Genomic DNA, 113957 nt, shown 5'->3' on the forward strand with positions numbered 1-113957 from the left:
CCCACCCCGGCCAACCCATCCTCACCACCCACCCCACCCCCCACCCCCACGACACCATCCCCCCCAACACCACCGTCTGGTACCACCACGACGCGGACACCGAGGCGATCTGAGGGAGCCCGCCATGACCCACAACCAACAAGCGGTCGAACTCTCCCAGGCCGAGTGCCTGCACCTGCTGAACGAGACGTTCGTGGGGAGAGTCGTCCACACCGACAACGCCCTGCCGGAGGTCGAGCCGGTGGCGTACGTGATGGTGGGTACGGCCGCCCTGGTCAGGACGGCTCCCGGTTCGTCGCTGGCGAAGACGCTCGACCAGACGATCGTGGCGTTCCAGGTCGACAGCGTGAGCCCGGACCTGTGCGCCGGATGGACCGTGACCGGCGTGGGTTCGGCGGACCTGGTGGCAGACCCGCGCCCGTACCTCACCGGACGCGCGCTGCCCCCGGCGTGGGAGCACGGTGACGAGACGTCGGCGTTCGTCCGGATCCGACTGCAGCTGGTCCACGGACGCCGTCTCACCACGCGGCCGGGGACCCTGCCGGCAGGCGCCGACGGTGTGGATTCGGCCCCGGCCGGCTGGCTGTGGACCGAGCTGGATTGACCCCCTGACCGCGTGACCGGCGGCGGCCGCAAGGTGGCCGAGACATGACACCTCCCGGCGCGCCGCCTCCGCCGTACGTCGCAATCCCTTGCACAGCAGACGAAACCGGACCAATAATCCGGGGCACCTGCGGCGAGGGAGACCACGATGCCCCACGACTTCGGTGGACCGGTCGGCAAGCCCACCCGACGGACTGTGCTGTACGCCTCGGCTCTGACGGCGGTGACGGCACTGACCGGCGCGTGCAGTTCGAGCACGAAGTCCGGCGAGGGAGGCAAGCCGCGCGCCGAAGGGACCAGCGCCTCGACGAAGGGCTCCGAACGCAAGCCGGTCCCGGTGCCGCGCAAGCTGCGGGAGTCGCCGGCGCTGACCTCGCAGGTGAAGAGCGGTGCACTTCCGCCGCTGAAGGAACGCCTGCCGGAGAAGCCGTACGTCATACCGCACCGGTGGTGCACCGAGGGCAAGTACGGCGGCACGATGTACGCGGTCACCGACGCCTCCGACAGTGGCATCATCAACGAGCACGTGTACGGCCGCTCGCCGTTGCGCTGGCTCAACGACGGCCTGGACATCGGGCCCGGTCTGGTCGAGTCGTGGGAGTCCGACGGCAACGCCTCGACCTGGACGCTGCACCTGCGCAAGGGGCTGAAGTGGTCCGACGGCCAGCCGCTCACCGCGGGCGACGCGTTGTACTGGTGGCAGGACATGGTCGTGAACGAGGTGCACCCCGCGCTTCCGCCGGATTCGGGCCGCTCGGGCTCGGGTACGGCGATGAAGCTCTCCGCCCCGGACGACCTGACCCTCGTCCTCACCTTCGACAGCCCGACTCCGCTCACTCCAGCCCTGCTGGCCAACGGAGTCGACACCGGTGACTGGTTCCTGCCCAAGCACTACCTGAAGCAGTGGCATCCCCGCTACAACAAGTCGGTGACGGCGAAGAACTGGTTCGAGAAGCACGACCAGCACCTCAACTGGGTACTGGATCCGAAGTGCCCGACGCTGACCGGATGGCGGACCAAGACCTACTCCGAGGGACGCCGCGTCGTGCTGGAGCGCAATCCGTACTACTGGTGCGTCGACCGGTCCGGTGCACAGCTGCCGTACGTGGACGAGGTCGTGTTCAACGTCGTCCAGGAGCCGGAGGTGCGCAAGCTGCAGATCCAGGAGGGCAAGCTGGACTACGTGCACGGCGCGTTCGTGCCGATCGGGCTGGGCGACATCTCCGGGATGAAGCAGACGCAGAACCGGCACAACATGAACGTCTACCTGTGGGACAGCGGTTCTGGCACCGGCTCGGTGTTCTTCTTCAACTACGACTATCCCGAGCCGAAGATGCGCGAGCTGATCCGCAACCCGAAGTTTCGCCAGGCGCTGTCGTTCGCCTTCGACCGTTCCGAGGCACAGAAGGCCGTCTACTTCAACACGGGGGAGAAGACCACCGGCACCTACAGCCCCAAGGCCCAGGAGTACCAAGGGGGCCAGGGCGAGAAGGTCTACCACCAGTGGCGCGACGCCTACGTCCGGCACGATCCCGAGCGGGCGAAGAGGATGCTGGACGAGCTCGGCGCCAAGATGGGCTCGGACGGAAAGCGGAAGATGCCCGGCGGCGACGACGACCTGGTGGTCCGCATCGACGTGCCCGCCAACGTCAGCGACGAACACCGCAAGAAGAACGACCTCCTCAAGCGTGACTGGGAGGCGGTCGGCATCACGGTGAAGATCAACCCGATGGCACCGGAAAGCTTCGGCGACGCGTGGAACAACGGCCGGTTGATGGCACAGAGTTCGTGGGAGGTCGGCGACGGGCCCGACCACATCACCGGTCCCTGGTGGTTCGTGCCGATCGAGCCGGCCCGGTGGGCGCCGCTGCACGGGCAGATGTGGACGCTGCGGGGCACCGCGAAGGAGAAGCAGCAGTTGAACGTCGATCCGTGGAAGCGTACGCCGCCCCGTGTCGACGCCGAGCCCGGCAGCCCGATCGCTCGTCTGTGGGAGGGGTATGCCAAGGCGAAAGGCGAAGTTGACGGTGTGGCCCGGACGAAGATCGTGTGGGACATGATCAAGGTCCACATCGAGTACGGCCCGTTCTTCATGGGCACGGTCGCCAACTATCCGCAGGTGACGATGAGCAAACGCGACCTGCACAACGTCCCCACCCGCGAACAGCTCGCGCAGGGAGGGATGGTCAACACCTGGGCGCACCCCACGCCCGCGGTGTACGACCCGGAGGTCTACTACTGGGAGGACCCGGCCAAGCATTCCTGACGGCTCGCCTGTCAGGTGGGACTTGACAGGCGCCACCCGGCGCGGCGTGGCCGATGCGGCTCAGGACTCGCGTACGACCTCGGCCGGCGTCTTGTCGGGGCGCAGGCCACGCCAGGCGGGGTGGCGTAGCCGGCCGTCGCGGGTCCACTCCGCGAAGCGGACCTCGCCCACGAGCTTGGGCGTGACCCACTGCGCGTCCCGGCTGTCCTTCGCCGGCATCGTCCCGGCGAACGGCGACGTCCGGCGTTCGATCCGGCGGGTGCGGTCGGCGAGGTCGGCCAGCATCTCGTCGGTGAAGCCGGTGCCGACCTGACCGACGTACTCCAGTCCGTCCGGGCCCGGGACCCCCAGCAGCAGCGATCCGATGGTGCCCGCCCGGCGGCCCTTTCCGGGCTGCCAGCCGCCGACCACGACCTCCTGGGTACGCGCGTGCTTCACCTTGATCCAGTCCCGCGACCGCCGGCCGGGTTCGTAGCGGGACGTCAGCCGCTTGACGAGTACGCCTTCCAGGGCCTGCTTCTTCGACTCCGCCAGCAGTTCCTGTCCGCCGCCGCGGGTGTAGGGCGGCGTGTCCCAGTGCGGGCCGCGGAGCTCCAGCGACTCCAGGAGTTCGCGTCGCTGTTCGTACGTCAGGTCGACCGTGCTGCGGCCGTCGAGGTGCAGCAGGTCGAAGATGAGGTACGTCACCGGTGACTGCTCGCGCAACCGGCGCACCTGGGCGGCGTCCCGGACGTGCATCCGCTGTTGCAGTGCAGCGAAGGAGATCCGGCCCGTCTTCGCGTCGAACGCGACGATCTCCCCGTCCAGCACGGCCGGCAACGATCCCAGGGACTCCTGCAGGTCCGCGAGCTCGGGGTAGGTGCCGGTGACGTCAAGGTCGTTGCGGGTCTTCAGGCGGACCTTCGAGCCGTCGGCGTAGGCGACCGCCCGCAGGCCGTCCCACTTCATCTCGTAGCCGAACTTCTCGTCGTCGCGGCTGGGTGGCAGCTCGCCCAGGGTCGCCAGCATCGGGCGTACGGGTTCGGGCAGCGGCTCCGAACCCGACATGCGGGCCGCGGTGGTCTTCCTGCCGGACGTGGGCGTACTGCTCGCCGACGACTGCTTCTTCGTCGCGGACTTCTTCCCTGCAGTCTTCGTGGCCGAGGTCTTCTTCGCTGCCGTCTTCTTGGCGGGTGCCTTGCTCGCCGTGGCCTTCTTCGCGGTCGACTTCGTGGCCGCGGCCTTCTTCGAGGCCTTCTTCGCGGGGGCCTTCGAGTCTGAGTCGATGTCTGAGTCGGTGTCCTCGTCGGGGGAGTAGTCCATCCGGTGGATGAGCCAGTTCTCGCCGGTCTTGATGAGCACGAAACGGCCCTGCGACCGGTCGCCGTGGGTGCCGTGCAGGACGACCTTCACCTCGCGGTCGGTCCACTTCTCGCACTCGTACGTGCCCCGGTCCCAGATCTCCACCGTCCCCCCGCCGTACTCGCCCTTTGCGATCTCGCCGGCGAAGTCGGCGTACTCCAGCGGGTGGTCCTCGGTGTGCACCGCGAGGTGGTTCTTCTTCGGGTCGTCCGGAAGGCCCTTGGGCAGCGCCCAGGAGACGAGGACACCGTCGCGTTCGAGCCGGAAGTCCCAGTGCAGCCGGCGGGCGTGGTGCTCCTGGATCACGAAGGTGTCGTCGTTGCCTTCGGGCAGCGGGCCTTCGGCGGGCACCGGCTCGGCGGTGCGATCCGCGCTGCGCTTGCGGCGGTAGGCGTCCAACTTGTCGGGCACGTGTCCTGTTCTACCCCGGTCCGGCGGGCGACGCGACCAGTCGTTGCACCAGCCCCGTACATCGAAAGCATATTTACACTGGTTGTAATTTCAGCATCGCGGGTGTTTGCTGGAAGGAGGACGGAGGACCGAACCGAGATCCGGAACGTGAGGAGCGCGTGATGGCGAAGACCATGCCGACATCCGTGGCGCCCATGCCACTGGTGGACGGCCTCCCTGTCGAACGATCCGACCCGTTCGACCCACCCGCGGTACTCGAGGCCTTACGCGAGGAACGCCCGATCAGCCGGTTGCGCTACCCCGGCGGGTCGCAGGGCTGGCTGGTGACGAGCTATCCGCTGGCGCGAGCGGTGCTGGCCGACCCGAGATTCAGCCGGCGCCGTGAGCTGCAACATGCTCCTCGCCGGATCGCCTTCGAGGAAGAGCACCCCGGGCCAGCCGAGCCGGGCTTCTTCATCGGTATGGACCCACCCGAGCACACTCGTTACCGGCGCCAGCTGACGTCCCACTTCACCGTCCGGCGGATGCGGGACCTGGAGGACCGGATCGCGCGCATCACGGCCGAGCACCTGGAGGCGATGGAACGCCACGGCCCACCCGCCGATCTGGTCGCTGCGTTCGCGCTGCCGATCCCCTCGCTGGTGATCTGCGAACTGCTCGGTGTTCCGTACACCGACAGGGAGAAGTTCCAGCACGACACCAGGGTGCTGCTCCATCTGGACTCCAGTTTCGAGGAGGCGATGGGCGCGCTCGTCTCGCTGCGGCAGTACCTCCACGGGTTGGTCGTACGCAAGCGGGAAGCGCCCGCCGACGACCTGATCAGCACGCTGATCGCCGGTGGTGGGCTCGACGACGAGGAGGTCGCCGGCATCGCCGTGCTGCTGCTGATCGCCGGGCACGAGACGACCGCCAACATGCTGGGGCTGGGTACGTTCGCCCTGCTGCAGCACCCCGACCAGCTCGCGGCGCTGCGCGCGGATCCCTCGCTGGAGGAGAACGCCGTGGAGGAGTTGCTGCGCTACCTCACCATCGTGCACATCGGGCCCACGCGGGCCGCGCTGGAGGACGTCGAGCTCGACGGCGAACTGGTGCGGGCCGGCGAGGTCGTCACCTTGTCCCTGCCCGCCGCCAACCGTGACCCGGAGCGCTTCGGCAACCCCGACGGACTCGACCTGCGCCGTTCGGCGACCGGGCACCTGGCGTTCGGGCACGGCATCCACCAGTGCCTCGGTCAGCAGCTGGCACGGATCGAGATGCGGACCGGGTTCGCCCAGTTGCTCGCGCGGTTCCCGAATCTCCGGCTGGCGGTGGAGCCGGAAAACGTACAGCTGCGAACCGACATGGCCATCTACGGCGTGCACAGTCTGCCGGTGGCGTGGTAGCGCGGTCTGGTCGGTGGGGCTGCGCGCTTCGCCCGCGCTACGTTTGTGCGGCACGGAGTTCACCGGTACGGGAGGTGACGGATGAGGATCAACGTTGACCGGGACATCTGTTGTGGCGCAGGGATGTGCGTGCTGACCGCGCCGGACATCTTCGAGCAGAGCGACGAGGACGGACTGGTGGTACTGCTCCGCCAACCGGATGCTGCCGAGGCCGACATCGCCGGGGAGGCGACGCAGTTGTGCCCGTCGGGAGCGATCACCGTCGCCGACGAGGGTGATCCGGCGAACTGACGGCCAGGTCTGACGGCCAGGTCTGACGGCCAGGACTGACGGCCAGGACTGACGGCCAGGACTGACGGCCAGGCACTGGGAGGGGCGGCGTATCGTCGCCCCCTGCGGTCGTGCCCGATCCGACGGGTGTAACGAGCTGAGCCCGTGGGCCGGCGAAGCGCCAGGATGTGTGTGCCTCACCAACCGGCTCTGCCGGAGCCGCCAGGTTTTTGTCCACAGGTAGCGGATCGGCGTGTTTTCGGGATCGCGTTGTGGACAACGGGTTAGCTGTCGGTGGCAGCCTGTAGAGTTCGAACATATATTCGACAGTGCAGAATCCTTCGGGCTGGGACGGCGGCATCGACGCCGAGCAGCGTCTGGAGGCTGCGCTGGTTCAGGTCCGTTCTGTCGTCGGTGACGCGCTGGCGGCGCCGATGCTGTCACTTCGGCCCGAGAAGCTGGGCCGGTTGTTCGACCTGCACCAGGTCGGCGAGGCGATGATGGCCGCCTTGAAGCTGGCGATGGTGGCCAGGGCCGAGGTCTGCGACGTCGGCAAGGCCACGGGTGCGGCTACGACCGCGACGTGGCTGCGCAACAGCCAGCGGATGGGCAAGAAGGATTCCTACGCCACCGTCGCCTTGTCCCGCGACCTCGACCGCACCATCACTCTCACCGCCCGGGCACTGGCGCGTGGAGAACTGTCGTTCAGGCACGCGCAAGTGATCGCGGGGGCGATCAAGGACCTCCCGAAGAGGATCAGCCTGGAACAGCGCGTAGAGGCCGAGGAGTACCTGATCGCGGAGTCCAAGCGGCGTAACCCCGACGACGTGCGCCTGCTCGGACGGCACCTGCTGCGGGTGGTGGCCCCGGAGGAGTGGGAACGCCGCCTCGGTAAAGAACTCGAGGACGACGAACGCACTGCCGAACGCTCTCGGTCCCTGCGGTATGCGCCGAACGGGATTCCCGGTTCGGAGACCGTGGTGATCAAGCTGCCGGTGCTGGAGATGGAAGTCCTCCGCAAGCTGGTCGAGGCGCTGGTTGCCCGTGACACCCGCCCCGAACCCGACGACCGTCCCCTGGACCAAAAGCGTGGGGACGCGTTCGCGGAGTTGGTCGCCAGGTGGGCGCAGCACCAGGCCTCACCCAGCCGTGGCCGGGGTCGGGACTGCGTCACCGTGCTGATCGATCTGCACAACCTGATGAACGGTGTCGGGTTCGGCACCATCGACGACCTCAACCCCGTCCGGCCCATGCCGTGTGGCTGCCAGACCCCCGACGCCAAACGCCAAGCCCAACGAAAGGCCAAGCGCAAGGCCAAGGGCCAGTCCCAGGAAGAGGACACCAAACGCACCAAGAGTTCTGAGCCGGGACAGCCCGGGTCGGGAGAGTCCGGGCCGGGCGAGAGCCCCCGCGGCACCGCAGGTGCCACGCCTGCCAGTTCCAAGCCCAGCAAGCAGACCGACGACACCAATGGCACCGGGGAAGCAGAGCCGAGCGACAACGCCGGTGTGGGCACCAATGACACCGCGGGAGCCGCGTCGCAACCCGGGGTTGACGAAGAGGTCGTTGACCCGGATCCGACGGACGGCCCTGGCGAGACAGCCCCGCCGGCCGACCCCGGCAACCCGTACGCGGCGGCGGCTGATCGGGGCGAGACGACAGACCTGCACGAGACCAGCGGGGCAACCGCCGCCGACGACCGTGGTCGTCCCGGTGGCCAGCGGGCGACGAGTAGCCGGGATGGTCAAGCGGGCAAGGACAAACTGTCACCCAGCCCATTCGGGGCACACGTTCCACTCGACGCATCCAGCTCACCCGGTCCGGGCGGTGTCGCGGACCGAACACCTGGACCGCGAGAACCCGGCCAGCACCCACAACCGAAGACCACCGCCGGAACCGACCCGGAAGCCGAAAGGGAAGCTGGAACGGGACCCGGGGCTGATAGGGAAACCGATACCGGACCCGAGGACTGGGGTCCCGGGACGCAGGACGACGCCGAGCCCGAATTCGAGCAGGGTGCGGCGGGGCCGGAGGCTGCCATGGATCCGCACGACGGCTGCAGCAAATGCGGCGGTGGCGGATCAGCTCGGATCTCCGGTCTCCGCGGGCAGCCGCTGTCCGTTGCCACGGTTCGGCGGATGGCGTGCGACGCGAACATCATCCCGGTGGTGCTCGGCGGCCACGGCGAGGTCCTCGACGTCGGAATGGCCGACCGGTTCTTCTCCGAGGCCCAGCGACGGGCACTCGCCGTCCGGGACGGATCCCACTGCCACTTCCCCGGCTGCCAGGTCCCCGAACGCCGCTGCGTCGCGCACCACATGGCTGCCTGGGACGACTTCGGCCCGACCGACCTGAAAAACGGAGTTCTGCTGTGCACGTCGCATCACACCTTCGTCCACCATCGGGGATGGGTGGTCAGGATGGGCACGCACGGCCATCCGGAGTACGTCCCGCCGGAGTGGGTGGACGTACGACAACAGGTCATCCGCCCATGACCGCCGCCGAGGTCTTCCGATGCTGTGCCGAGGTCTTCCGAGGCCGCGCCGAAGTCCTCCGACTCTGCGCCGACGAGTTGTCGCGGTCAGGAGTAGGCGCGCCGCATCAGTCCGCGCAGAACCTCACGGATGCCGGCGGCGAAGCTCAGGTTGTCGTGCCGGGTGGACCAGATGAGCTGCCAGGTCACGGTCAACGCGTGCCCGTGGAGGAGGTGGCCGAGGTCATCGGCGGTCAGCGCGTGCCCGTACCCGTCCAGGAAGGCCTCGCGCAGGTCGGACCGGCCCTGCCACGGTCCGAAGAAGAGCTTGCCGAGGTCGGCCACCCAGGCATCCGGGCGAGCCCACTCGAAGTCGATGACGTACAGATTCGTGTCGTCCAGGAGCCAGTTGCGCGGGCTGTAGTCACGATGGCACGGCACCGTCCTCGGGCTGGGAAGCCGTTCCAAGCAACGGATCTCCGACCGGACGAACGCCGTCTCCGCAGGATCCAGCAGCCCCTCCGAACGGGTGAGCCAATCCTCCAACTCTGCTTCCTTCGAGGCCGCGTAGTCCGGATCCGGCGAGATCTCCTCGGCGTCGTGCAGGCGGCGCAGCAGTGCACCGCCCGCGCGGTACACCTCGGGAGTGTGGTCGGGCACAACCTCTCCCGGCACGGCCGACAGCACCAGCATGCGTCGTTCGTCGTCGGATGAACACAGGTCGGGGGCGTGAGGGCGCAGCGAGGGCACCCATCGGCGGTACGCACGGAGCTCGCGGTCGTACTGCTCCCGGCGTTGGTGACGCTTCACGAACCAGCGGCGTCCGGTCGCGTCGCGGACCTCGAAGACCGCGGCGCCGCGGTGCGGCCAACTGTGCTCGCGCACGACGGTGCACGGACCGAGGACGGTTTGGACGTAGGAGAGAGCGACGGCCGCGGGTGTGGCAGTCATGGAAGACCTCGCAGTTGGCTGAGGATGACAGGGGAGTGGACAAGGCGGAAGCGGAGTGAAGGGAAGTACGTGCGAAGGACGGCGCGAGCGGGGTCGGGGCCGGAGGGAGAGGTGCCCGAAGGGAGGTGCGGAGAGGTGCACGAAGAGCTTCGCGAAGCGCGAAGTGCGAGGCGCGAAGCACCGACAGAGCCGGCCGCAGAACATGCACGCCAGAGGGGCGATCGAGTGAGGAGGTGCCCCAGAAAGACGGCCAGAAGTGCGGCGCGCTGGACAGATGAGGTGCGCGTGGAGGCGCGGAGTTCCAGGAGAGGGGGCGCCTACCGGGCGCACTGCCGATAGTAGGAGGTCCCTCCGCTCCCCGGCAACACCACCGGCAACACGATAGCGACAGGTATGGCAGGGACTTCGATCATTCTCGGGACAACGGGATCATGCCGGGACGATCATGGTGGAACGTCCTCCTCGGTCACGGAACTCCCGCCTGGTTGAGACGCCGTTCGATCTTCTCCCCTGGCTAGCTCAACGGAAGAGCGGGCGATCCGGCAAGATCGTCCTGACGCGGTTCGACTCCGCGGCCAGGGTCTCTCGGCAACCGCGGGGTCCACCGGGCCGGACGCGCCGGGCCGGACGCGCCGGGCCGTAAGCGTGGTGACACAGGGTGTTCGTCGGGGGGACTGCGCGTGCCTTTCCGGCTCGCCGCGCCGGTCGTGCGCGCTAATCGGCAGCGGGCGGGGGAACATGAACCCTGACGTCGCCGCGACGCCGGGACGACTCGTGCCCGAACCCTGAGGAGCCTGAGCCTGACGATGACCGTGCACGAATCCGACAACCCGACCAGCTTCGCCGATCTCGGCCTGCGCCCTGAGCTTCTCCACGAGCTGTCCAGCCTGGGGTACGAGGAGCCGACGCCGATCCAGCTCGCGGCGATCCCGCCGATGCTGGCCGGGCGGGACCTCCTCGGGCAGGCGGCCACGGGCACCGGCAAGACGGCGGCGTTCGCCCTGCCGGTGCTGCAGCGGATGCCCGAAGGCGACCGGGGCACAGCACCCACCGCGCTCGTCCTCGTCCCGACGCGAGAGCTCGCCGTGCAGGTGTCGGAGGCGTTCCACAGGTACGGCCGGGGCATCGGCATCCGGGTGCTGCCCATCTACGGCGGCCAGCCGATCGGCCGGCAGCTGCGTTCCCTGTCCCAGGGCGTCGACGTCGTGGTCGCCACTCCGGGCCGCGCTCTCGACCACATCGGCCGCGGGACGCTCCACCTGGACAGCCTCAGCAGTGTGGTCCTGGACGAGGCCGACGAGATGCTCGACATGGGCTTCGCCGAGGACATCGAGGCGATCCTGCAGGAGACGCCGGCCGAACGTCAGACGGTGCTGTTCTCGGCGACGATGCCGCCCCGCATCGGAGGCATGGTCCGGCGACACCTGCGTGACCCGGAGCGGATCGAGATCGCGCGGCGTGCGCCCGAGCCCGGTGAGGCGCCGCTGGTACGCCAGGTCGCCTACGTCATTCCGCGGGCGCACAAGCCGGCCGCACTGGGCCGCGTCCTCGACGTGGAGTCACCGACCGCTTCGCTGGTCTTCTGCCGTACGCGCGAGGACGTCGACCAGCTCGCCGAGACGCTGAACGGCCGGGGCTACCGCGCCGAGGCTCTGCACGGCGGCATGAGCCAGGAGCAGCGTGACCGGGTGATGGGCCGGCTGCGCAGTCGTACCGCCGACCTGCTGGTGGCCACCGACGTGGCGGCCCGCGGTCTGGACATCGACCACCTCAGCCACGTCGTCAACTACGACGTGCCGTCCGCACCGGAGTCCTACGTCCACCGGATCGGCCGGGTCGGAAGAGCCGGCCGGGAGGGCGTTGCGATCACCCTGGCCGCCCCGCGCGAGCACCGGATGCTGAAGACGATCGAACGCGTGACCGGCCGCAAGATCGCGGTCGAGAAGATGCCGACGGTCGCCGACCTGCAGGCCCGCCGGCTGGAGCTCACCCGGGCCGCGCTGCAGGAAAGCCTCCTCGAGGACGACCTGGACCACTTCCGGGTCGTGGTGGAGACCCTCACCGACGAGTTCGACGTGATGGAGGTGGCGCTGGCCGCGGTCAAGCTGGCGCACGAGGCCACCGGAGGACGGGTCGACGAGGACGAGCCGGAGATCCCGAACGTCGCACCGGACTCCGAGGGCGACCGGCGCAGGGGAGACGGCGGGCGTCCGCAGGGCGGTCGTGCGCGGGGCCGTGGCGGTGCTGGCATGACCCGGCTGTTCGTCGGCCTCGGCCGGCGGGCGGGGGTGCGACCGCAGGATCTGGTGGGCGCGATCGCCAACGAGTCCAGCCTGCGTGGGCGGGAGATCGGCGCGATCGAGATCACGGACAAGTTCTCGCTGGTGGAGGTGCCCGAGAACGCCGTCAACGAGGTCATCGCCGCGTTGCGGTCCACCACCGTGAAGGGCCGAAAGGTCAACGTACGCAGGGAACGCCAGCGCTAGCGTCCTTCCGCGAGACTCCCGGCTCGGCCCGTACCCGGTTCGAGCGGGCCGGTGTAGCCGGTTCCGGCCGCCCGGAAAAGGCCGGAACCGGCTCGCACCTGCGGCGCCGCACCGTGGTGCGGTCCGTACGTCAGGAATCGGACAGTCCCGCCTTCCCCGCACCCTGCTAGCGTCGAAAGAACCGCTCCGGCCCGCTGGTGACCGCCCGCGTCGGCGTGGGGCGCCAGGTCGCGCCGAGCCGCGACAACCGATCCGACGACACTTCAGGGTGGGGATGCGGGATGCCGGCGACGACGACGGTCGGAGTCATCGGTTGCGGACAGGTCAGCCACATGTATCTCCCGATCCTGGGCCGGATGCCGGGGGTCGAGGTCGTGGCGGTGGCCGACGTCGACCAGGAGCGGGCCGCGCAGGTCGCCATGAAGTACGACGTACCGCAGGCATCGGACCCGCAGGCCGTCCTCGACGACGCCGGCATCGAGGTGGTCGTCAATCTCACCCCGATCTCGGTGCACGTCGAGGTGAGCAAGGCGGCGTTGACAGCCGGCAAGCACCTGTGGTCGGAGAAGCCGCTTGCTCCCACGCTGGAGCAGGCACGGGAGCTGCTCGCGGTGGCCGAGCAGCGGGGGCTGGCCGTGGGCTGCGCTCCGGACACGCTGCTGGGCTCGGGATTCCAGGCGGCACGGGCAGCGCTGGCCGGCGGAGCGGTCGGCACGCCGCTGTCGGCGAGTGGGCTGATGTTCCGCGGTGCGATGAGCCAGGCGAGCTTCTACACCGAGGGCGCGACCCCCATCCTGGACATGGCGCCGTACTACTTCTCCGCACTGGTCAACCTGTTCGGCCCGGCCGTGCGGGTGAGCGGCGCGGCGCACACCCTGGAGGCGGGGGAGACGCCGACCCGGCCGGCGGCGGGCGCGGCGATCGCCACGGCCGGGGTGGTGGAGTTCGCCAACGGACTCCTGGCGAACACCGCGCTGGTGTGGGGCACCGACCATCCGCGGGAGGTGCCGGTGCTCACTGTCTACGGCAGCGACGGCGAACTCGCCGCGCCGAACCCGAACAACTTCGGCGACCCGGCGTACGTCCGCCGGTACGGCGAGGACTGGCAGGAGGTCCCGGACAGCCGGCAGCCGGCCGACCTCCCGCACAACCTGCGCGGGCTCGGCGTGGGTGAGCTCGCGGCCGCGGTCCGGGACGGCCGCAGGCCCCGCGCCGGCGGCGACATCGCCTGCCACGTGGTCGAACTGATCACCGGACTGGTCCACTCGGCACGGACGGGTGAGCGGGTGGAGCTTGGCACGACGTGCACGCCAGCGCCGCCGCTGTCGGTGGAGGAGCGGGCGGCCCTGCTGGGCTAGCACGGTCGCGGCTGGTGCGACCGCGCCGGAACACCAAGAAAACAAGGGGTTTCGGGGATGGACCGGAGCCGGCCGGGAGGTCGGAGAAGTCGTCCGAGGATTGTCCGAGGCAGATCGAGGAGGCGGGATGAAGGTCGACCTGGGCTGTGGCCAGATCACGTGGCGAGGTGTTCCGGAGGAGAAGGTGCTCGCCGACATCGCCGAGGCCGGCTACGCCGGTGCGCCGCTGAGCGCGCACGGCGGCCGCACGGCCGAGCAGATCGCGCGGATCTGGGGTGGGTACGGCCTGGCGCCCGCGCCCGGCTACTTCGGTGGCGACTTCTGGCAGGAGGACCGGCACGAGGAGTACGTCGCACAGGCGCGCGAGCAGGCCCGGATCTCCAGCGAGCTCGGGGTGAGCGAGATCTACGTCTCCGCGGGCGGGTTCAACGCGACCACCCGGTCCGGCCGCACCCGCCGGGACGTCGCCGCGCACGCCACCCCGGACGACGCCCTGCCGGACAAGGAGTTCGCCCAGCTGGTGCGGACCGTGGACGCGATCGCGCGCGCGACGCTGGAGTTCGGCGTGCGGTCCTGCTACCACAACCACGTCGGCACGTTCGTGGAGACCGAGGACGAGATCGAGCGGCTGCTGGCGGCGGTGGACCCGGAGGTTCTGTTCCTCGGACCAGACACCGGTCACCTCGCCTGGGCGGGCGTCGACGTGGTGGAGTTCACCCGGCGGCACGCCGAGCGGATCAAGACCGCGCACCTGAAGGACATCGACATCGCCGTACGCGACCGGGGCCGCGCGGAGGGCTGGGACTATTCCACGTTCGAGAAGAACGCGATCTGGACCGAGGTGGGACACGGCGACGTCGACTTCGCCACGGTGTTCGCCCTGCTGGACCGGGCGGGCTTCGCCGGCTGGCTGATCGTGGAGACCGACGTCACCCAGCGGGAGACACCGTTGGAGAGCGCCGCCATCAGCAGGGACAACCTCCGCGCCCTCGGCGTGTGATCCTCGAGGCTGTCAGGAAAGCGTCAAGGCAAACCTGACGCCCGGGCCGTCGTCAAGGTGAACCTGACGACGGCCCGGGCGTCTTCGCCCTGCCGACCGGACTGTTGCAGGCCGGGATACTGCCGCGGTTCGGGCACGTACCGCAGCAGGCGGTTCGCGTGCCGGATCAGGTAGATGTTGCCGTAGCCGTCCTCGGCCAGGTTGAACGCCTCGATGGAGGAGCTGAGGACCTTGACCGCACCGTTGCGCGGGTCCAGCCGGAAGAAGTACTTCTGCCGGATGTGGGTGAGTGCGCTTCACTGGCCTGATCCGGACTCCATGCCTGATTCGGACGCCCGGCCTGGTCCGGACTCGACCTGTCTCAGGTCAGCCTCGGCGGCCGGGGTGCCGCTCCCTGGCGTCGTAGTCATGCCGGGCCTGCTCCACCCTGCCCAGGTTGACCGACCAGTGGGCGAGTGCTGCGAACAGCGGCGCCAGACTGCGGCCGAGGTCGCTGATCTCGTACTCCACCCGAGGCGGGACCTCGGGGTGGTACGTGCGTACGACGAGTCCGTCGCGTTCCAGTTGCCGTAGCCGCTCGGTCAGCACCTTGGGCGTGATGGTGGCGATCCGCCGCTGGAGTTCGACGAACCGATGCCGCCCGTACTCGTTGAGCGTCCAGAGGATCGGAGTGGTCCAGCGGCTGAAGACGATGTCGACCACGGGGGCGATCGGGCAGGCCTGCTCCGGGGCGACGTCGACCGGAGCCGCCGGAGCCTTGTTGCTCGTCACGTCGGGCCTCTCTCTCCAGTACTTTCCTCTAGGTACCTACTATCCCGGCGATGCTAGCTTCCGTTGAACCCACCCAGGAACTCGACCGAACGGGAGCGAACATGATCGTGGTGACCGGAGCCACGGGCAACGTAGGACGGCCACTGGTGCAGGCACTCGCGGCCGCCGGTGAACAGGTGACAGCGGTCTCCCGCCGGATCTCGGCGGCCGACGTCCCGCCGGGGGTGCGGCACCGCCAGGCCGACCTGCTCGAGCCGGAAGAACTCGCGCCGGTGTTCGACGGCGCCGAAGCGCTGTTCCTGGTGACCTCCGGCGACTTCCTCGCGGCCGGCGGCAGCGCCAGGGACGTGCTCGACGTCGCTCAGGCAGGGGGAGTCCGCCGGGTCGTTCTGCTGTCCTCGCAGGGCGTTGCCACCGGAAGGCATCCCTCGGTACTGGAGGATTCCGTCACGCAGTCCAATCTGGAATGGACCCTGGTGCGGCCCGGAGGGTTCGACTCCAACACGCTGCAGTGGGCACAGATGGTCCGCACGCATCGAATGGTTGCCGCACCGTTCGGCGACGTCGCCCTGCCGACCATCGACCCGGCCGACATCGCCGAAGTCGCCGCCGTGGCACTGCGAGCCGCTGGCCACATCGGCAAGGCCTACGAACTGACCGGACCGGAGCCGGTCTCACCTCGGCAGCAGACAGCTGCGATCGCCGACGCGCTGGGCGAGCCGGTTCAGTTTGTCGACCAGACCCACGCGGAGGCCCGGGAGCAGCTGTTGCGGTTCATGCCCGAGCCGGTCGTGGAGGCCACGCTCGACATCCTGGGCAACCCCACGAGCGGTGAGCAGCGGGTGAGCCCCGACGTGGAGCGGATTCTCGGTCGCCGGCCAGGCACCTTCGCCGAGTGGGCAGCGCGGAACGTCGCCGCCTTCAAGTAGTTCGCCTCAGTGGGAGCCGTCGACGTCGTGGTGACCGTCGACGTCGTGGTGACCGTTGGCGTCGTGGTGACCGTTGGCGTCGTCGTGGAGGACGTCGTGGTCGTCGTCGCCGCCGAAGATGGCGCTCCTGACCTGGCGGCTGGTGCGGTCCAGGTCCTCGAGGACGTCACCGAGCCGTTGTCGTACGACAGGTTCGGAGCTCAGGCCGCCCGCACTGCGCAGGCGCAGGCTGACGCCGAACAACTGCTGGACGATCACGTCCCGCATCTCGTGCGCGATGCGGTCGCGTTCCTCCAGCACAGCCAGGTGTTCGTGGTCTCCCTGCGTACGCACCCGTTGCAGTGCGAGAGCGGCCAGGTCGGCGAAGATCTGCACCTCCACGACCTCCTCGCGGGCGAGGGGAGCGTCCGGCGAGCCGCGTCGCCAGGCGACGAACAACGTGCCCAGCACCTCGCCGTCGGTGGTGAGCGGGAGCATCATGCCGAGTCCCACGCCGGCCAGCGCCTCCTGCCACATCGGAGGCGGATCGTGTCCGAGTTCGTTCGGATAGTCGTCGCTGACGACGGGTTCACCGGAGTCGAGCACCCGGGCCAGCAGCCCGGCCCGGGGGATGCGCAGGTCGGGCGGCGCGGGCACCACACCACCCCCCTCGAAGACCACGACGAACACCGCGTCGGGATCGATCGGATCCGCCAGCAGCACACCGGCGACGTCCGCGCCGGACACCTCCCGCAGGTGGTCGACCAGCAGACGCATCGCCTCGTCGCGGTCCACCTCGCCGAGCAGCAGCCGGGCCATCTCGGCGGCGGCCTCCAGCCAGCGTTCACGCCGGTTACGGGCCTCCTGGGAGCGCACGCGCAGCAGGACGAGGGCGGTGTGGTTGGCGAACGTTCGGACGAGTTCACCCTCGCGTGCGGCGACCGGTGCGGCGGGGGAGTCCCGCCGCCAGCCCACGAACACCACCCCCAATTGCTGACCTGACGCCAGGAGGGGCAGGGCCATCGTCAGCCCGAGCACTGACAGGTCCTCCTGCGGGTCCGGGCCCGGATCGAAACGAGGATCGTCCATGAGCCGCTCGGTGATGATCGGCTCACCTTTGTCGAGGACGGCGGCCGCAAGCCCCCGCCGGGGAATGCTGGTGCCCGGGACAGGCAGGTCGCCCAGGCCGGCGGCCGCCTGGTAGACGAGCCGGTCCGGGTTGGCCGAATCGACCAGAATCACCGCGGCGTACTCCGCGCCGGAGATCTCCCGAAAGCGCTGGGTTGCCAGCCGGGTCGTGGCGGCGAGGTCCACGTCGTCCAGCAGCATGTCGGTCAGCTCCGTGCAGCCGTCCAGCCACCGCTGCCGACGCTGCTGCTGGCCCAGCAGGCGGAAGTTCTCGATCGCCAGCGCCGCGGCCCGGGCGAGCGCGACAACCGTCTGCTCGTCCGTATCGGTGAAGTCCTGCCCGTCCACCTTGTCGGCGACGTAGAGGTGGCCGTAGGGCGCGTCACGCAGGTGTACGGGGACCGCCAGCAGCGTCCCGGCCAGTTCGTGGCTCGGCACGTGACGCGCGGCGGGATGGTCGCGCAGCGAGTTCAACCGGACCGGCTGCTGCGATTCCAGCAGTAATTCGAGCAGTCCGTGCAGGCGGGGCAGTTCGGCGACCTCGCTGCTCTCCTCGTCGGTGAGCCCGTAGCTCACGAACTCGCGGACGTTCCAGTCCGACTCGGTGACGAGCAGGGCACCACACCGAGCACTCACCAGCGCACACGCCGTGGAGACGATGCGCTGAAGTGTCTCGGTGAGGTCCTGTCCGGTGTCCTCGGGTTCGGTGGACGAGGGGGACGCCGGGCCGAAGCGGTCGGCGCTCGATGCCATGGCTTCGATCGTAGGCGGCTGTCAACCGGGACCGACCGGCCGAAACCGGGGTGATCACCTCAGCTTCACCGGTCGGCCGGCAGAGTTGTTTTCCGGTCAGGCGGTCAGGCTGCCAGGGGTCCAAGCGGTGAGTGCGGCCGCGGACCGTGCGTACGCGCTGTCAACCGGAGTTGCGTTCGTCGAGCACCTCGCCGAACAGTCCCGACAACAGGGCGGCGAAGTCCGCCGGCGCGCCCTCCTCGACCATGCCGGCACGTAGGCACCTCATGTCCGGACGCGGCGGAGATCTCCGCCGCGACCTCGGCGAAGCGCAGCGACTGCGGCCCGGTGAGCTCGTACACCTGTCCCTCCCACCCACCGTCTCCGCCGCTCCCGGGAAGCCGAGATCGGGGACGTACGCGACATAGGCCGCGGACGTGCCTTCCACCGCGGGTACGCCGCGCACGACGAGCCCGTCGTCGGGCGGGCGCTGCGGCTGCTGAAGAACGCGCCGGCCCGGCCGTGGACCGTGGCCCGGCCCGCCGCGGAGTGCGGCGTGTCGCGGGCAGCGCTGGCGCGCAGGTTCACCGAACTGGTGGGCGAGCCGCCGATGGCGTTCCTCGCGGGCCGGCGGCTCGCGCTTGCCGCGGGCCTGCTGGCCGAGCCGGGCGCCACGGTCGCGTCGGTGGCGGCGAAGGTGGGATACGCGAGTCCGTTCGCGCTCAGTACGGCGTTCAAGCGGGTACGCGGGAGGAGTCCCCGCGAGCACCAGCGACGAGCGGCGGCCGAGAGGACCATGGCGGGGCCAGACCCTGGGCAAGCACGCCTTGACGGGGCCGGAGCGTCACCGCGGCAAGTGCGCCTTGACGGCATCCGCGAGCGCCTCCGGCCGGTCGTACGGGAACGCGTGCATGCCGCCTTCGACGCGTACGTACGAACCCCCTGGCCGGTCAGCAAGCCGGCGAGCCCACTGCTCGGTGCAGAGCCGGTCGTCCTCGCCGCGGACCACCGTCATCGGCACGTGAACGCGCGCCAGTGTCTTCTCGGGATCGTCGGCCAGCATCGAGCGGACGATCGCCAGCATCCGGCGGGCGCCGGCACGGCGCTGCTCGGACAGCTGCATCAGCCCCAGGTGCGCCGGCGTCGCCCCGCTCTCCAGGGCGAAACGTGCCAGCAGCCTGGGCCAGGTGCGGTAGGCCGGGTCGATGCTGGGGCCGGCCAGGACCAGGGCCGTGACCCGGTCCGGCAGCGCGGCGGCGACCCGACCGGCCACCTGGCAGCCGTAGGAGTGCCCGACGAGCACGACCGGGCCGACTTCGGGGTTCTGCTCGAGCCAGTCGACCGTCGCCGCGACGTCCCCGGGGAGCCCGACCGGCCGCGGCGGGTCCGGTGCGTCGCCGGTGCCCGGCAGGTGGACGATGTGCGCACGTGCCCGGCGTGCTACGAGGTCCCGCGTCGTCCGCAGGTAGCGGTAGACCGCCATCCCGGACAGGAAGACGACGTCGGTGCCGGCGCCGACCGAGGTGACCGCGACGGCTCCACCCGGCGGCGCGTCGGGCTCGGAGATCATCTCCGGGGCATTCCCCCAGGAGACCGCCGGAAACGATCGGTCACTCCGGTGGCCGCGCGGATACCGAGACGACTGGCGACAGCGGTCGCGGCGCCCGCGGCCAGGACGGTCGCGGCCAGTGCGGCGGCCCGTGCGGTCCGGCCCGGCGTGCGAGGCCGGTCGCCGGGCTCCAGGTCGGCTCCGTCCGGTCCGGGGGAGTGCTGCCGGCCGGCCAGCCCGCGGGCCAGAAGCTCGGCCAGGTGGAGACCCTCGCGTCCGCTGCTGTCGAGCTCGTGCAGCTGGGTACGGCAGCTGAACCCGTCCGCCAGGATCACCGTGCCCGGTTCGGCATCGCGCACCGACGGCAACAGCACGCTTTCCGCGCACGCCTGGCTGACCTCGAGGTGCCCGGCCTCGAACCCGAAGTTCCCGGCCAGGCCGCAACACCCGGAGTCCAGGCGCTCGGCCCGGGCACCGGCCCGGTCGAGGAGTTCGGCGTCGGCGTCCCAGCCCAGGACGGCGTGCTGGTGACAGTGCACCTGGGCGAGGGCGTGCACACCGTCCAGGGACGGCGGCGTCCAGCCCGGCGTGTGCTCGGTGAGCAGTTCGGCCAGTGTCAACGTCTGCTTGCGCAGCCGTTCGACGTCCTCGTCGGTACCCATCAGGTCGGCCGCGTCGGAGCGGAAAACCGTTGTGCAGCTGGGTTCCAGGCCGACCACGAACCCACCGGAGCGCAGGTGGTGCGACAACGCGTCGATCGTACGGCGCAACACCTTCTTCGCCGTGGCGAGCTGGCCGGTGGAGATCCAGGTGAGGCCGCAGCACAACGTCTGCTCCGGCATCGTCACCTCCCAGCCGGCGTCCTCCAGCAACTCGACCGCGGCGCGCCCGACGTGCGGGTGGAAGGTGTTGGTGAACGTGTCCGGCCACAACATCACCGTGCCCCGGCTCCCGACAGGCCGCGAACCAGAACGCGCGCCAGCACGCGAGCCAGCACGTGAGCCAGGCCGATTACCCGAAGCGCTCGCCGCGTCGCCGCCGCGGCGTTGCCACCACTGCCGCAGCGTCTCGCCCGCGAACAACGGGATCTCCCGCCGCTCCAGACCTGCCGCCGCGGTCGCCAACCGGGGCAGCAAAGGTGCGTGGGTGAAGGCGTTCACCACCCGGCCCAGCCGGGCCCGGGTGACCCCGGCCGCGACGAGCGGCAGCCAGCCCAGCGCGTAGTGCGCACGGGGCCGCAGCCGGCCCTCGTAGTGGTGCGCGAGGAACTCCGCCTTGTACGTCGCCATGTCGACGTTGGCCGGGCAGTCGGTCTTGCAGCCCTTGCAGGCAAGGCAGAGGTCGAGCGCGTCGCGTACGGCGGTCGAACGCCACCCGTCCGCGACGGGGGAGTCGTGGTGCCCGGCCAGCATCTCGAACAGCAGCCGGGAACGACCGCGGGTGGAGTGTTCCTCCTCCATCGTCGCCTGGTACGACGGGCACATCACCGCCCCGTCCGGGTGGGTGTGCTGACGGCACTTGCCCACGCCGACACAGCGGTTGACCGCCTGTACGAACGAGCCGTCGGTCTCGGGGTAGTGGAAGTAGGTCTCCCCGTCGTGGTGCGGAGTCCACGTCGCGCCCAGGCGGAGGTTCTCGTCCAGCCGGTGCGGCGCGACGACCTTGCCCGGGTTCATCCGGTCGTCAGGGTCGAAGATCGCCTTCAGCTCGCCGAACGCCCGCATGATGACCGGCCCGAACATCCGGGGCAGCAGTTCGCCGCGGGTCTGGCCGTCGCCGTGTTCGCCGGAGAAGGAGCCGCCGTAGGACGCCACCAGGTCGGCGGCGCTCTCCAGGAAGCGGCGGTACGTCGCCACGCCTTCGGCGCTGGTCAGCCCGAACGATATCCGGGTGTGCACGCAGCCCTGCCCGAAGTGGCCGTACAGGCTGGGCGCGGTCTCGTCGGCGTACCCGAACTCCTCGAACAGCCGCTCCAGGTCGCGCAGGTAGTCCCCGAGCCGGTCCGGTGACACGGCCGAGTCCTCCCAGCCCTCCCAGGTCTCCCGGTGACCCGGCACGTGGGCGGTGGCGCCGAGACCGGCCTCGCGTACCCGCCAGAGTTCGTCCTCGCGTTCGGGCTTGTCCATGAAGGCGACGTCGACGTCGTCGCCGGACTTACCGAGCGCCCGCAGCATCCGCCGTGCCGCCCGGTCGCACTCCTCGGTCGTCGTCGCGCCGAACTGCACCATCAGGAAGCCGGACCCCTCGGGCAACTCCTCCCGGGCGAGCGGGTTGAGGTGCTTGATCTTCTCGTCGGTGAGGAGGCGTTCGTCCAGGCCCTCCAGCGCGATCGGCTCGTGGGGGAGTACGTCGGGCACGGCGTCACCGGCCGCGGCGATCCCGTCGAAGCCGAGCACCACGAGGGTGCGGGCGGGCAGTACGGGTACGAGCTCGAGTTCGGCCCGCAGCACGGTCACCAGCGTGGACTCGCTGCCGACGAGCAGCCCCGCGACGTCGAAGTCGTGCTCGGGCAGCAGGGAGTCGAGGTTGTAGCCGGACACGCGGCGCGGGATGTCGGGGTAGCGGGCGCGGATCTCGTCGGCGTACCGCTCGCGCAGCCTGCGCAGGGAGCGGTAGACGGCGGCCCGCCGGTCGCCGCGCCGCTCGATCGCGGCGTACTCCTCGTCGTCGGTCTCGCCACACCAGAAGCGGGTGCCGTCGTAGAGCAGCACCTCGAGCCCGGCGATGTTGTCGACCACCTTGCCCGAGCGCTGGGCCGTCGCCCCGCAGGAGTTGTTGCCGATCATGCCGCCGATGGTGCAGTTGGGGTGGGTGGCCGGCTCCGGGCCGTACCGCAGGCCATGGCGTTCGAGTTGGTTGTTGAGGACGTCGAGGACGATGCCGGGCTCGACCACGCAGGTCCGTCGCTCGGTGTCGACGTGCAGTAACCGGTTGCAGTACTTCGCCCAGTCGATCATCACCGCCTCGTTGGTGCACTGCCCGGCCAGGCTCGTACCGCCACCGCGGGACAGCAGCGGGGCGTCGTGCTCGCGGCACACGGTCACCGCCTGGACGCCGGCCTCGATCGACCGGGGCACGACCACCCCGATCGGCACCTGCCGGAAGTTGGAGGCGTCGGTGGAGTAGGCGGCGCGGGTCCCCTCGTCGAACCGCACCTCTCCGTCGACCCTCGACTCCAGATCCCGCCGCAGCGCGGACACGTCGACGTGTGGGCGGCGCGGGGCGTGGAGTACGGGCGAGGGCAGGTCGACGTCGGTCACGGACGGTGCTCCTTTCCGGCGGCATCACCTGTGCGTTCCTGCATACTCGCAATACTTGCGATATTGCAAGTAATGTCGATGGATGGTACGCCTTGAGGGTGCCCACGAGGACGGCTCCGGCCGATCGGAGTGGCTCGGCGGAGAAAAAGTTTGATTGGGAGGTTTTGGATGCATGTGGTGTGGGGAGGGGTCCCAGTCCAGCCCCGAACCCCGGCATGGACGAGGAGGTCACCCATGGCCACCAGCATCACGGCCGCATCAGCGGCCACGGCCCGCAAGCGATCCGCCCGCACGTCCGACGTATCCCCGAGCGAGAGCATCCGCCAGGCGCGGATGGCCCTCGCGGCGAACCCCCCGTCCGATTCCCAGTCCGACCAGCCCGACGCCGACGGCTCCGCCGCAACAACCGCGGCCAGGAAGGACGCCGACCGCAGGAACGCCCGTTCCGGTAGCCGTTCGCAGCTGGTTCTCGACCACATCGGCCTGGCCAGGAACCTCGCGTCCCGTTACGCCGGCCGCGGCGAGCCGCTGGAGGAGCTCCACCAGGTGGCCATGGTCGGGCTCGTTCTCGCCGCCGACCGATTCGACCCCGAGCGAGGCACCAGCTTCAGCACGTTCGCGGTGCCGACGATCCTCGGTGAGCTCCGCCGCCACTTCCGTGACCACTGTTGGTCAGTACGGATTCCGCGGCGGCTGCACGACCTGCACCGTGCCGTACGCCAGGCCAACGAGGACATGGCCAACACGCTGCGGCGGCCACCGACAGTGAGCGAGCTGGCGAAGGAGCTCGACGTCCGCGAGGAGGACATCCTCCAGGCGCAGGAGAGCGCCGGCGCCTACTCCGCGCTGTCGCTGGAGAGCCCGGTGGACAGCGGCGAGCCCGACGCCGACACCCTGGGCGACCTGATCGGCCACGACGACACCAACGTGGAGTACATCGAGAACCGCGAGGCCGTCCGCCGGGTGATTCCGCACGTCCCGGAGAGGGAACGCCGGATTCTGTACCTCACCTACTTCCGCGAGCGGACACAGGCCCAGATCGCCGCCGAGTTCGGCATCTCGCAGATGCAGGTCTCCCGGCTGCTGGCCACCACGTTGTCCAACATCCGGTCCGCCGTGATCGAGGACAAGGGCGTCCCCACCAACTGGCCGACACCGCGCCAGCAGGCGAGCTGACGCTCGGAGCACCCACCGCGACGAACCGAACCGCACCAGACAGGAGGGGAACATGGCCGAGACAGTCGCCAACCGCATCCTTGCCCGGCTTCGGGAATGGGGTGTCGAGCAAGTCTTCGCATACCCTGGCGACGGCATCAACGGCCTGGTGGCAGCGTTCGGCGAGTCGGACAATCAGCCACGGTTCGTGCAGTCGCGGCACGAGGAGATGTCGGCCTTCGCGGCCGTGGGATACGCGAAGTTCAGCGGCCAGGTCGGCGTGTGCATGGCGACCAGCGGGCCGGGCGCGATCCACCTGCTGAACGGCCTCTACGACGCGAAGCTCGACCACGTGCCGGTCGTGGCGATTGTCGGGCAGACCGCCCGCAGCGCCATGGGCGGCAGCTACCAGCAGGAGGTCGACCTGCAGAGCTTGTTCAAGGATGTGGCCAGCGAGTACCTCGTCGAGGTCAACGTCCCCGAACAGCTCCCCAACGCGCTTGACCGCGCGATCCGCACCGCGCAGGTACGCCGGGCGCCGACGGCGCTGATCATCCCGGCCGACCTGCAGGAGGAGGAGTACTCCCCGCCCGAGCACACCTTCAAGCAGGTGCCCTCCAGCCCGCCCGCCGACCTGCGGTCGCTGGTGGTGCCGCCGGAGGAGGAGATCGCCCGCGCGGCGGAGGTGCTCAACGCGGGCACGAAAGTCGCCATCCTGGTCGGCCAGGGTGCCCGCAACGCCGCCGAGGAGGTGCGCCAGGTCGCCGAGCTCACCGGAGCCGGCGTCGCGAAGGCCCTGCTCGGCAAGGACGTCCTCCCCGACGATCTTCCGTACGTCACCGGCTCCATCGGCCTGCTCGGCACCCGCCCGAGCTATGAGCTGATGCGTGACTGCGACACCCTGCTGATCGTCGGGTCGAGCTTCCCCTACACGCAGTTCCTGCCGGACTTCGGCCAGGCCCGCGCGGTGCAGATCGACCTCGATCCGGGGCTGATCGGGATGCGCTACCCCACCGAGGTCAACCTGCTCGGCGACGCCCGCTGCACGCTCGCGGCCCTGCTGCCCCGGCTGACCCGCAAGGACGACCGCTCGTGGCGGGAAACCATCGAGAAGAACGTCACCCGCTGGTGGGAGACGGTCGAGCACCAGGCGATGCTGGACGCCAAGCCGGTCAACCCGATGCGGATCGTGTGGGAGCTGTCCCAGCGCATCCCCGAGAACGCCATCGTGACGTCCGACTCCGGTTCCGCCGCCAACTGGTACGCCCGCGACCTGCGGATCCGCGGTGACATCCGGGGCTCGCTGTCCGGCACGCTGGCCACGATGGGTCCGGGTGTGCCGTACGCCATCGGCGCGAAGTTCGCCCACCCCGGCCGCCCGGTGGTGGCCCTGGTCGGTGACGGTGCGATGCAGATGAACGGCATGGCCGAGCTGCTCACGATCTCGCGTTACTACCGGCTGTGGTCGGATCCTCGGTGCGTCATCTGCGTCTTCCACAACAACGACCTCAACCAGGTCACCTGGGAGCTGCGGGCGATGGGCGGCTCGCCGAAGTTCGAGGAGTCGCAGGTGCTGCCGGAGGTGTCGTACGCCGACTTCGCCGCAGGCATCGGGCTGGAGGCCGTCACGGTGGACCACCCCGACCAGCTCGGGCCCGCGTGGGAGCGCACGCTCAGCGCCGACCGGCCCGCCGTGCTCGACGTCCGCTGCGACCCGGAGGTGCCGCCGATCCCGCCGCACGCCACCTGGGAGCAGATGAAGGCGACCGCCGAGTCGGTGCTCAAGGGCGATCCGGCCGCCTGGCACCTGATGATCCAGGGCGCCAAGACCAAGGCGCAGGAGCTGCGCCCGGGGCGCTGAGGCGCTCGGGCGCCCACCGGGCCGGGAGATCGACCGATGAGCCGCGTCGCCGCGTTGTGGATCTGGCTGTTCGCCCTGTGGCTGCTGCTGACCTGGACGCTCACCGTCGAGCAGTGGGTGGTCGGTGCGGTGGTGACCGCAGCGGTGGCGGTGGCGTTCGCGCCGCTCGGTGCGGTGCCTCGTCCCTGGCGGCTCGGGCCGCGCCGGTTGTGGCGGCTGGGCAGGCTGGCGGCCACGGCGCTGCGCCGAAGCGCCGTGGCGAACGTCCAGCTCACCGCCTGGATCTGGTCGGCGCGTCCAAGGCCGCCGTCGGGGATGCTGGTGGTGGCGACCAGCGCTCGGAGCGCCGCGGAGTTCACCACTGTCGGCGTGCTCACCTCGCTCATCGTCGACAACCAACTCGTCGACGTCCACCGAGCCGGCCGTCGCCTGCAGTACCACGCGGTGCGGGTGAGGGACGAGGACCCCGCCCGCAACCGGGCCCGGATCAATGCGCCGGTGGAGGACCTGCTGGATCTCGGCGATGGCGGGGCCGGGGAGTCACGGTGACCGACATCTTCTGGATCGCGGCCGTCGCCGAGATCGTCATCGCCGTTCCGCTGCTCGCCCGGCTGGGCCGCGGCCCGACCGTCGCCGACCGGATCGTGGCGGTGAACACGGTCGCCACCCAGGCGACGCTGGCGGTGGTGTTCGCGGCGGCAGCGACCCAGCGACCGATCTACCTCGACGTCGCGTTGTGGCTCGCGGCGTTCAGCTACCTGGGCACGATCGTGTGGGCGCGGTATCTCGAGCGAGGCCTGCTGTGATCCGGACCGTGATCGTGGCCGCGCTGCTCCTGGTCGGGTTGTTCGTCTCCCTGTCCGGCGTCGTCGGCATCCTCCGGATGCCCGACGTGTACACCCGCATCCAGTGCTCGACGAAGAACATCACGATGGGCGCGCTGCCGGCCCTGCTCGCGCTGGTGGTCGGGATGGGCGCGCTCACCACGTACGGCAGCCGGGCGCTGATCGTCGCCGGCCTGCTGCTGCTGGTCAACCCGATCGCCTCGCACGCGCTCGTCCGGGCCGCGTACAAGAACGGTGCGCCGATGTGGCGGGGCGCGGTGGTCGACCAGGTGCGGGGGCCGGCGGCCGAGCGTCCCGGTGACGGTCCGGGCGGTGGTCCGCGCCGTGGTTCGGGCGACGGGGGAGACCGCCCGTGATGTTCTGGGTGCTCGACTTCGCCTGCCTGGCGGTGATTCTCGGCGCCGCGGTCATGGTCGTCCGCCTGCGTACTCTCACCGGAGCCGTGGTGGCGCTGTCGGCCGTGGGCACCGTGCTCACCCTGCTGTTCGTCGTCCTCGGCGCCCCTGACGTCGCACACGCCGAGGTCGCGGTGGGCGCGATCGCCCTGCCCGTGCTCTTCCTCGTCGCCATCGGCAAGATCCGTACGGTGGTCGAACCCGACCAGGTGGGCGAGCCTTCCGTCGACTATCCGCCCGATCCCGGGCGTACCGACCCGACGCGACGCCCACGGGGGACCGGAGCCGGTGAGCCCGAGGGGTCGGGCGGATGAACGCCGGGCAGCGGTCTCGCTCGGAGGCGACGCACCGGCCCGTGGTCGGAGCGGTCCTCTCGCTGGGCTTCCTGGCAGTGCTGGTGGTCGCATTGCTGGGACTGCCCGGTGACCGGGCGCCGTTGCCGGCCGTCGCCCGGCAGGCGCTGGAGATGTCGCTGCCGGTCTGGCACTCGACCGAGCCCGTCAACGTCGTGGTGTACGGCGTTCGCGGGTTCGACACCTTCGGCGAGACGTTCTTGTTGCTGGCAGCCGTCGTGGGAGTGATCCTGCTCGCCCGCACCAGGGAGCCGCGCGCGGGCTTCGTCGGCGAGGAGGAGGCGGCCGGACCTGAGCAGCGGGCGGAGGACCCGGGCGCGGAAGGGCATCAGGAAGCGACCGGCCAAGGCGGAGAGGGGAACGAGGAAGGCACCGCCCGGACCGCGGAACGGGCCGAGCAGACCGGCGACGGCGGCCGCCGGGAGGCGCCGCTCACCCCCGACGACGAGCCGCTCGGGACGCCGGCGCCCGAGCGCGCGCAGGGCATGTCGGTGGTGGTCCGCGGCGGCATCCGCACCGCGGCGCCCCTGCTCGCGGTCATGGGCCTCTACCTCGTCGCCTGGGGGTACTCGCCCGGGGGTGGTTTCCCGGGTGGTGCGGTCCTGCTCGGCGTCGTCCTGCTCGTCTACGCCGCGCTCGGCTACGGCGCGATCAGCCGGGTGATCCGGCCCGGCCTGCTGGAGCCGCTCGAACTCGCCGGCGCGCTGGCCATCTGTGCCCTCGGCCTGGTGGGCCTCGCGGTCGCCGGCGCGTTCTGGGCGAACTGGCTGCCGGTCGCGCCCGCGCAGACGATCCGCTCCGGCGGAATCGTGCAGGCGTTCTCGGTGGCGGAGCTGGTGGAGGTGTCGACCGGCCTCACCCTCGCGGTGTTCGGGCTGCTCGGCATGCGCCACGACTGGACGCCCGACCCCGACGACGGCGACGGCGACGGTAACGGGAACGGCGACAACCATCGCGGTGGCTCCGGGGGCGGTCGGTGATCCACGTCAACTACGTCGCCGCTGCGGCGTTGTTCTGCGTCGGCCTGTACGCCGTCCTCACCCGGCGCAACCTGCTGCGGATGGTGATGGGCCTGTCCCTGATGGAGTCCTCGACCTACCTGTTGCTGGTGTCGATGGCCTACCGGCGAGGCTCCACCGCGCCGGTCCTGCTCGACCCGCCGCCGGGAAAGACGGCGAGCCAACTGGCGGCCGGCAACGTCGCCGACCCGGTCCTGCAGAACTTCTGCATCACCGCCGTGGTCATCGGGGTCGCGGTCACGGCGGTGTTCCTGGCGGTCGTGGTCCGGATCGCCCAGCACCACCGCACCCTGGACGCCGACGAGGTGCGGGCGATGGGCGGATGAGCCTGATGAGCACGACGAGCCTGACGAGCACGTCCACGCTGGACTCGCTGCTGCCGTTGCCCGCGGTCGTCCTCATCATCGGTGCGACGGTGTGCCCGCTGCTGGGGAGGGTCTCCTCCCGGGCGCCGGTGATCGTGGCGGTGCTGGCCTGCGGCACGGCGAGCGGGATCCTGGCGCTGTTCGCTCCCGCGGTCTACTCCGGCCGGCTGCTGGTGACCTACCTCGGTGGCTGGACGCCGAAGGACGGCGCGGCCCTCGGCATCGCGTTCGCCGCCGATCCGTTCGGGCTGAGCTACGCGCTCGCGGTGACGGTGGTGAGCCTGGTGCTCACGGTGTTCACGTTGTCGATGCTGGGCGGGCTGGGCCGCCGCGAACTCGGGGGTTACGCCTGTCTGTTCCTGCTGCTGGCCGCCGCCCTGGTGGGGATCGCGCTGACCGCCGACGCGTTCAACATGTTCGTGTGGCTGGAGGTCGCGGCACTGGCGAGCTACGCGCTGACCGGCTTCTTCCTGGAACGCCCGACCGCGCTGGAGGCGGCGTTCAAGATCTTGGTCCTGACCACGATCGGGACGTTCTGCGTCTTCGTCGGCACCGGCATCCTGTACGCGCGGTACGGCGCGCTCAACCTCGGTCAGCTGCACCACGCGCTCGAACCCCGCGCGGGGGTGGTCGGGCTGCTCGCGCTGGGCCTGGTCATCACCGGCTACGGCACCAAGGCCGGGCTGATCCCGTTCCACGGCTGGCTGGCCGACGCGCACACCGCCGCGCCGGGTCCGGTGTCGGCGATGTTCTCCGGCCTGATGGTGAGCCTGGGCGTGGTCGGGATCGCCAGGTTCGCCTTTCTGGTCTACGGCCGGCCAACGCCCGTGCTAGGCGTGCTGATGGTGGTGGGCGTCGTCTCCGCGGTGGTGGGCGCGCTGCTGAGCCTGGGGCAGGACGACCTGAAACGGCTGCTGGCGTACGACACGGTGTCCCAGATCGGCGTGGTGACGGCGGGTCTGGCGATCGGGACCCGGCTCGGCGTGGCCGGTGGGGCGTACCAACTGCTCAACCACACGCTGTTCAAGACGCTGCTGTTCCTGTGCGCGGGCACGGTCCTGCACACCACCGGCAAGGAACGCCTGTCCGAACTCGGCGGGCTGGCCCGGAAGATGCCCCTGGTGGCGGCGGCGTTCCTGGTGGGCGTGCTCGCGATCTCCGGACTCCCGCCGCTGAACGGCTACGTGTCGGTGGGGCTGATCCACGAGGGACTGGAGGAGACCCACCAGTACGTCCCGCTGGCGGCTCTCCTCCTCAGTCAGGCGGTCACCGTGGCGGCACTGGGCCGGGCGACGTGGCGGGTGTTCTTCGGACCGGCCCGGGGTCCGGCCCCGGCCGGTGAGTCCGCGCGGCCGGGGATGGTCGCCGGGTTCCTCGCCCTGGCGACGCTGTGCGTGGCCTTCGGCGCGGTGCCGGAGCTGCTGCTGGACCGGGTGCTCGGCCCGGCCGCGGACTGGTTGCTGGACGCGGGCGACTACGGCCGGTCCGTGCTGGCCGGTGGAGGGCACGTGACGCTCGGCCCGGCGCTCACCTTCGACTATCTCGCGCCGAAGTCGCTGCTGGTCGCCCTCGCCACTGCGGCCGTCGGCGTGCTGCTGGCCCGGCGGTACGCCGGCGACCGCGTGCCCGGCGGCTTGGTGACACCGCTGCGCAGGCTGCACACCGGGTCGGTGAACGACTACGCGAGCTTCCTGGTGGCCGGGCTGCTGCTGGTGTGCGGAGGGCTGCTGGCCGGGCGGCTTGGGTAGGCGACTGGGGTAGGCGACTGGGGTACGCGACTGGGGTAGGCGGACGGCGATGGGCGCCTCAGGAAGGAGGTGAACGGGCAGATGCCCGAACTCCCTGACGTGGAAGGTTTCCGGCGGGTGGTGAGCGACCACGCGGTCGGAGCCCGCGTCGAGGGCGTACAGGTCGCCGACGAGGGAGTTCTGCGCGGCGTGAGCGGCCGGGTGTTTCGGCGCCGGATCGTCGGCGCGACGCTCACCGAACCCCACCGGCACGGCAAGTGGCTGGTCGTGCCGCTCGCCGGTTCCGGCGGCGCCGAACGCCCCACCGGACACCCCACCGAACACCGGCCGGACGACCCGAGCGTGGTCTTCCACTTCGGCATGACGGGCGGGTTGTCGTGGGTGCCGGCAGAGCGGGTGGGGGAGGAGCCCCCGCACCGCCACGACCGGGTGGTCCTGCGTACCGAAGGTGGCGAGCTGCGGTTCCGCGACATGCGGAAATTACAGGGGATCCGGTTGGCCGAGAGCGACCACGCCGTCGACGTGCTGCTGGGCGGCCTCGGCCCGGACGCCGCGACGGTGACGGCGGCGGGTTTCCGTCAGCAGGTAAGGCCGTTACGGCGTCAACTCAAGCCTGCGCTGATGGACCAGACCGTGATCGCCGGCCTCGGCAACCTGCTGGTGGACGAGACCATGTGGCGTGCCGGGCTGCGCCCCGACCGGCCGACCGCCGGGCTCGACGACGCCGCGCTGAACCGTCTCCACGCCCGGATGCGCACGGTCGTACGGCACAGCATGCGCCATGGCCGGGTGCCGGCGAATCCGTCCTGGCTGACCGGGCACCGCGACCCGGGACAGGACCAGATCTGCCCCCGGTGCGGCACCCCGCTTCGGCGCGGCCGGGTCGGCGGGCGGACGACCGTGTGGTGCCCGCGCTGCCAGCCCGGCTGATGCGGGCCGCAGTACGCAGGCGAAGAGCCCGCCTCAGGCCGCTTCATCACCTTCTCGGCCTCGGCGTGCGCCTGCGTCTCGTGGTCGGTGAGAACCTCCTCCTTAGTACGACGCCGATTACGCCTACCCCGTCGGGTGTGGCGTACGCGTACGCGGCCGACTGCGTGGTAGGTAAGCCTGGTGCGGCCTTCCAGGTCGCGGAATGGGAGAACACATCATGTCGCTGTGGACGCGAATGCGTGACCGAGTGAAGCGAGACCGGTCGGGACGTCACCTGGGTGAGGCGGACGCGCCGTCGGATGCCGGTCCGGGCAGCTCGCGGGCCACCGGTGGCGGACCGGAGGCCGCGGGTCGCGAACCCACCGGCTCGACCGGCACCGGCACCACCGGCTCCACACAGAGCGAGACCTACGTCGGCCGCGTGGGTGGGGACGACGATGCCGGTGCCGCGCAGGAGTCCGGCGCCGAACGCCGTGCGGACGCCGAGGACCAGCCGCGTCCGAACTGACGTCGTTCGCGGCCGGTTCGTCCCGGAAGGACCGCCCAACCAAGTGCGGTTTTTCTTGTTAGGGACATTGTTCGGCACTTGTGCGCACGAGGCAGGCAGTGATTGACACCGGCGAAGGCGGGCTGTCAACATCACGGCTGGGCCAGGCTCCCAGTCGTTGGCACGACCGTATCGGGGACTGAAAGGGTCGTCGGTCACGACCGGGCGGGTCCAACGACCAATCCGCTCAAGCGCAGCCCCGCCGGGCCGCCGACCGCGTGTGAGGACGACCGTGACTCCTTCCCCTTCGCAGCGAAGTGTCCCCAAAAGACGATCCGCCCGCCGCACCTGCTCCGTCGTACTCGCGTGCACGGCGGTCTTCGTCATGTTCATGACCAGTTGTGGCGGCCCGTCCCAGGAGTCGACATCGTCCACAACCGGGAACAACCCGGGCGGGCGTCCCGGCGCGGTCGACCCCGGCCTCGGTGCCGGAGGCGGCGACGCGTGGAAGAAGAACACCGGCACCCGCGTGCGGGTCAACCAGGTCGGGTACTTCCCCGCCGGACCCAAGGGCGCCACGGTGGTCACCCGGTCCAACGAGCCGCTGCCGTGGCAGTTGCGCGACTCCAGCGGGCGAGTGGTGACCACTGGCCGGTCGACCCCGCGGGGGACCGACCAGGCGTCGGGACAGAACGTCCAGACCGTCGACTTCACCCGCTACGACCGGCCCGGCAGGGGCTACACGCTCCGGATGGACGGCCAGACGAGTCTGCCGTTCGACATCGGTGCGCAGAACTACGCGAAGCTGCGCACCAGCGCCCTGCGCTTCTTCTACTACCAGCGCAGCGGCACCCCGATCCTCGCCTCCCTGGTCGGTAAGAAGTACGCCCGGCCGGCCGGCCACGTCGGCGTGGGCGCCAACGGCAACGACGCCGACGTGCCCTGTCAACCCGGGGTTTGCAACTACCGCCAGGACGTGCGCGGCGGGTGGTACGACGCCGCCGACCACGGCAAGTACGTCGTCAACGGCGGGTTGGCGGTGTCGCAGCTGTTCGGCACCTGGGAGCGCGCGAAGCACTCCCGCAACGGCAACCCCAAGGCGCTCGGCGACGGCACGCTGAGCATCCCCGAAAACCACAACGGCGTGCCGGACGTCCTGGACGAGGCACGGTGGGAGATGGAGTTCCTGCTGCGCATGCAGGTTCCGGCCGGGCGCCCGCTGGCGGGAATGGCGTTCCACAAGATGCACGACAAGGCGTGGACCGGTCTGCCGATGGCACCACAGGACGACCCGCAGCCACGTGAGCTCCACCGGCCCTCGACCGCGGCGACGCTGAACCTCGCCGCCGCCGGCGCCCAGTGCGCCCGGGTCTTCGCGCCGTACGACAAGGCGTTCGCCAACCGCTGCCTGGACGCTGCGAAGACCGCGTGGGCGGCGGCGAAGCGGCACCCCAAGCTGTACGCGCCGGACAGCGACAGCACCGGCGGCGGCGCCTACGGGGACACCAACGTGACCGACGAGTTCTACTGGGCGGCGACCGAACTCGCCCTCACCACCGGCGAGCGTCCCTACCTCGCCGCGTTGCGGGCCTCGCCGTTGCACAGGGCACAGGTGTTCACTCCGGTGGGCTTCGGCTGGCAGTCGGTGGGTCCGGTCGCCCGGCTCGACCTCGCGACGGTGCCGGGGAAGGTCCCGGCCGCAGAACGCCGGGCCGCCCAGGCGTCGGTGATCCGCGCCGCGAACAGCTACCTCGCCACGCAACGCGGCCAGGCGTACGGGCTTCCGCTGCCCGGTGGACCGGAGTACTACGCCTGGGGTTCGAACTCCAACGTGCTCAACATCCTTGCGGTCCTGTCCACGGCGTACGACCTCACTGGTAAGGCCTCCTACCGCACGGGTGCGCTGCAGGGGATGGACTACATCCTCGGACGCAACGCGCTGAACCAGTCCTACGTCACCGGCTACGGCAAGAAGGTCTCCCACAACCTGCACAGCCGCAGCTTCGCGCACGAGCTGGACAAGAAGCTGCCGCCACCGCCGCCCGGCTTCCTGGCCGGCGGGGCGAACGCCGCCCTGCAGGACCCGGTGGCGCAGGAGCGGCTGGCGGGCTGCAAACCGCAACTGTGCTACGTCGACGACATCCAGTCCTTCGCCACCAACGAGTACGCCGTCAACTGGAACTCCGCACTGGTGTGGATGACGTCGTTCGTGGCTGACCAGGGCGCCGGCGCGGGGCGGCCCCGGGTCTGACGGATCCAGCCGAGCAGCGGCCCGGCACGCGCCCCGGGCCGGCACCAATGGTGGGTGCCGGCCCGGGGCGCGCTACGTCGGCTCGCCGCCAGGGCTCAGGGCAGAGCCCTCAGTCCAGCGCGATGTAGAGCCGGTTGCCGGTCGGTGCGTAACCGACCCGCTCGTACACCCTCCAGGACTCGTCACCGGACGCCTCGAGCCAGGCGCCGGTGGCGCCTGCCTCGAACACCCGCCGGGTGACCAGCGCGGTGAGCGCGCCGGCGATGCCCCGTCGCCGGTACGGTTTGGCGACCGCGATGCCGGTCACCTCCGACAGGCCGACGGCCGGTGCACCGGCCAGGGCGCCTCCGACGTAGGTGCCGTCGAGGTCCCGGGCGTACACCAGCACACCACCGTCGCGCTGGGCGCGGTGGATGCGGGCCACGTCGTCGGGGCCTGCCACCCGGTCGGATCCGAACGCCGCGTTCTGCGCGGTGAGGACGCCGGCGCGTTCCTCGTCGGTGGTGGGCTCCCCGAACTCCACCCCGGCCGGATCGGCCGGGACCCGCAGGGTGCCGGGTGAGCAGGTGAGGTACTCGTTGCGGGCCTCCACTGCGAACCCGGCGTCGAGCAGGTGACGCTCGAGGTCGGGTGCGCAACTGGTGACGTACTCCAACCGGGGCACGCGTTCGATGCTCCGGAAGGCGGCCACGAGTCCGGCCACGTCGGCTGGTGTGACGGCGCCGAGCCGCGGTGTGGCGTAGTTGACGAATCGGCTGTCGGTGGTGGGATCCCAGCCGATGACGAACGGGCCGGCGTCGAGCGTCGCCGGACGCCGGGACAGGTTGTGAACGACAGAACTCTGGACGATGGTGTCCATGATCAGGTATGACCTCGGGTCGACTGGGACGCGTCGGGACCGCGCCCTGAGACGGTTGCGGGCAGCACAAGACCGCGTGAGGCCGCACGAAGCGTACGCCGCAACCTCAGGCCCAACAGGCCTGCGGATGGGAGTACGGGCGGCCGCGGCGGGTCGCCGAGATCACAGGCATCGTCCAAGGTCGCGAGAAGTCGAGGAACTGTCCGCGTCGAACGCGAACCGGCGCAAGCGTGCCACCACGACCGTCGACGGTCAACAGGTTTGCGGGTCGGCCAGGCAAGGCGGGCAGGCAGGCCAGGCAGGCCAGGAACGCGGGTGTCAACGCCGACGTGAGCGCTGCCTCGACCTGGGCGGCTCCTTGTCCTCGTCCTCGGCCTCCTCCTTGTCCTCGTCGTCCTCCTCGTCCTCTTCCTCGTCCCGGTCTTCCTCGTCGCGGTCCTCGTCCTCGTCGTCCTCCTCGTCCTCGTCCTCGAAGTCGTCCTCGTCCTCGTCGAGGTCGCGGTCTTCCTCGTCCCGGTCCTCGTCGCGGTCCTCGTCCTCGTCACGGTCCCGGTCGCGTTCTTCCTCCTCCTCGCGCATCACCTCGTCGTGGTCGCGGACGAGTTCGCCGTCGCGGATCTCACCGCGCCAGCCCTCCTCCTCCGGGTCGGCCTCCACCGTTATGTAGTGACGGAACAGCTTGAAGTCCAGGCGTGCGCGGCGCCCCTGCGCCCGCCACAGGTTGGCGGTCTTCTCGAAGAAGCCGTGCGGGTGGTACTCGAGGAGCAGCAGCACCTGGGTGAGGTTGTCCGCCAGTTCGTGGAAGCTGACCGCGCCGTTCACCACGGTCTGTCCCTCCGACCGCCACACGATCCGGTCGTCGGGGATCTGATCCCTGGTCGTCGCGTTCCAGCTTCGGTTGGACCAGGCGATCTTCGCCTTCCAGAAACTCTTCGTCTCGTCCTCCTTGTCGAAGTCCGCGCTCTGCACTCCCTTTGACCACTTGGGAAAGTCCTGGAACTGCGTCCAGTGGTTGTACGCCATCCGCACCGGCACCGGGACGTAGAGGTCCTCCACGATGTTCATGTACTTTCCGCCGGAGGAGGGCTTGCCCTTCCCGCGGCCGAAGATGCCCTTCACCTTCTCCTTCAGCCCCTGCGCACCGGCCTTCGCCGCCGCCTTGCCTGGTGAGGATCCGCTGAGTGTCTCCTTCACCACTCGCCCGACCATGTCGCCTCCGTCGTCGTCTCCGTCGGCGATCCCGGTGAGGTTCTTCGTAACGTCACCCACCTTGTCACCGAGATTTCCCAGCACCCGTTCGGCTTTCGCCGCCGCGAACGCCTGCGCGGCCTCCAAGAGGCGTTGCGTCGCGGGGTTGCGCCCGGCGGCCTTGCGGATACCGCCGCCGATCTCGGAGAGGCTCACCTTGTCCGGGCGCGCTCGCCCGAAGCCTGCCTGGCTCATCTGCTTCCCCCTCTCGACGTGGCGCGACCGCCGGCCCGCTTACCTGCGGCGCGTTCACCCTTGTCGCCGCCTCGGCTGCCGCTTCGCTCGGGACGGTCGCCACCGCCGCGGCTCCCGCCGGGCCGGCGTCCTTCACCTGTACGCCTTTCACCCGTACGCCTTTCACCCGTACGTCCTTCGCCCGTACGTCCCCTGCTCGTACCCTTCTCACCGCCACGCCCACTCGCGGGGCGCTCCTTCCGTTCACCGCGGCGCGGCCGAGCCCGCTCCTCCTCCGGCTCCTCCTGGTCCTCCGGCTCCTCGTTCTCCTCGGACTCGGCGCGGTCCTCGTCCTCGTCCTGGCGCCCTCGGCCCTTCCCGTCACCGGACGGCTTGCCGCTCAGGCCCGCTGTGCGCTCCACGAGGGAGTCGGCCAGCCGGTCCAGCGGCCTGCTGAGGCTGGCCATCGCGGCGGCCCGGCCGGTCGACGCCAGTTCACCGGTCACCTCGTCCCGGATCCGGCCGAACTGCGGTGACTCCGAGAGCCGTTCGAAGGCCTCCTGGCCGAGTGAGCGCAGGTCGAGCCGCTTGCCGATCAGGGCCGAGCCCAGCAGCAGGGCGAACCGGGCCTTCTTGCGCCGGCCGAGCACGTAGCCCCCGACCACGGCCAGGGCTATCTTCGTCGAGTTGTTCATCTCCCCCTCCTCGTGATGCGGGCCCACCTCCTGGTCGGCCGGGCGCCTTATCCGGTGGCGCGTCGCTGTGCCTCCTCCAGCCGGTCGAGGATCTCGTCCTCGGCGGCGTCGAACTCCTCCTCGCTGAGCTCACCGGCGTCGTACGCGTCGGCGAGATCGGCCAGCTCACCGCGGATGCGGGCCACGTCGTAGTACTCCTTCTCGCCCAGGTCGCGGACCTGCTCGGCGATCCATCCCACGCCGCGCACCGGTGCCAGCGGCAACGTGAACAGCCCGGTTACCAGACCCATGAGTGCCTACGCCTCCCTTCCCCGCGTCGGCTCGGTCGTGAGGTCCGGTGTGGTGACGAAGCTGTACGGCGGAAGTGGTCCGGAGCGCTGCAGCCGGATCGCCGGACCCCAGGCGGCGTCGAGGTGGTCGGCGGTCTCGGCGAACTCCTCCGCACGGTCGTCGTCCACGAGAAAGCTCTCGTTGACCGCCGCGCCGCGAACCCTGGAACCGGCCAGGTGGTCGACGGCAAGCGGGCCGAGGGCGGCGAGGAGCAGCTCCTCGAGGGCGCGTTCCCGGTCCTCGATCGCGGCGGCGACCGCCTCGCCGAGTTGGATCTGTTCGTCCACGCTGGTGGCGTGCGCCCGCAGCCGCCGCACCGTCGGATCCTCCTCGGCGACGGTCCGGATCAGCTCGTCCTCGTCGCAGAACACCTTGACGTTGATCTCCGCCCGGCGGGTGAGGTTGTCGAGGGTGGCGAGGTGCGCGCCGTCCTCGGAGGCGAGTTCGTCGCGCAGGCTGTCCTCGTCGGTGGCGACCACCCCGAACCGCATCGGCAGCACGGTTCCCTGACGGCCGAGGTGGTCGAGGACCGTCTGGTGGGCCTGCACGTCCCTGCGTTTGGCGCGCAGTCCGGGAGGGGCGTCACTGACCACGGCGACGACCCGGCCGGCCTGAAGTCTCCGCAGCGTCGCGGGCGGGTCACCCACGCCGCCGAGCCCGGTCAGGTCGCAGGGGTGGTCGCCGGCCAGGATGCCGTACACGTAGACCGCCGACGCGGGCTGCTCGGCCTGCCCGCTCTCCTGGGCCCGCCCGCTGTGCTCGGCCTGCCCGCTCTGCTCCGGCCGCCTCGCCTCTTCCGGCTGCCTCGTCTGCCCTGCTCGCGCTGCCATGGTGCCCCCTTGCTCACTCCGAACGCAACCGCGAACGTGCCTGCCGGGCACGGCTGCTGGTGACGCGTTCCTTCTGCTTCCCGCCTCGTTCTTCCTTGTCCTCTTCGTCTTCCTCGTCGTCGCCACCGCGGTGGAACACCTCGCCGACGCTCTCGGCGGCTCCACCCAGTGCGCCCTTCACCTTGCGGCCGGCGCCCTTCTCCTCCATGTCGCCGATGAACTCCGGCAGGGTGCGGGACTTGCCTGTCTGGGTGAGATCGACCCGGTTGACGGCCTCGGCGAACCGCAGATAGGTGTCGACGCTGGCGATGACGATCCGGATGTCGATGGTGAGCAGTTCGATGCCCACCAGCGAGACCCTGATGTAGGCGTCGATCACCAGGCCCTTGTCCAGAATGAGTTCGAGGACGTCGTACAGACTGCTGGAGCTTCCCCGCTGCGCGAGGTTGCTGCCCGAGCCCTGCCAGGGGCTGACTGTCATCGTTGCCATCTTCCTTCTGTGACGGGGTTTCGGTGGTCGGGGAACAGATCCGACCGGGCCGGGAACGGTGACAGGTCCGGCTTGTGCCGTCGCCTGCCGGCGACGAACTCGGTGAGCTCGCCGACCTGGCGTTCCAGCGCCATCAGAGACCGGCCGAGGCGCTCCACCTGCGTCGAGGTCAGTTCTCCGGCATCCATCCGCCGCAGCGCCTGACGTTCGAGCAGTTGGCGTACGAGGTCGACCACGAAGACCACCAGCCCGGCGACACCCGCCTCGCGGTCTCCTTCTTCGGTACTCGTGTCCGCGCCGGGCAGGTCCGCGGCCGTTCGGACGGCGGGCGGCCCGGGCGGGGTGGCCGCGCTCGGTCGAGACACTTGGCCGGTGTGCGGTTGATCGGTGTGCGGTTGTTCGGTGTGCGGCTGTTCGGTGTGCGGTCGCCGGGGCTTGGGCGGCTGGGTGTGCGTTTGTTCCGCGCGCGGTGCGGCTACCGCCTTCGGCGGACTCGCCTCGGTGGGCACCTCCGCCGGGTTCTGGCGTTCGCCGGCGTGTTCGGCGGCGCGTTCGAGCGTGTGCACCGAGGCCAGCAGCAGATGTAGATCGAGCCGCACGAGATCCACGTCGGCCAGCGTGATCAGCACGCTGCCGTCGACACAGGCCCCCGAGTCCAGCAACCGGTCCAGCACGTCGACCAGCGAGCCGTCGTCGAGAGCCAGCCGGCGTTCGCCGCCGCTCATCGCGAAGCTCCCGTCGTCGAGGGGGAGGACGTACGCGGCCGGCTCGTGCCGGCGGGCATCCGGACGAAGTGGTACGGCGGCCACGGGCCGGAAACCTCCACCCGCAGGCCGTCGGCGGCGTACTGCCGGGCCACGTCCCCCAGCGCGGTGTCGAACTCCTCCTGCCTGGAGTGGGAGATGAGGTAGACGCCGTCGAACGCGAGGTCGGTGTGGGCGGCGGTGGAGTGTCCAGCGGGGTGCCCTACCCGCGCCGAGGCTCGGACGACCACGTCGCGGACGTAGCCGGCCAGCGCGTCCTCCAGCGCGGCGGCGACGGAGCCGCGGAGCCGGCCGGCCGCCTCCCGGGCCGCGGCTGCCTCCCGGCGCCGCACCATCCAGGTGGTCCCGGTTGCCGGCTCGTCCAGGTAGGCGGGCACCTGGTCGGTGCGGTCGTCGGGGGGCTCGACGTAGGCCTTCACACCCCACTCGCTCGCCCCGTCGAGCCGGTCGAGCTCGGCCGCCAGCCGGTCGGCGTCTGTCAACGCGATCTTGCGGGCATCGTCCCGGCTGGGGTAGAGGGCGCCGAACCGGAACGGCAGCACGGTCCCGCTCCGCGCCAGTTCCTCCACCACCCGCTCGTGGGCGTTTACCGCCGCTCGCAGCCAGCCGTGGGCGCTCAGGTCGGGGTCCTGGTCGCTGGTCCGGAACCCGGCGAGGGGAACCTCCGACGCCGCGACCGCCAGGTGACCGGCGTCGAGGAGTTCGACCGGGGCTCCTTCCACCCCTGCGGGGAGTTCGGCCGGCGCGGGCAGGGAGCGGTCCGCGGTGTGGTCGCCCCTGCGCAGGATCGCGTACACGTACCACGCCGTCTCGTTGGGCGCCTGGTCCTTGCCGGGGGGCTCCCCGGGTGGAAGGCCTTCGGCGGCCGGCCGGCCCTCGACAGAAACACGGTCCTCGAGAGGCGTCCGGTCCTCGGGAGGAGCACGGTCGCCGGCAGGCGACTGAAGTTCGGTGGCGGCCGCGCGGGCACAAGGCGCCTGGCCGGGTTCGAGCCCGGCCGGGGACGCCGGGGGTGGGAACGATTCCACACCGAGCACCGAACGCACCGCCTGGCGGTAACGCTCGACGAGTTGGTCGACAAGTTCGTCGCGCACCAGGGCGCGGGCACGCTCGGACGCCTCGTCGAGCAGCGTGGCCACCTCGTCCGGGGTCGGCCGGCCGCTGAGCAGGCTCCGCGTGGCGTTCATCGGCGGGTACCGCTCTCGGAGGTGGATCCGACGGCGCGTTCGTGCTCGCGGTCACCGGCGGGCGCCTCGACGGCCCGCATCCGGTCCTCCATCTGCTCGATGCGTTCACGGAGGTCGCGGTTCTCCTGCTCCAGGCGGGAGTTGCCGGTCAGGAACGGGTCGGAGGACCACCAGTCGATTCCCATGTCGCGCGCGGTGTCGACCGAGGCGATGAGCAGGCGCACCTTCAGGGTGAGGAGCTCGATGTCGAGAATGTTCACCTGAATGTCGCCGGCGATCACCACGCCCTTGTCCAGAACGCGTTCGAGAATGTCGGCCAGAGAATCACCGGACCTGGACACGGGTGTGGGCCCCGCCGTCCGGTATTGGGGGTACTGCGAGCGCTGGGAGTTCTGCGGCCGGGCGGTCACATTTCACCTGCCTGGTTACGCGGGTACCGCCGCTGCCGCCGATAGGACGTGATGTTTCCGGCGGAGTCGGTGTGTGTTTCGTAACTCGCCAGAATGCTGGTGGTGTCCGGAACGCGAGGGACCTCGATGATCTCCACCTGGAAAACCCAGCCGTCGCCCTCGTTCTCCAACCGGGACACCCCGGCCGCCTCGCAGTTGGTGAGGGCGGACAGTTGTTCCATGGCGGTGCGCGAGACCCGCATCGGATCCGCACCGCGCTGTCTGGTCACGCCCCGGTCTGCTCGGTCGTTACCGTCACGACGACCGTCGCGCCGGTCGTCATGGCCGGCCCGGTCGTCACGGTCGTCACGCCTTGTCCGGTCGTCACGGCTGGTCCGCCGCGTGCGCTCGGTTCGGCTGTCGCCGCGGGTACGCCGGGAAACGCGATCTCCGTCTCGCCTGCGTTCGTCGGTCATTCGTGAGTTTCTCTTCCTCGCGCCTGATTTCCGCGGTCGCGGTGATCGACGTGGAGGTGCGTCGCAGGCGCGCGCTGCCGATTTCGGGGCCGCTTTCGGTGCTGAATTGCTTCCGCCCTCGCCGAGTGCTCGCTGACTCCTACTGCCACGCTACGCAGTGACCTCCGAAGATTCGAGGTCGTGGGGACCCGGTGTTCCGCCTTTCGGCAAAGGGAAATCGCACGGCATGTCGATCGATGTCGGCGCAGAGAATTCGAAAGCCGACCGACCACGCGGTGGCGCACCGAACGGTGATCTGCCGGTGCCGGTCAGCCGGGTGCGGCCAGTGGCGCGGGCGCCGCGGTGGATCGTCTTGACAGGGTTCGGACGGCACCCATAGTTTCGCGAAGATCCGCAACGTATGCGCAGGCAGCGGACGACGACCCACAAGACCACCGAAGTTCCGGTAGAACCGCCCCGACGACACCGGGAAGCGGGGGCCGCCGGAGCGGAGAGGCAGTGCGCGGATGACCGCGGAGACCTTCGACTGGCCCGTCCTCAACCGCTACGACGTCGCTCACTCGCTCCGGGTCGCACTGCCGCTGGGCGGCATCGGCACCGGCACTGTCAGCCTCGGTGGGCGCGGCGACCTGCGCGACTGGGAGGTCGTCAACCGGCCCGCCAAGGGGTTCGCGCCGAAGTGGAGCTTCTTCGCGTTGCGGACGGCGCCCGCGGGCGGTGGCGATCCGGACGCCGTGGTGGCAAGGGCGCTGGAAGGACCGATCGACCTCGTGCTGTACGAGGGCGGACACGGGTCCGGCGTTCCCAACCACGGTCTGCCGAGGTTCCGGCGGTCGGAGTTCCTCGCGGCCTACCCGTTCGGCCAGGTCGTCCTGGAAGACCCCGACGTGCCCGCCGAGGTCCGGGTGCAGGCGTTCAACCCGCTGGTGCCCACCGACGCGGAGGCGAGCGGCCTGCCGGTGGCCGTGCTGCGGCACGTGGTGACCAACACCGCCGACCACGCGCTGGAGGTGTCGGTGGCGGGCAGTGTCTCGAACTTCGTCGGCACCGACGGGTCCGAAGGTGTCGCCAAGAACAACCGCAACACCGTACGCCAGGAGGAGTTCGGCACCGGCGTCCTGCTCACCTCCGACGGGGTGCCCCGCGACGCCGAGCAGTGGGGCTCGCTCGCCCTGGTGGCGCTCGGCGAGGACGACGTGACCACCCGCACGGCGTGGGCCGACCACTCCTGGGGCGGTGAGCTACTGGACTTCTGGGACGACTTCACCGCCGACGGCCGGTTGGAGGAACGCACCAGCAGCACGGACACCCCGACCGCCTCCGTCGCGGCGACCCGGACGCTGGCGCCGGGGGAGACGCACACGTTCACGTTCCTGCTCGGCTGGCACTTCCCGAACCGCCGCAACTGGGACCGCACCGAGACCGTTGGCAACTACTACGCCACGAAGTACGCCGACGCGTGGCAGGTGGTGGCCGACACCGTGCCGGCCCTCGCCGACCTCGAACGCCGCACACGCACGTTCGTCGAGGATGTCGTCACCTCCGATCTGCCGGATGTGGTCCAGGAGGCCGCGCTGGCCAACCTGTCCACGCTGCGTACCCAGACCTGCTTCCGCACCGCGGACGGCCGGTTCTTCGGCTGGGAGGGGTGCAGCGACGACGTGGGCTGCTGCGCCGGCAGCTGCACCCACGTGTGGAACTACGAGCAGGCGACACCGTTCCTGTTCGGCGCGCTGGCGACCTCGCTGCGGGAGGTGGAGCTGGCGTACGCGACCGGTCAGGACGGGCGGATGCCGTTCCGCATCCCGCTGCCGCTGGAGCGCGCCGCGACCGATCCCGGACCGGCTGCCGCCGACGGCCAGATGGGCTGCCTGGTCAAGCTCTACCGCGAGTGGCGGATGTCGGGCGACGACGACCTGCTGCGCGCACTGTGGCCGGCTGCCAAGCGGGCGTTGGCGTTCGCCTGGATCCCCGGCGGCTGGGACGCCGACCGCGACGGTGTGATGGAGGGTTCGCAGCACAACACGATGGACGTGGAGTACTTCGGGCCCAACCCCGAGGTGGGCGTGTGGTACCTCGCCGCCCTGCGTGCCTGTGAGGAGCTGGCGACCCACCTCGGCGAGACGGAGTTCGCCGCGACCTGCGCCGACCTGTTCGCCCGGGGCAGTGCGTGGCTGGACGAGCACCTGTTCAACGGCGAGTACTACCGGCACGAGATCCGCCCGCCCGGTTCGGAGGACGCGATCGCGCCGGGCCTTCGGCTGAAGGGCATCGGTGCCCGCGATCTTGTCAACCCCGAGTTGCAGATCGGCGACGGCTGCCTGGCCGACCAGCTGGTGGGGCAGGAACTCGCCCATCTGTACGGTCTGGGCGACCTGCTCGACCCGGCACACCTGCGGACCACGTACGCGAGCATCCTGCGGCACAACCGGCGCGACACCATGGCCGGTCACTTCAACCCGATGCGCAGCTACACCCTCGGCGACGAGGCGGGGCTGGTGGTCGCCTCGTACCCGCGTGGCGACCGGCCGGAGCGGCCGTTCCCGTACTTCGACGAGGTGTGGAGCGGGCTGGAGTACACCGCCGCCGTGGGCATGATCTGCATGGGCATGGTGGACGAGGGTGTCGGCGTCATCGAGACGACCCGCGGCCGTTACGACGGCCGGCGGCGCAACCCGTTCGACGAGGCGGAGTGCGGCCACCACTACGTCCGGGCGATGGCGAGCTGGGGTGCGGTGCCCGCGCTGACGGGCTTCGGCTACGACGGCGTACACCAGGCGCTGACGTTCGCCGCCGCGGACGAGACCGTCGACGGGGTGCGGTGGTTCTGGTCCAATGGCTGGGCCTGGGGCGTCGTCGAGCAGACCCGGGTCGCCGGGTCCGACGGGGGTGTGGACGTACGCCTCGACGTCCGCGAGGGCACACTTCGGGTGCGCGAGCTGACCCTGACCGGCCTGGGGTCGGCCGACCTGGGCGGGCGCACGCTCGGGCCGGGGGAGCAGGTCACCGTGCGCGTCCCGGCCGCGTGAGAGGCAACACCCACTCGGTTGGCATGATCGGTGGCGCGGACCACCCGCGCGGATGGCGAAACGAGGTCTGGCATGGACGCCACGGGCAGCGACTTCAGGGGCTCGCACGTCAGGGGCACGGATGTCAAGGAGGCCTTGCCTCGCTCCGCTCCGGAGGCCCAGGGCATTCCGTCCAAGGCGATACTCGACTTCGTGACGGCCCTGGAGGAGCGGGTCGACGCGATCCACGGTTTCGTGCTGGTCCGCCACGGCCACGTGGTGGCCCAGGGCTCGTGGGCGCCCTACCCGCTGAACGGCCCACGCATGGTCTTCTCCCTCAGCAAGAGCTTCACCTCCAGCGCGGTCGGGCTGGCCGTGGAGGAGGGCCTGCTGTCGGTGGACGACCCGGTGCTGAAGTTCTTCCCCGACGACGCGCCGGAGGAAGTCTGCGACAACCTCGCCCGCATGCGCGTTCGGCACCTGCTGACGATGACCACCGGACACGCCGCCGACACGGCTGTCGTCCGCACGACCGGCGAGCAGAACTGGGTCCGCGGGATCCTGGCCAAACCGGTCGAGCACGAGCCCGGAACCCACTTCTGCTACAACAGCGGCGCGAGCTACCTGCTGTCGGCGATCGTCTCGGAGGTGACCGGCTCGACGTTGCTGGACTACCTGCGGCCGCGGCTGCTGGAGCCGCTCGGCATCACCGACGCGACCTGGCAGACCTGCCCGCGCGGGATCAACACCGGCGGCTGGGGCCTGACCCTGCGCGTGGGCGAGATCGCGCGGTTCGGTCAGCTTTACCTCCAGCAGGGCAGGTGGAACGGCCGGGAGCTGATACCACAGGAGTGGGTGGCCGAGGCGACCTCCCGCCAGGTGAGCAACGACGAAGAGCCGGAGATCGACTGGCGCCAGGGGTACGGCTACCAGTTCTGGCGTTGCCGCAACGGCGCCTACCGCGGTGACGGCGCGTTCGGCCAGTACTGCCTGGTGATGCCCGAGCAGGACGCGGTGCTGGCGATGATCGGCGGCACGACCCACATGCAGGGTCCGCTCGACCTGGTGTGGGAACACCTGCTGCCGGCGATGAGCGCCGACCCGTTGCCGCCCGACGACGACTCGCACGAGCGGCTGGAACGCCGGCTGGCCACCCTGGCGCTGCCGGAGCCGTCCGGCCGGTCGACCTCGCCCACGGCGGCCAGGGTCTCCGGGCGGACCTACCGCGTCCGGATCGGTGACCACAGCGCGGAGGATCCGATCCTGGCCCTGCGCCTTCCGGTCCGCGCCGCCCAGACGATCCGCTTCGACGTTGGTGAGGACGGCGCGTGCAAGCTCAGGTTGCGCGACGGCGCCGGTGAGCACGAGGTGGTCGGTGGAGCGAACGAGTGGCGGGCCGGCACCACCACCCTGGTGCGCGACGATCCGGACCAGGTGCTCGTCCGGGCGACCTGGACCGACGAGGACACCTGCGAGCTGCGGATCTGTTTCGTCCGTACACCGTTCGTCCGTACGCATGCACTGAGGTTCGAGGGTGACCAGGTGACCCTGACCACGGTGGACAACGTCCTGCCTCCGCCCGCGACCGTGGTGGCGGACCTCGGCTGAGCGGTGGCGCCGGTCGGCGGGGTGGCCTGGGAGTGCCTGCGGGCATGATGACGGCGTGGAGCTTCGTAGCGTTCTCAGGCACCGCCTGGCCACCCAGCGGGTGACCGGCCCGCCGCTGCCCACGGCCGCCGACGTCGTACGCCTGCTCACCTGCGTGCAGGCGCAGGAGCGCGAGCATGCCTGCTTCTCGCTCGCGGTGCGGAGCCGGTCGACCGCGTGGGAGCAGGTGCGGGCCGAGCTCGACTCGGGCGCGTTCGTGCGCACGCACATCCTGCGCCCGACCTGGCACTTCGTCGCCGCGGAGGACCTGCGCTGGGTGCAGGACCTCACCTCGCCGCGGGTGGAACGCGCTCTGACCATTCAGCTGACGCGGTCGTCGCTGGACGAGCGGCACGTCGGCAGGGCGCTGGAGATCCTCGCCGAGGCGCTCGGCGGGCGAAACTTCCTTACCCGCAAGGAGATCGGCGCCCGGTTCGCGGCGGTGGGGCTGCCGAGCTCCGGGCAGGACCTCGCCAACCTGGTGATGGTGGGGGAGCTTCGCGGCCTGGTGTGCGGCGGGCCCATCCGCGGGGTCCAGCACACCTACGCCCTGGTGGACGAGGTGGTCGCCCCGGCACCCGCACGCACCCGGGAGGAGGCTCTGGCCGAGCTCGCCCGGCGGTTCTTCGGCGGCCACGGACCCGCCTCGATCGCGGACTTCACCCGCTGGGCCTCGCTGACGGTCACCGACGCCAGCGCCGCGCTGGGCGAGGTCGGGGACCGGCTGGAACGCGTCGACGTGGACGGTGTGGCGCACTGGTACGACCCGGCGCTGGTGCCCGAGCAGCGGGCCGCGCCGGCGCCGTTCCGCGCTCACCTGTTTCCGACGTACGACGAGGCGGTGCTGACCTATCCGGCCGTCACCTTCCCGCCGCCGGAGGGGACGCAGCCACCGGCCTCCGGCCAGTGGTCGGCGACGGTCGTCGTGGACGATGTCCGGGTCGGTACGTGGAAGCGCACCGTCGGCAGGAACGCCGTCACGGTCGAGTCCCGGTTGCTCCGCACCCTCGACGACGAGCGGCGCGGTCTGGTCGACACCGCCGCCGAACGCCTCGGCCACTTCCACGGCCTCCCCGTCCGGCACGTCTCCGGCCAGACGTAGGGCCGGCTCAGTTCACTTGGCGTTCTGGAGGTCCATCACCAGCAGAGCCGGTCGGGTCATGACCGGTCGCCTCTGGTGAGCGAGGACAGCGACCGGTCCGCGACGGTCAGCACGAGGAACCCGACGGCGGCCGCGAGCATGAACCACGCCAGCCGGTGCAGCCCGGCGGTGTCGGCGCGGTGAGAGAACAACACGCCGTTGGCGCAGGAGGCGGCCATCGCACCGAGGTAGGTGAAGGTCCGCAACAGTCCGGCCGAGGAGCCGATCCGGGCCGGATCCGCCTGGTGGTAGACGGAGTTCTGCAGGGCAAGGCTGTTCAGCCCCTGCGGGATCCCGAAGACGCAGGCGACCACGACGAGCAGCCAGACCGCGCTGCCGTCGCCGAGCAGGAAGAGCAGGGCCGAGGCGACGACCTGCCCGACCGCGCCGACCAGCAGTTTGCCGCGGATTCCCTTGCGGGGCCCGGTCGTGGTGGAGACGGGATCGCGGTGAGGAAGATCGGGAACTGCGCCAGACCGGCCTGTGAGGCCGACAGTCCGCGTCCCTCCTGCAGCCACTGGGTGTAGCCGTACAGCGTGGAGTAGGCCACGACGTAGGCGAGCAGAGTTCGGGCGTATGTCGTGAGCAAGGGCAGGTTGCCGGCCAGCACCCGCACGTCCACGAACGGCTCGGCGGCCCGGCGCTCCCGGAGCACGAAGGCGGTCGCGGCGAGGACCGCGAGCACGGGGAGGTACCAGCGGTCGGCCCGCGGGTCCATCAGGAACAACAGCAGCGCCAGGAGCGTCGCGGCGAAGGTGGCGATGCCCGGCAGGTCTGTTCCGGCGGTGGAGCGTTCCTCACCGCGGGGTTGGCCGGCGGGGGACTTCGGCAGCCGCCACAGGCCGAGGGTCAGCCCGGCCACCGCCAACGGGATGTTGACAGCGAGGGTGGTCCGCCATCCGCCGAGCCCGATGAGCAGTCCGCCGAGCACCGGCCCGAGCACGGCGACGGTCTGGTTGGCGACCGCGAGCGCGGTCAGGATCCCGGCCGGGCTGTCGTGGCCGGTTCGCCTGGCCTCGCTGCGGATGAGGAACATCGCGGCCGGATAGCCCGCGCAGGTGCCGAAGCCGAGGAGGACCCGTGCGAGGACGAGGACGCCGAGGCTCGGTGCGAGCAGGCCGACCACTCCGGCGATGCCGACCAGGGCCGTCCCGGCGAGGTAGAGGCGTCGCGGCCCGTACAGGTCGATCAGCCGGCCGACGACCGGCTGCCCGATCGAGGTCGCCAGGTAGAGACCGGACACCAGCCAGGCGGTCTGCGACGGTGGTGCACCGAAGGCTGCCCCGATCGGCACCAGCGAGACCGCGAGGATCGAGGAGTTGACCGGGTTCAGGACCGAACCCAGGATCATCGGGGCCAGCAGCCTGCGGTCGAAGGAGCCCGACCTGTCGTGGTGGGCGTCCCGCGCTGACGAGGGAGAGGTGCGGCCGGAACAGGAGGAGGAGGGTGAGGACCTCACGAGTGAGTGAGCTTTTCCAGCAGGGCGAGCGCCTCGATGACCTTCTGGCGTTCCTTCTCGGTGCACTGGTCCTGCAGCGACCTGGCCAGCCACTCCTCGCCCGCTCGTCGCTTGTCGGCCAGCAACGCGCTGCCGGCCTTGCTCAGCGAGACGAGTTGCCGGCGGCCGTCGTCGGGATCGGCACTGCGCCGGATCAGGCCGCGCTCGTCCAGGACCGCCAGCGTGGCCGCCATCGACTGCGGCCGGACGCGCTCTGCCGCCGCGAGGTCACTGGTCGACGCCGGACCCTCGGTGCTCAGCCTGCTGAGCACCGAGGTCTGGGTGGGGGTGAGCCCGCCGGTGTCGTACGTCTCCCGCAGTCGGCGTTGCAGCCGGCTGAAGACGACCCGGGTCTCACGCGCCGCGCGGACGGCCGACTCGGACATGGTTCCGCTGATCGCAGCCACGTAGGCGACCCTAGGTCGCGCAGGTGAAACTGTCCAGTTCGAACTGCACAGTTCGGGCTGTGCAGTTCGAGCTGTGCAGTTCTACCTGTGCAGTTCTACCTGTGCAGCCAAGGCTGCACAGGCCTGCGGACCGTGCGGTGTCGCCTCTCAGTGCGACTGGTGTGACTGGTGCGGCTCAGACGGAGTGGCGTCGGGCGCCTGGGCCGGGGGAGCCGGCTGCTGGGCCTGTCCGGAGTAGCCCTGGGGGAGTGCGCCGGGCGCGGGCTGCTGCTCGGAGGAGTCGTCCTGCAGCTCCTTGCGGAAGATCTTCAGCGACTGCCCGAGGCCCTTGGCCGTCTGGGGCAACCGGGTCGCTCCGAACAACAGGACGAGTACGACACCGATGATCAACAGTTCCGGTGCGCCGAGGCTGCCCATGATCACTCCTTAGCTGGAAACCTCACCGAGCATAGGTGGCCGCATGCGTCCGGCCGCCGAGCCGCAGCCCGGCTTTGCCGATCCTTGACGGCGTTCGGGCATGTGCTGTCCGAACTGCACCCGCTTGCCCACATCCGACCGGCGTCCACCGGTCGGCCAGCAGAGCTTAGACGTGCTTCCTGGGAACATCTCCCGAGGCGTGGAACGCGGGGCCCGCACACGCCGCCGAGGCCGCGGCCCGCGATCCGAGCTGTCCGGTGGCGACGAGCCGGGCAAGGACGTGCTGCTGGCGGGCGCAGGCGCGGTCGGGATGCCGGATCGGGTCGTACGCCGAAGGGGCCTGCAGGAGCCCGGCCAGCACGGCGGCCTGCCCCCAGCTCAGCTGGGACGGCGTGCGCCCGAAGTAGCCCTCGCTGGCCGCGTCGAGCCCCCAGTACCCGTGCCCGAAGTAGACCACCGACGCGTACATCCGCAGCACCTGCCACTTGTCGAAGCGGCTGTAGAGCTTGACCGCGAGCACCGCCTGTTCGGACTTTCGCACGACTCCGGCGGAGTTGCCGGCGCCGTACAACTGCTTGGCCAGCTGCTGTTCCAGGGTGGCGCCGCCCACGTCTCCGCCGCCACTCACGGCGGCCGCCGCCACCCGGACGACCGAGACGGGATCGACTCCCACGTCGTGGTAGAAGCGGGAGTTCTCGGTGGCGAGCAGCGCCGCGGTGAAGCGTGCCGGCACCGCAGAGGACGGGCTGTGGGCGCCGTGGGCCCGGGCGAACGCGGCCGCGCGGTGTTCGGCGTCGCCGACATCGGGCGTGACGGCCAGGGCACCGGCGAGGGCCACCGCCGCCAGCGAGAGGGCCAGCGCCACCAGGCGGCCCAACCGGCGCGGCCAGCGCCGGCGTTTCCGAACGTCCACTCCAGGAACTCTAGATGTCCAACCTGGAGGCCACAGGCGGTCGCGGGTTCGCTCAATCGCCCGGCGTGGTCTTCGGGGCCGGGACCCGCCGGCCGGATTCGTACGACGCGATCGTCGCGTGGGCGAGCTGGAGGGCGCGCCGGCCGGCCGCGGCCGGGACCGGCGGTGAAGCGCCCGCGCGGAATGCGGCCAGCACCTCCTCGACGTGCCGGTCGAAGGTGGCGTGGAAGCTGCGTGCCTCGTCGTTGAAGTAGCCGGCCTCCCAGACGCTGCGGGTCTCCTCGCCTGCACGGGAGAGGGTGAACCGCCGCACGGTGTCGTCGACCACCGCCCTGCCCAGGGTGCCGTTGATCTCGACCTGCTGGGTGCCGGGATAGGCATACGACGAGTCGTAGCTGCCCAGCAAAGTGCCGACCGCGTCGGAGGTGAACGTGAGCGCGATCGCCACCGTGCTGTAGGCGCCGTAGGTCGCGTTGCCCATCTGCGCCATCACCGACTCGATCGGGCCGCCCAGGTGTTCCAGCAGGTCGAAGCCGTGGCACTGGGTCTCGATCAGGTTGGCGTGCGGTGATCTTTGGCGGTTCGCCTCACCGCCGAAGCGCCAGGTGAGGAACGTGAGCCGGCCGAGTTCGCCCGCGTCGACCGCCGCCTTGGCGCGCAGGAACGGCTCGGAGTACCGGTGGTTGAAGTTGATCGCGAAGAAGCTGCCGCTGCCGTCCGCGGCGGACAGCAGCCGGTCGGCCTCGTCCAGGTCGAACACCAGGGGCTTCTCCACCAGCAGGTTGGCGCCCGCCTCCAGCAGCCGCAGGGTCACCTCGAAGTGGTCCTCGTTGGGCAGGCAGACCGACACCAGGTCTGGTCTGGCCTCCTCGAGCAGCCGGCCGAGATCGGTGTACGGCGTGGTGTCGTACTCCTGCGCTCGTGCGGCGGTCCGCTCCGGCGAGCGACCGAGCACGCCGACCAGGTCGGTGTCGTGCCGGCCGGCGAAGATCCGCGCATGCTGTGCTCCCCAGCCGCCCGCGCCGACGACCGCCACCCGGATTCGCCCGCCCTTTGTGCCCGTTGCGCCGCTCACGTCGCCGGCTCCCGGACGATCACGACCTTGCCGGTCTGCCCGGACAGGAACAGCTCGAACGCGTGCGGGAGCTCACTCGGCGGGAACGTGTGCGTGATCACCCGGCCGATCAGGTCGCGGTGTTCGAGCAGCAGCCGGTGGTTGTCCGGCATTTCGTCGTACCGGAAATACTCGCTGCCGAGGACGGCGCGTTCGGGGGAGATGAGGTCGCGGGACACGTTCAGCGTCAGTCCCTCGCCGTGGCCGACGCAGATCAGCGCACCGCGTTTGGACAGCGCCGAGATCGCCGCCTGGCGGGCCGAGCCACGGCCGGAGGAGTCGAAGGCCACGTCCGGTGCGATCTTCTTCAGCGCGGCCTCGTCGTCGGCGTCCAGCGCGGTCACCCCGAACGACTCCGCGAACCTCCGCCGCCAGGGGCTGACGTCGCTGACGAAGATCGGGAAGTCCACGCCGTAACGGATCCGGGCCATCACCACCAGGCCCAGTCCGATCGGGCCGGCGCCCGCGACGTGGATGCTTCGGATGTCGTCGCGTACCAACTCGGCCCTGCGCAGCGCGTGGCCGCTGGTGCCCATGACGTCGAGCAGCATCGTCGCCTCGGCGAACGGAATGGAGTCGTCGACGGCGAAGAAGTTCGTCTCGTGGGTGAGCAGGTACGGGCCGTACCCGCCGTCGGTGTTCTGGCCGACGTCGCCTCGCTTGGCGAAGCACTGGTTGGTGGCCCCGACCCGGCAGCTGCGGCAGTCCCCGCAGAAGTCCATGAGGTAGACGGCGCCGCGGGTGCCGACCTGAACACCGGTGCCGGGGCCGGCGGCCACGACGACACCGGCGGACTCGTGGCCGGGCACGATGGGACTGCCGTTGACGTACTCGCCCCTGTCGGTCCCGCAGATCGCGTTGGCCCCGACCGCGAGCAACAGCTCCCCGTCGCCGGGGTCGCGGTAGGTGTGTGGCTCGAACTCGATGACTCCGTTGCCGCGAAAGCGCGGCACGACTCCATGTGGCGGCACGCTTTCGAATGTACGCAGGTCAGGGGGCGCGGCGGCGCTTCACGCGACGGGCACTTCTGGCCGGGCCCGGACGTACGTTGCACAAGACGTTCGGCGAGTGTGCCGTTCAGCTGCCGTAGTAGTCCGCGAGGGCCGTGAAGGCCGCCTTCGGCTCCCAGGCCAGGTCCGGGTAGGTCTGGCCGTTGCGGTCCTCGAGAACCCTGACGATCGACGGACTGGCCAGGTCGAGATCCTCGCGTGGGTCGCCGTCGGGGCGGTGCGGATGGCTCTCGAGGGCGAACAGGAAGACGAAGGCGGCGTCGACACCCGCGGCGTCGAAGATCTCCAGCAACTCACGCAGATACCGGGCCTGGCCGGCCTCGTCGCGGACGTACTCGCCGTTCAGCCGAAGCAGTGCGCCGGTCCTGTCGTCGTACTCGCCGATCTCCATGAAGCGCGCGCCGAGGTCGCCGGCACCGCGAAAGCAGGCGGAGCCGAACTCGGTGACGGACACCGGTTTTCCCTGCTGTACAAGGGCGCGTACGCCGTCGGCGAACTGGTCGGCCACCTCGGCGGAGCGGTAGAGGTCCGCGCTCACGATGTCGAAGAGCGACCAGTCGACGCGTTCGAGTGGGATGGCCGCGTAGGTGATCGGGCCGCCGAAGCGTTCGCGGACGACGTTCACGGCCTGGCGGAGGAATTCGTCGACGCCGGCACTGAGCGCTGCGATCCGTTCGGGCATCCGAGCCCGATCGCCGAGAAGTCCGTCGAGGCGCTGCTCGACGCTGTCGCCGGGCAGGAAGCCCGGGTTCATCAGGCTCAGCTCCGCGCCGGTCACGAAGACCACGTCGGCTCCGCGCTGCTGCCGGAGCCGTTCCGCTCGCTCCGCGCACTCGGTGAAGAGCCCGAGAATCTGGTCGGCGGTGAGTTCGAGCGGGTACGGCGAGAACCACACCTCCAGCCCGAGGTCGGCGGCGTGCGCCGCCGCCAGGTCCAGGCGCTCCGGATCTCCGCCGATGATCCGCACGGCCGTGCAGTGCAGGTCGTCGCGGATGATCCGGAGTTCGCGTCCGACCACCTCGGGATCGAAGTGCTGCCGGGAGATGCCGCCGTCGCGTATGAAGCCGGTGTCGTAGCTGATTCCCTTTGCCCGCATGGGAGTCGTCCCTTCTGGTCGAGCGTCCGGTGATCCGGTAGGGCCTGCTCCGGAGCCTCTGCTGAGGGAGCGGGGTCCGGACGGCCTGAGGACGAGACTAGTCGAAAAGTGCGTGCACGCAAGTTTGCGTGCGCGCACGTCTGGTGTGGGATGCTGTGCCCGTGACGGCTGGGCGGACGAGTTTGCGCGAGCAGAAGAAGCAGGCGACCCGGGAGGCCCTGCGCGCCGCGGCGCTGCGGCTGGCGGTCGAACGCGGGCCGGACAACGTGCGCGTCGACGACATCGCCGAGGCCGCCGGAGTGTCGACGAGGACCTACAACAACTACTTCTCCAGCCGGGAGCAGGCAATCGTCGCGGCCGTCACGGCGGAACGCGAGTCCCGGGTCGCGGCGGCGGTGGCGGCCCGGCCGCCCGGCGAGCGCCTGTCCGACGCCGTGGTCGAGGCGATCGTCGAGCAGTACACCGGCCCGGACGACCGAGTTAGGGACGTCCTGCTGCTGATCACCGCGCGCCCGACACTGCGGAGCGCGTTCGTGGACTCCGCGGCTGCGATCGAAGGCCCGCTCGCCGCCGTGCTCGCGGAGCGTCGGTCGGAGGACGTCGACGACCTCAGCCCTCAGGTGCTCGCGGCGGGCGTGGCCGCCGCCGTCCGCGTCGGCCTTCGGCGCTGGTTGCGTACGACTCTCGAGTCCGGCTCGGCCGGCGGGCTCGTCGTGCCGTCCGGCTCCCTGCCCGACCTGCTCCGCGCCGCGCTCGCACCACTCGTGCCCGCACTCGACGCCTCAGCTGGGAAGGAGTCCCGTCCGCGACGCCGTCGGTGAGCCACACGTTCAGGCGGAAGTTCGCGCGACTGCATGGCGGGTGGGCCGGAGATTGTCAGGTCGGGAAGCTGGGACGAAGATGATCTTCGCGTCCACCATGACGCATGGGCTGGTGGTGGTCCAACGTGAAGTGGACCTTGAGTTGGATCTTCAGTACGCCGTGCTCTGCGCTGGCTCCGCTGGATGGCGATGGCGTCAACGGGGAACTGGATCATGGTCAACGAGTCGTTGTGCTGAGTACTGTCGCGCAATGGACCGGATCCTCGCCCACACCAGGTCGAACCAGCGCAGCTGGAACGAGATCGCACCGGCTCGGCCACCTGAGCCGGCGAGCTTCTTCCTCGACGGTGGCACCACCCTGGAGGACTTCGAGCCCGGACTGCTGCCGGACGTCGTCGGCAAGCGCATGCTGCATCTCGCCTGCGCCAACGGCAGCGACTCCCTCTCCTGGGCACTGCTCGGAGCCTCGGTGACCGGTGTCGACATCAGCCACGTCGGTATCGAGGTCGCGAGGACCCTTGCCCGGGAGACCGGGGCGGACGCGCGGTTCGTCGTCGCGGACATGTACGAGCTGCCGGCCGACCTGCGGGACTTCGATGTCGTCTACGCGAGCTGGGGAGTCGTGTGCTGGCTGCCCGATCTGGACCGGTGGGCGGCGACGGTCGTGGAGCGCCTTCGCCCGGGCGGCACCTTCCTGCTGTGCGAACACCATCCCCTCTGGGAGGTGCTCGGGGTGCGGGCCGAGGGCGTGGAGGTGACCGTCGACTACTTCGGCCGCGGCCACCCGACGCGGCAGACGTACGACCAGGCCAAGCGTCCATCCGGGTCCACGCCGGACACGAGGTTCGACGCGTTCGTGTGGCCGGTCAGCGACGTCGTCATGAGCCTGATGCGGGCCGGCCTGCGCGTCGAGGAGTTCTTCGAGGCGCCCGTGGCGCAGATGTACGAAGGGCTCGGCGACGCGGCGACCCGTGTGCCCGCCGTCTACGTCGTCAAGGCGCACCGACCGTGACGGACGCGACGCACCGAGAAAGCGAGCAAGGCCTCGCGGGGGGCAGCTGAGCCGGTCCACGCGACGGTGGGGCTCGGTGCCGTCAGCGCGATCTCCTAAGGTGGGATGCCGAACGCAACGAGTCGACCATCGAGGTTTTCACTTCCCCATGCACATCGCGACGTCACCGTACGTTCTGACAAGCCTGACCGGCCAGGCCAACCTCGTGCAGGACTGGCTGCACCACAACGCCTCCGCGCTGGTGGGTGTCCCACTGCGGATCCTGCTCATCATCGTGGTGGCCGCGCTGCTGCGAGCGATCGCCAGACGGGCCATCACCAGGGTGGTCGAGCGGTTCATCGAGACCCCGGAGAAGGAGGAGCAGGGACCTCACGCGCGCGGCTCCGGAGTGTTGCGGCGGGACCGCGCCCGCGCCTCCGAACGCCGCCGCCAGCGAGCCCGGACGATCGGCTCGGTGCTGAGCAACATCGCCGCGATCGTGATCGTGGTGACGGCGATGGCGATGGTCCTGGACCAGCTCGGCATCGCGCTCGGCCCCCTGCTCGCCAGCGCGGGGGTCGTCGGGCTCGCGATCGGGTTCGGCGCGCAGAGCCTGGTCGCCGACTACCTGTCCGGCATGTTGATCATGGTCGAGGACCAGTACGGCGTCGGCGACATGGTCGACCTCGGCGAGGCGGTCGGGGAGGTCGAGGAGGTCGGGCTGCGGCTGACCAGGGTCCGTGACCTGCACGGTGGGCTGTGGCACGTACGCAACGGCGAGATCCTGCGGGTGAAGAACGACAGCCAGGGCTGGGCCCGCGCGGTGCTCGACGTCTCCGTCGCCCGGGACGCCAACCTCGATGAAGTACGCCGGATCCTGGAGGAGACCGGCCGGAGGATGCGCGCGGAGCCGGCGTACAACCGGATCCTCCTCGAGAATCCCTCGGTGTGGGGCGTGCAGTCCGTCGGCGCCGACGGTGTGGACGTCCGCGTCGCGGTCAAGACGGTTCCGTTGCAGCAGTGGGCCGTCTCACGGGAGCTCCGCGAGCGGATCAAGAAGGCGCTCGACGCCGCGGGCATCGACATTCCGTTCCCCCAGCGCACCATCTGGATCCGCAACGAGGACGAAGGGGTCGGCCGCGACGCCGGAACGCCGGTGAGGTCGGGCTCCCGCAGCAGCTGAGGTGTCCGACGTCAGCTTTCGGGCGTCTCGCCGGTGTAGATGACCTCGCGGGCGACGTCGCGAAGCTTGACGTTGCGCTGCTGGGACGCCTGTCGCAGCAGGGTGAAGGCGGCATCGCTGGTGATGTGGTGCCGCTCCATCAGGATGCCCAGCGCCTCACCGATCGTGGCCCGGGTCTCCAGCGCCTCGCGGAGGTGGTCGGCCTGGCGGGTGGCCGCGATGGCCACACCGGCGTGGGACGCGAAGATCCGCCCGATCACTTCCGAACGTTCGGTGAACGCGTTGGCACGGTCGGCGTACAGGTTGAGCGCGCCGAAGGTGTCGTCGCGGGCGAAGAGGCGGAAGGACAACATGGCACCCACACCGAGACGCAGTGCCTCGGGGCCGAACCTCGGCCACCGCTCGTCGTGGGCGAGGTCGTTGGCCAGCTGGATCTCACCGCCGCGTACGGACGCGACACAGGGCCCCTCGTCCAGGCGGTACTGCGCCTCGTCCACCGCGTAGATGTAGTCGGCGGTCGCGACCGGAGTGTCGATGCGGCCCCGGGCGTGACACATGGTGATGCCGGCGGCCGTCGCTCCGGGGACCGAGTCGACGGCGGCCTTGACGACGAGGGCGAGAGTCGACTCTTCGGAGTCTTCCGCCCACAGGTTCTGGGCGAGCTCGGCGAAGGTACGAGCCAGGCGCTCGCCCTCGGAGGACTGAATCATCATCGCCGCCTTCTGGGTCCGGGTGCGCGTCCGCCCGAGGGAGCGCAAGCAAAGGTGTCGACCACGGGATTATCGGGTCTGTCTCTCGGAAGGGACAGCGCTGGGGGTCCTCTTTACGCCATTTCTCCACGCCCGTGTCCGGGGACGGACACGGGTCGTTGATCTTTTCATCCCACCAAGGGTTGGCGATCATCCACATGGGTAGGTTCGATCTTGGTTGGACAGCTAGCCGCGCACATTGCCCGCAATGTCGAGCCAGGTGAGGTTAGCTGTGAGCGACCATCTCGTACCCCCTCCCCGCGCCGATTCCGTCGGTGGTTCTTTCCCCCGTTCCACTACTTCCGCCGCCGACGCGTGCTGGCAGGTGCTGCCACTTCCGGCTCCTCGAGGGTTTGGCCCGCTGGTGGCGGGCCCTCAGCCGGTGAGCACGCCGGCACTGGGTGTGACGTGGAGTGCGGACAGCCACGGCCACACCGTGGTGAGCGTCACCGGTGACGTCACCGTCAGCAACGCCTGGCAGTTCAAGCGCCAGTTGCAGTGGCTGCTGCTGGCACAGCCACCGGTTCTCCTGCTGAAACTCAACGACGCCCGCTTCGTCGGCACGCTCGGCGTCGAGTGCCTGGCGGCGGCCTACCGGCGCGCCAACATGCTGGGTGTCGACATGCAGGTGGCCGCTCCCGCGAGCGGTGCCGGCCGAGTGCTCCACCTGACCGATCCCGGCGACCCGCTGCTGTCCTGACCGGCCGTGACGGCCGTACTCAGGCTCCGTACCGGTTCCTGACCGGGCAACCGACCTGGCCCCCGTCGGCTGCCCGTACATCTTGCGGGCGAGGAGAGAGAACATGCCCAAGCGAGGAACAGCGATGCCGGGCGGACGCAACAACTCCGCGCGTCCGGCGAGGGCCTGGACGCAGTGGCATGACCAGGCCGCCTGTGCGGAACTGTCGAGCCGACTGTTCTACGGCCAAGAGTCCGAAAGCCCGGCCGAACGCGCGACCAGGGAACAGACGGCACTGGCGGTGTGTGAGACCTGCCCGGTCCGCAACCCGTGCCGGTCACACGCCATGAGCCTTCCGGAGATGTACGGGGTGTGGGGCGGCACCACCGAGGCCCACCGCAAGGGAGCCAGGCGCTGGTCGAGAGGTCGGCAGTACGAGGAGGCCCAGCGCGCTTCCTAAGTGTGCGTTCGGGGACAGCGCGTGATTTCTCCCTGCTCGAAGGTGGTTGTAGTTCGGCCGCCTGGGTAACGATCCCTTAGCCAAGATCACCCTGGACATCGCGGCTTCGCCGTCCTCGCCCGGGTGGTCTGCACCGGCTCGACGGAGGATCGATGTGCCCACTCGAGAGGCGTCCGCGCTGGACTCAGCACTGGACAAGGCGGCGAACGAGAACTTCCCGGTCGCGCTGCGGTTGCTCCCCGTATGGATCCGCCGGCAGCTGAACGCGCTCTACTGCTACGCCCGGTACGTCGACGACCTGGGGGACGAGGCCGCCGGCGATCGGACCGCGGCGCTGCGGGACGTCGCCGCGCAGGTACGCCGGGTGTACGACGGGGGAGAGGTCACCGACCCGGTGGTGGCCGGGCTGCGGCCCCTGGTCACCGAGGCCGGCGTACCCGCGGATCCGTTCCTGCGGCTGGTCGAAGCCAACCTCGTCGACCAGCGGGTGACGCGGTACACCTTCGCGGAGTTGCTGGACTACTGCGGGTTGTCGGCGAACCCGGTGGGTGAGGTCGTACTCCACATTTTCGGTGCGGCGACGCCGGAGCGGATCGAGCTGTCGGATCATCTGTGCACCGGGCTCCAGCTGATCGAGCACTGGCAGGACGTGGCCGAGGACCGACGGCGTGGGCGGGTCTATCTCCCGCAGGAGGACCTGCGGCTGTTCGGTGTCCGCGAGCAGGACCTCGACCTGCCCCGGGCGAGCGAGGCGGTTCGGGCGCTGCTGGCGTTCGAGACCGGCCGCGCGCTGGCCTACCTCGACGCGGGAGCGTTGCTGTTGCCGAGCCTGCGCGGCTGGGCACGGCTCGCGGTGTCGGGCTATCTCGCCGGTGGTCGCGCCGCGGCGGCCGCGATCGCCCGGGCCGGGCACGACACGTTGTCCGGGACACCCCGAGCCGGTCGCGGGCAGGTGGCGGCGGCCTGGCTGCGGGCGAGCGTACGGAGCCCGGGATGAGCGACGTATCGAACGCCTACGACATCTGCGAGGAGATCACCCGCCGGGAGGCCAGGAACTTCTCGTACGGCATCCGGCTGCTGCCGCCGCCGAAACGGCGGGCACTGAGCGCGGTGTACGCCACGGCCCGGCGGATCGACGACATCGGCGACGGCGACCTGCCCGCCGAGGAGAAGTTGCGCCGCCTGGCCGAGGTCCGCAAGGCCGTCGCCAATCTCGGCGTGGACGAGCCGGCGTCGTCCGACCCGGTGCTGCTGGCCCTCGCCGACGCCGCGGCCCGCTTCCCGATACCGCTGGACGCCTTCGACGAGCTCGTCACCGGTTGTGAGGAGGACAGCCGCGGCACGCGCTACGCCACGTTCGACGACCTCGTCGGCTACTGCCGCTGCGTGGCCGGCTCGGTCGGCCGGCTGTCGACCGGCGTGTACGCACCCCGCGACCTCAACCACGCCATGCCACTGGCCGACACGCTGGGCATCGCGCTGCAGCTCACCAACATCCTGCGGGACCTGCGCGAGGACCGCCAGCTCGGCCGGGTCTACCTTCCGCAGGAGGACCTGCGGCGCTTCGGGTGCACCCTGGACCTGGACTCCTCCGGCCGGCTGGCCGATCCGCCGGACCGTCTCGCCGCCCTGGTGCACTTCGAGGCCGACCGGGCCGAGGCCTGGTACCAGCACGGGCTGACGTTGCTCCCGCTGCTGGACCGGCGGGCGGCGGCGTGCACCGCCGCGATGGCCGGCATCTACCGACGGCTGCTCCGGCGGATCGCCCACGATCCCGAGGCCGTCCGCGCGGCCCGGCTGTCACTGGACCCGAGGGAGAAGCTCGGGGTCGCCGTCCGCGCGCTCGTCCGGAGGTCCGCATGAGTCGAGCTGTGAGCCGGCCTGACACCGAGCGCCGCCACTGTCACCAGGGCGTGTTTCAGGACAGCCCCTGGGGCGCGATCCGGCGTACCGCAGCGGCGTCGTCCTCCTCGCGGAAGTCCCGCGCGACCTGCTGCGAACGCCGGGCGAGCAGGAGCACACCACCGGCGACCAGGACCATCATGACGGCCTGTGCGGTGGTGACCAGCGGTCCGGCGGCGATGTCCTCGCCCAGCCAGGTGGCGCCGAAGGCGACCGCCACGATCGGGTCCCCGACGGTGATGACCGCCGACGCCAGCGCGCCGATCAGCCCGCTCTGGAAGGCGTTCTGGTTCAGCAGGAACCCCGCCACGCCGATGAGGGCGATGCCGTACAGCTGCCACCGCGAGAGGACGATGCCGGGTTGTGCGAGGTCGGCGGAGGAGGAGAGGTCGCGGACCAGGCCGGCGGTGACGCCGTAACAGATCGCGGTGGCGATCGCCAACGGCATCGCCCGAAGGTCGTTGCGCACGACAGTGGCGGCCACGAGGCAGGCCGCGACGAGCCCGACCAGCACCATGCCGAGCGGCACGACGGCGGAGTTGCCGATCGGTTCGGCCGCCTCGCTCGGGGACGACTCGCTCGGTGAGGCCAGCAGCAGGAACCCGGTCAGCCCCACGATCGCCACCAGAGCGCCGAGCATCAGCCGGGCATCCGGCCACTGCCGGCGCATCGCGTAGGCGAACCCGATGTAGAACAGCGTGCCGGTGACCAGCAGCGGCTGGACCAGCGCGAGCGGCGCGAACCGCAGGGCGACCACCTGCAGGACGAACCCACCAACGGCGAAGACCACGCTCGTGCGGAACGCCCGGATCTGGATGAGGTCGAGCAGGAGCCGGGGACGTAGCGCGCCACGCTGCGGTGCCTGGTGTGCCGAATGGTGCTGCAGCACACCGGCGGCGCCGTAGGTCGCCGCGCCCGTCAACGCGCACAGGACGCCGATGAGGGTTCCCATCTCAGCCGGGGGCTCCCACCGCGACGGAGGGTTCGACCGAGGTCTCGGCGGCTGCCATGAAGCTGGTGCGAAAGGCGTCCTTGACGACGACGCGTTCCAGACCCAGCCCGCGGTCGAGGAGTACGCCCACGCCGGCCACCGCGCCCGACCCGACCACCCCGACGGTCAGCGGCACGCCGGAGGTCAGCGGCAGAACCGGGCACACGGCGCGTACGTCGGCGCCGGCGAAGGTCCGCGGGCCCCGTGCGCCGGGCATGTAGGACACGATGGTGTTGAAGAAGTTCCTGTTGTACGTCGCCCGCGCGAATCCTCGGTGCAGGGGGCGGGGGAGTTGCCCGGCGGCCCACATCACCATCGCCGAGGCGGTCACCTCGCCCTGCCGGGCGTGCAGGCGCGTGCCGGCGCGCACCCTCTCCGTCCGCTGGACGAGCCCGAGCGGACCCGTCGGCAGGTCGACGGCGAGGGCGCCGGTCCAGTTGCCCGAGATCCGGTCGAGTTTCGGTGGCCGCAACGCCACCGGAAACATCGCCCGCAACGGCTGGCCGGGCGCCAGCAGACCGGCCGGGCGGAGCAGCCGGTCGAGCGCGTCGGCCACCAGAGCGAGGATCGCCTCGTGCGGCTGGGCACCGCAGGCGGTGGCGAGGTCGCGAATCCGCTGCCACGGGACCGCCACCGTGACCAGGTCCCGCTGCCCGGTCGCGCTCACCTGGTTGAGGGGATGCCGTGGCGCGAGCCCGCGGCCGGCCAGCCGGCCCACCCCACGCAGGACCTGGCCCGCTCCCACCCGGGTGGTGCGCTGCCTGGCTGCGGGGCGGCGTTCGCTCAGTCGGTCACCCGGCGAGGGGTCGAGGAGCCGGTCGAGCAGGCCGAGCGCGGAGATGCCGTCGCCCTGTGCGTGGTGCAGCTTGACCGCGAAAGTGCTCCGTCCGTCCGCGTGCCCGGCCACGTGCAGCCCCCGCCAGGCCGGTGCGTCGGCCGGCATCGTCGCGGACCAGAAGTCGCCGAGCGCTCCGCCGACCTCCTCCTCGTCCGCGCGGGGCCCCACCTCATGCTCCTCGACGTGGCGCCAGGCGTCGACCGAGTCCCGCATCAGCCAACCGAGCGGGCGGCGGAGGAGAACGCGGCGCATCGGCGGAAGGCCCCCCGTCCTCGCCTGCATGGTCCGCCGGATCTCCGTGGCGGTGACCGCCCGGCCGTTCGGCAGCGGCGCGAGTTCGAGGACCGCGCCCAGCTCCTGGGCGAAGGGGCCCGTCTCGACGTGAGCAAAGAACGCGTCGGCCGGTCGCATCGGCCAGGGCCGCGTCGGCCGGGGCTCCTCCGCAAGGCCGGCTTGACGGGCGGCAAGGGCGCCTTGACGCGTGGAGAGGATGGTGGGAGGGGCGGTCCGGAGAGCCGCGAGCGCGCGCAGGCCGGACTCGAGGTCGTACCGCTCCAGGTGCCGCAACGTCGCGGCGCGCAGCTTCCCCAGCGGCGCCCGGTCCTCGATCAGCGAGCGCACGTACGACTGGAGCATCGGGAGGTCAGGGCACAGGTCGGTGAGGCCCGCGACCACCATCAGGTTGGCGTTCGCCACGCCGTGGGCGGCGATCGGCGAGGTCGTCACCACCGGAAGCGCGCTGGCCATCCCCTCCAGCGCGGTGGCCCCGCCCGCGTTGGTCACCAGCAGGTCCGCGGCCCGCATGAGCGTGGGCATCTGGTCGGTCCAGCCGAGGGGCAGCAGACGTTCCCGCGGCAGGCCGAGCCGTTCGAGGCGTACGCGAGTCTGCTCGTTGCGGCCGCAGGCCACCACGACGCACACCTTGTCCGAGGCGCCCAGCAACGCAGCCACCGTCGCGTCCGCGTCGCCGAAGGAGTACGAGCCACATGAGACGAGGACGACGAAGGCGTCCGCCGGGAGGTCCATCGCGCGCCGGGCCTGCGCCTTGTCGCCCGGGGCGAACGCGCGGACGACCGGCGGTGCACACACCTCGACCTGCACGCCTGGTTCGGCCAGTTGGGCGAGGGCCACCGCGGTCTCGTGGACGACGAAGTTGGCATCGAGTTCGGGGTAGATCCAGAACGGGTGCGGTGCGAAGTCGGAGACCCAGCACCCGGTGCGTGCGCCGAGCCCGCGGTGACGCCGCAGCCAGGCCAGCCCGGAACTTCCCAGCGGGTAGGTGGAAAGCACCAGGTCGGGCTCGAACCGGTCGATCTCGGTCCGCAGCCGCCGCCCGGCCCAGGAGCCGGTGAACCGCTTGGACGCCTGGGCGAACCAGCGGTGCCGCCACTCACTGGCGTAGAAGAACTCGTACAGCCAGGGAGTGCGCTCGACGTTGGAGACGTAGATCGAGCGGAACGCCCGGCCGACGCCCGGGCCCATCACGTCCAACGTGTCGACCCGGTGGCACTCGCTTCCCGGCCACAGCCGCCGAACCGCTTCCTCGAGCGCGCAGGCGGTGGAGTTGTGGCCACCGCCCATGTCAGCCGAGACCACGAGAACCCGATGGGGGCCTTCACCGAGCCCGGCGTCGATCCTCCGACCGGGCTCTGCTCCTGGCTCCGCACCGGTCTGGGCGGCGGTGGTCCGGGAGCCGGTGTGGGCACGACCGTTCGAACGGGCCGGTGGATGGCTCATTGCCGGTGGATACCCAAGAAGTGGGATCTGCAACATCGGCACGATTTCTGTCGTTTCGAATTGTGGCCGCCGGTGGCACCACCGCCGTGCCCAACAAGGTGGTGCAGAAGGCCGCGCTGAAGAAGGACAAGAAGAACACCCCATAGGCGTCAACCCGGCGTTGCACCAGTCGGGTCGGCGGAGAGTAAAGGGCGAGTGATCGTGCTCGCCGTCGAAGGGCGGGGAGTCCAGAAGCGTGGCTCCCCGCCCCTCGTCGCGTCGGTTCGTAGCGTCAAGCCGACCTTGCCCGGGCCGGCCGCCGCCGAGCCGGTCAGGCGATCGCTGCGATCGGCCGGCGAACGATGAACCAGTAGCAGAGCCCGGCCAGCGCGGCCACCACGCCACCGCTGTAGAAGGCCAGGGACCAGGAGTCCGTACGGTCGACGATCAGCCCGGCCACCAGCGGTGAGAAGGCTCCGCCGAAGTAGCCGCCGAAGTTCTGAATGGCACCGACCGAGGCGACCTGGTGCTGCGGCGCCACGTCACCGGGCATCGCCCACGCCGACCCGGTGATCGCCGAGACGAAGCACAGCGCGAGCGTGAAGAGGACCAGTGTCGGCGCCAGGCCGTGCGCGCTGGGAACCAGCACGACGGACGCGCCGGCCAGCAGAGCGCAGGTGAGGATGAGCATCCGGCGTACCTTCAACGGCGAGCCGACGCCCCGCGCGACCAGCCGGGCGGTGAGAAAACCGCCACCCACGTCGCCGACCACGCCGCCGAGCCACGGGATGCTCGCGTACAGGCCGAGCTTGGCCAGGTCGATGCCCTGGGTGCGGACGAGGTACAGCGGCAGGAACGCGAGGAAGATGTTCCAGATCCAGATCGTGCAGAAGAAGCCGAGGATCATGCCCCACACCGTCCGCTGCGTGAACAGCCGCGGCCAGGAGACGTGTTCGGGCTCGGGGTCCGTCTCCGATTCCGCGTCCTGCTCGTCGGCTTCGATGAGTTCGCGCTCCTCCGCGGAGAGCCGGCGGCTGCCTGCCGGGTCGCGGTAACCGACCCAGAACGCCACGACGAAGATCAGGCCGAGTACGCCGGTCACCACGAACAGCGCCCGCCATCCCCAGTGGACCATGACCGGGACCAGCAGCAGCGGCGCCAGCGCCGGGCCCCACTTCGACGAGGAGTCCCAGATGCCGGTCGCCGTTCCACGTTCACGTTTGGGGAACCACTTGCTGGTGATCTTGGCCGAGGCGGGGAAGCAGGGCGCCTCACCGACCCCGAGCACGAGGCGTGCCGCGAGGAACTGCGGCAGCCGGTAGCAGAGCCCGGTCGCGAGGGTGGCGACGCTCCACAGGGTGACCGCCACGGTGTAGACGCGGCGGCTGCCCAACCGGTCGATCAGGTGCCCGGCCGGAAGCTGCATCACGGCGTACGTCCAGGAGAACACCGACGCCATCAGGCCGATGTCAGCCGCCGACAGATGCAGCTCCTTCATCATCTGCGGCGTGGCGAGGGAGAGGTTCGCCCGGTCGAAGTAGTTGATGATGCCGCCCACGAGGAGCCAGCCGAGGACCCACCAGCGCATGCCGAGTCGTCGTCTGCGGCCCTGTCGCCGGTCGGTGTTCGTGCTCTGCCCTACGTCGGTGCCCCTGCCAGCCATGCGCCACCTTCCGTGTCCCCCCTGATACAGGTCGCTGACAGTTTCCGTGTGCCCTGGATCAAACGGGGGGATGGCGTCCGATTCCGGAAACTGGCCGGGTCAGGCGCTGGAGCGCCCGACGTGGAAGTACTCGGCGTACCAGCCCTGGGCCTGGTCAAGGACGTCCTTGCCGAGCCAGGCGACCGGCTCGATGTCGCTGAGGAGGGGCTCGTCGTCCGGTCCTCTGCCCACGACCTTGCCGGTCAGGATCCATCCGGTACGACTGGCGGCGCGTTCGGCGAGGTGGGCGTACTGGCAGATCTGGCGGGCGAGCCAGTCGGTGAGCGGCCGCGTCCACCACCTGGGCGGGTCGAGGCGGTTCACGGACAGCCCGGGCAGCGGCAGGCCACTCTCGTAGTCGACGCTCGCCTGCGCGGCATCGGCTTCCGGCCCCTCGGAGAACCGGACGAAGAGGCCCTGCTGCCGGTACACGAGCCGGGTCAGCTCGTCGAGGTCCTCCACTGCCCGCATGTCCGTCGCGCTCCTTCCGCCGGCCGGTGGTGACTCACCTCATCTCCGTACCGCAACGGCCTTGGTGTAAACGGAACCGGGTGCGGACGGAACCCGGTGCCGTATCGGATCGCGTTCGCCCTGTGTACGCAGCGTTCCGGCTCACCGCAGCAACTGCCGGACCGCCGCGACAAGGCCCCTGGCCGTGGATACTGGCCGACGCGGGAACCGGGGTGAGGGAACGAGCGCCCGCACCGCCGGCCCCGGTCGGTGCTCACGGAGCGCTCGAACGGCGATGGTGATTCACGGTAGAGGGTGAGCATGTCCGAAGAGACGACGGCGCGAGACCGCAACTGGAACGAGCTCCTCCAGGAGCTGCGAGTGGCCCAGACCGGGCTGCAGATCCTGACCGCGTTCCTGGTGTCCCTGCCCTTCCAGCAGCGGTTCAGCTCCCTCGAGCCCGGACAGGTTCGTATCTACCTCGCCGTGCTGGCCATCTCGGTGCTGGCCACCGTTCTCGTACTCGCCCCGGTCAACTACCACCGGACACTCTTCCGGCAGCAGGAGAAGGAGTGGCTGGTCCTGGTCGGCAACCGGTGCGCCAGGGCGGGCCTGGTGTTGTCCGGTCTCGCCGCCGTCGGCGTGGTGTGGCTGATCTTCGATGTCGTGGTCGGTGACGGGGCCGGCATCGTCGCGGCGATCGTCGGGCTGCTGGTCTACCTGGGGGTGTGGGGCGGCGTACCGCTGCTCAAGCAGCGCCGGGCGGCGACCGCGCCGACCCCTGACCGGTCGCCTCGCGAGCGCGACGGCGGCGACTCCGCGTAGTCCGCCGCACGCTCGACGTCCGGGGCTACCAGGTTCCGGAGGTAGCATCGCCGCGCTGACGACCGCGACGAGGAAGGTCCTGTGCTGTGCGCCTGCGGTTGGTGACGGTCCGTCGCATCGCCGGCGTGCTCACGGCGCTCGCAGTCGCGGTGGGATGCGTCGCCGGCTGTGGTGGGGGAGCCGACTCCTCCGGCCGGGCGGGGCGTACGCCGGACAGCCGGCCCGCACCGCAGGCCGCCCGGATGGTGGCCACCGGCAACACCATGGACCAGTCGCTGCCCGCGGCCGCCGCCTCCACGCCGCTGACCGACCAGGACGGCCGGCACCTGACCCTGGGATCCCTGCGGGGCAAGGTCGTCGTGCTCGCGCCCTTGCTGACCATGTGCCAGGAGACGTGCCCGATGACCAGCGAGAACTTCCACCAGGCGGCGCAGGCAGCCCTGGCCGCTCAGGCGGCCAAGCGTTCCGGCTCGCCGGGCAAGGTGGTCTTCGTGGAGCTGACGGTCGACCCCGCCCGCGACACCGTACGCCGGATGCACGCCTACGCGAAGCTGTACGGCGCGCTGCCGAACTGGCTCCTGGTCACCGGCAAACCGGCACAGGTCACCGCGATGTGGAAGGCGCTCGGCGTGACCACCGAGAAGGTCCCGACCGAGGAGCCGGTACGCGACTGGCTGAGCGGCCAGAAGGTCGAGCACCCCTACGACGTGCACCACCAGGACGTCGTGGTCATCGTCGGCCAGGACGGCCACCTGCGATGGATCACGGTCGGGCGTCCCGATGCGCGCGGTACCAGGCTGCCCACCAGCATGCAGAAGTTCCTCGACGACGAGGGGCGGGACAACCTCGCTCATCCGGCCGCCGGCGGCGCGAGTTCGTGGACCGCCCGCGACGTCGAGCAGGCGGTGGCCTACGTGCGTGGCCTGGACAGCGACGGCTGAGCGCGTTCGCTTCTGCCGCTGCGCCACGTCACGGCGAGCGTGACGAGGCCGAGGACGGAGACGAACGCCAGGCCACCGATGGACAGGATCGTGAACAGCCGGAGCTGGTCGGGGGTGGGCTGCGGCAGGTAGCCCGTCTGCATGAAGCTGCTCGCCGACACCCCGGTCAGCACCAGCGTCAGGGCGAGTGCGATCGAGTGCATCGAGTCCCACAGGGCGTGCAGGATCGCCACCCACAGGTACACGACGGGCAGCACGCCGCGGAAGTAGTGAACGCGACCGTTGCGGGCCACGTGGAAGAGCACTCCACCGAGGATGGCGGTCCACAGCCCGTGCCCGACGGGTGCCAGGACGCCGCGCAGGAGTTCGGTCTGGACCAGGTCGGGCAGGGACAGCCCCTTCTCGGTGATCATGGCGTTGAAGGCGTACCCCGCGCTCTCGAACGCCGCGAACCCGAACCCCACGGCCGCGCCCAGCACGACGCCGTCCCTGGTGTGCCGCCGAGCCATGTGGCGGGTGACGAAGACGAGCGCGGCGAGCTTGGCTCCTTCCTCGATCAGCCCGACGCCGAGGAACAGCAGAGGCGAAGGATGCAGGACGTACGACTCCAGCAGAGACGCGCCGAACACGCCGAGCAGCCCGCCGAGAACGAACGCCGTGACGACGAGTTCGGTGGTCACATGCTCGTCCCGCCAGCGTTCGAACGCCCACGCGACGAACGACACCGGGACCAGGAAGCTGCCGAGCAGCACGACGGTGGGGACGAGGTTGGCGTTCGACGTCAGCAGCGTCACGGCGACGGCGACCAGCCACAGCAGCAGACCGGTGAAGAAGATCCGTAGGTAGAGCCGTCGTGGCCGGCTTCGCGTGCGCGCACTTGTCGAGACCATGAACCCTCCAGCGGCATCGTCGCCTCGGCTGGTGATGCCCCACGCCGAGATCATGAAACGGTACGCCGGTGTCCACGGCGAGGGACCCTGGCCCGCGTGAGCCGCGCGACTGGTGTTCGCCACTGTGGGGACCTGGCGACACTCTCCGCTGACCGACTGCCGGCCGCCCGGCTACGCCCGGACGGCGAACACGCGGTCGACGTAGACGTACTGGACGGCTGAGGAGTTCGGTGGCGCGATCCAGACGTACCTCGGATTGGCGACGTCGTACTGGTAGACACCCGGCAGTTCGAGTTCGTGGTACTCGCCGTCGGCCACCTCCGAAACCTTGATGGTTCGTTCGTTCCCGAACGGCGGGTACACCCCCGCGACCATCGCGGCCGCATCCGGCGCGGCCGATCCGGTCTCGGCCCGGACCGTGACGTAGACCTTCCAGCTTCCGGTCGTCGGCAGGGAGTCCAGCGGAAGTTGCACGCCCCAGTCCGGCCGGTTGCCGGGCATCCGCACGGTGTACCCGTTGGACGCGCCGGCGTCGTCGAGGATCGTGGTGACCGGCGCGTACAGGCGCAACGCGGGCTCCTGGTAGTCGGCCCAGTCCTCCGGAGGAAGGCCCGCGACGGTCGCGGGCGGGGTCGCCGGCGCGGTGGCGATCCGGAGCTGACGCAGCAGATCTTCCGGAGTGCCGCCGCCCTCGCTGATCCTGGTGAGCCCGGCGGCGCGGATCTCCTCCTCGAGTCGGTCGAGACGGTTCCGGGTGTCCGGGTCCCAGTCGGTGCCGCGTTCGCGGGCGGTCCGCAGGAAATCCGACGTACGCAGCAGGATCACGTAGTCGACGCCGAGGCGTACGGCCTGCACGTGCTTGCGCAGGTCGGCACTGTCCCTCACCGCCGACTCCGCCTGCGCCATCAGGTCGTCGGCCGCCATCATCGTGTCGAAGTTGAGGTACGGCGAGGTCGGTGACACGCCGATGGTGAGGCGGACACCGGTGTCCTCCACCGACTGGCGCAGCAGCCGCATGTAGCGGTACACATGCGTCGCTGCCGGGCCGTAGTAGCCGTCCAGGAACTCGCCGATCAGCTTGTCCGCGTCCTGGTGCGGATCCCAGAGCAGCCGTCCCAGCACCCAGGTGCGCAGGTGGACGAACTCGCTCCCGACCGCGTTGTAGGCGTGCTCGCCGAAGTAGCCCCGGATCTGCGGGTGGTCGGCCATCGCCCGGATTCCGTCGGCCATCGCCCAGTAGTCGGGGAACGGCTGGATGTACGACGCAAAGTCGATGAGGTAGTCCCACACGACGATGTTGTTCGCGAGCCCGCACCAGGTCAGCATCTGCCGGCCGATCTCGGCGTTGTCGTCGGCGAACAGCGAGTCCGCGAAGTCCGCCTGGATCGGCGCGACAGTGAGCACCACGGCGTCGTCGACCCTGATGCCGGTCGGGGGAGCGAAGCTGAACCAGTACGCCTGCGTGCTGATGCGCGCCTGCGGGATCTTCTTCCGTACGCGGGTCACGACGTCGTTGGCCAGATCCACCACGGCGGCCGACAGCGCGCCCCCGTGCTGGTCGACAAAGGCCTTGCTGGCGGGGTCGGGCTGCCAGTCCGCGTCCTGCTGGTCGAAGCCGCTGGACGGATCGAGCCCGTCGGCGATGCGCTTGCGGATCGTGGTGACCAGGTTGTCCGCCGCCAACTGGCGGGTGCGGTCGTCCATGGCCAGGATCTGCCCGCCGGACCACAGCTCCTCGTCCGGAACCATGGTCCGCCACGTTCCGCCGAAGGGATGGGCCGGCCAGTACGTCGACCAGGTGTCGAGGGGCGCCGGGATGTCATCGTCATCCCAACCACGGTTGCCGTTCAGCAGGTTGTGGTGCCGGTACGCGGGGTCCGCCGCGTCGCCTGCGTACATCTGGCGGTAGGCGAACCGCGGCACCTGCTCCCCGTTGAGCCGAGCAACGGAGACGTCGAGCGTGCGAGCGTGGGGGATGACCGTGTAGTCGGCGGCCAGCCACCGCACCCCGAGGAGACGGTCGAGGATCCAGTAGACGCCGTAGAGGGTGCCGCGGGAGTTGGCGCCGGCGATCAGGGCGGCCCGTCCGCGCGTACGCAGGGCGAAGCCGTCCTCTCCCAGGCCTGTCGGGTCGATGTTGCCGAAGCGGCGTACCAAGGGGTTCTCACGCCCGACGACCAGGAGCTCCGCGGTGTCCGGCGGGTCGTCGGACTGGACAACGGGAAACGTCGCCGAGGTGATGGCCTTCAGGTAGTGGGCCAGTTCGTCGGCCGCGTGCCGGGTCGTGAGGTCCTCGCCTGCGCCACAGTAGATCCGGTAACGCGTCCTGCCGTCTTCGGCGAGCCGGATCCGCCTGTCCGCCGCCGAGGCGGGCGCTGCCCAGGCGAGTCCGGAGCCACCGGCGAGTGCGGCACCAGCGACCGCCCCTCCGGCCGCGACGACGCTCCTGCGGGTGGGTCGAGGTCTGCGTGTGTCACCGTTGCCGCTCATGGATGTCTCCAGCGATCGTGTGGAGTGAAACCGGCGGTGGAACCGTGAGAACCCTGCTGGGGCTGGTGGTTCGGGGGAAGTGCTGGTGAAGCTGAACGCGGCCACAAGCTAGGCCGGTGCTCGCGGAGTGTCAAGGAATCGTCACACTCGTGACCACGTCCACTCGCGGTCATCCGGTCGAACCCCGACAGGGGTTTCGCCTGGCGAGCCGAGGATCACCACTACCAGCCAGTCACAAGCAACCCGTCGGGACCCGCATGCGCCTGTCAACAAGAAGTTGCTTGCGCAGCAGGGGCCCGTACTGGTCCACTGCCTTGTCGGCGTCGGGGATCCTGGGAGTGCTGATGGGAGTACGTGAGGAACGAGCCGCTCGGGCGGATGCTCGCCTGGCGCAGGCTCGGCAGGTTCTGGACGAGTTGAAACTTCTCGATCGGTGGAGGACCGTCGGCGATCCGGTCGTCGTCGGCTCGGTCGCGTTGGGTGTCGTCGTACGGCCCGACGTCGACCTGGAGATCTACGCCGACAGCCCGTCGATCCGTGACGGCTTCGGTGTGGCCGCCGCGCTTGCGGAGCTTCCGAAGGTGCGGGCCATGCGGTACAAGGACGAACGCGACCGAGCCGCGGAGGGCCTGTACTGGAAACTCGAGTACGAGCTGGCTCCCCAGGAGACCTGGCACGTCGACATGTGGCTGTTTCGTAGCGGCCTCGCCCACCGCTCCTCGACCGACCTGACCGAGGCACTGACAGCCGCACTGACCGACGGCCGGCGGGATGCGGTCCTGGCGATCAAGGAAGAGGCCGTCGGCCGGGGCACCCGAGCCCACGGATACTGGGTGTACCGCGCGGTCATCGACGAGGGTGTGAGCTCCTACGACGAGTACCTCGACTGGCTCGGAGACAGAGATGTCTGGGAACACACCAACTGGCGACCCATGCCGCATAACGGAGGAGGGGCACGATGAACCCGCCCGATCCGGAGGTACCGCGGCTCGCGGGAGATCCGGGTCAGCGGCTCGCGTTCGCCGACCGGATCCGTGCCACGCTTGCCGAGGCGGTCCCGGGCTCGGTGGCCGAGCTTCGAGGGTCCCTCGCGTCCGGATCTGCCGACGTCTACAGCGACGTCGACCTGGGCTGGGTCGTGCCGGACGACCGGTTCGGCGCGGCGCTCGGTTGCGTGTCCACCGCCCTGGCGACCGTCGGCCCGCTTGCGTCCTTCCGGTCCGACCCGGACAACCAGCGCTCGCCCCACCTGCGGCGGCTGTTCGTCCGCTTCGCCGGCGTACCGCTGTCGTGGCGCCTCGACCTGGAGGTGTGGGCGGCGTCGGTGGCGTACGACGCTGCCGTGGCCGACGATCCCTCGATGCGAGGGGACGAGTGGTGTCCGTACGAAAGCGCGCTGATGAACGCGCTCGCCGCCATCAAACAGCTGCTCCGCGGTGGACCGGAGATCGCGCGGGACGGTCTCACCCGTGGATTCGAACGTGTGGGAGCCGAACCGCGGCTCGACCTGTCGTCGCAGGATCGGGTGATCGAGCTGGCCCATCTGGTCGCGGCCGCTCGTCCGCACCTACGTTCCTTCGCCACCGACATCATCACGGCTGCTATTCGAGAACTCGCGTAGTCGGTGCAGGTCGCCGGCGACGTCCCGGAGTACGTCGATCGCCCACGGGCTGGTTCGTCCATCGCGATCGGTGGTGAACTGGAGCTCGGAGAGTGTGCGGATGCGACTGAACCCGCCGAGTAGGTCGAAGTCCTCGGCCGGCAGTGGGCCGCCGGCTTCGAGGTAGGTCTGCCAGAACGCCAGCGGGTCGGGAGCCTGGACCGCGAGAGCGGCCTCGTACGCCAGGACGTCGACGTGGCAGGCCTCCCAGTCGATGACCGCGACGAGCCGATCCTTGTCGAAGATCAGGTTGCGCGGGTTGAAGTCGCCGTGGACCATGCCACGGCTCAACGGCCGTCCGGAACTCCGGAGACTCTCCAGCCAGCATTCGAGTTCCGCAGCCTCGGCGTCGAGGAACCGGAACAGCTCCTTCACCTCGGTGGTGTGCGGCAGGTCCTGTTGCAGAACCGGTCGCACGGTCGACCACGTAGTCGGTTGGTCGAGAACGCTGCGAACGTCGTCGGCGACCCCGAGTTCGAGGTTCGTTCCAGCGCGGTGGATCCGCGCCAGGACCGAGGCGGCCTGCTGCCAGCGGATCCCAGCCGCGACCTCAGTGCCAAGGAAGCCGTTGACGTAGGGGAAGAGCGACAGAACCTGTCCTCGGATGATCTGCAGTGTCTCGCCGTTGAGGCCCGGCAACGGGGGCACGACTTCCGGCACCTCGTAGCGGAGTAGACCAAGCGCGGCGTGCTCGTAAGCCACCTGCTCCCGGCTGAGTTCGGATCGGCTCACCCGCACCACGTACGTTCCATCGAGTGACTCGACGCGCCACGACTGGTTCATGAGCCCCTCGGTCATGAACGTCGGGCGTTGATTCACGACGTGGCCGAAGCAGGTCCGGGTGGCGCTCGGGATCTCCGACCGCAGCAGCCACAGCGGCTCCCACTGATGGCCGTCCCACACCTTGGTGTCGTCGTCGGACAGTTCACCGACAGCCGGCACCGACGTCTCGGCTCCCACCGCTGTTCACCTCCGGTCCGACCCACCGCCGCGCGGGTGCAAGCGTCGCTTATGTTCCCGGTGGGCCTCAACCGATTTGAGCTGCGGCTCGGCGCGGTTGCCGTGTTCACTCCTGGGAGGTTGTCCGGTCATGGACAGAAGTCGTCCTTGGATTCACCGGAGCCTGTGCCGCTAACGTCGCCGGCGTGCTGATGACGATGCCCGAAACGCCCTATGCGGTTGAACTTCGGAGTGCGGTCCGGTACGGATCGGTTCCGGGCCTACCCGCCTGGCAGGCAGCGCTTCACCTGGACCTGCTCGTTCCCACCCCAAGACCTGTGAGGCCGTCGCCGGCAATCGTGTACCTGCACGGAGGCGGGTGGCGGGACGGGCATCGTTCGTACGGCCTCTATCCATGGCACGGTCCGCTTCTTGCGGTGCACGGCTTCGTCGTTGCCAACGTGAGCTACCGGCTGAGCGGCCAAGCCCCGTTCCCCGCGCAGATTCACGACGTCAAGGGGGCGATCCGGTGGCTCCGTTCGAACGCGGCGGCGCACGGAATCGACCCTGATCGCATCGGGGTGTGGGGCGACTCCTCCGGCGGCCACCTCGCAGCGCTTGCCGCTACCACGGCCGAGCGGGCCGACTTGGAGGGGGAGTGCGGATCAGGCGGACGGTCCAGTGCCGTCCAGGCGGCAGTCGTGCGGTGTGCCCCGAGTAACTTCCTCACGTTTCCGCAGGGAGGCTGGCAGGACGAGGTGATGGATGCTCTCTTCGGCGGGCCGCTGTCCGCGACCGCCGAACTGCGCCAGCTGGCAAGCCCCGCAGCGCACGTGTGTGCCGGCGTTCCACCGTTTCTGATCGTCCATGGAACTGACGACGAGACCGTGCCATTCGAACAGGCCGAGACGTTGGCCCGCACGCTTCGAGCGCACGACGGGTACGTCGAGTTCAATGTCATGGAGGGCGTTCACCACAACCTTCATACGGATGTCGACCTGCCGTGGGGTTCCGAGCCATGGGCCGAACTCGGCATCCAGGCGCTGAACTTCTTCGTTCGTACTCTCAAGTCCTGAGGTTGTGCCGCGACGCGGACATTCTTTGTTAGGGTGCCGGATGTGACGTGATCTCTCGCACCGTTCTTCTTCCGGCTCAGCGTCCGCCCTTGGTGGCGAACGTCGGACTCGGGTGAGTTCACCCTGGAGAGGTCACGATGAACGATGCTGTTAATGCACGCGTCAAGGGGTCGTTGCGCACGATGGTCGACTTCGACTGTCCCGAGTGCGACGCAGATGCCCGAGTACAAGTCGTAGCCGCGGATCGCATCACCTGCCCTGAGTGCCGGGCAAGCCGGCCGTTCCGACTCGGCCGGCTTCATGTCGTCACCGGCAGTCCCGCCACGGGGAAGTCCAGCGTCGGCCGGGTCCTGGCCGCGCGTTCACCCCTTGAGCTGGTCGTGTTGGACGGCGATCTCACCGCCCGGCCTGAGCACGACAGTACGGAAGAGGCGTGGCTCGGATTCATTGACACGTGGCTTCGCACGGCGGTCGGGGTGGCGCAGGGAGGCCACAGTCTGGTTCTCGTCGGCTACTCGATGCCTCACCAATGGGAGCAGCAGGCGCTGCGGCACTTCCTCGGACCGATCACCTACATCGCCCTCGTGTGCTCCGACGGTGAGCTCGACCGACGTCTGCGCGACCGGTCCTGGATGGGTTCGCGTCGCGAACGGGCATCGCTCATCGAGCTGAACCAGACCTTCCGTGCTCGCGCAGACATGACCGTGATCGAGACCGATCACCGTTCACCGGAAGCTGTCGCCGGACGGATCCTCTCGCTGGTGTCTCGGCATGATCCTTAAGGCTGAGGCGGAGTGCCGACCAACCTCCATGTCACAAACGGAGGCATTCGAGGCTGCTGATGGTTCATGGCGCACGCCACGGCGCGTGGGCCTGGGACGAAGTGACAACCTGGCTCGAACCACAGTCACCCGGCGCGGACTCCGGAGCTCGCGGCCCGCAACGCCGACGTCTACAGCGACATCGATCTCGGCTGGGTCGTGCCGGACGAACAGTTCGGCGCGGCGCTCGGTTGCGTGTCCACAGCGCTGGCGTCCATCGCTCCGCTCCGTCGTTCCGATCCGACCCGGACAACCAGCGCTCACCTCATCTGCGACGGCTGTTCGTCCGCTTCATCGGCCTACCACTGTTCTGGCGCCTGGACCCGGAGGTGTGGGGGCGTCGTACGACTCCACGCCGGATCACGATCCGTCGACGCGGGGCGATGAGTGGTGTCCCTACGAGAGCGCACTGATGTACGGACTGGCCGCGATCAAGCAGGTCCTTCGTGGCAGGCCGGAGGTCGCGCAGGACGTCTTGACCCGCGGATTCCAGCGCGTCGGTGCTGACGCCAACCTGGTCGCGGCGGCAGTACCGGCCGGCTCCGACGAACGGCGTTGGCCACGTCCCCGAGGATGTCGATGGCCCATGCGGTCTGGTAGAACGACACCATGCCGCGACCGCGCACCGGCAGATCCATCGGCTACTCTGATCATCTCCGGTGGTCCGAGCAGTCACATCTCTCCCGAAGTTGTGGCGGCGATGGCGGGAGCTATCCCGAGCAGCCGTCTGGTCACGATTCCGGTCGGGCACCGGGTGCACAGCACCGCCCCGGACGCGTTCTGGGCGGCGGTGCTGCCGTTTCTGAACGGACCGGACCCGGCGGCGGGGCCGGCCTCCTCGTCATCGGAGGGCCGACGGTCCTGAACCTGGCCGGGAGGCATCTCTTACTCGGCACGTGTTCCGGAGAAGGGGAAGGTACCGCCGCCGGAGATCGTCACCGACCCCGTGAACGTGTCGCCGTCGACCGAGCCGGTCACCACGAGGTCGAACTTCGCCGGCTCGGTCATCTCGGCCGTGAACTCCAGGTGGCCCTCGCTGTCGACCGTGCCCGACACGATCGGGGCGGTCACCTCCAGCACCGTGTCGAACATCGTCCCGGACACCGCGGCCCCCGACGTCTTCAGATCCAGGTCGATCTGCTTGCTGCCCGCCGGGTGGACGAACGTGATGCTCCATCGGCCGTCCGCACCGACCTTGCCGCTGGCCGGCCGGTCGGTGAGGACAGGTGCGTCGGGAGCCTGAGGCGGCAGCACCCGCTCACCCAGCGACGGCTGGCCGGGCTTCACGGGAACGCCGGCGGAGTTCAGGAAGCCGGCCATCATGCGGTAGTACCCCGCGAGGAAGAGCACCTCGAGAATCTCGGCGTCGTCACGTGCCGCGCTCAGCGCCGACCAGGTGGCGTCGGAGACGTACGCGTCCGCGCACAGTTCATCCGTCGCCCGGAGCACCGCGTCGTCCTCAGGTGCCCAGGTGGCGGCGGGATCGGAAAGCGCGTTGATCTCGTCCGCGGTGGCACCGGCACCGAGCGCGGCAGGTACGTGGTTGGCCCATTCGTACGGCGCTTCGCACTGCAGTGCCACCCGGAGGATCGCGAGTTCGCGGATGCGTGGGTGCAGTTTGCCCTGACTGAGCAGATAGCCGCCGAGGGCGGAGGACGCCTTCGTCAACTCCGGGTTGCGTGCGAGCACCTGGATGACGGTGTCGGCGCCGAGCTTCGCCAGCTTGCGTTGTTCGGGCTCCAGCTCCTCGATCGGAACCGGCCGGATCCGAGGGGTGGGGGCGTGCGGCATGACGGATCTCCTTGCATGCTTAGGATTTCTCGTGACGTTCGATGGTGTCGAGAGCCTTCTTGGCATCGTCCTTGTTGAGCAGAGGGCGGGAGTAGAGGTCGATCAGGGCACGCGCCACGAGGTTGTCGCCTTCCGGACTCATGACGTCGACCCCGATCGCGCGGGAGACGTGCTCCTGCAGCACCGTGAGGGAGAGCGCCATCGCGGTGTGCACCGCGGCGCGAACCCTGGGACTGGCGCTCGGTGGGTCCGTCTGGGCCTGGTCCAGGTCGGCGTGCCACTGCGTACCGAGGTCGACCATCTCGTCGAACACCGGCGCGGCGCCGCCCTCGACGAGAGCGCGTGCGAGGTACGCCTGATAGTGGGCACCCGCGACCCGTGCCGCGGCGACATAGCTGCCGCCCTCGGGTTCGGCGCCGCTGCGGACCTGGTCGCTCAGGCGGTGGATCACCTGCGCGAGGTGGGCGTCACAGGCCTCTCGCAAGGCCTGTTTGGAGCCGAAGTGATGCCGCACCAGGCCCAGCGAGACCCCGGCCGTCTCGGCGATGCCGCGGATCGTCGCCCGCTCGAAGCCGTAGTTCCCGAAGTGCTCCATGGCGGCGTCGCGGATCCGTGCCCGCGCGGTGAGGTCGTCCGGATCGGGGTCGACGGGCGGCACAAGGAACCTCCACGGGACTCGACTGTACGTTTGTACAGGCGACTATACACACGTACAGCCGGTAGAGAAGTGGTAGTGCTCATGGAGCCGGCGATATTGCGATGCGGGGTTCTCGATCGACGTGATAGATCACGACGATGACCTACGTGATTCGTTCGGTCGAGTCCGAGCAGGAACTTGTCAGGTCCTTCGACGTCCTGGGGGCGCAGTTCCCGCGGCCGCTCACCCACCAGGACCGTCGGTTCACCGACCTGGCCCGGCGGTTCCCGCAGGATCGTTCCATGATGCTGATCGCCGAGGACGAGGAGCAGGTCGTCGGTGGTGCACTCGCCTTCAGGGCAGGCGAAGGCGGCCCCAGCTGCGACGTGACCCTGCGGATCATCGCGCTCCTTCCCGAACACCGGGGAAAGGGGCTCGGGCGCCAACTTGTCGAATGCATCGAGCAGGAGGCGGCCAGGCTCGGCGTACGCGGAATCGGCCTGGGCGCCGACGAGGCCGTCGGCTTCTACCAGCACCTCGGCTATCGCGGTAAGGGCGGGATGTACAAGGCGCTGCCGCTGTCGTCGACTCACAGTGACGCTCACACCCGCCGTCGCGCACTGGAAGAACTCCGAGAACGCCGAGAGGCGCGACTGCAACAGCAGTGAACAGCCTGCGCGACAAGAACGTGGGACGCGGCCGGCGCCTCCTGCTCACCGCGCGTGGTGCGTCTACCGTCTACCTCACCGGATGACAGCCTTCTCGAGTTCGGACTTGCTCATGTGGGACCGGCCCGGAACGCCCTGCCGCTCCGCGTCTGCCTGCAGCTGTGCCTTCGTACGACCGCCCGGTCCGCCGCCGGGCCGGTGACCTCCGCGGCAGCCGGAGGAGATGTCCTTGGCCAACGTCGAGCTCTTCTGTCCGGATCTCCCGAAATCACGAGGGTTCCTTTCAACGGCGCTTCGTCGGCGATGTCCGAACCAGTGCGAATGGCACGAGTGTGACCAGCCTCACCGGCCTCCCGTGCTGGTCGCACAGGCGAGCCGGATCCGGTTAGGCTCACGGAGATGGACTTCGAGACCGTCGGTGTCGAGGAGGAGTTCCTGCTGGTCGACCCGGCGTCGCGGCTTCCGGTGCCGCTGTCGGTCGAGGTGCTCGACACCGCGCTGGCGGGTGGGGTGCCGACAGGCGCCAGCTTCCAGCCCGAACTCGTGCGGACGCAGGTGGAGACCGCCACCGGCGTGTGCGGCGACATGTCAACGGTGGCAGAGCATCTGCGCGCGCTGCGCGGCACTCTCGGCGCGGCGGCCCGGACCCACGACGCCCGCCTGGTCTCGGTCGGCAACCCGGTGCTGTCCGGCGGTCCGCCACCTCTCACCCCCGGTGAGCGCTTCGACCGGATTCACCGGCAGTACGCCGAGATCGTCGACTCCTACCAAGCGTGCGGGTGCCATGTCCACGTCGGGTTGCCCGATCGGGAGACCGCCGTCGCCGTACTCAACCACCTGCGGCCCTGGCTGCCGACCCTGCTGGCACTGTCTGCCAACTCCGCGTTGACAGACGGCCGCGACACCGGGTACGCCAGCTGGCGAATGGTCACGCAGGCACGTTTTCCGGGCGCCGGCATCCCGCCGTACTTCCCTTCGGTGACGGCGTACGACCGTGAGGTGGCGCGGCTGGTCGACTGCGGGGTGCTCGTCGACGCCGACATGACGTTCTGGCTCGCCCGGCCCTCCCCCCGCTACGCGACGCTGGAGGTGCGCGCCGCCGACACCGCCGGCACCGTCGACGACGCGCTGCTCCAGGCCGCACTGACCCGGGCACTCGTGCGCACCGCACGGGCGGACCTCGCGGCGGGCAGGGACGCGCCGGAGGTTCACGAGCAGGTGGCGGCCGCCGCGATGTGGAGCGCAGCGCGCCACGGCCTGGACGGCCCGGCCGTGGATCCCCTGCTGGGCAAGCAGGTCCCGGCGAAGGACCTGCTGCACCAGATGCTGGTCCGGGTACGCCCCGCCCTGGAGGAGACGGGCGATCTTCCTCTCGTGCGCCGGCAGGTGCACCGCGTCCTGACGGCGGGCACCAGCGCGGCCCGGCAGCGGGCGACATACGCCCAGGCCCGGGAGTGGCGGGCCGTCGTGGACATGCTGGTGGCCCAGACCGCACAAACAACGCAGACAATCCATACGGCGCGGACCGCCGAGACCGGTGCTCTCCCGGCTCCGTTTGTGGCCGACGCGCTCGGGTAGGCGAAATCCGTGAATGCCTCCGCACCCGCTACGTCGCTCCCTCGGCCGCGTGGACCCCTGTCCGCGGCCGTGGTCGAGACCCTGGCCACCGGCTCGCCGTCCGGCCTGGGTGCGCCGACCAGCCCGACCAGCCCGGCCGGCGCGGTAGATCGGACGGGCACCGACCCGGCAGGCAGCTTGGCCGCGGCGGACGTCGCCGGCACCGACCCCTACGGCGACGATCTCCAGCTCGCGCTCTACACCTGCTACGAGCTGCACTACCGGTCGTTCGCCGGTGTGGACGGGGCGTGGGAATGGGATCCGGCCCTGCTGGGTCTTCGCAACCAGCTCGAGTCGGTCTTTCTCGCCGCGCTCCGCCGCGACGCCGTACGCCACACCGACGTCGACGAGGCGCTCGAGCCTTTGCTGGTCGAGCCGGTGGACGCCGACGGCATCTCGCACTTCCTCCGTAAGCAGGGCGAGCTGTCCCACCTGCGCGACCACATCGCGATGCGTTCGGCCTACCACCTGAAGGAGGCCGACCCGCACGCGTGGGTGATCCCGCGGCTTTCGGGCGTGGCCAAGGCGGCGCTGGTGGCGGTGGAGTTCGACGAGTTCGGCGGCGGGCACGCCGACCGCGCGCACTCGCAACTGTTCGCCGACCTCATGGACGGCCTCGGACTCGACTCCCGGTACGGCCACTATCTCGACCGGACACCCGCCGCGATGCTGGCGGTGGTCAACCTGATGTCGATGCTGGGCCTGCACAGGTCCCTGCGCGGTGCGCTGGTCGGCCACTTCGCCGCGGCGGAGATCACCACGCCGCCCAGTGCCCGGCGGATCGCCCAGGCGATGGACCGGCTCGGCACGCCCGCCGCCTGCCGCCTCTTCTACGACGAGCACATCGAGGCCGACGCCGTTCACGAGCAGGTCATGCGTAACGACGTCGTCGCCGACCTGATCTCGCGCGAGCCGGAGATGACCGAGGACGTGATCTTCGGCATCGACGCCACCGACTTCCTGGAGGAGGCCGTGGCGACGGAGGTTCTGCAGGCCTGGCGGGCCGGCCGGTCGGCGCTGCGAGAGGTGGCCTGAGTTCGTGACCGCACGTCGGAAGGTCGTCCGCCGTACGTCTGTCCGCAGAGGCGGCCTACGCAGCGGAAACATCCGGCGCTCGGTCCTGCGTCAGTCGTCGTCCGGCTCGTCCTTCGTCCGGACCCGCTTGCGGTGGCTGGTGTCGCACAAGGGGTAGGTGTGACTGCGCCGGCAGGTGCACACCGCCACGATGAACCGATCCGACCTCACGGTCTGGCCTTCGTGGACGAGCTCGACGGGCCCTTCGACCAGGATCGGTCCGCCCGGCACGATCCGGACCACCCGCCCGGACCGGCCTTTCCGGCACTGCTCGGGGGGTGGCTCGCAGCTTCGTTCAGCGTCTCGTTCGGGGTGTCGCTCAGCGGGTGCCACGGATCACGACCAGTTCTTCCTCGCGTTCGCCGGGCAGGATGTAGCCCTGCTCCTCCAGCCAGGATGCCCGCTCCGTCATCACCGGGCCGAACGGGATCCGCGAACGTGCGCTGACCTCGGCCTTGATCCCGGCTGCCGCGAGGCGTTCGCACGTGCGGTCGTTGCCGCACATCGAGGACTGCACCAGCAGCAGCGTGCCGCCGGGTTCGAGTACCTCCGGTACGGTCGCGCACAGCTCGTCCAGATGGGAACGTCCGTCCAGACCCGCGTCCCAGGCGCCGGAACGCTGCTCGATCGTCGGTGACGCGGCGTACGGGACGTAGGGCGGGTTCGCCAGGACGAGATCGAACCGCTCGCCTCGTACCGGCTCGACCAGGCGGCCGCGAAGTACGCGGACCGGAAGCCTTCGACTCCAGGAATTGGCGCGGGCGGACCACACCGCCCGCGGATTGACGTCGACGGCCGTGACGTGGCGTGCTCCCAGCCTGGCGGCCAGGACCGCGAGCGCGCCGGTTCCGGTGCAGAGGTCCAGGACGCGTGAGATGGGGGAAAGTGGTTCCCTGCGCAGGGCCTGGGCCAGCAGCCAGGTGTCGTCCTGCGGCCTGTAGACGCCCGGAAGCCGCACGAATCGGATATCGGCCTCCGAACGTGGATTCGTGATCTGGGGGCCTTGGCGCACCTCAGATCTACCACGCGGGTTGATTCGTGCGACGGGCTTTCCCCATGGCCGCTCCGTTGTGCGATCGAGGATGACCGGTACCGTCCTTTGTCTCGGCGGAAGCGACCGTCGCTGGGCTACCGGTCAAACCTGCACCTTTTCGGCCCGCCTCGATGTCGCTGTGCTGAGAGTCAGTTACCCTCGCACCCTCGCTGTATTAGCGATGCACGGGACCTCTTTCGTTTGCTCTGTCACCAATTGCGACCGTTCGGTTTCTCCCAGCCGTAACTCTCGCCGCGCAACGTGGAGTCGGCGGCCTTCGCTGTTGCGAAGACCGCCGACTCGACCGGCAGGGCTGGGACTGACGTCAGGCAGCCGTCACAGCGCTCGTACGCCGCCGCAGTAGGACGGTGCCGAGAGCGGCAGCCGCCGCCAGCGCACCGCTACCACCAACGGCGAGGCTGCTGTTGGTGCCGGAGGCGCCGCCGTCACCGCCGGCCACCGGACCCCGCGGGGTCACCGCGTCGCCGCCGGCCACCGGACCCCGCGGGGTCACCGCGCCGGAGGTCTCGTCGGCGCACTGGGCAACGCGCACCGATGGGGCTCTGTCAGCGCACAGAGAGATGGACCCCGCCGCCGAAGCAGAGGCGGAGTGGTCCTGCGCCGCGGACTGGGAGACGGCCACATCGCCACAGGTGATGATGGTCGTGTTCTGGACGAGGACGTTCTTGCCGTCCTTCTTGTACTGCTTCTCGCTCTTGTAGTGCTCTTCGCCCTTGTAGTGGCCGTCGTACTCGTCGGAGCCCTTGGCGTCCTGGCGGTCGCTACGCGGCTCCGCCCAGCCGTCGTCCCCGCTGTCACGACCCAGTGTCATGGGCCGCTCGCCGTTGACGCAGATCACCTTGAGGTACTTGGACCCGCCGTGGTCGGGACCGTACCTGCCTTCCCCGTGGTCCGGCGACGCTACCGACGCCGAAGCGAGGCCCGGTGTGGCGAGCAGAAGCGCCCCACTGGCCGCCGCGACACCGGTGGCCGCTCGGACGAGGAATTTGCTCGACACGGCAACTCCCATCGAGTGCTGGAATATCTGGAATACCTACGCACCAGTTCTCCGTAGGCGCCTCTCGGCAAACGATTGGCTTTCGCGTATGTCTGGATCCGAGAATTGTCGCGGAATTCAAGTGATTTATTCGTCCGGCCTGTATTCACTGCACACAGTCGGCCTTGCATTGCACCATTCTTCGGGCACCGAATTCCGTCGTGCGCGGGCGGTGCCGTCGGTCATCGGTCGGCAGTTCCGGACACGCCAGGACTGAAAACTGCCGACTCGGGCAAAAGACTTGTCGAGTGTGCCGGCCCCGGTGGCCGTGGCCAGGAATTTCAGCTGCCAGAAGACGTGCGGCTGCCAGAAAGCAGGAGTCAGTCAGATGTTCGCCATGCTCATGCGCCGACGGTGGCTCGGCCGGGTCGCCGTGGTCACCTCAGCTGTCCTTCTCGCCGGTCTCGGGGCGGCCGCCTACGCCGCGATCCCCGACGCGGACGGCACCGTCCACGGCTGCTACCGGACCAGCCAGGGCACCCTCCGGGTCATCGACCCGTCCGCCGGTGACTCGTGCCGGCCGAGCGAGACCGCCCTCGACTGGAGCCAGACCGGTCCGCAGGGGCCGCAGGGGCCCCAGGGTCCCCAGGGTCCGCAGGGACCTCAGGGCCCGGCCGGACCCGAAGGCTCGGGCCACGCCTTCACGGCGACCTCGGGCGGCTCCGTTCCCATCGACGGGCCGACGGTGGTGGTCACGCTGAACGACCTGCCCGCGGGGACGTACCTCGTGTGGTCGCCGATCGAGGTGGTGGGCGACACCGACAGCGGCACGAACAACACCTGTCTGTTCGTGGTCAACGGCAGCACGCTGGTGGTGGGGGAGGGCGACACGTTCATGTACGACGCCAAGGACCCCGGCTTCGGACGAGCAGACAACTTCGCCATCATCACCGTGCCCACCGACGGCAGCTCCATCGCCACCCGGTGTGACGCGAACACCGACGGGGCGCGGGAGTTCGGGCGTACGACGGCCCTCAAGGTCGGCGCCGTGAACTGACGCCCGTCTCCTCACGCCACCGTGCGCAGGTGCCGGCCCAGTCCAGGAGCCGCTGCCTCATCACCGTCACGTGCCCGGGCTGGACGCCGGCCAGGTCGTGCTGCTCGCCCGGGTCGGCCGCGAGGTCGAACAGGCCCTCGCCGGCGACCACCGGGGCGGACATGCTCTCGCGGGCGTCGAGCACGAGTTTCCAGCGACCGTGCCGGGTCGCCAGTTGGCCCTCGTACTCCCAGAAGAGCCATCGATCCGCCTCGGCGTCGCGACCGCCGGGGCGCAGCCTGGTGAGCACCGACCGGCCGTCGAGGTCGGTACGTGTGGGAGCGTGCCCGTCGACCGCCTCCAGCACGGTGGGCAGGACGTCCATCATCGCGCCGGGGCCCACCAGCTCCGTGCCCGCCGGCAGCCGAGCCGGCCAGGAGACGATGCCGGGTACGCGGATGCCGCCCTCGAACAACGACCCCTTGTGGCCGCGCAGCCCTCCGGCGGAACCACCGGTGTAGGAGACCTCCTCGCCGTTGAGCCAGTTGCGTTCCTCGACCGAGGGCCCGTTGTCGGAGGAGAAGAACACCAGGGTGTTCTCGCGCAGGCCGAGGCGTTCCAGCGTGTGCAGGATGTGCGCGATCCCGTCGTCCATCGCCTTGATCATGGCCGCCATCAACTGCCGGTCCAGGGGCAGGTGCGCGAACGCGTTGATGTACTCCGCGGGCGCGTGCAGCGGATAGTGCGGGGCGTTGAACGGGACGTAGCAGAAGAACGGGCGATCCGCGTGCTGCTCGATGTGGTCGGCGGCCCGGTCGGCGATGACGGCGGTGAGGTACTCGCCGTTCTGCCAGACCTCCTGCTCGTCCTCCCACAGGTCGTGCAGGGGAGCGTGGTTGCCCCAGTAGTAGATGTGGGAGTAGTAGTCGACGCATCCTGCGCGGAAGCCGAAGTGCCGGTCGAAGCCACGGTGCAGCGGCCCGTAGCTCGCCTGCGCGCCCAGGTGCCACTTGCCGAAGATGCCGGTGGCGTAGCCGCGGTCGCGGAGCTCGTCGCCGAGGGTCGGCTGTGGCGGCAGGCCGGGCGTACGCCGGGATCCACCGAGGATGGCCTCGACTCCCGCGTGGGCGGGGTAGCGACCGGTCAGCAGGCTGGCCCTCGACGGTGAGCACACCGGCGAGTTGGAGTACCACTCGGGCAGCCGTACCCCGCTCGCCGCCAGCCCGTCCAGAGCGGGTGTGTCCAGGTCGTCCGCGCCGAAGCAGCCCAGGTCACCCCACCCGAGGTCGTCGGCGTACAGGATCACGATGTTGGGCGGCGCCTGGGACGTCATCGCGTCCTCACGCTCCCGTCGGCCGGTCCGCCAGCCGGGGCGCGTTCTCCACGTCCGGCCGGAACGACGCGTACGCCGTGGCGACGATGCCGATGGCGGCGATCGCGGCGGCGTAGATGACGACCGGCCACACGCTGTCGAACGCGGCGGTGAGGGCCGTGGCGATCAGGGGCGCGAATCCGCCGCCGAGCGTGTTGGAGATCTGGTAGCCGATGTTGACGCCGGTGGTGCGCGCCTCCACGTCGAACATCTCGGCCAGCATCGTCTGCAGGGTTCCCTGCATCGCCACACCGGGAATGACGAAGCCGACCACCATGCCCAGCCAGATGAGCACCGCCACGTCCGTCCGGTAGAGCGCGAACGCCGGGTAGATCAGCAGGGCGAAGCCGATGCACGCGCCGATGTAGGTCGTACGACGGCCGATCCGGTCCGACAGCATTCCCCACAGCGGCGCGACGAAGATCTGCAGGGCGCCGACGATCATCGTGCCAATGAAGCCGACCTGGGCCTGCGTGCCCTTGGACACCATGTAGGCAAGGCCGAAGGTCAGGATGACGTAGCCGGCGATGCTCTGCGGCAGGCCGATGAGGATGCCGAGGATGGCGTTCTTCGGGCGCCGGAAGACCTCCTTCAGCGGAAGCTCGCGCTTCGCCTTGCTGCCCTGCCTGGTCCGCAGGGTCGCGTGCTCCTTGAACTCCTCCGACTCCTCCAGCCTGGAGCGGAGTACGACGGCGACGACGGCGAGCACGAGTGCGAAGACGAACGGGATGCGCCATCCCCAGGTCATGAAGAACTGTTCGGAGCCGATCCCGAGCGCGGCCATGAAGCCGGCCGAGGCGACGTTCGCAACCCCCGCGCCGCTGATCAGCAGGGCGCCGAACAGACCGCGCCTGCCCACCGGGGCATGCTCGACGACCAAGGACGCGGCACCGCCCATCTCACCGCCCACGAACAGGCCCTGCAGCATCCGGAAGAACAGGAGCAGGATCGGTGCCGCGATCCCGATGCTGTCGGCGGAGGGGATGAGACCGATGGCGGCCGTCACGATGCCCATCCCGACGACCGTCATCATCAGTGCCTTCTTGCGTCCCATCCGGTCGCCCACGTGACCGAAGAGCAGCCCGCCAATCGGCCGCAGGAGGAAGCCGAAAGCGAAGGTGGCAAAGGATTCCAGCGTCCCCACCGTGGTGTTGGAGCCGGGGAAGAACACCGCGGGGAAGACGGTGGCGGAGGCGAGTCCGTAGAGGTAGTAGTCGTAGTACTCCATCAGCGTGCCGATGGCCCCGCCCGCGACCATGCGCCGCTGCCTGGGTGGCACGGCGGGGGTCCGAGTTCCGCGCTGTCGGTCGTTCGTGCGCGGGGTCGGTTCCATGAGGTCTCCCTTGTCGCGGGTGCGTGTCGCGGTCCGGTCAACTGCCAGGCGTGATCCCCTTGTGTACTCCCTCGCGCCGACAGGTGCTCACCGCACCCCGGGTCGGATCGGACGGGACCTCGGCTCGGATCGGACGGGACCTCGGCTCGGATCGGACGGCGACCGGGCCGAGCGCGGGTCGGGTGGCGCTTACGACGGAGCGGGATGCTGGCGACCTGGAACTACGAGATCTTCAGCAACTGGGCGTACAGCCCGGCCACCAACGCGACGTTCGTCACCGAGCAGCGCTTCCCCGCGGTCTTCGGGATGGTCGATCTCGTCCGTACGGCCGAGCGCGAGGGCTACGCCGTGTTCTACCTGACCGGACGCCCGGCCGCGCAGGAGGAGGCCACGCTCGGCAACCTCACCGCCGACGGGGTCGGGGTGGACGCGGGCTACCCCAAAGCCCACTGACCCCGGCCGGGCAGCGGTGGCGCTGGAGTGCTCGGTTCCTCAGCGCCCGCCGGGACCTTGAAGTGCCGGCCTACTCCACGGCCGAGCCGACGGTGCCGGGTACGGTCCATTCGACAACGGTGTGTCCGCGGTCCGCCCGGCGTGTGCAGGTGCCGCCGAGCCGGTCGGCCCTGGCCCGTAGCTCCGAGGGACAGGTCGGGTGATCAGGCTCGCGAGGCGCGGCGTCGTCGGTCACCGTGAGAGCAACGCGCGTATCCGACGCGTGGACAAGCACCTCGACGTGTCCGGGTGAGTGGGCAGCCGCACTCGTCAACCCCTCGCGGACCGCGCAGACCAGCTCGGCTCCGAGTGTGGACGGCACGTCGTCGACGGATCCGTACACGACCAGTCGTGGCACGAAGCCGAGGAACGCCAGGGAAGAGTCGATCTCGTGAAGCAGAGCATCGGACACCGACGACTGCGAAAGGTCGTCGTCGGCGGGGCGGGGCGCCGGGCGTTGATCGTCTACACCGAAGATCGTCGCGCGTAGTTGCTGGATCGAGTCGTCGAGCTCGCCGACCTCGTGTGTGAGACGTTGCCGGAGCTCTCCTTCGGTGGATCGTCCCTCGATACTGTGCAGCTGCGTACTGATGGAGATCATGCGTTCCATCGCTACGTCACAAAGCTTGCCGGCCAGCCGTTCGCGGTCTTCCAGCAGGCGGTTCTCCACACCGATTCGTTGTTGTTCGACGCGTTGCAGGACAGGTCCGATCTGCTCGGCAAAGATGCTGACGAGACTGTTCTCTGCCTTGGCACACTCTGCCAGCGGGGCGTCTTGGAGCCAACCGGAGAACAACACCCCGACGACGCGCTCGTGGGCGAGAAGCGGAATGAACATCGCGGTGCCGATGGATCCGACTTCTCCGGCCCAGTCGAGCAACAGGTCCGCCCCGGGGTCGAGAACGATCTCGTCGACGATCACCGGCCGGCTTCGCTGCAGGGCCTGTTGGACCAAACCCCTGCGCGGGAGGCGAACGTGGAGGGCGCACATGTGGGACCACTCGATGATTCCCTGCAGTGGCCCGTTCGGTTCGGCCGGGTCGGTCAGGCCGATGGCGGTGCAGTCGGCACCGGCGAGTTCCCGCAGGCGCCGCGTCACCAGACGCATGGCCCGATCAAGGTCGATCTCTCCGAGAAGGAGTTGGGCGATCTCGGCCGCAATGTCCGGCCAACCTCGGCGTCGACGTTCGCTGTCGTGGATTTCGGAGTTCTCGACCGCGCTGTACGCGGCGTTGACAAGAGCGGCTACGGCGTTCTGGTCGTGGGAGGTGAACGCTGGTTCGTCTTCCTCGGACACGACGCAGAGATATCCCCGAAGGTCGCCCGCTTTCCGGACCGGAGTCACGAGGAGACCACGGGCCCGCGGAAGCTGGCTGCGAAGGATCCGATGGGCGGCTGGGTATCTCGACGCCTCGTCGAGGCGGATCGGACCTGTCGCGTCGCCGACGACATCGTTCAGTTGCGCCGCCAAGGGGGCGTAGTTTACGGACGGACCGCTCCGAAAGCCGCTGGTGACGACTTTGGGGACGAGTCCTCCGGTTTGCACCAGCAACAGGCCGCAGCGGCAACCGGCGAGGCGACATGCCGCCTCGATGATGCCTTCCAGAACCGGGTCGAACTTCGCCGCCGGACGCCGTGATTCGGCAGACCACCCGGATGCCTCAGACCGCGAGGAGTCCCGCGAAGGCGCCGCCGAACCGTGGCTATCGGTGTCAGCCACCTGGCCATGCTACGCGCACCAGTCGGTCGATCGGCCCTGCAGATGGCGGCCGATCAGGGGCCTCCGGTGGGGGGCCCAGGGGAGATGGGCCACTGCGGGTTGTCCGGAAGGCTCATCGTGCCGCTCGGGAAAGGCGGAAGGCGATCGCCGATGTGCATGCCACCCTCGTCGATGTGGATCATTCTGATGGAGTGGTCGTGTGTGGATCCTCGGGTCTGCACGACGGCGACGGCACGTTGAATCTCTCGCTCAGGTGTTTCGACATAGCGGTAGAGGATCGTGACGTCGGTGAAGCTGGCGATCTCAGCCGAGATGGGCGGGCTGGTGCGGCCGGCCGTCCCGCTGGGGGCGGATGTCAGTAGTGCCGTGGTCTCGCCTTGCCGCAGCAGCGATCCGAGTGAGATGACGAAATCGAGTAGCGCACGCGAGGAGCCGATTCGCTCCAGTGCGGAGAGAGTGTCGACGGCGAGGCGCCGCGGACGATAGTCCCGCAAGACCGCCCACAACCGCATGAAGTGATCTTCCAGCGCCGCGGTCTCGGGGTATTCGCTGTTGACCCGCAGGAGTCCGGAGGCCTCCATCTCGTTCAGGTCGAGACCCCACCCGCTGGCATTCCGGTTGAGCTGTTCCCGGGTCTCGTCGAAGGTGTAGAGGAGACAGCGTTCGCCGGCGCGAACGCCCTCGGCGATGAACTGGAGACTGGTCAGGGTCTTTCCTGTCCCGGTGGGGCCGGTGATCAGGACGATCGCGTCCCGGAAGAACCCGCCGCCGCACATCTCGTCCAGTCCGTGTATCCCCGAACTGACCCGCGCGCTGGCCGCCTCGGGCCGGTGCACGATGTAGGCCATCGGGATGACGACCAGGCCGCGTTCGGGATCGATGGTGAAGAGCCACTCACCACTGCGGTGCTGGGCGCCGCGGAGCTTCACGATCTCGATCGTGCGGCGACGCCTCTGCTCGGACAGGTAGTTCCGCAGGATGACCACGTTGTCGACGACGAACTCCTCGACGTTGTGCCGGGACACGCCGTCGTACTCGGAGACACGTTCGGTCGTCACGACCGAGGTGACGCCCAGTTGCTCCATGCCGGCGACGATCCGGAACAACTCGTAGCGGACGACACCACCCAGTGGAAATCTGCTGAAGATGGCTCCGAGGGAGTCGATCGAGACCCGTTTGGCGTTGATCCGGCGCGTGGCGGCAGCGATCCGGGCGAGCAGTCCGCCGAAGTCGTACTCCCCGATCGTCGGTGCTTCGTCCGTGAGCTTGGCCGACGCGTCGACGAAGACCCACTTTCCCTGGGCTTCCCACTCCTCGATCGGGAAGCCGAGAGAGGCGGCATTGCGGCGGATGTCGTCGGCGGCCTCCTCGAACGTGACGAAAACTCCGGGTTCGTCGAAGTCGGCGATGCCACGGGCGAGGAACTCGACGGAGAACAGGGTCTTGCCGCTACCGGTGGTTCCGGACACGAGACAGCACCGGCCGGTGGGCAAGCCTCCGACGGCCACGGCGTCGAACCCGCTGATGCCGGTCGGAGTCCTGTCGAGTGCTGCGGCGTGTGTCATGTCTCCGTGTCCGCCTCTGCGGGCACGTCAGCATCGGGTAGGCCCAGAGCCAGCGCTGCCCGCTGATGGTCGGAGAGGACTCCTATGACCCGCCGCGGTGGCGGAGGGTCGGTTCTGATCACGGTTGGAGTCATCAGAATTCGTGCTTCCTCAGCCATCTCCGGTCGACTGCCCAGATCGATCACCTCCACCATGTACCGCCCGGCAACCCGCGACTCGCACACATGTCGCAGGTTCCACAAAGCGGTCTCCGACCGCTCTGCGTGCTGGTCGGCGACGTATAGCCTGAAGGTGTAAACAGTCAAGACGGGGCGGTTGTCCAATCAGTGCTGAAGGTCAGGATGTCCGCCACGGACAGGTAGCGCAGGAGCTCCTCGACGGCGCCGGGCAGCAGGTCCGGGTCGGCGCGCAGCTCGGCGCGCTGGTCCGGATGCTCCAGGAGCGCGAAGGTGCCGAGCGCCAGCAGGTTGGCGGTGGTCTCGTGGCCCGCGAGCAGCAGCAGGAAGGCCACCCCGACCAGTTCCTCGATGCTCAGGTCCTCATCGCGAGCCAGGTCGGACAGGATGTCGTCGCCGGGCTCGGCGCGCTTGCGGGTGACGAGCTCGGCGAGGTAGCCGGTCATCGCGCCGTACGCCGCCATCTTCTCCTCGAGCGTCTGGTCCCTGACCAGGAACTGCGCGGAGTTGACCTGGAAGTTGGCCCGGTCCGCGTAGGGGACGCCAAGCAACTCGCAGATCACCAGCGAGGGCACCGGGAGCGCGAACTCCTTCACCAGGTCGACCGGCGGGGTCCGCCGGGCCAGCTCGTCCAGTTGCCGCTCGGCGATGCCGACGATCTGCTCCTCGAGCATCCGCATGCGCCTGACCGTGAAGGCGCCGACGAGCTTGCGCCGCAGCCGGGTGTGGTCGGGCGGGTCCATGGCGATGAACAGCCCGGGGACCTGTGGGGACGGCTCGGTGGCGACAGGCACGCCCGGGCTCTCGAACGGCACGTGCACGATGCCGAGATCCTGCCGGGAGCTGAACCGCCTGTCGGCCATGAGCGTGCGTACCGCCTCGTAGCCGGTGACCAGCCAGCCCCGGTGACCATCGGGGAAGATCATCGGGCTGACCGGGCGTGCGTCGCGCAGCCGGGTGATCTCGCGGGGCGGGTCGAACGGGCCCGCGTTCCGCTCCATGGGCAGGCCGTGCGGGATGGAAACCGTCTGACTCATCGGGATGTCCCTTTCGTGGTTTCGGATCGTGGCGTCCGCTCGGGGCGTCGGTGGGACCACGGTCTCCGGCGGACCTGACACGCACCTGACACGGTTCTGACACCGGCCTCATCCGTTGCTCATGGCAAAATCAGCCGGGTGCAGGTCGGGATACTCGGACCGTTCGAGGTTCGTACGAGCGACGGCGCCCTGGCCGACGTGCCGGGCGCCCGGTTGCGCGCGCTGTTGGTCGCCCTCGCCCTCGAGCCGGGCCGCGCGGTCCCGAAGGCCACCCTCGTGGACTGGATCTGGGGTGAGCACCCGCCCGCGGACGCGGCGAACGCCCTGCAGCGGTTGGCGTCCCGGCTGCGGAAGGCGCTGCCGGCGGGGTCGGTCGAAGGGCAGCCGGACGGCTACCGGCTGAACGTCGATCCCGACGCCGTCGACGCCGTACGGTTCGAACGTCTCCTCGCCGGTGCCCGCGCCGAGGAGGACCCGCGGCGGCTGCGCGAGGCGCTCGCACTGTGGCGCGGCGCGGCCATGCAGGACGTCGTTCTGCCCGAGAGCATGGCGTTCGACGCGGCGGCCACCCGGCTGGAAGGGTTGCGGCTGGCGGCTATGGAGGACCACTTCGACGCGGAGATCGGCCTCGGCCACGGCGCGGAGGTGGTCACCGAGCTCACCGACCTGGTAGCCGCGAACCCGGTGCGAGAGCGCCTGGTCGCCGCGCTGATGCGTGCCCTCGTCGCGACCGGACGGGACACCGAGGCGCTGCGAGTCTTCGAGCGTACGAGAGAAGCACTGGCCGACGAGCTCGGCGCCGACCCGTCACCGGAGCTGTCCGCGGTGCACGTCGCCGTCCTGCGAGGTGAGCTGGGAGGGCGGGAGCCGGCGCGACGGGAGCAGCCCGTCAAGACCAACCTGCGTGCGGAGCTGACCAGCTACGTGGGCAAGGACACCGACGTCACTGCCGTCCGCGACCTCATCGCCGAGCACCGGCTCACCACGTTGATCGGTCCGGGCGGCTCGGGCAAGACCAGGTTGGCCACCGAGACAGCGCGCACCGTGGTTGGTGAGGCGCCGGACGGAGTCTGGCTGGTCGAACTCGCGGCCGTCGGCGCCGACGGAGACGTGGCGCAAGCAACGCTTGACGCATTGAGACTGCGGGACGCGCTGCTCGGCGAGCCGTCGGACGCGGAGCCGGCGGATCGGGTGGTCACCGCGCTCCGCGAGCGGTCGATGGTGCTGGTGCTGGACAACTGCGAGCACGTGATCGAGTCCGCGGCGACGTTCGCACATCGGGTGCTGGGGGAGTGCCGGCGGGTGCGCATCCTCGCGACCAGCAGGGAGCCCCTCGGCATCACCGGCGAGGCACTGTGGCCGGTCGCGCCACTGCTGCTGCCCGCGGAGGACGCCGACGCGCGCGAGATCGAGTCCGCGCCGGCGATCCGGCTGTTGCGGGACCGGGCCGGCGCGGTGCGCACGGACCTTGCGGCCGGCTCCACCGACGCCCACACGTGGGCGACCCTGGCGCGCGTGTGCCGGGCTCTGGACGGGATGCCGCTGGCGATCGAACTCGCCGCGGCCAGGTTGCGCACCATGTCCCTGGACCAGCTCGCCGACCGGCTCGACGACCGGTTCCGCCTGCTGACCGGCGGCAGCCGGACCGCGCTGCCCCGGCACCGGACGCTGCGCGCGGTGGTCGACTGGAGCTGGGACCTGCTGTCCGACGGCGAACGCGTGGTTCTGCGCAGGCTCTCGGTGTTCTCCGGTGGCGCCGGTCTGGAGGCGGCCGAGGGAGTCTGTGCCGGCGCCACGAGCGAGGCGGGTGCAGCCGTCCAGGCGGGCCAGGTCCTCGAGTTGCTGACCGCGCTGGTCGAGAAGTCGCTGGTGGTCGCCGAGGGCGAGGGGGCCCTGCGCTACCGCATGCTTGGCACGATCAAGGAGTACGCGGAGCAGCGGCTCGCGGAGGCGGGGGAGACGGAGCTGACCCGCCGCGCGCATCTGGCGTACTTCACCGAACTCGCCGAGACCGCCGAGCCGCATCTGCGCCGCCCCGAGCAGGTGGAATGGCTGGCGGTTCTGGAGGCCGAGCACGACAACATCGCCGCCGCGATGCGTGCCGCACTCGCGGTCGGCGAGGCGTACGGAGCGATGCGGCTCACCGCCGCTGCCGGGTGGTACTGGATGCTCGGTGGGCACCGGGCCGAAGGCATCGAGCTGTCCACCGCTGCCGCCGGGCTGTCCGGGGAGGTCCCCGACGACATCCAGGCGACGGCGTACGCGTTCGCCGCGTACTTCGTCACCGCTGGGCAGGCCTCCGAGCACCACGCGCAGGAGTGGATCCACCAGGCGTACGAGATCAGCCAGCGGGTTCGGCGCCCCCACCCGGCGCTGGGGTTCGTCGCGGTGCTGGAACGCATGCTGCGGGAGCCGGACGACTTCCTGCCCGCGTTCGAACCACTGCTCGTCGCCGACGACCCGTGGACGCGCGCGAACGCCCGCCTGACCCGTGGTCGGATGCGCATCCTGCTCGGCCGTGACGAACGCGAGGCGGACGCGGACATCGAGACCGCGCTCGCGGAGTTCCGCGCGCTCGGCGAACGCTGGGGTGCGGGCTTCGCGCTGGCCGCCCTGGCCGACCGGCTGGCCACGCGAGGGGAGTTCGACCGCGCGTGCCGGCTCTACGAGCAGGCGGTCGAGGCCGTCAGCGAGGTCGGCGCGATCGAGGATGTGCTCCGAATCCGGGCGCAGCAGGCGCAGGTGTACTGGCTGTCCGGCGACGATCGGTCGAGCGCCTCCGCCATGGACGAGGCGCAGCGGTGCGCGGACCGGATCGTCTGGCCGGACGCGCTGGCCCAGCTCGCGCTGGCGAAGGCGGAGCTCGCACGCTGGCGGGGCGACTCCGACGAGGCGCTCCGCGAGGTGGCCCGGGCCAGGGCAGTGCTGGCGGACGGCGAGGAGTACAGCAGGGGAGTGACGTACGACCTGCTCGGCTACCTCGCCGAGGATCTCGACCAGTCCCGCGAACACCGGATCGCGGTCTTCCACGCGGTGTCCAGGGAGGGGAACGCACCCCTGATCGCGCGGGCACTCGTCGGGATCGCGGACCTGGCGCTGCGCCGCGAGCAGTACGACCAGGCCGCGCGGTTGCTCGCGGCGAGCACCCGCGTGCGCGGGCTGGCGGATCGCTCCCTGCCGGACGTGGCCCGGATCGAGCGCGCCGCCCGGCGTCACCTCGGTGACACGGTGTTCACCGAGGCGACGCAGGAGGGTGAGCGGACGGACTGGCGAGAGCTCGCCGCCGTCACGCTCGCCTGCTGAACGTCGTACGCGCCCAGACGTAGCCGACGAGCCCGATCCCGGCGCACCAGGCGATGGCGACGATCGCGGTGCCGGACGACGGTGCGCCGTTCAGCAACCCCCGCAGGGTCTCGATGATCGGCGTGAACGGTTGGTACTCCGCGAACTGCCGTACGCCCGGCCCCATCTTCTCCGCCGGCACGATCGCGCTGCTGAAGAACGGCAGCATCACCAGCGGTACCGACGCGAGGCCGGCCGTCTCCGGCGACCTCGCCGCCAGTCCCAGGGCGATCGTGAGCCAGCCGGCCGCGAGCCCAAGCAGTACGACGAGTCCCACCGCGCCGAGCCAGTCGAGCAGTCCCGCCGAGGGGCTGAACCCCAGCGCGAAGGCCACCCCGACGAGGGCGCCGACGGCGACCAGGTTGGTGAGCACGCTGGCGACGACGTGACCGGTCAGGACGGCACCGCGGGAGACGTCCATGACCTTGAACCGGTTGATGATTCCCTTCGTCATGTCGGCGTTGACAGCCGTCGCCACCGACCCCAGCCCGTAGCAGACGGCCAGCAGCATCAGGCCCGGCGTCGCGTAGTCGACATAGTCCACACCGACGCTGAACGCGTCTCCGAGCATGTAGACGAACATCAGCATCACCACGACCGGCATCAGGACCGCGTTGAACACGGTCATCGGGTTCCGGGCGATGTGCTTGAAGTTGCGGCGCAACATCACCATCGAATGGGACTTCATTTCGCTGCCACCTCCGTGGTCTGGCCCGTCAGGGCGAGGAAAACGTCGTCGAGGTCGGGAGTGTGGACGGAGAACTCCTCGGCACCGATCGCATACTCGTCGAGCCGGTCAAGCAGGGACCGCAGCGACTTCGTACCGCCGTCGCTCGGTACCCGCAGGGCCAGTGCCTCCTCGTCCCGCGTCGCGTCGGTGAGGACCAGCGCGGCCGCGTCGAGCTCGGCGGCGGTGGCGAACCGGAGCCGGACGTGAGTCCCGGGCAGTCGGCGCTTGAGCTCGTCGGGGGTGCCCTGGGCGACGATGCGGCCCCGGTCGAGGACCGCGATCCGGTCGGCGAGCTGGTCGGCCTCGTCGAGGTACTGCGTGGTGAGGAAGATCGTCACGCCGTCGGCGACCAGCTCCCGGATGATCGTCCACATTGTGCGCCGGCTGCGCGGGTCGAGACCCGTCGTCGGCTCGTCGAGGAAGATGATCCGCGGGGTGCCGACGAGCGTCATCGCCAAGTCGAGCTTGCGGCGCATGCCTCCGGAGTACGTCAAGACCGGCTTTCGTGCGGCCTCGACGAGATCGAAGCGCTCCAGCAGATCGGCGACGATCCGCCTGCCCTCCCTGGCTCGGATCGGGGCCAGGTCCACCATCAGCTGAAGGTTCTCCTGTCCGGTCAGCAGCTCGTCCACCGCCGCGAACTGACCGGTGACCCCGATCGCGGCGCGTACCGCCCTGGCCTCGGCCGCGACATCGTGTCCGGCGACGCGGACCGTTCCGCTGTCGGCGCTTGTCAGCGTCGTCAGGACGTTCACCGTCGTCGTCTTCCCGGCGCCGTTCGGGCCGAGGAGGGAGAAGATCGTTCCCGCGGGGACGTCAAGATCGATCCCGTCGAGCACGGTCTTGTCCTTGTATGCCTTCCGCAGTCCTGTGACCGCGATCGCTGAACTTGTCATGCGGTGACTCTCGCCGGGCGCGCTGACACGGACCTGACCTCGCCCTGACACGGCCCGTCCGAGGCTGTGACGGCAGGGTGGCCGGAACTGGAAGCGACAACTGTCGAAAACCAGCAGAAATCATCTTTATTCTTCTCGTCACCGGGTGAGACCCAGTCGGCACGCAGGGTTCACCGGCTTCGGTTGGTTGCGAGGAGATCGGGTGGTGATACGCATGGTGCGTCGACCGGCGACCCACGACAGTGCAGTCGAGAACCAACGGGAAGGGCTGACCCGCCGTGCGCTCCTGCACCGGTCTGGAGTTGCGGCGGCGGTCTTCTGCGTCGCGGCCTGCAACTCCGACTCGGGCGGTCCGGCGGGACGAAAGAATGAGCCAACTCCGTCCGGAAGGCCGAACCGCAAAGGATCGGCGCGCAAGCCGCTCGCGCCCCCTGCGTCGTTCAAGGAGGCTCCTGTGCTCGCCGCACAGGTGAAGCAGGGCACGCTGCCACCGGTGGAGAAACGACTTCCGGAAAGCCCCTACGTCGTGCCGCACAACTGGCTCGAGCCGGGCAACTACGGCGGCACCCTGAGGATGATGCTGCCGGCCACGGACAACCCGCAGATGAAGCAGTACATGTACGGCCACTCACCATTGCGGTGGCTCAACGACGGCCTCGACATCGGCCCGGGCCTGGTCGAGAGCTGGGAGTCCAACCCGGACGCGTCGGAGTGGACGCTGCACTTCCGCAAGGGACTGAAGTGGTCCGACGGCCGGCCGTGGACCACCGCGGACGTGATGTTCTGGTGGGAGGACATGGTCCTCAACGAGGACCACCCCGAGGTGCCGCCGGACGAGGCGAAGTCGGGCAAGGGGACGCTGATGCAGATGAGCGCACCCGACGACTTCACGATCGTGATGAAGTTCGATGCGCCCGCACCGCTGACCGCCGACCGCCTCGCCATGCGGGTCAAACGGGGGAGCGGACCCAGCTGGATGGAGCCGAAGCACTACCTCAAGCAGTTCCACCCGCGTTACAACAAGTCCGTCGCGAAGAACTGGGCCAGCGCCGACGGCGAGTTCGAGAAGAAGCGCAACTGGCAGTTGAATCCCGTCAACCCGACCATGACAGGCTGGCGGCTGAAGTCGTACAAGGAAGGCCGTCAGCTCACCTGGGAACGCAACCCCTACTACTGGTGTGTCGACCGGCAGGGCAACCAGCTTCCCTACATCGACACCCTCACGGTCGCAGCAGTGCAGAACCCTGAGGTCGCCAAGCTGCAGATCCAGCAGGGCAAGCTCGACTACCTCATCGGCTCGTTCATGGGCGTGGTACTCGGCGACATCTCGGGCCTGAAGGCGGCGCAGTCGAAGAGCAAGGTCGAACCCATCCTGTGGGACACCGGCGACGGCACGGGTGCGGCGGTCTTCTTCAACTACGACTACTACGAGGAGAACCTCCGCAAGCTCATCCGCAACCCGAAGTTCCGTCAGGCTCTCTCACACGCCTTCAACCGCGCCGACGCACAGAAGTCCATCTACTTCAACACCGGCCAGAAGACCACCGGAACGATGAGCGTCAAGGCCATCGAGTACCACGTCTCCGATGAGGGCAGACAGGTCTACCAGCAGTGGCGCGACAGCTATGTGAAGTACGACCCGGAGAAGGCGAAGGCGTTGCTCGACGAGATCGGCGTGGTGGACAAGGACGGCGACGGCAAGCGGGAGGCGCCGGACGGCAGCAAGCTGATCGTTCGCCTGCAGTACGTCTCCGACGTCGGCAGCAACTACAGGAAGGCGACCGATCTGCTGGAGCGGGACTGGAAGGCGATCGGGCTCGACGCCCGTCAGTTCCCGATCGCGCCGGAGGCGTACAGCACGGAGTGGAACGCCGGCAAACTCATGTCCAACTCCGGCTGGGGCGTCGGTGACGGCCCGAACTGCCTGGTCTACCCCCAGTGGCTCGTCCCGTTGGAGCCGAGCCGGTGGGCGCCCCTGGAAGGGCAGTACTACAACGTGCGGGGCACTCCGGAAGAAGGCAAGGAAGAAGACGTCGATCCCTTCAAGCGGACGCCGCCCCGGATGGCGCCCGAGCCGGGCGGACCGGTCGAGCGGCTCTGGAAGCTCTACGACCACAGCAGGACCGAGGCCGACGAGCTGGCTCGGCACCGCCTCGTGTGGGAGATCACGAAGATCCACATCAAGGAGGGGCCGTTCTTCCAGGGCTCGGTCTCGAACGCACCCGAGATCGTGCTCGTACACCAGGACCTGAAGAACGTCCCCCGCCGGAACAACCTTGCCCAGGGCGGGTTCACCGCTCCCTGGATCCACCCCACACCGGCGGTCTACGACCCCGAGGTGATGTTCTGGTCCGCTCCGGAGCAGCACAAGGGCTGATTCGCTCGGTCGCTCTTCTGCCTCGGCCATGTGCCAACGAGAGCTTGCGTGCGCGACGCTGCCGGTGGGAACAGCCCGCGCTGACAACTCCTGACATGGGGCTCCAGCGCGTGATCAAGCTTGTGCTCACGGTCACGGAACACCGTCCGAAATCCATTGCACACAGCCGGTCGGCGTTATGCCGTTGTTAGCTGGCCGAAATCGGAAAACCTACGGCAAACCAAGGTGGCGTACCTATTCTTCTCGTCACCCCGGTGAAGATCGGCCAGTACGGCGGCCTCACCGCTCGTAGCCGCAGCGTTGGGATTCGGTGGTGAAACGTATGGTCCGTCGAACAACGACCAGCAACCCCGCAGGCGAGAACCAGCAGAAAGGGCTGACGCGTCGGAGTCTCCTGTACGGGTCCGCGGTCGCGGCCGCGGCCCTTTCCCTGGCCGGCTGTAACTCCAGCTCCGGCGGGCAGGAAGGCAGTAAGAAGACCGCGGCGAAGTCCGGAAGCGCCAACCGGAAGGGGTCGGCACGCAAGCCGCTCGCGCCCCCGTCGTCCTTCAAGGAAGCTCCCACGCTCGCCGCGCAGGTGAAGGCCGGGAAGCTGCCACCGGTGGAGAAGCGACTCCCGGACAAGCCGTACGTCGTTCCGCACAACTGGCTGGAGCCAGGCACCTACGGCGGCAACGTGCGGATCATGATCCCTGCCACCGACGACGGTCAGCTCAAGGAGTACATGTACGGCCACTCACCATTGCGGTGGCTCAACGACGGCCTGGACATCGGGCCGGGACTGGTCGAGAGCTGGTCGTCCAACGCCGATGCGTCGGAGTGGACCCTGCACTTCCGCAAGGGGCTGAAGTGGTCCGACGGCCGGCCGTGGACCACCGCGGACGTGATGTTCTGGTGGGAGGACATGGTCCTCAACGAACAGCACTCCGAGGTTCCACCCGACGAGGCCAAGTCGGGCAAGGGCACGGTCATGAAGATGACCGCACCGGACGACTACACGCTCGTGATGAAGTTCGACGCGCCCGCGCCGCTCACCGCCGACCGGCTCGCCATGTGGGTCAACCGGGGCATCGGACCCGGCTGGATGGAGCCGAAGCACTACCTCAAGCAGTTCCACCCGCGCTACAACAAGTCGGTCCCCAAGGACTGGGCCAGCGCCGACGGTGAGTTCGAGAAGAAGCGGAACTGGCAGATCAACCCGGACAGCCCGACCATGACCGGCTGGCGGCTGAAGTCGTACAAGGAAGGCCGCCAGAGCACCTGGGAACGAAACCCCTACTACTGGTGCGTCGACCGGAAGGGCAACCAGCTTCCCTACGTCGACACGCTCACGGCCGCCGCCGTACAGAACCAGGAAGTCGCCAAACTCCAGATCCAGCAGGGCAAGATCGACTTCCTGGTCGGCGGCTTCATGGGCGTTTCGCTGAGCGACGTGTCGGGACTGAAGGCGGCGCAGAAGTCGAGCAAGACCGTACCCATCCTCTGGGACGCCGGCGACGGCACCGGGGCCGCGTTCTTCTTCAACTACGACTACTACGAGGAGAACCTCCGCAAGCTGATCCGGGAGCCGAAGTTCCGGCAGGCACTGTCGTTGGCGTTCAACCGCGACGACGCCCAGAAGACGATCTACTTCAACACCGGTGAGAAGACCACCGGAACGATGAGCACCAAGGCCATCGAGTACCACGTCGACGACCAGGGCAAGCAGGTCTACAAGCAGTGGCGTGACAGCTACGTGAACCACGACCCCGAGAGGGCGAAGAAGATCCTCGACGAGCTCGGGGTGGTGGACAAGAATGGCGACGGCAAGCGGGAGGCGCCCGACGGCAGCAAGCTGATCATCCGGCTGCAGTACGCCTCCAACGTCGGCAACGACTACAAGAAGCTGAACGACCTGCTGGTGCGCGACTGGAAGGCGATCGGACTCGACGCCCGTCAGTTCCCCATCGCACCGGATGCGTACGGCACCGAGTGGAACACCGGCAAGCTCATGTCCAACTCGGGCTGGGGTGTCGGCGACGGTCCGAACTGCCTGGTCTACCCGCAGTGGCTCGTCCCGTTGGAGCCGAGCAGGTGGGCTCCGCTGGAGGGGCAGTTCTACAACGTGCGTGGCACCCCGGACGAGCACAAGCAGAAGAACGTCGACCCCTACAAGCGGACACCACCCCGGATGGAGCCGGAGCCGGGCGGCCCGGTCGCGCGACTGTGGAAGCTGTACGACAAGAGCAAGACCGAGGTCGACGAGATGGGCCGGCACCGGCTGGTGTGGGAGATGACGAAGATCCACATCGAGGAAGGCCCGTTCTTCCAGGGTTCGGTGTCGAACGCGCCCTCCGTCATTCTCGCGCACCAGGAGCTGAAGAACGTTCCCCGGAAGGAGAACCTCGCCCAGGGTGGCTTCACCGCTCCGTGGATCCACCCGACACCCGCGGTCTACGACCCCGAGACGGTGTTCTGGGCGAATCCTGAGCAGCACAAGGGCTGACCACCGTTCGCCGGGATGGCCGAGGTCGCTGACAACCTGACCTTGCGCCTCGGCCATTCCGGCGAAGCTGCTCATGGTCCGCCGATGTCGGCGGTGCAGGTAAGAGACGGTCCGCGGACGTCAGGCGTGTCGCAGGCGGGACAGCTGCGGATCCTTGTACTGCGTCGTCCACCGGGTGACGATCGGGTCGTTGCCCGGCCACGCGTTCTCGGACTCCGCACTGAGGATCAGCGTCAGGTCAGGACCCCAGTCCGGGTGGTGGATCGAGGCGAGCGGAAGGCCGGTCAGTGGATGCCACCGGCCGTCGACAGCGATGCCGACATAGGTCCGCCGGGCGAGGTCGGCCATCACCTCGAACCGGTGCCAGCTCGTGTCCGGCGGAAGGATGATCCCCGTATCGTGGGCCGTGAGGTTCCCGTCCGCCATCGTGTAGGCGAAGATCTTGCCGAAGTTCGGGTCCCAGGGATTCAGCTTCCAGAACGTCGCCGCTTCCAGCGTGTGCTGGTCTGCGTTCCAGAGTCGGTTGGAACCATCCCAGAACTGAATCATCTGGTGGGTCTGCTCCGGCAGCTCCGGCGCGGTGCTCGGGGACGGCACCAGCGGCAGCCGGATCGAGTAGGCGTAGTGGTACGTCGCCAGGCTGATCGGACGGTGGTCAGGGGTGGTGTCGGAGAACTTGATCCGGCCGATCGCGTTGACGAACGTCGTGATGCCTCGCGGGTTGGCGGTGACCTCGCTGTAGTGCGCCGTGGAGGTGATGCTGACGTCCCCGGCCCCACACGGCAGACTGCTCGTACCGCCGGGATTGCACTCAGGGTCGACGCCGTAACCGGCGAGCGGGCCCCAGGCGCGCCAGACCAGGGTTTCGTCGGTGCCCGGCCCCCTGGTGGGTCGGGCGTTCACCTGGCGGGCGGTCGCCGGATTCGCGGTGCCGAGCGCACCAGCACCTGAGGCGAGGATCAGGCCGCCGGCGGTGAGAACTGTGCGCCGGGAGAACCCTCTTGAGACCGACTCTGGTGGACGCATGTGCTGCCCCCTCACGATCCGATGCGACCGTCGCGGGATCTTCCGCCGCATCTCGCGCGCAACAGTCGCGGCGCCCGCAGACGGTTCGACGACGCCGCAGCCTACTTCGGGCGTGTGTCCGGCCGAGCGTCACGCGTCCGCGATTGCCCTGCCAAGACCGGTCATCGGCGTGGGGCTTGAGTCAGCCCGGAACTTCGGTAGGCCGATGAGGGGATCCTCGAAGCACTCGTGCTCGAAGTCGACCCACCCGGTCAGGCCGTCGTCGTCCGCGAGCACGTTCAGCGCCTCACCTCCTGTGCAAATCTACGTATATCTTCCTGGTCGGCCAGGATGTGTCCCTGTAGTCAGGATCGCTCGCGAGACGGACACGGCGTCGACCCGTGACCGCAGCAGTGGTCACAGGCGCTCCCGGGCCCTTTCCCTCCGGACCGGGGTCCGACGGGTGAGGTACGACGTCCGTGACCGCACCTAGCCTGCGCGTAACGGCCTCCGATCGTGCCGGGAGTGGCGGTGCACCGAGCCGCGTCCAGGAGTACGACTGCCTGGCCGCCTCGTCTTCGAGTGACTGGGGGACTGGATGAACGACAGCGACTCCGGCCGTCGGAGTGGCCTGGAGGACGCGAGTGCGCAGGACTGGCTGGGCTCGAACCAGGATCCCGACGTCCTGCTGAGCGTCCCCGACCTCGGCGTGGACAAGATCACCCTGACGGTCGAGGATCTCCAGGCGGACGTCGACCTTCACGCGCGGGTCCTGCAGGTCGTCGACCTGCACGTGGGTGCCCACGCGTCACTGGGAAAGGTCGACCTCGAGATCGACAACGTGCACGCGCAGGCCATGCTCAAGGTCAAGCTGGACAAGGTGGCCGAAGTCGTGGACCGGGTGCTCCAGACTATCGACAACAACCCCGAGATAATCACCAGCCTGACGGCACCCATCGGCCGGGGCGTCGAGGAACTAGGTCGCGGAGCGGGCGAGGGCGTGCGCGCTATCGGCCAAGGGGCCTCCTCAGATACGGAAGAGGCCGAGTCGGGCGAGCCCTCGGTGGAGGAGCCTGCATCGGTGGAGACCGACTATGACGTCGACTACGACGAGTCCGACCGCGACGAGTCCGACCGTGATGAGTCCGACCGTGATGAGTCCGACCGTGATGAGTCCGACCGCCACCGCGGAGACGGCGACGAGGGTGAGCCGCGCACCGTGCACCGGAGGAGAAGTGCCCACCAGACGGGCCGGACGGAGCGGGACCGCCGACGTGAGGGGGAGCGGGACAGGAGAGACCGCGACGACATCCGTGCTCGAAGGCGGCGCAGGGAGTCCGAGAGGCGTTAGCATCCACCCACCCCTCGTGCAGCTCGAACGGACTGCGCTATCCGTGCACGTGCTGATGCGACTCAGGACGTGACGAAGTACTGCTCCGGCGCGGTCGGGCCTGGGGTCGGGTAGCGCCAGGACGCGATCATCGACTTCGGCACGTTGTGGAAGTTCCTGCGTTTGATGCCGAACGTCCCGACCGGAAGGACGGTGCCCAGCACCCAGAACTCCTCCGCCGCGATCCGCAGGATCTCCATGAACAGCTCGCGTCGGCGGGTCTCGTCGACGGTCTCACCGATCTGGTCGTACAGCTTCATCTGGCGCAGCGCGGGCTCGGGCGGCTTCTCACCGCTCCGTCCGCGGCTGGTGTACCAGGTCGCCCACTGGAGTGCGAAGTTCGACTCGTTGTTGGCCGGGAAGTACCACCGCGGATCGACGATCCCGTCCCGCAGGCCGCCGTCGCCGGTCCACACGCTGGCATCGTGCTTGTTGGCGTCCTTGCGTGTGTAGTACAGCGAACGGTCGATCGAGTAGAGGTTCATCTTCACCCCGACGCGTTCCCAGTAGCCGCGGACGAGTTGGAGGGCGTCGATCTGGGTCGGCTCCTCGGTGATCACATCGACGTTGAACGTCAGCCGCTTTCCGTCCGGGCGGAGCCTGAAGCCCTGAGGATCGCGGCGGGTGTAGCCGGCCTTGTCCAGGTGCTGGTCGGCCAGCTTGGGGTCGTATGTCGTGTACTGCATGGCAAGGCGTTCGAGGTAGAACTCCGACTCCTTGCGCGGGGCCGCCTGCCAGGGTTCACCCTGCCGTTGGTAAACCGCCGCGATGATCTCCTTCCGGTTGATCGCGTGGGACAGGCCGATCCGGAAGTCGCGGTTCTGGAAGACCTCGCGCAGCTTGCGGTCGGGGTGGTTGAGGTTGAACGCGATGACCGTCTTGTTCATCGTCGAGTCGAGCCCCTCGACGAACTCGTACCCGCCGCGGTCCCGGTTCGACGCCAGCACCGGCTTGTTCTTCGGCGTACCGAGGTTGGGGTTGTAGAACGTCGGGCAGAGGAACTCGAACTCCCCGTCCATCGCCCGCAGCAGTGCGGCTTCCTGGTCGCTGATCACGTGCCGGACGATGCGGTCGAGGTAGGGGAGCTGACGGCCCTGCGGGTCGGTCTTCCAGTAGTACGGATTGCGTTCGAGAATCATGCGGGTGCCCTGCTGGGTGACGCTGGTCGTGTGCCACGCCGTCAGCAGCGGAACCTGCGGTTGCCAGATGTTGCCGATCCACCCCTGCGAGCCGCCCTTCTGGGCGAAGAGCTGGTACCAGTGGTCGGTCTTCTCCTTCTTCAGCAGTTCACCGATGTTCTTGTTGTACTTGGGATGGAACTGGCTGAAGTAGTGCTTGGGGCAGATCGTCAGCACGTGCGCACCGTTGGAGGCCAGCTGCTCGAGGAACAGGCCGTTCGGCATGGTGAATACGAACCGGAACGAGTGTTCGTCCAGCACTTCGAGCCGAGCCGGTTGGTCGGCGGTGACGAAGAAGGACGGCGGTGCGGAGAACAGCTCCTTGTTGAGCACCACATCCTCGTAGGCGAAGGCGATGTCCTCGGTGGTGAACGGCTTTCCGTCCGACCACTTCATGCCTCTGCGCAGGTGGAAGGTGTACTGCCGCCCTGCGCCTTCGATCTCCCAGGAGCGAACGACGTTGGGGATCACCTTCTTCCAGTCCGCACTCCACCGGACCAGCCACTCGTAGTAGACCTCTGCACCGCCGGCGGCAGGGGGACTGTCGCCGAACAGGTCCCACTGCCCTCCGTAGGTGCCGATCCGCTCCTGCGGCGTGACCACCAAGGGATCGGTGGGCAGGCGTTGCTTCAGTGGTGGGAGGTCGCCGGCCTTGACCCGCCGGGACAGCTCCGGCGCTTCCTTGGCGGCCGCCGAGACGCCACCCTCCCCGTCGGCGGCACCACGCTTCGCCTGGGGTTTGGTGGACAGCATGTCGCAGCCGGCCGTGAAGACGGCGGTGACCGCGATCCCGCCGGCACGCATCAGCTGCCGCCGTGACGGGTTACGCAGGCCCGAGAGGTCTTGCTCGTGCTCCGGGGTCCGTTCGACAGCGTCGTCCGAGCGATCTCCGCGCATGGGAACCGCCTTCCTTTTCAGGGAGGCTAGGTGGTTCAGAGGATCTCGTACACGGCTCGGTGCGACCACCTTCGGACGGTGAGTCGCGATTTCGGTGTCACCGGGGAGAGGTGAAAGCCGTCATGACTCGGCGCGCAGCAGAGTGGCTGCGCCTTTCGCGGCAGTGTTAATTCCATCACGCGCGAAGGACTGAGAACAAGACTTGTTCTTGACGTCCCGTACGCCCAGACTGGCTCGGCGTCCAGGACGAGGTGGCGGGGGCATGCGAGCAACTCAACGGTGGATCGCACGACGACTGCACGCCTGGTCGGCTCTTCTGGGCCTGCTGTGGCGCGCGGACCGTACGGCCGCATCAGTGCTTGCCGGCCTGGCGGCCGCCGTGGGCCTCCTGCCGCTCGTCGTCATCCTGGCCACAGGTGCGCTGATCGACGCGGTGCCGGATGCCGTGGCCCACGGACTGGGATCGGCGGACGGCCGTAACGCCGCGCTGCTGACCTTCGTGGTGGTCGGCACGTTCGCGGCAAGCTCGGTGGCAGGCAAGGCGTCGGCGTACTTCCAGCGCGCGTTGGAGAGCAGCTTCGGCCTGACCGTCCACGAGACGGTCGCCCGGTCGGTCCTGTCGGGTCCGGGTCTGGCGTCCGTGGAGGATCCCCGCGTCGCCGACGACCTGGCGAGGCTGGAAGAAGCGGACAAGCGTGGTCTCTTCCACGCTGCCGTCAGCAGCCTGTTCGTCGTCGTGTCCAGTCGGGTGACGGGTCTGGCGGCGTTCGTCGTTCTGCTCAGGTTCCGCTGGTGGGCGCCGTTCGTGCTGGCAGCCGCATGGTGGCTCACCGGCTGGTCCTACACGAAGGTGAGCACGAACGGCGTCACGGTGGGCAGGAGCGCCGGCGGAGAACGTCTTCGGAGAGCGGAATACCTTCGTGGCCTTGCGGTCGACGCCCCGGCAGCGAAGGAAGTGCGGATCTTCGGGCTCGCGGAGTGGGTCGTCGGTCACTACGCCAGAACGCAGTCGGCCGTACTCGCAGAGATCTGGCACAGCCGGCGTGGCAACCGTTGGCTCACCGCGGCCGTGGTCGCGTCCATCGTGGCGTCCCACGCCGTCGTACTGGGTGTCCTCGGCTGGTCGGCGAGCAACGGCGAGGCGAGCGCGAGCGCTGTGGTCGTCTTCAGCCAGGCCGCACTGGCGACGTCGAGCCTGGGGATGCTGGGCGACGTGCCGTGGTGGCTCGCTCGTTCACTGGAGGTGGCCGCGCTGGTGGAAGGTGTTCGGGCCAGGCTCGAGCACACCTCCGGAGTCCACCAGAAGAAGGGGCCGAGTGAGTACGCGGAGGAGGAGTCGGCGCGGTCCGGAGCAATGAGCATCGATCTCCGCTCGGTGCGGTTCACCTACCCGGGCCGTGACCGGCCGGTGCTCGACGAGCTGAACCTTCAGGTTAACGCCGGGCAGTCGTTGGCGATCGTCGGGTCGAACGGTGCCGGGAAGTCGACGCTGATCAAGCTTCTGTGCGGGATGTACGAACCGGACGCGGGCCGCATCGTCCTCGACCGTTCCCTGGACCCGGTGTCGGCGCGGGGACGGGTCGGAGTGATCTTCCAGGACTTCGTCAAGTACGAGTTGACGCTGCGGGACAACGTGGCTTTCGGCAGTCGTCGCCCTCGTGGTGGCGATCGCGAACTCGAACGGTGTCTGAACGCGGCGGGCGGCGGCCAGTTGCTGGCCGACCTTCCCCGAGGCTGGGACACGGTCCTCGCCGGAGGTTACGAAGGCGGTGTGAACCTGTCCGGCGGACAGTGGCAGCGGGTTGCGCTGGCGCGGGCGCTGGTCTCGGTCCGTGCGGGTGCCGGGCTGCTGATCCTCGACGAACCCACCGCGAACCTCGACGTACGGGCCGAGACCGAACTCTTCGACCGGTTCCTCGAGCTCACCGCCGGCGTGACGACGATCCTGGTGTCCCACCGCCTGTCGAGCGTCAGGCACGCGGACCGGATCGTCGTTCTCCATGACGGCCGAGTTGCCGAGGCCGGCACCCACGAGGACCTGGTGGCCACCGGCGGGAGATACGCGCGGATGTACGCCCTGCAGGCGCAGCGGTTCACCTCGGAGGTGCACGGCGGTGCGTGACCAGTGGCGTGGGCTTCTCCTGTTGCTGGGGGTGGCTCTGAAGACCGATCGACAGCGCGTCCTCGGACTGGTGATCGAGCCGTTGGGGATGGTGGCCGCCCCTGTCGTGGCGTACTGCCTGAAGTTGCTGGTCGACGGCGTGGCCGGCTCCGACGGACGTCTCGTCCTTGCCGGAGTTTCGGGCATCGCGGTGATGCGCGGGCTGTGGTTCGTCGGCACGTGGACGGGCTCGTGGATCCGGGTACGGCTGATGGAGGAGGTCGGGTTCGCCCTGGACAAGGAGATCGCCACCCTGTCCGCGGCGCTTCCCGGGCTGGATCACCACGAGCGGGCCGATTTCCAGGACCGGCTCGAACTCCTGCGGCAGAGCCAGGGCCGGCTCGGATACTCCCTGAACTCACTGATCTGGACGGCGCACGCGGCCGTCTCCGGCGTCGTGGCGATCGTCGTCCTGGCAGTGGTGAGCCCCTGGGTGGTGGTCGTCGCGTTGTTCGCTCTGCCGGCCATACCGGTCGCGGCCCTGCGGCAACGCTGGTCCAAGCCGGCCGAGGAGGTCTCTGCCGCGCCCAGCCGTCTGGCGCGTCACCTCCGCGGGCTGCCGATGGACCGGAACGCCGGCATGGAGCTTCGGGTCTTCGGGCTGACCGAGGAGGTGGTGGACCGGTTCCGTACGGCATGGCTGGACGCCCGCCGTCCGTTGCTGCGGGTCGAGCGGCGGGCCGCGCTCCTCGGCATCGCCCAGGACGTGCTGTTCGCAGCGGCGCTCTGCGGTGCGGTGATCTTCGTTCTGTGGCGCGCCGGTCGTGGCGAAGCGACCGTGGGCGACGTCGTGATGGCGGTGTACCTGAGCCAGCGGATCCAGCGGCAGGTCGTCGCACCCATCCAGGCCATGTCGGGCGTTGCCGGCGACCTGCGCGCGGCCGGCCGGATGGTGTGGCTGCGGGAGTACGCGGCCGAGGCGACGCGCGGACCGAAGGACGGCCCGGTGCCTGACGCTCTCGTGGGTGGAGTCACCTTCGAGAACGTGTCGTTCCGCTACCCCGGCACCGACAGGTGGGTCGTACGCGACTTCTCCCTGCACATCCCGGCCGGCACGGTGGTTGCCGTGGTCGGTGAGAACGGTTCGGGCAAGACGACGCTGGTCAAGTTGCTGAGCCGGATGTACGAACCCACCCGTGGCCGCATCCTCGTCGACGGGACCGACCTGCGCACCATCGACCCGGCTGCCTGGCGGCTACGACTGTCCGCCGCGTGCCAGGACTTCGCCCGCCTCGAGCTCACCGCCCAGCACACGGTGGGTGTCGGCCGTCTACCCGTCCTTGACGACCGCGCCGCTGTGGGGCGAGCGCTGGAAAACGCCGGAGCCTCCGACGTGGTGGCCACCCTGCCGGGAGGGATCGACTCCCAGCTGGGCACCACCTGGGACGAGGGTGTGGACCTGTCGACCGGTCAGTGGCAGAAGTTCGCGCTGGCACGAGCGTTCATGAGAACGAAGCCACTTGTGCTCGTCCTCGACGAGCCGACCGCGAGCCTGGACGCCCAGACCGAGCACGACCTGTTCGCTCGCTACACGGCCGCGGGACAGGCAAGGACAGCTTGCGGTGCCGTGACCATCCTTGTCTCCCACCGCTTCTCGACCGTGCGCAGCGCCGATCTCATCGCTGTCGTCGACCGTGGCCGGCTCGCCGAGGTCGGCACCCACGACCAGTTGATGGCCTGGGCAGGCGTGTACGCCGACCTGTACACCCTGCAGGCACGTTCCTACACGTAGGTGCGCGGAGATCGCGGACACTCCTTGGGGCTTTGCTCACGGGGACCCCTGGCCGTGGAGGAGTGGCCAGGCATGGTGGAGAGTGGGTTGAAAGCTCCTGACACAGAAGGGAGTACGCCCATGAAGATCAACCGATCTTCGTTCGCCGGGATCCTCGCGTCGGGCGTGGCCGTGGTGGCACTCACGACCGGCGGCGTCGCGGCAGCCGGCAGCTCGACTGTGGCGGGCAATGCCACACAGGAGTCCCAGATCGCGCGGACAGCGCAGTCGCTACAGGTCGGGGCGCGCGACGACATGCACGGCATGGGTGGCATGCACGGCATGTTCGAACGCGTGCTGCACGGCGAGTTCGTGATGGCGAAGCCAGGTGGCGGTCACCAGACCGTGCTGATCCAGCGGGGCGCGGTGCAGAGCGTGAGCTCCAGCAAGATCACGTTGCGCAGCAGCGACGGCTTCCGCGGAAACTACACCGTCGGCGCCGACGCCATGGTCAGCGCCGGCCCGAACGGCATGGGCTCCATCAAGGACGGACAGCAGGTGGTCGTGGTCGCAACCGGTAGCACGCAGAATGCGACCGCGGTGCATGTGTTCGACGTCTCGCTGATGAAGTCCCATCACGGCAAGGAGCAGATGCCCCGCTGACCCCGATGTGAGCACCTCGCCTTCGCCCTCGTGCCGGCCGGCCCGAACCTGATCTTCCGACGTTGTCCTCCTTCGCTCATGGGCGGACTGGAAGTCATCCGAGCCGGGTGATGGCTGCCCGGATGACGGCCTCGACCTGACCGGCCGTGGAGTGGTGGTCCACCGGCGCGGACCGCGGGACCTGTTCGGAGGCGAACCCCAACCAGCTCGGGCCGAACGCGAGCAGCCCTCTGAGGTCGGCGCCGGGATCCACGCGTATGCCCGACTCGTGTTCGTACCAACGCAGGAAGTCCTCGGCGGCATCGGCGCCCAGCAACACGGCCAGCCCGAGCCTGCACAGCCCCACATCCGTCTCGCGGCGGCCGCTGCCCGCCATTGCCCAGTCGACGACGCCCGACAGTGCACGATCTCGCCACAGCATGTTCAACGGCTGGAAGTCACCGTGCACGAGGACCGGCGGGCAGGCCGATTCCTGGGCGGCAGCGACGGCCTCGTTCGCGGCCTTGGCCAGCCCAAGATCGGGGGTCCACCCATGGACTGTGCGCTCGTCGAACCCGTGCGGGTCCGTCGCCGCGAGCCTCTCTGCCGGGACACGGTGAACGAGGCTCAGGACGGTGGCAATCTGGCGTACGCCATCAGCGATGTCCGTCGGGCTGCGTGCCGGGTGACCAGGTAGAGCTGTCATCAGCAGCGCCGGTACGCCGGTCTGTGCACTCGAGCTGTCAGCCGCCAGGAGACGCGGGACCGGCAGGCCGTGGTCCGCCAGTGCCTGGAGCCCAGCCGCTTCACGGTCGACGAGTCCTGGGCCCCAGTCCTGCCACTGGTCGCCCGCCCATCGACGCAGTACGACATCGAACTCACGGCCGCCGGCGACCACGCTCAGCCTGTCCATGGCGGCGGTCAGCCCGCCCGTCAGTCTCGTAACCCGCACCACCTGTGCGTTCGTACCGACGGCAGCCTCGGCCCACCTCAGGATCTGCCCAGACGGGGGGTTGTAGCCGGACATCAGGAAGACTCGACGGAACCGAGGGAGTGGCGCGCGGCGTACTCCTCGATCGTCATGCCCATCAGCACGACGTCGTGGTACTCCCCGGCGAAGTACTGCCCCCTTCGGCGCCGGCCCTCCTCGACGAAGCCGAGCTTCTCGTGCAGCTTCAGCGAGGCCGTGTTGTAGGCGTAGATCTCGACGTCACACTTCTGAAAGCGCCGTTCGCCGAACATGTAGCGCAGCAGCAGGATGATCGTCTCGCCGGCGTAGCCACGCCGCTGAAAGTCAGTGCCGATCGCGATGCCGTAGGAGAAGACCCCGGAGTTCTTGTCGATCTTGTTCGTTCCGAACCAGCCGACCAGACGTCCCTCGGCGAGTGACTCGATGCCGGCGCCGAACTCGTCGTCCTTCGGGGTGCCGATGCCGGACTCGAGGTACGTGCGGTAGCCGGCCTTCGATCGCGGCGGGTGGAGGTGGTCGTTGTTGCGCATGAACGTGGAGTCCTGGTCGAACTCCATCAGCAGCAGGGACTCCTCGGGCTCGATGCCGCGCACCCGTACCCGTTCGCCCACCCAGATCGAGTCCACGTGCCGGACCGTAGCAGGGGTTCAGCCGCCGGGGCGACCTGAATTCAGGGGAGTCACCGTCGTGTGCCGAATGCGGCGCCTGGCCCACGCTGCGACGGGTGAACGAGGCAACGGAGACAGATCCACGGCTGCGGCTGTGGAAGGAACGTCTGGCGGCGCGGTCGGAGGAGGCCCTCGATGCCCTGAGCGCTGTGCCCGGAGTGGTCGGTCTCGTGCTCGGCGGCAGCTTCGGACGCGGACAGCACTGGCCGCTCAGCGACGCATGGACGACAGCCGGTGGCTGCACGGGCTGGAGGCTTCGACCCGGCTGTTGTCGGGCGCCGGATCCAGGCGTGGTTGGCCATCGCGCGGCAGCTGCTCGTCGACGCCGAACGCTGGGGGGAGCGGGCCGGCTCCTTCGGCAGGTACTGGACGCACTTCGAGGCCAGGGCTGATCGACACGGCGGCGCCGCGTTCGCCGAACGGCTCCTCATCGCGGCAAGCGCGAAGCCACACCCGGCTGCAGGCGTCCCCGAGTGGCTCGCGGACCGCATCGCGCTGTCGTACCAGGCTCGGCTGCTCGTAGGGGAAAGTGTCACGCCGGAGCAGAACGCCCGCGACAACCTGCTGGCCTATCCGGGGATGTATCGCGCGCGGTTCCCGACCTCGGCGTACGCCTGGATGGCACCGCAAGCCGACGTTGACGTACGCGCCGCGATCTCCACTCTTCAGACCATGATCGGCTAGCCCGGCACGCGCGCTCGATCCGATGGTGATGCGGCGCTACTGGGCGTGCTGCGCACTCCATCGGTTGCACTGGACCATCACCTTCGACGACGCGGAGCGGGAGGGATTCGACCGGTCGTGCGTTGATCGGGGCGCTGAACGCCGTAGTCTGCGAGCTG

At 69.5% G+C, this 113957-nt stretch carries 102 protein-coding genes and 1 pseudogene; 52 read left to right on the plus strand and 51 right to left on the minus strand.

Going from position 1 to position 113957, the window contains the following annotated elements; all coding sequences use genetic code 11:
• Positions 1-124 precede the first annotated feature (124 nt).
• Complete coding sequence (locus ABZV93_RS17155; RefSeq protein ID WP_354936569.1) at positions 125-604, plus strand: pyridoxamine 5'-phosphate oxidase family protein; 480 nt, start codon at positions 125-127, stop codon at positions 602-604.
• Positions 605-751: 147 nt separating this feature from the next.
• The gene (locus ABZV93_RS17160) at positions 752-2869 is read left to right on the plus strand and encodes an ABC transporter substrate-binding protein (RefSeq protein WP_354936572.1); all 2118 of its coding nucleotides are present in this window, start codon (positions 752-754) and stop codon (positions 2867-2869) included.
• 60 nt (positions 2870-2929) lie between these two features.
• On the opposite strand, the gene ligD is transcribed toward ABZV93_RS17160, so the two are convergent.
• On the minus strand, positions 2930-4621 hold the full coding sequence (gene ligD / locus ABZV93_RS17165; protein ID WP_354936575.1) for a non-homologous end-joining DNA ligase: 1692 nt from the start codon (positions 4619-4621) through the stop codon (positions 2930-2932).
• A gap of 161 nt (positions 4622-4782) precedes the next feature.
• On the opposite strand from ligD, the gene ABZV93_RS17170 reads away from it, so the two are divergent.
• The 3 genes from ABZV93_RS17170 to ABZV93_RS17180 all read left to right on the plus strand — a co-directional run bounded on the left by ABZV93_RS17170 (position 4783) and on the right by ABZV93_RS17180 (position 8768).
• Positions 4783-6003: a cytochrome P450 gene (locus ABZV93_RS17170; RefSeq protein WP_354936578.1), complete on the plus strand. Its 1221-nt coding sequence runs from the start codon at positions 4783-4785 to the stop codon at positions 6001-6003.
• Positions 6004-6084: 81 nt separating this feature from the next.
• Positions 6085-6294, plus strand: coding sequence for a ferredoxin (locus ABZV93_RS17175; protein ID WP_354936581.1), 210 nt, complete (start codon positions 6085-6087; stop codon positions 6292-6294).
• Positions 6295-6602: 308 nt separating this feature from the next.
• The gene (locus ABZV93_RS17180) at positions 6603-8768 is read left to right on the plus strand and encodes a DUF222 domain-containing protein (RefSeq protein WP_354936584.1); all 2166 of its coding nucleotides are present in this window, start codon (positions 6603-6605) and stop codon (positions 8766-8768) included.
• 86 nt (positions 8769-8854) lie between these two features.
• On the opposite strand, the gene ABZV93_RS17185 is transcribed toward ABZV93_RS17180, so the two are convergent.
• Positions 8855-9697 (minus strand): aminoglycoside phosphotransferase family protein, encoded by an 843-nt coding sequence (locus ABZV93_RS17185; protein ID WP_354936587.1) that lies wholly within the window; start codon positions 9695-9697, stop codon positions 8855-8857.
• A gap of 806 nt (positions 9698-10503) precedes the next feature.
• Between ABZV93_RS17185 and ABZV93_RS17190 the strand changes: the two genes are divergently transcribed.
• The 3 genes from ABZV93_RS17190 to ABZV93_RS17200 all read left to right on the plus strand — a co-directional run bounded on the left by ABZV93_RS17190 (position 10504) and on the right by ABZV93_RS17200 (position 14541).
• Positions 10504-12183, plus strand: coding sequence for a DEAD/DEAH box helicase (locus tag ABZV93_RS17190; RefSeq protein WP_354936590.1), 1680 nt, complete (start codon positions 10504-10506; stop codon positions 12181-12183).
• Between the two features lie 281 nt (positions 12184-12464).
• A complete protein-coding gene (locus tag ABZV93_RS17195; protein ID WP_354936593.1) occupies positions 12465-13541 on the plus strand; it encodes a Gfo/Idh/MocA family oxidoreductase in 1077 nt (358 codons plus the stop codon).
• A gap of 127 nt (positions 13542-13668) precedes the next feature.
• Entirely contained in the window at positions 13669-14541 is an 873-nt protein-coding gene (locus tag ABZV93_RS17200) for a sugar phosphate isomerase/epimerase (protein ID WP_354936596.1), read from the plus strand.
• Between the two features lie 366 nt (positions 14542-14907).
• On the opposite strand, the gene ABZV93_RS17205 is transcribed toward ABZV93_RS17200, so the two are convergent.
• Positions 14908-15312, minus strand: coding sequence for a helix-turn-helix domain-containing protein (locus ABZV93_RS17205; RefSeq protein ID WP_354936599.1), 405 nt, complete (start codon positions 15310-15312; stop codon positions 14908-14910).
• A gap of 50 nt (positions 15313-15362) precedes the next feature.
• Between ABZV93_RS17205 and ABZV93_RS17210 the strand changes: the two genes are divergently transcribed.
• Entirely contained in the window at positions 15363-16241 is an 879-nt protein-coding gene (locus tag ABZV93_RS17210) for an NAD(P)H-binding protein (RefSeq protein ID WP_354936602.1), read from the plus strand.
• Positions 16242-16247: 6 nt separating this feature from the next.
• Here the strand turns inward: ABZV93_RS17210 and ABZV93_RS17215 are convergent, their stop codons facing one another.
• The gene (locus ABZV93_RS17215; RefSeq protein WP_354936605.1) at positions 16248-18101 is read right to left on the minus strand and encodes a GAF domain-containing protein; all 1854 of its coding nucleotides are present in this window, start codon (positions 18099-18101) and stop codon (positions 16248-16250) included.
• A 508-nt stretch (positions 18102-18609) separates the two neighbouring features.
• Between ABZV93_RS17215 and ABZV93_RS17220 the strand changes: the two are divergent.
• Positions 18610-18846: pseudogene (locus ABZV93_RS17220) on the plus strand (AraC family transcriptional regulator); the annotation flags it as partial.
• A gap of 78 nt (positions 18847-18924) precedes the next feature.
• Here the strand turns inward: ABZV93_RS17220 and ABZV93_RS17225 are convergent.
• Both ABZV93_RS17225 and ABZV93_RS17230 read right to left on the minus strand, forming a co-directional pair.
• The gene (locus ABZV93_RS17225) at positions 18925-19650 is read right to left on the minus strand and encodes an alpha/beta hydrolase (RefSeq protein ID WP_354936608.1); all 726 of its coding nucleotides are present in this window, start codon (positions 19648-19650) and stop codon (positions 18925-18927) included.
• Positions 19647-22889 carry an FAD-binding and (Fe-S)-binding domain-containing protein gene (locus ABZV93_RS17230; protein WP_354936611.1) on the minus strand — a complete coding sequence of 1081 codons (3243 nt, stop codon included), beginning with the start codon at positions 22887-22889 and terminating at the stop codon, positions 19647-19649. Before ABZV93_RS17230 ends, ABZV93_RS17225 begins: the two co-directional genes overlap by 4 nt.
• A gap of 234 nt (positions 22890-23123) precedes the next feature.
• On the opposite strand from ABZV93_RS17230, the gene ABZV93_RS17235 reads away from it, so the two are divergent.
• The 12 genes from ABZV93_RS17235 (at position 23124) to ABZV93_RS17290 (ending at position 34298) form a co-directional block, all read left to right on the plus strand.
• Entirely contained in the window at positions 23124-24065 is a 942-nt protein-coding gene (locus tag ABZV93_RS17235) for a SigB/SigF/SigG family RNA polymerase sigma factor (RefSeq protein WP_354936614.1), read from the plus strand.
• A 52-nt stretch (positions 24066-24117) separates the two neighbouring features.
• A complete protein-coding gene (locus ABZV93_RS17240; RefSeq protein WP_354936617.1) occupies positions 24118-25905 on the plus strand; it encodes a thiamine pyrophosphate-requiring protein in 1788 nt (595 codons plus the stop codon).
• A gap of 36 nt (positions 25906-25941) precedes the next feature.
• On the plus strand, positions 25942-26454 hold the full coding sequence (locus ABZV93_RS17245) for a Na+/H+ antiporter subunit E (protein WP_354936620.1): 513 nt from the start codon (positions 25942-25944) through the stop codon (positions 26452-26454).
• Positions 26451-26711, plus strand: coding sequence for a monovalent cation/H+ antiporter complex subunit F (locus tag ABZV93_RS17250; protein ID WP_354936623.1), 261 nt, complete (start codon positions 26451-26453; stop codon positions 26709-26711). The genes ABZV93_RS17245 and ABZV93_RS17250 overlap by 4 nt, the downstream gene beginning before the upstream one ends.
• Positions 26708-27106 carry a monovalent cation/H(+) antiporter subunit G gene (mnhG, locus tag ABZV93_RS17255; protein WP_354936626.1) on the plus strand — a complete coding sequence of 133 codons (399 nt, stop codon included), beginning with the start codon at positions 26708-26710 and terminating at the stop codon, positions 27104-27106. Before ABZV93_RS17250 ends, mnhG begins: the two co-directional genes overlap by 4 nt.
• Positions 27106-27459 (plus strand): DUF4040 domain-containing protein, encoded by a 354-nt coding sequence (locus ABZV93_RS17260; RefSeq protein WP_354937350.1) that lies wholly within the window; start codon positions 27106-27108, stop codon positions 27457-27459. Before mnhG ends, ABZV93_RS17260 begins: the two co-directional genes overlap by 1 nt.
• 41 nt (positions 27460-27500) lie before the next feature.
• On the plus strand, positions 27501-28478 hold the full coding sequence (locus ABZV93_RS17265) for an MnhB domain-containing protein (RefSeq protein WP_354936629.1): 978 nt from the start codon (positions 27501-27503) through the stop codon (positions 28476-28478).
• A complete protein-coding gene (locus ABZV93_RS17270) occupies positions 28475-28843 on the plus strand; it encodes a sodium:proton antiporter (RefSeq protein ID WP_354936632.1) in 369 nt (122 codons plus the stop codon). The genes ABZV93_RS17265 and ABZV93_RS17270 overlap by 4 nt, the downstream gene beginning before the upstream one ends.
• A gap of 5 nt (positions 28844-28848) precedes the next feature.
• Complete coding sequence (locus tag ABZV93_RS17275; RefSeq protein ID WP_354936635.1) at positions 28849-30630, plus strand: proton-conducting transporter membrane subunit; 1782 nt, start codon at positions 28849-28851, stop codon at positions 30628-30630.
• A gap of 81 nt (positions 30631-30711) precedes the next feature.
• Positions 30712-31560 carry a DNA-formamidopyrimidine glycosylase family protein gene (locus ABZV93_RS17280; protein ID WP_354936638.1) on the plus strand — a complete coding sequence of 283 codons (849 nt, stop codon included), beginning with the start codon at positions 30712-30714 and terminating at the stop codon, positions 31558-31560.
• Positions 31561-31795: 235 nt separating this feature from the next.
• Positions 31796-32068, plus strand: coding sequence for a hypothetical protein (locus ABZV93_RS17285; protein WP_354936641.1), 273 nt, complete (start codon positions 31796-31798; stop codon positions 32066-32068).
• Positions 32069-32432: 364 nt separating this feature from the next.
• Complete coding sequence (locus tag ABZV93_RS17290; RefSeq protein WP_354936644.1) at positions 32433-34298, plus strand: glycoside hydrolase family 9 protein; 1866 nt, start codon at positions 32433-32435, stop codon at positions 34296-34298.
• Positions 34299-34407: 109 nt separating this feature from the next.
• Here ABZV93_RS17290 and ABZV93_RS17295 read toward each other — a convergent pair whose 3' ends face one another.
• The 10 genes from ABZV93_RS17295 to ABZV93_RS17340 form a co-directional block, all read right to left on the minus strand.
• Positions 34408-35157: a GNAT family N-acetyltransferase gene (locus tag ABZV93_RS17295; protein WP_354936647.1), complete on the minus strand. Its 750-nt coding sequence runs from the start codon at positions 35155-35157 to the stop codon at positions 34408-34410.
• Between the two features lie 318 nt (positions 35158-35475).
• A complete protein-coding gene (locus tag ABZV93_RS17300) occupies positions 35476-36600 on the minus strand; it encodes an SRPBCC family protein (protein WP_354936650.1) in 1125 nt (374 codons plus the stop codon).
• The gene (locus ABZV93_RS17305) at positions 36597-37274 is read right to left on the minus strand and encodes a hypothetical protein (RefSeq protein WP_354936653.1); all 678 of its coding nucleotides are present in this window, start codon (positions 37272-37274) and stop codon (positions 36597-36599) included. Before ABZV93_RS17305 ends, ABZV93_RS17300 begins: the two co-directional genes overlap by 4 nt.
• Before the next feature lie 47 nt (positions 37275-37321).
• Positions 37322-37564 (minus strand): gas vesicle protein GvpG, encoded by a 243-nt coding sequence (locus ABZV93_RS17310; RefSeq protein ID WP_354936656.1) that lies wholly within the window; start codon positions 37562-37564, stop codon positions 37322-37324.
• A gap of 6 nt (positions 37565-37570) precedes the next feature.
• Positions 37571-38434 carry a GvpL/GvpF family gas vesicle protein gene (locus ABZV93_RS17315; RefSeq protein ID WP_354936659.1) on the minus strand — a complete coding sequence of 288 codons (864 nt, stop codon included), beginning with the start codon at positions 38432-38434 and terminating at the stop codon, positions 37571-37573.
• A 13-nt stretch (positions 38435-38447) separates the two neighbouring features.
• Positions 38448-38915, minus strand: coding sequence for a gas vesicle protein GvpJ (gene gvpJ, locus ABZV93_RS17320; protein WP_354936662.1), 468 nt, complete (start codon positions 38913-38915; stop codon positions 38448-38450).
• Positions 38912-39649 carry a gas vesicle protein GvpJ gene (gene gvpJ / locus ABZV93_RS17325; protein WP_354936665.1) on the minus strand — a complete coding sequence of 246 codons (738 nt, stop codon included), beginning with the start codon at positions 39647-39649 and terminating at the stop codon, positions 38912-38914. Before gvpJ (ABZV93_RS17325) ends, gvpJ (ABZV93_RS17320) begins: the two co-directional genes overlap by 4 nt.
• Positions 39646-40875, minus strand: coding sequence for a GvpL/GvpF family gas vesicle protein (locus ABZV93_RS17330; protein ID WP_354936668.1), 1230 nt, complete (start codon positions 40873-40875; stop codon positions 39646-39648). Before ABZV93_RS17330 ends, gvpJ (ABZV93_RS17325) begins: the two co-directional genes overlap by 4 nt.
• Entirely contained in the window at positions 40872-41285 is a 414-nt protein-coding gene (locus tag ABZV93_RS17335; RefSeq protein ID WP_354936671.1) for a gas vesicle protein, read from the minus strand. The genes ABZV93_RS17330 and ABZV93_RS17335 overlap by 4 nt, the downstream gene beginning before the upstream one ends.
• Positions 41282-41554, minus strand: a complete 273-nt coding sequence (locus tag ABZV93_RS17340) for a gas vesicle protein (protein WP_354936673.1) — start codon at positions 41552-41554, stop codon at positions 41282-41284. Before ABZV93_RS17340 ends, ABZV93_RS17335 begins: the two co-directional genes overlap by 4 nt.
• A 692-nt stretch (positions 41555-42246) precedes the next feature.
• On the opposite strand from ABZV93_RS17340, the gene ABZV93_RS17345 reads away from it, so the two are divergent.
• From ABZV93_RS17345 to ABZV93_RS17355, 3 genes are all read left to right on the plus strand, one after another.
• A complete protein-coding gene (locus ABZV93_RS17345) occupies positions 42247-44769 on the plus strand; it encodes a GH116 family glycosyl-hydrolase (protein WP_354936675.1) in 2523 nt (840 codons plus the stop codon).
• 135 nt (positions 44770-44904) lie between these two features.
• Positions 44905-46356, plus strand: coding sequence for a serine hydrolase (locus ABZV93_RS17350; protein ID WP_354936678.1), 1452 nt, complete (start codon positions 44905-44907; stop codon positions 46354-46356).
• 55 nt (positions 46357-46411) lie between these two features.
• Positions 46412-47497 carry a winged helix DNA-binding domain-containing protein gene (locus ABZV93_RS17355; RefSeq protein WP_354936681.1) on the plus strand — a complete coding sequence of 362 codons (1086 nt, stop codon included), beginning with the start codon at positions 46412-46414 and terminating at the stop codon, positions 47495-47497.
• A gap of 56 nt (positions 47498-47553) precedes the next feature.
• Here ABZV93_RS17355 and ABZV93_RS17360 read toward each other — a convergent pair whose 3' ends face one another.
• The 8 genes from ABZV93_RS17360 to ABZV93_RS17395 form a co-directional block, all read right to left on the minus strand.
• Positions 47554-47850, minus strand: coding sequence for a hypothetical protein (locus ABZV93_RS17360; RefSeq protein WP_354936683.1), 297 nt, complete (start codon positions 47848-47850; stop codon positions 47554-47556).
• A complete protein-coding gene (locus tag ABZV93_RS17365; protein WP_354936686.1) occupies positions 47814-48887 on the minus strand; it encodes an MFS transporter in 1074 nt (357 codons plus the stop codon). The genes ABZV93_RS17360 and ABZV93_RS17365 overlap by 37 nt, the downstream gene beginning before the upstream one ends.
• Positions 48888-48991: 104 nt before the next feature.
• A complete protein-coding gene (locus tag ABZV93_RS17370) occupies positions 48992-49441 on the minus strand; it encodes a MarR family transcriptional regulator (protein ID WP_354936689.1) in 450 nt (149 codons plus the stop codon).
• Between the two features lie 147 nt (positions 49442-49588).
• Positions 49589-49858 carry a twin-arginine translocase TatA/TatE family subunit gene (gene tatA, locus ABZV93_RS17375; protein ID WP_354936692.1) on the minus strand — a complete coding sequence of 90 codons (270 nt, stop codon included), beginning with the start codon at positions 49856-49858 and terminating at the stop codon, positions 49589-49591.
• Between the two features lie 166 nt (positions 49859-50024).
• Positions 50025-50771 carry a biosynthetic peptidoglycan transglycosylase gene (locus ABZV93_RS17380; protein ID WP_354936695.1) on the minus strand — a complete coding sequence of 249 codons (747 nt, stop codon included), beginning with the start codon at positions 50769-50771 and terminating at the stop codon, positions 50025-50027.
• A 52-nt stretch (positions 50772-50823) separates the two neighbouring features.
• Entirely contained in the window at positions 50824-51846 is a 1023-nt protein-coding gene (locus tag ABZV93_RS17385; RefSeq protein ID WP_354936698.1) for a Gfo/Idh/MocA family oxidoreductase, read from the minus strand.
• The gene (locus ABZV93_RS17390) at positions 51843-52856 is read right to left on the minus strand and encodes an alcohol dehydrogenase catalytic domain-containing protein (protein WP_354936701.1); all 1014 of its coding nucleotides are present in this window, start codon (positions 52854-52856) and stop codon (positions 51843-51845) included. The genes ABZV93_RS17385 and ABZV93_RS17390 overlap by 4 nt, the downstream gene beginning before the upstream one ends.
• A 106-nt stretch (positions 52857-52962) precedes the next feature.
• Positions 52963-53991 carry a hypothetical protein gene (locus tag ABZV93_RS17395; protein ID WP_354936704.1) on the minus strand — a complete coding sequence of 343 codons (1029 nt, stop codon included), beginning with the start codon at positions 53989-53991 and terminating at the stop codon, positions 52963-52965.
• Between the two features lie 161 nt (positions 53992-54152).
• On the opposite strand from ABZV93_RS17395, the gene ABZV93_RS17400 reads away from it, so the two are divergent.
• The 3 genes from ABZV93_RS17400 (at position 54153) to ABZV93_RS17410 (ending at position 56986) form a co-directional block, all read left to right on the plus strand.
• On the plus strand, positions 54153-54812 hold the full coding sequence (locus tag ABZV93_RS17400; RefSeq protein ID WP_354936707.1) for a TetR family transcriptional regulator: 660 nt from the start codon (positions 54153-54155) through the stop codon (positions 54810-54812).
• 250 nt (positions 54813-55062) lie between these two features.
• Complete coding sequence (locus ABZV93_RS17405; protein WP_354936710.1) at positions 55063-55824, plus strand: class I SAM-dependent methyltransferase; 762 nt, start codon at positions 55063-55065, stop codon at positions 55822-55824.
• A 148-nt stretch (positions 55825-55972) separates the two neighbouring features.
• A complete protein-coding gene (locus ABZV93_RS17410; protein WP_354936713.1) occupies positions 55973-56986 on the plus strand; it encodes a mechanosensitive ion channel family protein in 1014 nt (337 codons plus the stop codon).
• Positions 56987-56997: 11 nt separating this feature from the next.
• Here ABZV93_RS17410 and ABZV93_RS17415 read toward each other — a convergent pair whose 3' ends face one another.
• The gene (locus ABZV93_RS17415) at positions 56998-57699 is read right to left on the minus strand and encodes a GAF and ANTAR domain-containing protein (RefSeq protein ID WP_354936716.1); all 702 of its coding nucleotides are present in this window, start codon (positions 57697-57699) and stop codon (positions 56998-57000) included.
• 418 nt (positions 57700-58117) lie between these two features.
• Between ABZV93_RS17415 and ABZV93_RS17420 the strand changes: the two genes are divergently transcribed.
• The 4 genes from ABZV93_RS17420 (at position 58118) to hpnD (ending at position 60737) form a co-directional block, all read left to right on the plus strand.
• A complete protein-coding gene (locus ABZV93_RS17420) occupies positions 58118-58435 on the plus strand; it encodes an STAS domain-containing protein (protein WP_354936719.1) in 318 nt (105 codons plus the stop codon).
• A 103-nt stretch (positions 58436-58538) separates the two neighbouring features.
• Entirely contained in the window at positions 58539-58874 is a 336-nt protein-coding gene (locus ABZV93_RS17425) for a WhiB family transcriptional regulator (protein ID WP_354936722.1), read from the plus strand.
• 154 nt (positions 58875-59028) lie between these two features.
• Positions 59029-59871, plus strand: coding sequence for a squalene synthase HpnC (gene hpnC / locus ABZV93_RS17430; RefSeq protein WP_354936725.1), 843 nt, complete (start codon positions 59029-59031; stop codon positions 59869-59871).
• A complete protein-coding gene (gene hpnD / locus ABZV93_RS17435; RefSeq protein WP_354936728.1) occupies positions 59868-60737 on the plus strand; it encodes a presqualene diphosphate synthase HpnD in 870 nt (289 codons plus the stop codon). The genes hpnC and hpnD overlap by 4 nt, the downstream gene beginning before the upstream one ends.
• A gap of 55 nt (positions 60738-60792) precedes the next feature.
• Here hpnD and ABZV93_RS17440 read toward each other — a convergent pair whose 3' ends face one another.
• On the minus strand, positions 60793-61728 hold the full coding sequence (locus ABZV93_RS17440; protein WP_354936731.1) for a DMT family transporter: 936 nt from the start codon (positions 61726-61728) through the stop codon (positions 60793-60795).
• Position 61729: 1 nt separating this feature from the next.
• A complete protein-coding gene (locus ABZV93_RS17445; RefSeq protein WP_354936734.1) occupies positions 61730-64342 on the minus strand; it encodes a wax ester/triacylglycerol synthase domain-containing protein in 2613 nt (870 codons plus the stop codon).
• Between the two features lie 5 nt (positions 64343-64347).
• Between ABZV93_RS17445 and ABZV93_RS17450 the strand changes: the two genes are divergently transcribed.
• Positions 64348-64488, plus strand: a complete 141-nt coding sequence (locus ABZV93_RS17450; protein WP_354936737.1) for a hypothetical protein — start codon at positions 64348-64350, stop codon at positions 64486-64488.
• A gap of 164 nt (positions 64489-64652) precedes the next feature.
• On the opposite strand, the gene ABZV93_RS17455 is transcribed toward ABZV93_RS17450, so the two are convergent.
• Both ABZV93_RS17455 and ABZV93_RS17460 read right to left on the minus strand, forming a co-directional pair.
• Positions 64653-65984, minus strand: a complete 1332-nt coding sequence (locus ABZV93_RS17455) for an MFS transporter (protein ID WP_354936740.1) — start codon at positions 65982-65984, stop codon at positions 64653-64655.
• Between the two features lie 99 nt (positions 65985-66083).
• Positions 66084-66494, minus strand: coding sequence for a DUF6098 family protein (locus ABZV93_RS17460; protein ID WP_354936743.1), 411 nt, complete (start codon positions 66492-66494; stop codon positions 66084-66086).
• A gap of 300 nt (positions 66495-66794) precedes the next feature.
• Between ABZV93_RS17460 and ABZV93_RS17465 the strand changes: the two genes are divergently transcribed.
• Both ABZV93_RS17465 and ABZV93_RS17470 read left to right on the plus strand, forming a co-directional pair.
• Entirely contained in the window at positions 66795-67298 is a 504-nt protein-coding gene (locus ABZV93_RS17465) for a DUF6328 family protein (protein ID WP_354936746.1), read from the plus strand.
• Between the two features lie 86 nt (positions 67299-67384).
• Positions 67385-68239, plus strand: coding sequence for an SCO family protein (locus ABZV93_RS17470; RefSeq protein WP_354936749.1), 855 nt, complete (start codon positions 67385-67387; stop codon positions 68237-68239).
• On the opposite strand, the gene ABZV93_RS17475 is transcribed toward ABZV93_RS17470, so the two are convergent.
• Positions 68209-69129 (minus strand): PrsW family glutamic-type intramembrane protease, encoded by a 921-nt coding sequence (locus ABZV93_RS17475; protein ID WP_354936752.1) that lies wholly within the window; start codon positions 69127-69129, stop codon positions 68209-68211. The two genes, ABZV93_RS17470 and ABZV93_RS17475, sit on opposite strands and share 31 nt — an antisense overlap.
• Before the next feature lie 171 nt (positions 69130-69300).
• A complete protein-coding gene (locus ABZV93_RS17480) occupies positions 69301-71619 on the minus strand; it encodes a DUF4838 domain-containing protein (RefSeq protein WP_354936755.1) in 2319 nt (772 codons plus the stop codon).
• A gap of 344 nt (positions 71620-71963) precedes the next feature.
• Between ABZV93_RS17480 and ABZV93_RS17485 the strand changes: the two genes are divergently transcribed.
• The gene (locus tag ABZV93_RS17485; protein WP_354936758.1) at positions 71964-72581 is read left to right on the plus strand and encodes a hypothetical protein; all 618 of its coding nucleotides are present in this window, start codon (positions 71964-71966) and stop codon (positions 72579-72581) included.
• Complete coding sequence (locus ABZV93_RS17490) at positions 72578-73240, plus strand: hypothetical protein (protein ID WP_354936761.1); 663 nt, start codon at positions 72578-72580, stop codon at positions 73238-73240. The genes ABZV93_RS17485 and ABZV93_RS17490 overlap by 4 nt, the downstream gene beginning before the upstream one ends.
• Here ABZV93_RS17490 and ABZV93_RS17495 read toward each other — a convergent pair.
• The gene (locus ABZV93_RS17495; protein ID WP_354936764.1) at positions 73187-74239 is read right to left on the minus strand and encodes a phosphotransferase; all 1053 of its coding nucleotides are present in this window, start codon (positions 74237-74239) and stop codon (positions 73187-73189) included. The genes ABZV93_RS17490 and ABZV93_RS17495 overlap by 54 nt on opposite strands.
• A gap of 197 nt (positions 74240-74436) precedes the next feature.
• Here ABZV93_RS17495 and ABZV93_RS17500 point away from each other — a divergent pair, with 197 nt between their 5' ends.
• Both ABZV93_RS17500 and ABZV93_RS17505 read left to right on the plus strand, forming a co-directional pair.
• Positions 74437-75294 carry an alpha/beta hydrolase gene (locus ABZV93_RS17500; RefSeq protein WP_354937352.1) on the plus strand — a complete coding sequence of 286 codons (858 nt, stop codon included), beginning with the start codon at positions 74437-74439 and terminating at the stop codon, positions 75292-75294.
• A gap of 137 nt (positions 75295-75431) precedes the next feature.
• A complete protein-coding gene (locus tag ABZV93_RS17505) occupies positions 75432-76076 on the plus strand; it encodes an AAA family ATPase (protein ID WP_354936767.1) in 645 nt (214 codons plus the stop codon).
• A gap of 924 nt (positions 76077-77000) precedes the next feature.
• On the opposite strand, the gene ABZV93_RS17510 is transcribed toward ABZV93_RS17505, so the two are convergent.
• Positions 77001-77906: a carboxymuconolactone decarboxylase family protein gene (locus tag ABZV93_RS17510; protein ID WP_354936770.1), complete on the minus strand. Its 906-nt coding sequence runs from the start codon at positions 77904-77906 to the stop codon at positions 77001-77003.
• Positions 77907-77925: 19 nt separating this feature from the next.
• Positions 77926-78564 (minus strand): helix-turn-helix domain-containing protein, encoded by a 639-nt coding sequence (locus ABZV93_RS17515; RefSeq protein ID WP_354936773.1) that lies wholly within the window; start codon positions 78562-78564, stop codon positions 77926-77928.
• A 137-nt stretch (positions 78565-78701) separates the two neighbouring features.
• Between ABZV93_RS17515 and ABZV93_RS17520 the strand changes: the two genes are divergently transcribed.
• A complete protein-coding gene (locus ABZV93_RS17520; protein WP_354936776.1) occupies positions 78702-79211 on the plus strand; it encodes a GNAT family N-acetyltransferase in 510 nt (169 codons plus the stop codon).
• Positions 79212-79286: 75 nt separating this feature from the next.
• Here the strand turns inward: ABZV93_RS17520 and ABZV93_RS17525 are convergent, their stop codons facing one another.
• The gene (locus ABZV93_RS17525; RefSeq protein WP_354936779.1) at positions 79287-79448 is read right to left on the minus strand and encodes a hypothetical protein; all 162 of its coding nucleotides are present in this window, start codon (positions 79446-79448) and stop codon (positions 79287-79289) included.
• A 162-nt stretch (positions 79449-79610) separates the two neighbouring features.
• Here ABZV93_RS17525 and ABZV93_RS17530 point away from each other — a divergent pair, with 162 nt between their 5' ends.
• Positions 79611-80789: a glutamate--cysteine ligase gene (locus ABZV93_RS17530; protein WP_354936782.1), complete on the plus strand. Its 1179-nt coding sequence runs from the start codon at positions 79611-79613 to the stop codon at positions 80787-80789.
• A 69-nt stretch (positions 80790-80858) separates the two neighbouring features.
• On the plus strand, positions 80859-81863 hold the full coding sequence (locus ABZV93_RS17535; protein ID WP_354936785.1) for an iron-containing redox enzyme family protein: 1005 nt from the start codon (positions 80859-80861) through the stop codon (positions 81861-81863).
• Between the two features lie 90 nt (positions 81864-81953).
• Here the strand turns inward: ABZV93_RS17535 and ABZV93_RS17540 are convergent, their stop codons facing one another.
• From ABZV93_RS17540 to ABZV93_RS17550, 3 genes are all read right to left on the minus strand, one after another.
• Positions 81954-82235 (minus strand): CDGSH iron-sulfur domain-containing protein, encoded by a 282-nt coding sequence (locus ABZV93_RS17540; RefSeq protein ID WP_354936788.1) that lies wholly within the window; start codon positions 82233-82235, stop codon positions 81954-81956.
• On the minus strand, positions 82222-82860 hold the full coding sequence (locus tag ABZV93_RS17545) for a HemK2/MTQ2 family protein methyltransferase (RefSeq protein ID WP_354936791.1): 639 nt from the start codon (positions 82858-82860) through the stop codon (positions 82222-82224). The genes ABZV93_RS17540 and ABZV93_RS17545 overlap by 14 nt, the downstream gene beginning before the upstream one ends.
• A 400-nt stretch (positions 82861-83260) precedes the next feature.
• Positions 83261-83953 (minus strand): hypothetical protein, encoded by a 693-nt coding sequence (locus ABZV93_RS17550; protein WP_354936794.1) that lies wholly within the window; start codon positions 83951-83953, stop codon positions 83261-83263.
• Between the two features lie 367 nt (positions 83954-84320).
• Between ABZV93_RS17550 and ABZV93_RS17555 the strand changes: the two genes are divergently transcribed.
• Entirely contained in the window at positions 84321-84989 is a 669-nt protein-coding gene (locus ABZV93_RS17555) for a hypothetical protein (RefSeq protein WP_354936797.1), read from the plus strand.
• Here the strand turns inward: ABZV93_RS17555 and ABZV93_RS17560 are convergent.
• Both ABZV93_RS17560 and ABZV93_RS17565 read right to left on the minus strand, forming a co-directional pair.
• The gene (locus tag ABZV93_RS17560) at positions 84967-86301 is read right to left on the minus strand and encodes a sulfatase-like hydrolase/transferase (protein ID WP_354936800.1); all 1335 of its coding nucleotides are present in this window, start codon (positions 86299-86301) and stop codon (positions 84967-84969) included. The two genes, ABZV93_RS17555 and ABZV93_RS17560, sit on opposite strands and share 23 nt — an antisense overlap.
• Before the next feature lie 7 nt (positions 86302-86308).
• Positions 86309-87598: an MFS transporter gene (locus tag ABZV93_RS17565; RefSeq protein ID WP_354936803.1), complete on the minus strand. Its 1290-nt coding sequence runs from the start codon at positions 87596-87598 to the stop codon at positions 86309-86311.
• Between the two features lie 279 nt (positions 87599-87877).
• Here ABZV93_RS17565 and ABZV93_RS17570 point away from each other — a divergent pair, with 279 nt between their 5' ends.
• Complete coding sequence (locus ABZV93_RS17570) at positions 87878-88126, plus strand: HAD family acid phosphatase (RefSeq protein ID WP_354936805.1); 249 nt, start codon at positions 87878-87880, stop codon at positions 88124-88126.
• 70 nt (positions 88127-88196) lie between these two features.
• Here the strand turns inward: ABZV93_RS17570 and ABZV93_RS17575 are convergent, their stop codons facing one another.
• The 4 genes from ABZV93_RS17575 to ABZV93_RS17590 are packed head-to-tail and all read right to left on the minus strand — an operon-like array spanning position 88197 to position 92663.
• The gene (locus ABZV93_RS17575) at positions 88197-89885 is read right to left on the minus strand and encodes a GAF domain-containing protein (RefSeq protein ID WP_354936808.1); all 1689 of its coding nucleotides are present in this window, start codon (positions 89883-89885) and stop codon (positions 88197-88199) included.
• 53 nt (positions 89886-89938) lie between these two features.
• The gene (gene kaiC, locus ABZV93_RS17580; RefSeq protein ID WP_354936811.1) at positions 89939-91450 is read right to left on the minus strand and encodes a circadian clock protein KaiC; all 1512 of its coding nucleotides are present in this window, start codon (positions 91448-91450) and stop codon (positions 89939-89941) included.
• On the minus strand, positions 91447-91773 hold the full coding sequence (locus tag ABZV93_RS17585) for a circadian clock KaiB family protein (RefSeq protein WP_354936814.1): 327 nt from the start codon (positions 91771-91773) through the stop codon (positions 91447-91449). Before ABZV93_RS17585 ends, kaiC begins: the two co-directional genes overlap by 4 nt.
• Positions 91752-92663, minus strand: coding sequence for a cytochrome P450 (locus ABZV93_RS17590; RefSeq protein ID WP_354936817.1), 912 nt, complete (start codon positions 92661-92663; stop codon positions 91752-91754). The genes ABZV93_RS17585 and ABZV93_RS17590 overlap by 22 nt, the downstream gene beginning before the upstream one ends.
• Before the next feature lie 138 nt (positions 92664-92801).
• On the opposite strand from ABZV93_RS17590, the gene ABZV93_RS17595 reads away from it, so the two are divergent.
• Positions 92802-95966, plus strand: a complete 3165-nt coding sequence (locus ABZV93_RS17595) for a BTAD domain-containing putative transcriptional regulator (protein WP_354936820.1) — start codon at positions 92802-92804, stop codon at positions 95964-95966.
• Here the strand turns inward: ABZV93_RS17595 and ABZV93_RS17600 are convergent.
• On the minus strand, positions 95950-96693 hold the full coding sequence (locus tag ABZV93_RS17600; RefSeq protein WP_354936823.1) for an ABC transporter permease: 744 nt from the start codon (positions 96691-96693) through the stop codon (positions 95950-95952). The two genes, ABZV93_RS17595 and ABZV93_RS17600, sit on opposite strands and share 17 nt — an antisense overlap.
• Positions 96690-97631, minus strand: coding sequence for an ATP-binding cassette domain-containing protein (locus ABZV93_RS17605; protein WP_354936826.1), 942 nt, complete (start codon positions 97629-97631; stop codon positions 96690-96692). The genes ABZV93_RS17600 and ABZV93_RS17605 overlap by 4 nt, the downstream gene beginning before the upstream one ends.
• A 454-nt stretch (positions 97632-98085) precedes the next feature.
• Between ABZV93_RS17605 and ABZV93_RS17610 the strand changes: the two genes are divergently transcribed.
• Complete coding sequence (locus tag ABZV93_RS17610) at positions 98086-100008, plus strand: ABC transporter substrate-binding protein (RefSeq protein ID WP_354936829.1); 1923 nt, start codon at positions 98086-98088, stop codon at positions 100006-100008.
• 322 nt (positions 100009-100330) lie between these two features.
• Positions 100331-102493, plus strand: a complete 2163-nt coding sequence (locus tag ABZV93_RS17615) for an ABC transporter substrate-binding protein (RefSeq protein ID WP_354936831.1) — start codon at positions 100331-100333, stop codon at positions 102491-102493.
• 120 nt (positions 102494-102613) lie between these two features.
• On the opposite strand, the gene ABZV93_RS17620 is transcribed toward ABZV93_RS17615, so the two are convergent.
• Positions 102614-103519 (minus strand): hypothetical protein, encoded by a 906-nt coding sequence (locus ABZV93_RS17620; protein WP_354936833.1) that lies wholly within the window; start codon positions 103517-103519, stop codon positions 102614-102616.
• Positions 103520-103648: 129 nt separating this feature from the next.
• On the minus strand, positions 103649-103795 hold the full coding sequence (locus ABZV93_RS17625) for a hypothetical protein (protein WP_354936835.1): 147 nt from the start codon (positions 103793-103795) through the stop codon (positions 103649-103651).
• Between the two features lie 412 nt (positions 103796-104207).
• Between ABZV93_RS17625 and ABZV93_RS17630 the strand changes: the two genes are divergently transcribed.
• Positions 104208-104849, plus strand: coding sequence for a hypothetical protein (locus tag ABZV93_RS17630; RefSeq protein ID WP_354936838.1), 642 nt, complete (start codon positions 104208-104210; stop codon positions 104847-104849).
• A gap of 62 nt (positions 104850-104911) precedes the next feature.
• On the opposite strand, the gene ABZV93_RS17635 is transcribed toward ABZV93_RS17630, so the two are convergent.
• Entirely contained in the window at positions 104912-106963 is a 2052-nt protein-coding gene (locus tag ABZV93_RS17635) for an ABC transporter substrate-binding protein (protein ID WP_354936841.1), read from the minus strand.
• A gap of 262 nt (positions 106964-107225) precedes the next feature.
• Here ABZV93_RS17635 and ABZV93_RS17640 point away from each other — a divergent pair, with 262 nt between their 5' ends.
• The 3 genes from ABZV93_RS17640 to ABZV93_RS17650 all read left to right on the plus strand — a co-directional run bounded on the left by ABZV93_RS17640 (position 107226) and on the right by ABZV93_RS17650 (position 111498).
• Positions 107226-109085 (plus strand): ABC transporter ATP-binding protein, encoded by a 1860-nt coding sequence (locus ABZV93_RS17640; protein ID WP_354936844.1) that lies wholly within the window; start codon positions 107226-107228, stop codon positions 109083-109085.
• On the plus strand, positions 109078-110856 hold the full coding sequence (locus ABZV93_RS17645) for an ABC transporter ATP-binding protein (RefSeq protein ID WP_354936847.1): 1779 nt from the start codon (positions 109078-109080) through the stop codon (positions 110854-110856). The genes ABZV93_RS17640 and ABZV93_RS17645 overlap by 8 nt, the downstream gene beginning before the upstream one ends.
• A gap of 120 nt (positions 110857-110976) precedes the next feature.
• On the plus strand, positions 110977-111498 hold the full coding sequence (locus tag ABZV93_RS17650; protein WP_354936850.1) for a hypothetical protein: 522 nt from the start codon (positions 110977-110979) through the stop codon (positions 111496-111498).
• A 94-nt stretch (positions 111499-111592) separates the two neighbouring features.
• Here the strand turns inward: ABZV93_RS17650 and ABZV93_RS17655 are convergent, their stop codons facing one another.
• Positions 111593-112504 carry a phosphotransferase gene (locus ABZV93_RS17655; RefSeq protein ID WP_354936853.1) on the minus strand — a complete coding sequence of 304 codons (912 nt, stop codon included), beginning with the start codon at positions 112502-112504 and terminating at the stop codon, positions 111593-111595.
• Entirely contained in the window at positions 112504-113073 is a 570-nt protein-coding gene (locus ABZV93_RS17660; RefSeq protein WP_354936856.1) for a GNAT family protein, read from the minus strand. Before ABZV93_RS17660 ends, ABZV93_RS17655 begins: the two co-directional genes overlap by 1 nt.
• A 276-nt stretch (positions 113074-113349) precedes the next feature.
• Between ABZV93_RS17660 and ABZV93_RS17665 the strand changes: the two genes are divergently transcribed.
• Complete coding sequence (locus ABZV93_RS17665; protein ID WP_354936859.1) at positions 113350-113799, plus strand: hypothetical protein; 450 nt, start codon at positions 113350-113352, stop codon at positions 113797-113799.
• Positions 113800-113957: the final 158 nt, after the last annotated feature.

Source organism: Actinopolymorpha sp. NPDC004070 (genome assembly GCF_040610475.1).
Classification (GTDB): Bacteria; Actinomycetota; Actinomycetes; order Propionibacteriales; family Actinopolymorphaceae; genus Actinopolymorpha.

What these genes read in the sequence shown, in the direction of transcription:
- ABZV93_RS17215 (WP_354936605.1), bottom strand. Translation starts at nt 18,101, where the DNA reads ATGGCATCGAGCGCCGACCGCTTCGGCCCGGCGTCCCCCTCGTCCACC.
- ABZV93_RS17365 (WP_354936686.1), bottom strand. Translation starts at nt 48,887, where the DNA reads ATGATCCTGGGTTCGGTCCTGAACCCGGTCAACTCCTCGATCCTCGCG.
- ABZV93_RS17440 (WP_354936731.1), bottom strand. Translation starts at nt 61,728, where the DNA reads ATGGGAACCCTCATCGGCGTCCTGTGCGCGTTGACGGGCGCGGCGACC.
- ABZV93_RS17640 (WP_354936844.1), top strand. Translation starts at nt 107,226, where the DNA reads ATGCGAGCAACTCAACGGTGGATCGCACGACGACTGCACGCCTGGTCG.
- ABZV93_RS17170 (WP_354936578.1), top strand. Translation starts at nt 4,783, where the DNA reads ATGGCGAAGACCATGCCGACATCCGTGGCGCCCATGCCACTGGTGGAC.
- gvpJ (WP_354936662.1), bottom strand. Translation starts at nt 38,915, where the DNA reads ATGACAGTCAGCCCCTGGCAGGGCTCGGGCAGCAACCTCGCGCAGCGG.
- ABZV93_RS17315 (WP_354936659.1), bottom strand. Translation starts at nt 38,434, where the DNA reads ATGGCAGCGCGAGCAGGGCAGACGAGGCAGCCGGAAGAGGCGAGGCGG.
- ABZV93_RS17200 (WP_354936596.1), top strand. Translation starts at nt 13,669, where the DNA reads ATGAAGGTCGACCTGGGCTGTGGCCAGATCACGTGGCGAGGTGTTCCG.
- ABZV93_RS17615 (WP_354936831.1), top strand. Translation starts at nt 100,331, where the DNA reads ATGGTCCGTCGAACAACGACCAGCAACCCCGCAGGCGAGAACCAGCAG.
- ABZV93_RS17480 (WP_354936755.1), bottom strand. Translation starts at nt 71,619, where the DNA reads ATGAGCGGCAACGGTGACACACGCAGACCTCGACCCACCCGCAGGAGC.
- ABZV93_RS17395 (WP_354936704.1), bottom strand. Translation starts at nt 53,991, where the DNA reads ATGCGGGCAAAGGGAATCAGCTACGACACCGGCTTCATACGCGACGGC.
- ABZV93_RS17305 (WP_354936653.1), bottom strand. Translation starts at nt 37,274, where the DNA reads ATGAACAACTCGACGAAGATAGCCCTGGCCGTGGTCGGGGGCTACGTG.
- ABZV93_RS17520 (WP_354936776.1), top strand. Translation starts at nt 78,702, where the DNA reads ATGACCTACGTGATTCGTTCGGTCGAGTCCGAGCAGGAACTTGTCAGG.
- ABZV93_RS17500 (WP_354937352.1), top strand. Translation starts at nt 74,437, where the DNA reads ATGCCCGAAACGCCCTATGCGGTTGAACTTCGGAGTGCGGTCCGGTAC.
- ABZV93_RS17570 (WP_354936805.1), top strand. Translation starts at nt 87,878, where the DNA reads ATGCTGGCGACCTGGAACTACGAGATCTTCAGCAACTGGGCGTACAGC.
- ABZV93_RS17565 (WP_354936803.1), bottom strand. Translation starts at nt 87,598, where the DNA reads ATGGTCGCGGGCGGGGCCATCGGCACGCTGATGGAGTACTACGACTAC.
- ABZV93_RS17655 (WP_354936853.1), bottom strand. Translation starts at nt 112,504, where the DNA reads ATGTCCGGCTACAACCCCCCGTCTGGGCAGATCCTGAGGTGGGCCGAG.
- ABZV93_RS17460 (WP_354936743.1), bottom strand. Translation starts at nt 66,494, where the DNA reads ATGCGGGCAGTGGAGGACCTCGACGAGCTGACCCGGCTCGTGTACCGG.
- ABZV93_RS17185 (WP_354936587.1), bottom strand. Translation starts at nt 9,697, where the DNA reads ATGACTGCCACACCCGCGGCCGTCGCTCTCTCCTACGTCCAAACCGTC.
- ABZV93_RS17650 (WP_354936850.1), top strand. Translation starts at nt 110,977, where the DNA reads ATGAAGATCAACCGATCTTCGTTCGCCGGGATCCTCGCGTCGGGCGTG.
- ABZV93_RS17300 (WP_354936650.1), bottom strand. Translation starts at nt 36,600, where the DNA reads ATGAGCCAGGCAGGCTTCGGGCGAGCGCGCCCGGACAAGGTGAGCCTC.
- ABZV93_RS17510 (WP_354936770.1), bottom strand. Translation starts at nt 77,906, where the DNA reads ATGCCGCACGCCCCCACCCCTCGGATCCGGCCGGTTCCGATCGAGGAG.
- ABZV93_RS17310 (WP_354936656.1), bottom strand. Translation starts at nt 37,564, where the DNA reads ATGGGTCTGGTAACCGGGCTGTTCACGTTGCCGCTGGCACCGGTGCGC.
- ABZV93_RS17410 (WP_354936713.1), top strand. Translation starts at nt 55,973, where the DNA reads ATGCACATCGCGACGTCACCGTACGTTCTGACAAGCCTGACCGGCCAG.
- ABZV93_RS17530 (WP_354936782.1), top strand. Translation starts at nt 79,611, where the DNA reads ATGGACTTCGAGACCGTCGGTGTCGAGGAGGAGTTCCTGCTGGTCGAC.
- ABZV93_RS17590 (WP_354936817.1), bottom strand. Translation starts at nt 92,663, where the DNA reads ATGAGTCAGACGGTTTCCATCCCGCACGGCCTGCCCATGGAGCGGAAC.
- hpnD (WP_354936728.1), top strand. Translation starts at nt 59,868, where the DNA reads ATGAGCGACGTATCGAACGCCTACGACATCTGCGAGGAGATCACCCGC.
- ABZV93_RS17235 (WP_354936614.1), top strand. Translation starts at nt 23,124, where the DNA reads ATGGCCACCAGCATCACGGCCGCATCAGCGGCCACGGCCCGCAAGCGA.
- ABZV93_RS17555 (WP_354936797.1), top strand. Translation starts at nt 84,321, where the DNA reads ATGTTCGCCATGCTCATGCGCCGACGGTGGCTCGGCCGGGTCGCCGTG.
- ABZV93_RS17455 (WP_354936740.1), bottom strand. Translation starts at nt 65,984, where the DNA reads ATGGCTGGCAGGGGCACCGACGTAGGGCAGAGCACGAACACCGACCGG.
- ABZV93_RS17635 (WP_354936841.1), bottom strand. Translation starts at nt 106,963, where the DNA reads ATGCGCGGAGATCGCTCGGACGACGCTGTCGAACGGACCCCGGAGCAC.
- ABZV93_RS17285 (WP_354936641.1), top strand. Translation starts at nt 31,796, where the DNA reads ATGCGTGACCGAGTGAAGCGAGACCGGTCGGGACGTCACCTGGGTGAG.
- ABZV93_RS17295 (WP_354936647.1), bottom strand. Translation starts at nt 35,157, where the DNA reads ATGGACACCATCGTCCAGAGTTCTGTCGTTCACAACCTGTCCCGGCGT.
- ABZV93_RS17330 (WP_354936668.1), bottom strand. Translation starts at nt 40,875, where the DNA reads ATGAACGCCACGCGGAGCCTGCTCAGCGGCCGGCCGACCCCGGACGAG.
- ABZV93_RS17195 (WP_354936593.1), top strand. Translation starts at nt 12,465, where the DNA reads ATGCCGGCGACGACGACGGTCGGAGTCATCGGTTGCGGACAGGTCAGC.
- ABZV93_RS17275 (WP_354936635.1), top strand. Translation starts at nt 28,849, where the DNA reads ATGAGCACGACGAGCCTGACGAGCACGTCCACGCTGGACTCGCTGCTG.
- ABZV93_RS17345 (WP_354936675.1), top strand. Translation starts at nt 42,247, where the DNA reads ATGACCGCGGAGACCTTCGACTGGCCCGTCCTCAACCGCTACGACGTC.
- ABZV93_RS17415 (WP_354936716.1), bottom strand. Translation starts at nt 57,699, where the DNA reads ATGATGATTCAGTCCTCCGAGGGCGAGCGCCTGGCTCGTACCTTCGCC.
- ABZV93_RS17425 (WP_354936722.1), top strand. Translation starts at nt 58,539, where the DNA reads ATGCCCAAGCGAGGAACAGCGATGCCGGGCGGACGCAACAACTCCGCG.
- ABZV93_RS17280 (WP_354936638.1), top strand. Translation starts at nt 30,712, where the DNA reads ATGCCCGAACTCCCTGACGTGGAAGGTTTCCGGCGGGTGGTGAGCGAC.
- ABZV93_RS17260 (WP_354937350.1), top strand. Translation starts at nt 27,106, where the DNA reads ATGTTCTGGGTGCTCGACTTCGCCTGCCTGGCGGTGATTCTCGGCGCC.
- ABZV93_RS17600 (WP_354936823.1), bottom strand. Translation starts at nt 96,693, where the DNA reads ATGAAGTCCCATTCGATGGTGATGTTGCGCCGCAACTTCAAGCACATC.
- ABZV93_RS17155 (WP_354936569.1), top strand. Translation starts at nt 125, where the DNA reads ATGACCCACAACCAACAAGCGGTCGAACTCTCCCAGGCCGAGTGCCTG.
- ABZV93_RS17560 (WP_354936800.1), bottom strand. Translation starts at nt 86,301, where the DNA reads ATGACGTCCCAGGCGCCGCCCAACATCGTGATCCTGTACGCCGACGAC.
- ABZV93_RS17245 (WP_354936620.1), top strand. Translation starts at nt 25,942, where the DNA reads ATGAGCCGCGTCGCCGCGTTGTGGATCTGGCTGTTCGCCCTGTGGCTG.
- ABZV93_RS17210 (WP_354936602.1), top strand. Translation starts at nt 15,363, where the DNA reads ATGCTAGCTTCCGTTGAACCCACCCAGGAACTCGACCGAACGGGAGCG.
- ABZV93_RS17605 (WP_354936826.1), bottom strand. Translation starts at nt 97,631, where the DNA reads ATGACAAGTTCAGCGATCGCGGTCACAGGACTGCGGAAGGCATACAAG.
- ABZV93_RS17240 (WP_354936617.1), top strand. Translation starts at nt 24,118, where the DNA reads ATGGCCGAGACAGTCGCCAACCGCATCCTTGCCCGGCTTCGGGAATGG.
- ABZV93_RS17445 (WP_354936734.1), bottom strand. Translation starts at nt 64,342, where the DNA reads ATGAGCCATCCACCGGCCCGTTCGAACGGTCGTGCCCACACCGGCTCC.
- gvpJ (WP_354936665.1), bottom strand. Translation starts at nt 39,649, where the DNA reads ATGAGCGGCGGCGAACGCCGGCTGGCTCTCGACGACGGCTCGCTGGTC.
- ABZV93_RS17465 (WP_354936746.1), top strand. Translation starts at nt 66,795, where the DNA reads ATGTCCGAAGAGACGACGGCGCGAGACCGCAACTGGAACGAGCTCCTC.
- ABZV93_RS17175 (WP_354936581.1), top strand. Translation starts at nt 6,085, where the DNA reads ATGAGGATCAACGTTGACCGGGACATCTGTTGTGGCGCAGGGATGTGC.
- ABZV93_RS17160 (WP_354936572.1), top strand. Translation starts at nt 752, where the DNA reads ATGCCCCACGACTTCGGTGGACCGGTCGGCAAGCCCACCCGACGGACT.
- ABZV93_RS17475 (WP_354936752.1), bottom strand. Translation starts at nt 69,129, where the DNA reads ATGGTCTCGACAAGTGCGCGCACGCGAAGCCGGCCACGACGGCTCTAC.
- ABZV93_RS17290 (WP_354936644.1), top strand. Translation starts at nt 32,433, where the DNA reads ATGTTCATGACCAGTTGTGGCGGCCCGTCCCAGGAGTCGACATCGTCC.
- ABZV93_RS17190 (WP_354936590.1), top strand. Translation starts at nt 10,504, where the DNA reads ATGACCGTGCACGAATCCGACAACCCGACCAGCTTCGCCGATCTCGGC.
- kaiC (WP_354936811.1), bottom strand. Translation starts at nt 91,450, where the DNA reads ATGACACACGCCGCAGCACTCGACAGGACTCCGACCGGCATCAGCGGG.
- ABZV93_RS17405 (WP_354936710.1), top strand. Translation starts at nt 55,063, where the DNA reads ATGGACCGGATCCTCGCCCACACCAGGTCGAACCAGCGCAGCTGGAAC.
- ABZV93_RS17225 (WP_354936608.1), bottom strand. Translation starts at nt 19,650, where the DNA reads ATGATCTCCGAGCCCGACGCGCCGCCGGGTGGAGCCGTCGCGGTCACC.
- ABZV93_RS17620 (WP_354936833.1), bottom strand. Translation starts at nt 103,519, where the DNA reads ATGCGTCCACCAGAGTCGGTCTCAAGAGGGTTCTCCCGGCGCACAGTT.
- ABZV93_RS17490 (WP_354936761.1), top strand. Translation starts at nt 72,578, where the DNA reads ATGAACCCGCCCGATCCGGAGGTACCGCGGCTCGCGGGAGATCCGGGT.
- ABZV93_RS17505 (WP_354936767.1), top strand. Translation starts at nt 75,432, where the DNA reads ATGAACGATGCTGTTAATGCACGCGTCAAGGGGTCGTTGCGCACGATG.
- ABZV93_RS17485 (WP_354936758.1), top strand. Translation starts at nt 71,964, where the DNA reads ATGGGAGTACGTGAGGAACGAGCCGCTCGGGCGGATGCTCGCCTGGCG.
- tatA (WP_354936692.1), bottom strand. Translation starts at nt 49,858, where the DNA reads ATGGGCAGCCTCGGCGCACCGGAACTGTTGATCATCGGTGTCGTACTC.